This window comes from Kangiella marina (assembly GCF_039541235.1).
Lineage (GTDB): Bacteria > Pseudomonadota > Gammaproteobacteria > Enterobacterales > Kangiellaceae > Kangiella > Kangiella marina.
Map to the genome: position 1 here is coordinate 518898 of NZ_BAABFV010000001.1, position 115343 is coordinate 634240.

Below are 115343 nucleotides of genomic sequence, written 5' to 3' on the forward strand. Positions count from 1 at the left end.
CTTCATTTACAGGCGCAGCGTTAACGACTATGCCTACTTGAGCAGAGCCGGAGACTGACTGTGAGTCATTCACTTGCGCTGTGATATTATGAGTACCAGCGCTCAAAACTGATGTAGTAAATGAAGAACCACTACCGATAACTCCATCAAGAGATGATATCCAAGTAATGTTATTGCTCAAGTCACCATCTTCTGCGTCACTTGCATTTGCAGAGAATGTTACTGCATCACCTTCTACATAGTTACTACCACCGGTTGGCGATGTAATAGATACTGCGGGTGCTTCATTTGCAGGAGGCGTAACAATATCACCGTTGCTCATTGAGATTACCCAGCTGTTTAACACCGCATTGTTATCAAAACTAGAACTATCCATGACTTCAAGTGACCATTCGCCATAAGAGCTTTCACCAACAAACTCAACAGGCATATAAGTTTTTACCAAGTTGGTGTCACTGTAGCCTTCAAAGTTGTGTAAGATAACGCTTGTACCAGCTGGTGAAGTCAGCTTCACACGCAAGTCGCCAATCCAATCAAACTGAATGTCCACTGAGACTTCAAAATTATCGATAACTAAGCCATCTGTCGCGTTAATGATGCTAGTTTCAGTGCTATTCTCAAAGCTCAATGGTGTAGTATTGCTATAACTTACAGTAGTATTGCTAGCAACAACCGATACATCAAATGTTTGCTCTTGAGTTTGTCCAGCAGAGTCTGTAGCGCTGACCGTGATCTGGTGTGTGCCAGCGCTTAGAGAACTCGTAGTTACTGTTGGACCATGACCGATCAAGCCATCAATTGATGAGTTCCAAGAAATGCTTGAGCTTACATCACCATCTTCTGGATCAGTTGCCTGAGCATCAAAAGTCACCGGTTCATTAACTAAAAATGACGAACCGTTGTTTGGGCTGTTAACCGTAATACTCGGCAAGAAGTCAAACTCTCCGTTAAAAGAACCTGTAACATCAATTGACCAGTTATTTAAAGTACCGGTATCAGCTCCAGCATTATCTGAAACATTGAGAATCCAATCGCCTTGAGCGTTCTCAAACTCAAATTTAGACATATCAAAAGAAGCGACGATATTATCAGTGTTCCCGCCTGCTCGTTCATGCATGATTTCTGTTGTTCCAGCAGGAGAAGTTAGACTGACAATTAAGTCACCAATATAAGTGTGATCAATATTGACGTTCGTCACAACGTTAGTGATGGTAATGTCGTCTGCAACTGTAATCGTGCTTGAAACACCTGTCGCATTGTTATCAGGAATAGCAACTGCCTGATTATTGCTGTAGTTGTTAGTCAAAGTACCTGCAGGCATTACTTTCAATGTGACATCGGTACTTTTACTCAAGCTTCCATCTTCAGCAGTAACAGTAATGGTGTAGTTACCAGGCGCTGCACTTGAGTTCGTATCAACCGTCATTGCTGTCGTACCACCGGGACCAACTTGTGATGGAGAAAAGCTAATAAAGCCGTCTAAAACTGGAGAAGCAGAAGCAGTCATGGTGGCAGTACCATTATAACCAGCCACAGCATTCAAAGTTAGGTTATAGATTGCAACTTGGCCTTGATTCACTGTGTTTGAGTATGGCGTACTTCCTAGGTAATAGGTTGGACCGCCACCTCCAGCCATGTTCATCGCATTTTCAACGTTTAAACGGCGACCTGATACTGTTAAACCATCAAGTGCTGGGATTGGATCACCTGACGTCATTAAGATTTCTTTTACCTGGGCTGTTGTTAAGCTCGGGTTTGCTGCAAGAATTAGCGCAGCCGCGCCAGCAACATGTGGTGTTGCCATTGAAGTGCCGCTAAAGATACCATAACGGTTACCTGGCAAAGTAGATAAGATAGAAGAGCCCGGTGCACCCATATCAACAGTAGTAGCTCCCCACTGGGAGAAACTCGACATATCATCATTAATCGTCGTTGAGGCAATCGCCAAAACATTAGGTACGTCATAGTTTGAAGGGAAGTTATCAGTTATGTCGTTATCACGAGCACTATTACCCGCTGCTGCAACAAAAATCATATCTGCGTTATTAGCAGCTGTTATCGCGTCTTTCATCGTCTGAGAGAAGCCACCACCACCCCAAGAGTTGTTTAATACACGAACATTAGTACCACGATTTTTTAGATCGACCATGTAATTAATACATTCAACGCCATCAGCCAATGTACCGCCATTTTGTCCTAAAAAGCTACAACCAACCATATCAGTCTGCCAGTTCACACCAACAACACCTTCTCCGTTATTACCGGTAGCGCCGACAGTTCCAGCAACATGCGTGCCGTGCTCACCAGTATCCATTGGATCGCCATTATCATTAATAGCTGAGATGCCATGAACATCATCAATGTAACCATTGCCATCATCATCAAGGTTGTTACCTGGAATTTCATTGGGGTTAACCCACATATTTCCGGCTAAATCGGGATGTGTATAATCAATGCCCGTATCAATAACGCCAACAACAATACTCTTGTCACCAACGCCCATATCCCAAGCTAAATCAGCTTTAGTTTTGTGCATACCCCAAAGTTCACCATAGCGTGTGTCATTTGGCGTTGCTAATGGCTTTAAAATATAGTTAAGTTCTGCATACTCAACATCTGCATTATGCTTTAACTGTTCGACGTAGGTTTTTGGATCCGCCCCTTTTGGTAGCTTTAACTGTGCGAGACGTCCCTTAGCAATATGACGATATCGGTCATCTACCCCGTCATTGTTTTTGTCTTTAAAACTTGCTCCAAATGACTTACTTAATTGCTTACGGTTATCTTTACCAACATTCGATTTAAATTTCACAATAATCGAACTTGGATCATACTCAGGCAATTTTTTACCTTTTGCATTATCTGCTGCATTAGCATCAACACTCAATCCAGTGATAAGTGTTGTCGAAAGCAAGGCGGCAAAAACCTTGTTTGGCTTAAATTTCATTAGTTACTCCTCGCATTAGCGATTTATTACCCCATCGAGATCAATGTATATTTATTTATACATTTGTAACTAATAAAACACATTTGCATGCATTTGTAAAATATATTTAATATTTAAACATACAAAAGATGAGCTTTTTTAATTAATTAACCACTAGTGTATTTTCGGGAAAAGTAGGCATATATTAATTATTTCAATAAGATAGAGTGGTTCTTGAGGTGTACCAAAGGCTGCTATGATTTGTATTAAAAAAAATACACTTTATTTGCGGGGCCAGCTTAATATAAAGCTCGAACCGCCCAGGTGACTGTCTGAGATCGTTACTTTTGCGCCATATAGCTGAGCTAATCGCTGGACAATGGCTAGGCCTAGCCCCGTGCCTCCGGTGGTTCGAGCACGACTTGGATCAAGCCGCACAAAGGGTTCAAAAACTTTAGCCCTGTCCTTTTTCGGAATGCCAGTCCCATCATCATCAACTTGAATGCTCAAATCCTTAGGCGAGCTGCTGTAACTGATCCGTACTGTTGATTGGCTGTAATGCATCGCATTGCTAAGCAAGTTACTTAAAATCCAACTTATGTGCTTTCTAGGTAGGTCGAACTGTTGCTCCCCGTTGCTACCAACCAGTTCTACGGACTTATCCGGATGAAAAGACTGGTACGAATGGATTTGCTCTCGAATCAAATCATCAAGCAGAGTCGGTTCTAATGGCTCCAGTTCTTTCAGGCTCTCCATTTTAAGCAACTCAATAATTTCTTTGAGTAAAGAGTCGAGCTGCGAGGTTCCTTTATGGATGCTGTCAAAGAGTTTTTTATCATTGGGATTATCGCTCTCTTCTAGCATATCTACTGCAAATTGAACCTTAGCAAGCGGAGCACGGAATTCATGCGCCACAGCCTGCATAAGCCCTCTTTGGATATCGAGGTGATTTGATAAAGCCTTATTAACCTTTCGTTGACTGAAACGTCCGTAGAGCAGCAGTGCAACCACCAGCGCTAATAACAAGGTAGCGATCCACACATTTCTCTCAAACCTTTGCTGCTCTATCTTGGCTTTTTGTAGCGCTTTATCACGCTCCAGTAATTCTATTTGCTGGGCTTGCTTTTCAGCTTCATATAAACTTTGAAGTTGAGCCAGCTTATCACTATTATTCTGGCTGAAAATTTCATCATTAATCGTTTTATATTTTTTAAACGCGATTAGAGCTCTTTGAAAATCATTTCTTGCTGTGTAAATTCGTGATAGTAACTCTTGCGCCGAACTTTGCTTAGCCTTTTCTTTAAGCTCTATGGCTAACTCAAAAGCACTTCTGGCCTGCACTAGCGCTTTATCTAGCTCACCTTCAAGAAGATATATTTCAGCCTGGTCAAAATAGGCCTGTGCTCTAAGTGAGCGTAAACCCAACTGTTCAATTTTTTGGAAAGCTAGATCAAGATAATGCTGCGCTTCCACTGGGTTCTTTTGCGAAATGTTGAGTTCAGCAATTGCAATAAGAACATGGCTAGCAATTGCCTGGTCATCAGCTTGCTGAGCATAATCTAGTGCTTTTTGAAAGTTCACTCGAGCTTGCTCATACTGCTTTTGATGATGATAGGTTAACCCAGTTGCGTTAAGCGTTTGAGCGATAGCCCTTTTATCGCCGAGCGGAGAAAAAATCTTGATAGAACGTGAGTAGTACTCATGAGCTTCTTCATAATTTCCAATATGATCATAAGTAATGCCAATATTAAGCAATATTTCAGCAATCCCAGGTGGGTCTTTTAACTCTTCTCTGATTCTTAAAACTTCAAGCTGTACCTCGAGAGCATCACTATAGTTACTTTGGGCCGAGTGAATACCGGCTATGTTATTCATAGCAATTGAAAGCTTAGCCTTATTACCTTCTGCTTCGTGCAATAACCGAGCTTGATTGAAGTATTGAAATGCTTTAGGGCTATCTCCGCGCTCAATATAAATTAAGCCAATGTTGTTTAAAGTAGTCGCCTTTCCACTAACATCAACCAGGCTTTCAGTTACCTCAAGTGCGCGAAAGTAAAAGGTTAATGCCTCGTCATAACGACCTTGTCGCCAGTAAAGCAGTCCTGCAATATTTAGCGGTACGATTAATGCTTTTTCGTCACTAACTTCTTCAGCGATAGCAACGCCCTTTTCTGCCAGAGCTACCCCAGACTCGTAATCGCCTAATATCATGTGCGACCACCCCATATTCGAAAGGATTAAAATTTCTTGCTCACTGTCGGGGTGCTTTTTGAGCAGCTCTAAAGCTTGCTGCCCGTAGTTAAGGGTTTCTTGAGGCTGATGGTTTCGGTTGTTCACCGATAGCTGGAGCAAAATATCAATTCTCTCTGGCGGAGAAGCTTGCTCGAGTGCGGATAAGAGTTGTTGCTCAGTGTAATCGTCATAATTCGCTTCACTGGATTCTGAGGCAGCGTACAAAGCGCTCGAAAAAGACAGGACAAAACAGCATAGCATCAGCCACATGAAGAGGCTCCGTTGAATGCGATGTCTGCAAGCTTGTTTCATTATTGTATTGCCAGCTGATAGCCTTTACCTCGAATCGTCTTAATTAAACTGGGCACGCGCGGATCATCTCCTATCTTGCGCCTCAAGTGAGAAATTCGCAAATCAATGGTCCGAGTAGAGCTATCGTAACCCATGTCTTTAAAAGCTTCTGAAATATAATCACGAGTCACCACATCACCCGCATTCTCGACCAAAATCCACAGCAGCTCGAACTCTGACGTCGTAAGCTCCAACGCTTTATCATGAATTGATGCGCTACGAGACACTTTATCTATGGTTAAGCCATTTACCTGCAATCGGTAATCATGCCCCGACTCTTCTGTCTCATCCTGGTACTTTGATAACAAGTTATAACGACGCAGTAGCGCTCTAACTCTGGCCAATAATACTCGTGAACGAACGGGCTTCGCCAAATAATCATCAGCACCAATCTCTAAACCAGTGACTTCATCGACATCATCCTCTAAAGCCGTCAGCATTAATATCGGCCCATGATAATCGTTGCGTACCTCACGGCAGACAGACAAACCATCAAGATCGGGCAGCATGACATCAAGTACTACAAGCTTAGGTTGCTCCTCAATAATTCGTTGAACGGCATCAGCACCATTAGCCACCGACTTCACCTGAAAGCCATTTTTTTCTAAAAATGCCTCCAGTAGCTCGGTCAGCTCAGTGTCATCATCAACAATTAATATCCAATCATTCAGTTTCATATAGCCTTCTGCGTTTATCCTAAACTCTCAGAATTGTATCATAATGTATAAATTAGCGTTCAACAAAATACAATCTTCACAAAAGTAGAATCATTCTGATCAATAAAAAAGGCGACCATTGGCCGCCTTTTTGTTAAGTGAGTTGAGTCTGTGCTTGTATTACTTCAGTAAGTAAGCACGAACCATGGTTTGATCAACGGTAGCACCGTTTTGACCCGACATAATCACTCGTAAGTGGACATACTGCCCTGCTTCAGCATCGTTAGGAATAGTCACAGACCAGTCATCGCCATTTTGTTCAGCGTCAACTGACTGCCACTCAATGCGTGGCCAGTAAATGTTTTGCTGAGTACCATAACCATACTCAACATGAACCGATGATAATGGCACACTACCCAAACCATCGATTAGACCTTCGATAGACAAAGTTGTCGGTTGACCAGCAGCGACCGCGTTATCCAAGTCTAGCGGAGCATCAATGCTTGGCACGATTAAAGGCTGTGCACCCTGCATAGAGCTATCAGTCATAAACTCCCAAGTAGTAACATGCGATACACCAATACGCTGGTTTGCAAGACCACGGTCAGCCATTCGCGTAAAGCCTGAGTCGATAGTAACCAAAGCTGGTGACTCAGGAAGCACAATCATGCCGTGGGCTTTCGGTGACACTCTCTGACCATTAACTTTAATGCTGCTCAAAATACGGTCACGTAAAGTACCTGAGCCGACACTATCGTGTCCAGCAGCGTCACCAAAGTGTGGAATACTGACTTTGATATCGTTGTTAAAACGATTGACCAGAACCGAACCATTGGTCAGCTGGCTTGAGCCGAAAGGACCTTTGTACCAAGTCGTTTCTTCAGTATGGCCTTTGCTATAGACAAGTGGGCCTTCAAAAGTACCACCACCATTGGTGTGGATAGGCATCACTTTATTGGTCCAGCCGAATGTCTCTGGCGTGAAATACTCCACACGCTCAAGAGGCGCTCTCACCGTTTGAGACGTACCTGTTGAATAGAAGCCTGCAGCTCCAGGAACGTGCGCATAAACGTCTGCATAGATTGAACGCTCATCACCTTGTGAGAAGTATTGAGACGTTACTTTCGCTAAGTCGCTATCGCTCACTTTAACGGTTCCAGATTGTATTTTTCCGCTTGAGTGATGCCCTAAAGAGTAAGCGTAAGGCGAGTTCTCTGGTGCAGTGCCAGACCAGTTAATCTCGAGAGGACCTTGGGCAAGTTCTTGATGCAACATCTGACCCACATCTGACGATACGGTAAGCACCGGGAAGTCGTAATAAACAGCGTTAGGGTTGTGACGTCCCACAGAGTTCGGGAAGTTCGCAATCAAACCTGATACACCAGCATTACGAGCGTAAACCATCTGCTGACCTAAAATCACATCGACATCAATCAACGCAATCTTGCCTTCAACATCAACTTCGCTAAACGCTTGGTGGCTACCGTTACCGGCATAAACCACTTCGAGACTACCTTCGCCGTTAAACATGCGCGCAAGACTTGGTAAGAAGTAAGGAACCGAAGTACCGTTACTGGTAGTTAGCACTGGCGGCGGTGTTGTCGCTCGAGTGGTCGCATAAAAGTCAAAGTTCTCATCGTGACCGTGTGACCAACCGTACATTGATTCCACATACTGAGGCGCTAAATCAAAGATCGCAGCTTTCAGTCTATCGTTGGCACTCATGTCATAAGTAAAACCACCGCTGAAACCTTGCATATCGATTGGCTGGTCAGTTTTAAACTCGATTTCACTCGCTTTACGCGCGTCTAAAACTATTTCCGTTGAACCATCAACCTTACGATCCAAGTCTGCTAAGAATGACACTGACTCAACCAACCCTTGGTTAGTTTCCTCGTCACGCGTCATGACGCTTGAAACAATGGTGTAATCGCCTGATGGCACACTTATACGCAACTCACCACCACTAAGGCCAAAGCGATTAACACGCTGATCTTCGTGATTCAAAATGGTCACTGTCGATGGTGAATCCGCTGGATTACCGAAGCGATCGAAGGCCGTAATGGTCAATAACGAGCGAGGCTCTTCTAGCCATACCGATACTGGCACAGTAACCTGATCACCTTTATTCGACGTACCGATCAGACGACCAGTAATCGTACCGTAAGCACTGTTATTGACCGCTGCCGAGGTGTCGATAGTCACAGGCACATCCACCGAACCGCGCGCCGGAACCACCACTTTATGCGTCGCTAACTTCATCAGTTTCGCTGGAACATTGGTCTGACCGTCATCACCAATCATCTTAAGCTTGAGATGAAGCGTAACGTCTTGTTCGCCAAGGTTGCTCAGAGTGACATATTTCTCAACCACATCGTAATTATGCGGGTAGTAGAAGTCACCTAAGCTTAGATTAGCATGACCAATGATATTCTGTTGAATCGCACGCGACACGTCCATAGGACCTGCGCCCTGCTCCATGATAGGAGCATCGGTATCGCTTACCGAAGAGGTCATAACAGCTTTTAATTCATCCGGTGATAACGTTGGGTTAGCCTGCAACACTAGCGCAGCCCCACCTGAAACATGCGGTGTCGCCATCGAAGTACCTGATAATAGTCGGTACTCGTTACCACTGATCCCGCCTGCTGATGCTGAAACCACGTCAACACCTTGTGATACGATATCCGGTTTAGCCGTTTTACCATCAATCGAAGGGCCGCGGCTTGAGAATTCAGCCGTATTGCCATCACGATCAATCGCGCCGACTGTTAACGCTTTTGGAGAGCAGCCTGGCGTTGAAACCGTTTGACGAACGTAACTATTACCAGCAGCTACCACAAATAATGCTTGGTCACTTAAAGCTTCGAGCATATCGACTGCCGGGCCCACACAATCAGAGCCACCGCTAGCACCCAGCGACATGCTGACAATATCTGCGCCATTTTCAACAGCCCAAGTCATGCCCTGTAAAATTCCGCTGGTAGAGCCTGAGCCATTATCGCCAAGAACCTTACCTACCAACAATTTCGCGCCGGGTGCAACACCGGTGTAAACGCCGTCAGAAGCAACACCAGTACCGGCAATAGAGCCTGCTACGTGAGTACCGTGACCATCGAAGTCGTGACCTTCAGAACCCCATACAAACGACTGAACGCCGACAACTTGACCGGTTAAATCTGGATGCTCGAAATCATACCCCGTATCCAGTACTGCTACCGTTACGCCAGTGCCATCAAATCCGGCTTGATACGCTGATAAAGCGCCAGTTAAAGGAACGGTAGCTGAAGGCAAACCCAAGTCCATAGACTCGTACACTTTGTCCAACCACACTGATTTAATACGACTGTCACTGGTTAATTCGTTATAAGAAGCGATGATCTCTTCTTTACCCACCGTCAAACTGGCGCTATCGATAACGTCAAAACGGTGCGTCATGCGAGAACCTGAAACCTGAACAGGGGCAACGCCATCTTGATACTCAACAATAATCGACAAATCCTCAGAGCGCTCGTCGTCATAACCGCTTTGATACAATCTTGTTAGGTTAAAGAGTTCTTTATCCAACTTTCCAGCATCAACCAAAGGTTGAGCCTCAGCAGGTATCACGTAAAGGTTTGACCCAACTTGCAAAGTGCTGGTAATGACTTCTGAGCCATCAGCTTTGGTTAAACGAGCACCCAACATCTCACCACGGCTATTCACGGTAGCATGCGCTACGTCACCCGTGATCAATGTAAAAGTCAGCGCTTTAGCACCAACGGTGGCGTCGACTTTATTGACCGGCTCACCATTTGGACCGCTATGGACGACTGCTTGCGAACTTGCCGAATAACTCATCGATACAGCTAAGGTTACCGCGGTAACACTAGGCAAAAACGATTTGAATTTCATAAACTATACCTACTCTCACTTGAAATCTGATTGGATGAGCCAATATCTTTAGCGTTAAAACCAGCGGCGATTCTGTTTCTTTTATTGTATGAACCTAGTGCTTGTCGATGACTAAAGGTGTGACACTCACCTCATGACTTATGGAAAAACTCTAAAACCTTCTGCTAATTTTTTTAATGAATCAGCATTAGCTTTTCTCATCTCAAGTAAAGTAGCACGGAGCAAGAATTTAAAACTATCGGGGAAACCCTGATATTTGGTCGCCAGAAGTGCTGGATGTGAAATCGGTGTAAAAATACTGGACAAACTGGAAGGGTTTAGCCTTTTAGCACTAAGCTAGGAGCTTACTGGTAAAATGCGATGGTTTAGAAGTGAGTCTGATTCCGCCCTTTACGCTTTGCGGTATAAAGAGCTTCATCGGCAGCGCTCATTAAGCTATCAAGACTTTGGTTGGCGTACCAGGATGCCATACCAATCGAAATCGTGACATTAATGGTATGCCCTTGGACTTTAACCGTTTTTGCTTCAACCGCGGCTCTTAATCGCTCGACCATTTGCAAAGCAGTTTGCTCATTCTCAGCTTCTACTATCACTGAAAACTCCTCCCCGCCCAATCGAGAGACTAAATCAACGTTGCGTACGTTTTCCAGCAACGTATCAGACACGGCTTTTAACACGAAATCGCCAACATTGTGGCCATAAGTATCGTTAACCTTTTTAAAGTGATCAACGTCAATAATGGCCAAATATAAAGACTTATCGATATTTTGGGCCGCCAGTTCAATATGTTGATTGGCAATTTCGATAAAGGCCCTGCGGTTCGTCAGTTGAGTCAAAATATCAATTCGTGCATCCTGCTCCGCCTGTTGTTTAGCCAGCTTCAACTGTTTTGTCTTTTCATCGACCTGACGCTTTAACTCTTCTGCGGCTTTTTCAAGATGTCGACGATAGCGACGCTCGACATCGACTTTTTCTTTTTGAAGATCGCGGAAGCGTAAGTACATGATGGTAGAAAGCAAGAAAATTTCGATAAAACCACCGTAAAAAATTAACCACTTTGCCACGGAAGAGTCGACGATATAACCTCTTAATCGAGCGGATGCCAGCACCATCCCCATGATGAAGACAATCCAGCTACTGGTAAATAGTAGCGAATGCGGGACACCTTTTTTATGGGAATAGAGCCCGATTGGAATTAACGCAAAGTAACCGATTGCGGTGTAATCAATGATGATTCTTGAAAGATAAGGATAACCGGCTAAGTTCAATATCAAGCCAACTAGGCAAATGCCGACGACTGCGGTCATCATCTTGTGAACTAAGGGCATGTGTTCTTTTGTTTTCAGGAAGTACTGAACAAAGACAATAGCCGCCATCTGGCACAAGCTTATCTGTAGCACAACCATCCGTAACTCATAACTCTCTGTGGCAATTAAATACGGCCATAAACCACCGAATGCCGCGAAAAGAGATGCTGCGGAAAAGGCAAACACCGAGTAATAGAGGAATACCTTATCCTTACTGGAAAAATATATCAGCAAGGTCGCAATCCCCATGAAGATCTCCACACAGAGCAGAATGCTCATTAAGATCAGTTCTACGTGAGTCGATTTATAGAATGGCTTTTCGTGCCAGATCAGCATTTCGGTGAAAGAATGCATTGGAAAGTCGTCACCGGGAAACATTCTCAAGTAAACATCAACGGTATCTGACGCAGGAGCCTCTAAGGCAAAAGCCGGACGGTAAAACGACACCGGTCTTGTGGCGCTGGGGTTGCTGTAGGTGAAATTCTGATGGTTATATTCGAGCTCAGAGGACGACTTGTAATAGACGTCTAACGTTTTGATAGCGGGATCAATGTATTCCAAAATAAAGCGTTTGGCTTCGTCCTCAGAGTTCTTAAACTGGAGCTTCATCCAGATAACATGCTCAGTGAAGCCGCGGTTGTTGCGCTTTGATTCTGGCGCTTGCCAGCGATCGGACTGAAGCGCCTCCTCAAGAGTTACTTCACGACTACTATCGTAAAAATAGTAAAAGTCCGTTCCCGTTGACTGCCCCTGTTGAATAACTGCTAAGTCGATCGCTTGTGGAGGAGGAATATCATCTTTTGCATAGAGGCCGGGCGTGCTAAAGCCTAACACCAGCAGCCCTAATGCTAGTGTTATCAGTTTTTGACTATTTGCTATTATATTTTTTAAACCCAAGCCAAATATGCCTAAAACATCCCCAATAATTGGCTATATTAGCCTGATTTATATACTTATGCTATTCGGAATCAGCGATGGCAGCTGGCACAAGTAAGGAAACGGTCGCTGTTCATTACGCTTGTGCACTCGTATCTCAATCTCCTTAAGTGCAAACTGGAACTCAGACACCACGCGTCTAACACGAGGATCTGCAAAATACGGTTGTCTAGGATTATCGCTGTAGTACCCCAATACATCGTACTGCACCTCTGTCAGCAAATAACCAAAAGAAGCCTGATATAAGGCCACGTCTAATGGTGGCAACCAGTCCAAAAATGACTCCTCAGTCAGCTCTTGCGCCTTAGTCGGAGCTGGCTGGTAAATCGAGCCTGTAACACTCGGTATGTACGACATTAATGGATACTGAGCATAATTCACGGCGGCATGCTGCGCACTCGCGGTATAGATAATCAATGCAACGACTTCGACTAAATACGCAAAGTCGTCAATCGCATAGGGCTTATCAGGCTCACCCGTTTCCACTAATCCGTCCATGCCTTTAATGGCGGCATACTTCGGGTTAACCATTTCGTTAATCCAGTTTTGCAACTCATAATCTTCTTTGACATGAATATTGCGTTCGTCATCAGTGCTGCCCTGATAATAAAGCTCCAAATAATCACGCACATATTGCTTAATCGCCGCCCACAGCTCTAGAGTATCTTCTCTAAAGGGGAAGCTTGGTAGACGCTTGTCTGATACGCCACGCTGCTCAAACAACACCTCTGGATTTTGCTTGTCAAAGCGCCATTTTTCATGAGCCTTTACGATGAGTTCACCGCTGCTTTGGATACTCGTTGACAGTACCGAGGCTACAACACCGCCCGGCACGATTAAGCTATGGATCGCGCCATTGTTAATATCTAATGTGAATCGAAAGTGCGGCTTTAAAAGCACCATCAAAGGGTGCGTTTGCGCCAGCTGACGATTCGCCGCCACCACCATCGGCTCAATCACCAAGTGACACGCCCCCAAGTGGGCAACGGTTTCATGCTGTATCGCGCAGGTGTTTTGCACAATCAGTTTAGCAATCTGCCACTTAACACCATTCTCATCGTTAGCATTAGCGCAATCGTTCGGCGTAAAAATTGGCGTTTTATTCTCATCAAATGACTGCCCGAGCTGTATTGCGATTGGCTGCAATGCTCCACCCGTCGGAAACCCTTTTGGAGGGTTTGGATTCCAGTAAAACACCGCAATCGGTGCTGCTGGGTAACGTTTTAGATCATGCAGCTCACTTCCCTCTAGTCCTTCAAACTGCTCATAATCACAAACATAAAGTAAGCCGTCTTGAGTTGCCTGCTCGAGACTCAAGGAGCTATCTCCAGTTACTGACTGGAGTATTTTATCGCTAAGCGGCATCTTCGCCTGTAACTCAGTCAATGATACAGACTCTGTGGCTTGAGACGTATTAGTACTCACCGCCTTTAGGTTTGTGGTGTTAAACCCTCCTATTTGACAGTAACCAAAATACCAATCTTGTTGCGTAATATCATGCGTCGAGTCAATCTCAGGATCCTTGATCATCCAAGGCTTCTGCTCCAACTGTAAGTTTTCTGGAGCCCCAAGATCACTCAATAAGTTGGCATAATCTTTAATACTTTTAGCTTTTAAATAGTCCCGGCCATTACCGGAATCCAGCATGTCATAAAGCGTATTTTTTAGGAAAGCCGTAAAACCTTCTGTCTCAAACTGTTTGAAAATTTTGCCGAAGCCTTCCACCATATGCAGCAAATCTTCGGGGAGTCTTGCGACAGCTTTAATCACACTCTCAAGCTCTTTGGGTACTTTCGATAAAGCATGCAGTAGCTCTTTAATATCCTCAACTTCCGTCACAATCTTTAATGGATTTGAACTTTTCTTATCCTGCTTTAACTTCTCGTAGGCGACTTCCACCGCCTTAACCGACGACAAAGCCGCTGACGGTAAGTCATCCTGTAACTCTTTCTTTAACAGCCCGATCACCACGTCTTTAAAGTTTTCAATAAGTGGTAGAAACACCTGCAAAACCTTAGCTTCGTACGCAGGCGTGAAGGCTTCACCTTTTGGCAAGTCCGCTGAGATAGGGATCGGCTCCAAATAACTAAACATATAGTTATAGGATGTTTTCGCAAGTGACGTATCGAAGGCACGCTGTTTCTGTTGTTCAGGCGAATCGTTTTGCGGCAGAACCGGTACCGGAGCTTTAGGTGTCGAGTTGAGCATAATAAAGGCTTATAGAAATTATGGTTTTAGTATCTGATTGATTTTAATGAGGATAGTAGATTTTGCAATGCAATTTTGCATTCACAGCTATGATTTTTAGATATTATTTAGATTTAGCAAATAAGCCAAAATCTAAAACTAGAAAAGTAACGCATGAAGTAAAGAGGATTTGATAAAGCGAGGGGATACACTTAAACGAAAAAAAGCCTTGTTATCACAAGGCTTTTAGATTCTCTACAGACTATATTTAACAGACTATAACTAACAGGCTATCTATAAAGCAATAAAGAATGGTGCCCAGGGCCGGAATCGAACCGGCACGGTGTCGCCACCGAGGGATTTTAAGTCCCTTGCGTCTACCAATTTCGCCACCTGGGCAGATGACTGATATTCAGAGAAAGTTAATGGAGGCTGAGGCCGGAGTCGAACCGACGTCCACGGATTTGCAATCCGCTGTATAGCCACTCTACCACTCAGCCAAAACCGACTTCTCTGATATAAAAAACCTCGGACTAATTTAGCACCGAGGTTTTAAGAATTTGGAGCGGGAAACGAGATTCGAACTCGCGACCCCAACCTTGGCAAGGTTGTGCTCTACCAGCTGAGCTATTCCCGCGTCGTTTTGATGGCGTGCATTTTACTGTGAAATCTGATTGTGTCAACAACAAAACCCACTTTTTTTCGCACTTTTCTTACGATTGATTAAGGCTTAAACAAAACGTCGTTTTTTCGACCAAAATCAAGGTGCTATCCGTAAGAGAGCATTATTATCCGTCATTCTTCTCGCTTGTCAAGTAAGGCCAAGCCGCCTTTAAGTAAACCAACATCGACCAAAGCGTTAGTAGCGCGGCAATCCACATGAAGACGTAGCCGAATGCTTTTGGAAGCCCAAAAATTGCTGGTGAAGCGATTAATAATAAGAAAATTGCTAAGAGTTGGCACATGGTCTTTATTTTGCCAATAACAGAGACACCAACCACAGCACGACTACCCAGCTCAGCCATCCACTCTCTCAGCGCAGACACCGTGATTTCCCGACCGATGATGATCATGCCGGGTATGGCTAACCATGGAGAGCCTTCACGAGCAATCAATAGGATCAACGTAATAGCGACCATCAACTTATCAGCAACTGGGTCAAGAAAAGCACCAAAGGGAGACTCAATATCCAATTTACGGGCTAAAAAGCCATCCAACCAATCAGTCCAAGCCGCCGTACAGAAGATCGCCAATGTGATCCAACGTGCCGCCACGCCATCAATAAAGAAGAAAATCACGAACAGTGGTATTAAGAGTATTCTAAAAAAGGTGATGATGTTGGGTATGTTCCACATACAGTTCCCAGTGTCTTAGTCTTAAGGCGCTTTTTAATGGAGGTTATTGTACCCTAAGAAATTATAAAAATGTTGCTAACTATGTAAATAATCGTAGATTTTCTGAGCGATGGCTAGACTAATCCCAGGCGCTTTCGCAATATCTCTGGCACTGGCCTTTTCAATCTCCTGCCACCCACCAAAATGGCGCAATAAAGACTGTCGACGTTTCGCTCCTACCCCCGGTATTTCCTCCAGCAAGGACTTAGTCCCAGACTTTTTACGCTGATGTCGGTGCTTGGTAATGGCAAAACGGTGTGACTCATCACGGATATGCTGAATAAAATGTAGCGCTTTCGAGTCCTCATCCAGCAGCAAAGGCCGATGTTGACCGGGAAACCACACTTGCTCCATGCCGACTCGTCGATCGGAGCCTTTGGAGACACCAATTAAAGGCACGTTTGTGATGTCCAGTTGGTTAAACACATCCTCAGCTTTCGCTAACTGCCCTTTACCACCATCAACGATCACTAAGTCAGGAAGTGACTTTTCTTCGTTTTTAAGGCGCTTGTAACGACGAGTTAAGACCTGTTCCATCGCCGCATAATCATCACCGGGCTCGATACCTGAAATGTTAAAAATTCGATAGTCAGACTTTTTCGGCCCATTGTCATCAAACACCACACAGGAGCCAACCGTTTGATTTCCTTGTGTGTGGCTGATATCAAAGCATTCGACATGCTTCGGCATTGACTCTAACTGCAAGGCTTTTTGCAGTTCAAGCAAACGTTTTGTGAAGTTCGACTTACTGTTCAGTCTAGCCCGCAGTGAGTGCTGAGCATTTTTATTCGCGAAGTCCTGCCACTCTTTGGTTTGCCCGCGGCTAGCTATTTTCAGCGTCACCTTCGACTGCTTGTGCTGTGTTAATGCTTCGCTAATAGCTTTAGCATCCTCAGGCAGTTTTTCCATGAATACTTGCTTCGGCACTTCGGCGCCTGACAAATAATAGAAACTCAAGAATGAGCTGACAATTTCATCCAAGTCACTGTGCTTAGGAATTTTTGGATAATAGGTTTTGTTACCAACGATCATGCCATTACGAATAAACACCAACAAAATACAGCAAGTACCGGAAGCATAAGCAACCCCAACTACGTCCAAGTCTGATGCTGTGCCGCTAATCACCTGCTGCTGCATAACGTGGCGCATTTGTTGGATCTGATCTCGATAACGTGCCGCCAGCTCAAACTCGAGACTTTCACTCGCTTTATCCATCTTTTTTTGCAGACGACCGATCACTTGATCGCTTTTGCCTTTATAGAACAAGCGAACGTTATCAACGTCCTTGGCGTAATCTTCTTTAGAAATATAATCAACGCATGGCGCCGTACAGCGTTTAATTTGATACTGCAAACAAGGACGCGAACGGTTGGCAAAATAACTATCTTCACATTGGCGAATCTGAAACACCTTCTGAATAAGCGACAGGCTTTGTCGTACTGCTGAAGTGCTCGGAAATGGCCCAAAGTATTCGCCCTTCTCTTTTTTGGCGCCTCGATGATAGCTTAGTCGAGGAAAATCTCCCGACGAAAGAAAGACAAAAGGATAGGATTTATCATCTCGGAAAATTACGTTAAAACGCGGTTTATACTTCTTGATCAGGTTGTTTTCTAGGAGTAACGCTTCTGTCTCCGTTTCGGTGACAGTGGTATGGATATCCTCTATGTATGTTACTAATAATTCAGTTTTGGGAGAAAGGTGCTGCTTGGTAAAGTAACTTTTAACACGATTATTCAGATTTTTGGCTTTACCCACATAAATGGTTTCACCCGCTTTATCCAGCATCTGATACACGCCGGGCTTTTTGCTAAGGTGAGCAAGAATTTGCTTAATATGAGGTTTGGTAGCGCCTTTGGTGTCTTTGTCAGACATGCTGCAATTAAGTCTTACTGTGACTCAATAACTTTATAGCGCAAAGCTAAATGCGTTAAACCAACATCATTTTCAACACCTAACTTTTCAAACAGCCGATAGCGGTAACTATTGACGGTTTTTGGACTTAGGTGGAGTGTGTCGGAAATGTTTTGCACCTTTTCGCCGCGCGTGATCATAAGCATGATCTGCATTTCACGCTCTGATAGCTTGGAAAAAGGATTGTCATCGTGATTTTTGAATTGGCTGATAGCCATTTGCTGAGCAACTTCTGCCGCTAAATAGAATTTACCACTATTAACCGAATGAATGGCTTTGACCATCTCTTCGATATCAGTCCCTTTGGTCAGGTAGCCCATAGCACCAGCACTAATGAATTGACTTGGATAAGGTTCATCACCATGAACCGTTAGCGCGATAACTTTTAAATCAGGATCGAAACGCAACATCCTGCGGGTGGCTTCTAAACCTCCAATACCAGGCATATTGGCATCCATCAGCACAACGCTCGGCTGATGTTCCTTTTGTTTTGTGAGAGCTTCTTCGCCAGATTTCGCTTCACCGATAACCTCAATACCTTGTGCGTCCGACAAAAGGCGACTTAGTCCTGTACGAACCAAATCATGATCATCGACTAACAAAACCTTTATCACAAAACCTCCTAATAGAACTTCAATTTAGCGGTTCAATTATTATGAAATTAGGTTAAGATAGCAAGCAAGATCAAGATAAGTTTGGAAGATTGTATGATTATTAAACGCATTATGATACTCAGCTCACTATTAGTGATCAGCTCGAGTCTACAGGCCGCTTCAACGCCGGAGGACTGCGCCGCTATTACTAATGACAGTAAGCGCTTAGCATGCTATGACAATTTCCTGAAAAAACAAAAACAACAACGTGAAGAAGCTGCAGCAAAACCAGAAAAGCCTGCTGAAAAGCGCGAGCCTGTGCTAACAGCAGAGCAAAAGTTTGGTGCAGAAAAATTGAAAGACCCTGCAAAAAAACCTAAAAGCGTTAATCAAATTCGTTCGCAAGCAGTAGGCACTTATAAAAGGTGGAAAAAAGGCCTACCTGTCACACTCGAAAATGGTCAAGTTTGGGAAATTACTGACTATAGAAGTACTTACTATAAAGTCAAAGACCCAATTATTACTATCGAGAAAGGGATGTTTAGTAGTTACTTACTGGAGGTTGAAGGTCTAAATCAGCGTTTCAAAGCTAAACGAATTAAGTAGCCCTCATAAAGTAAAAAAGCCCGCAAATCGCGGGCTTTTTTCTGATGCTATGAAAGGTATACGCTATTCACTTGGAATCAGAATCAGTTCCTCTTGGGGCGGTATCAGGTACTCTGCACCCTCTTCGGTAATCACTACCATTTCCTCTACTGAAATAGTTTTAGTAGTTCCGTCGTCGCGCTTCCACGCATGAAAGCCATCAAAAGCAAACACCATACCTGCTTTAAGCTTTTTCTTCGCTGCTGGGCGCACGGTAGCACCACGTGAACCACCTAAGTTTGGCCCCGTATCATGCGCCACATAGCCCACAGGGTGGCCTGTACTCCACATCACATGCTCAGAGCCATTCTGCTTCATGAGTACACTTTGCGCCGCATCGACATCAATCCCACGAACGCCCGGCTTCATCGCATCAAAAGCCGCACGACCACCAGCGCGAGCGCTTTCCCAATAATGCTGAATATCCTCTGGAGGTTCTGTCTCTCCTGGCTTTAGGACGTACGCAAAACGTTGAATATCGCTGACCCAGCGACCATGAACCTTAATTCCAAAATCCGTTTGGATCACATCACCCGGCATAATTACTTTGTTCGTCGCGTGGGAATGACCGCGATCGGGACCAGAATTCACGTTCGGGTTTTGATCCGGCGCCCAAGCATCGGTCACGCCATGCTCCGCCATCTTAGCTTTAAAAAAGCGCGCCACATCAGCATCCGTCGTCTTACCCGGAACTACCTGTTTATATGCCTCGATTTGCCACTCGGCAGTCAACCGAGCCGCCTCACGCATGATGTCCACTTCCTGCGGCAACTTTATCGCTAACCACTCGTACACCAGTTCTTCTGAAGACACTAAACGTTGCGCAAACTTATCTCCCAAAGCATCTTCTAGCGCCAATCGTTGCGTATAGCTTAAACCATCCGCTTGAACATTGTTTATCGATGAATTCACCGCAATACGCTGAAAATCATGCTCTCGAATAAAGTCAGTCGCCTGCTTTAACGCAGACTCACCTCGTGGCACAGACACAACCTTGTCATGAATCTCTAACTCAGCCAGCGCCGTAGCCTCGCTCGATGGCGAAAACACCAACGAATGAAATTCGCCACCGTCTTTCTCATCGCTCAAACGATAAAACACATAAGCCGCAGGCGCCCCAGCATTCTCACACCCAACATGATCCGCCAAAGGATCATTATTGTTCTCACGACACAAAATCACCCACGCATCAACATCCGCCGCCTCCAACGCACGAGGCAATAACGTATTAATACGCTCCTTACGAATCTCCGGCCATGGATTAACAGCCCCCTCTGCCTCTCCCGCCACAGCAGAAGCCTGAGCAAAAACTAGCGTACTAAAAATGAAACTACAGAATAAAACCAATCGCTGAATCATAGCGTTCTCTTATTATTGATGTGGAAAATCACGTCGCAAGCACATTAAACCTTGCGACAATCTATTCACAACATAAAGAAAAGAGTTAACAAAGTCGAATATACTTAAGGTAAGCCTTTATACGAATAACTCTTTGGACAACCCAACTCAAAGTATTCGTACACACGTTTATAAGTGCAATACAACGAGTAAAAATTAAATACGTTTAGCTGGTCGCTTACAAAGGTGGTAATCGCTCGACTAACTCTTTGAGCTCTTCAGTAATTTCAATAAGCTCTTTTAGCAATTGATTATCTATTTCGACATACCCTTCGTATTCTGCGAGGTTCCTAACCTGATGACACTTATCCAGCACCCGCCACTTTGCCTTTTCTAGCCCAACAGTATGTTGTAAACACTGGAAAACGATATAACGCTTATCGGTCCTATAACCACAATATCGAAGAGCGGCTCTTGATAAAGCAAAAGCAGCACCATAAGCAAGAGAAAAGCGACTGTCATCGGATAAATCAACACTTTGGCTATCCTTTAATTTATTATTAGCAGCTTGAACCAGCCCGTTAAACTCACTTTGGTCAGGCGCTTCATGCTTTAATTCATTAATTTTAACTAAATTGTCTAATGCTACTTTATCCATTTATGTCCTTATCGCTTCAGTTGCCTTCCCTAGCTCTCTGAGCTAATAATCCTGTCAAACGTTTCCTGGCCTAAGAGCCAAATCTTTGGTTGTTCGAGCACTTTTACCATAAAGTTTTGCTTATTTTCTAAACGCTGCTCAAACTCCTCTAAAGTCAAAATAGTAGGGTTTATCGTTCTGCCCAACTGCTTTTCAGCATCAGCAAACAACGCCATCACTTCGCTATACCCCAAATTCTTACCAACCAAAAATACATCAATATCACTGCCAGTATGCTCTTCCCCTTTCGCCATTGAGCCATAAACAAAAGCAAAGTCTAGTTCCTTTTTTATTGGCTCGATGGCTGATGACAAAACTCCTGCGAGCCCAAAAGTTTTCAGCACAATCGACTTCAGTTCATTAAAAATTGGTGCCTGCTGATTCGCTGAATAATGATTCTGATTTCCCTGTTTTTCTATATGAACCAAGCCACAACTGACTAACTTATTAAGCTCACGTTGTATCGCCCCCTTACCCACACCGACCTTTCGAGCGATCTCATTGAGGTAAAAGCTCGATTCACTATTTCCAAAAAGAATCGCCAAAACACCTTGCTGTGTCTTAGTAAATAACGCATCTGCTATGTTTGATAGCTCAGTTTGTCGACTCATAATTTAGAAAAGTACCCAATTTAGGTACGATAATACCCAAAATGGGTACGGTAGGCAAGTTTATGAGCGGATTACAGCTATTATTCGGCTCATAAGCCAATTTCGATGTTATTGGTTCGCTATAAGGGAGTTAAGTGCACTACAGACATTACTTGCTAAAAGCTCTTCTTTCCTGCCCTGCGGGTGCTCGGCAATCACAAGAGGAATAGACTCGTCTCCACTTTTCCAGTAGCCGACAAAGTCGATGTATTTCAATAAAGGTTTATGCTCGCTTGCGACAACGTTGTTTTCTATAAACAGGTTTGCCCAGCTTTTGCTGGTTAGCATCAATATTCGGCGTGGTTCCTGACTTCGGATTTCTTCTTTGAGAATATCGTTACAAACAGCTTGTTGAGCACGGATTAACGCATTCGAGGGATTGCCGCCACTGTGAGGTGCAACTTTATAGAGATTCGTCCAATACAGATGATGATACCAATCCTTTGCATCAGTAATACCGAGCTTAGTTAATACTTTCTGATTCACGCGCCAAAAAGCCGAACGACGAGCGTTGTAGCCGCGCTCTTTATCTTGATTCTTATCATCATGACCACGCCGTAACCAAGCTTTATCGAGCCAAGCCATTTGGCTTGAGCTTTTCTTTACTTCAAAGTGCTCACTAAAACGTTCCTCTGAACACTCTGATAGCTTGATTCCTTTATGCCAACCATTAACAGCACGTCCAATAACCATCAATTCTCGATTAGAACTATAACTCTTACCCTCTAAGCCACAAAACCCCGTGATTTCAGTATGCTTTTCACGCTGAGGTAAGTTCTTGATTAAATCGTTATACAACTGCTTGATGTGGGTGTTCATGAGTCAATACTCCCAGTCCTCATGTGCTAAAGGAGATGTATTTAGTAGTTTTCGTCTGGACTGCCAGTCTGGTAGGAATCTACCCATTAAAGACTTAAATCTTTCGTTATGATTTCGTTCATGCAAATGTATTAACTCATGAACGAGAATATACTCTAAGCATTGTAGGGGCTTTTTGGCCAACTCTAAGTTCATTAAAATTCGACGTTGCTCAATATTGCAACTTCCCCACTTAGTTCTCATTTTCCGAATTCCCCAACCGCTAACAGAGCGATCCACAATTGGTTGCCACTTATCCAATAATTCAATAATTTTTTGGTTTAACTCAGCTCTGTACCAGGCACTCAGTAATTTTTCTTTGTTATGAATTGAGCATCCAGGGTTTACAAGCATTTTTAACTTGCCGGACTTAAGTCTCTTGATTTCATGCTTTCCGTACCGCTCTATTAGTTCAAGGCGATATTTTTGCCCAAAAAAGTAATGACATTCACCCGAAATAAACTGTCTTTTTGATTGGCGGGGCTGTTCCTGAAAGTATTGTTGCTGTTTTTTTATCCAACTTAACTTTGAAATGACAGCTAATCGAATATTGTCATCAGTTGTACTATTGGGCACAGCAACACGAATATGACCACTGGGTGGGTAAACAGCTAAATGTAAGTTTTTAATATCCTTTCGGACTATATGGACAGTGATACCATTTACTGTCAGTGTAGACTTAGATTCTCCCGCCTTAGTCATATTCTTTCTGATTTTTGACTATTTCCATAACACTATCAACATCTACTTTATATTCACCAATCTCTTCTTTAACAGCATTTTCTACCCTTTTCCTTCTAAAGCGATTACTCTTCCAGTCTGCTTTTTTTGTATAGCGTATCGCTGTGTCAATCCGAGTAACAAGCTCTTCGTTTTGATCTAGATTATCATATAAAGATTGCTTCGCTTTAGTGTTCATAGACTTTGGATAATTACTTTCACAGCTTCCATCGCTAGTAATACCTTCAGCAATTTTTTTAACTTGTTTTAAATACTCTTCATAACTAACAGCCTCTTCACGTCGCTGCTTGATTAAAGCATCGAGTAGTGCAGACATTTTGTCATAATACTTTGGATTAATCGGCTGTCCCTCAATAATGACTTTTCGAATATTATTTTCAATTGTCTCAGCCATTGCCTCTGGAACTTTTGTATTCTCTGGACTAGCTGGGTTTTGCTTTGATTTTTCAACAATTAACTCGATAAGTCCTAGCTTCTCAAAATCGATAACCGTTTCACTATCTTCTGCTTTAATATAAGTATCAAGCAAACGCCTCATGGCGGGCTCATACTGCTTCATATCGACTTCATCTTTTGATGCAAGTTTAATCTCTTTGCGCATATGGCTGAAATGCTCTACTTCCGCTTTAATATCTTTAGCTTCTTTGGCGTTGTAGCCCGCAGCATGCATTTCATTCGCCATATTAGAGTATGCACGCACCAAAGCGGCAACATTCTTGTACAATGTGACACGTTTAGACTCGTTAAGCTTCAAGTCTTCGCTTTTAGCCACATCCCCACAAAAATAGCGGATATAATCAATCAACTCCTTAGGTTCTAATACAGGTTCACAAAGAGCCTTAGTCGCCTCTCTAGCTTCTTCAAGCCGCTCTTTACTAGTAACGAGCCTATCCGTCAATAAACCTTGGACATCTTCTTTGTCGTAATCATCAAACGCTCCGCTGGTGTAGTCGCTAATCGATGACTCCAAACTATGAAAAAGGTCTTTATAGTCAATGACATAACCATACTCTTTATCTTCACCATCGAGACGATTAACCCGGCATATTGCCTGAAACAACCCGTGGTCTTGCATCTTTTTATCAATATACAAATAGGTGGCTGAAGGTGCATCGAAACCAGTCAGCAACTTATCCACCACAATCAAAAGCCGCATTTGCCCTGGCTCTTTTTTGAAGAGTTTCTTAGCTTTAGTTTCAAAATTCTCCGCTTTCTTAATCGCTTCTTCTTTGGGGATTTCATAAAAATCAGCGAGCATTTGCTGATAAATTTCATACTGATGGAGTTTTTCAGTTGCGCCAGCTCCAGTTTCTTCTCCTTTGATATCATTGGGTGATGGCAAATAACTGGTAACAATAGCGCACTTATCTTTTAAGTCAGTCTTCCTAAATAATTCATAAACCTTACAAGCTTGATAAATGTTGGCACAAACTAACATGGCGTTACCCCGCCCATCTGCTAGACGTGGCTTGGTTTTCATGTCTTTCCAGATATCGTTGACGATCATCCCCAAGCGCTCCTGACTTGAAAGGACTTTTTGCATCGTTCCCCAACGTTGCTTTAACTGTACCTTAGCCATATCAGTTAAGCCCTTAGTGTTGATATCAAACCACTCATCAATCCTTTCTGGTTTACGAATATATTGGTCGATATCCCTTGCCTCATATTGCAAGTCTAATACAACCCCGTCTTCGACAGCTTCATCAAACTTGTAGGTATGAATAAAGGAGCCAAAAACCTCAATACTTTTCTGCTTATCTTTTTTCAACAACGGCGTGCCAGTAAAGCCAACAAAAATAGCCTCTGGAAGAATAGCCTTCATGGCGGCATGCAGCTTCCCAGATTGAGTACGATGGCATTCGTCCACAAAGACAAACAAGTTGCCTTTAGCTTCAAAGTCTGTAGGTAAGTTATTTTTTAACTCTTCCAAATAATCGTCGGTCGCCTTGTCATCATTTTCATCATCGTTTGCGCTTTGACGACCAAACTTATGAATCAAAGAACAAATAAGCCACGGTTCAGCTTCATTCAAGATACTAACTAAGTCAGCACCACTCTTACTACGCCTAATGTCTTCATCAACGCCTTTAAAAACACCTTCAATCTGCTCATCAAGTTCAGTTCTATCAGTTATTACCAGCACTCTGGCGTTATTAACATGCTCCCTTATCCATTTTGCTAACCAAACCATGGTCAAGCTTTTACCCGATCCTTGTGTGTGCCAAATAATTCCACCGTCTTTTTTCTCCAGGCGCTCCTGTGAAGCTTTAACACCAAAGTACTGGTTTTGACGACAGGTTTTCTTGTAGCCTGCGTCAAACACAACAAAGTCATGAATAATTTCAAGGAGCCGTTCTTTATTACAAAGGTTACAGATATCGAAATCCAAAATTTCGTCTGTATAACTCACGTCATTAATAGATAAGTGCTTGCTGCTTCGCTCATCAGCGTCTGGAGTATAATCGGGGTTTTCTTCTTTCCAGGTATAGTAGTGACTTTCGGGTGTTCCTATCGTTCCATAACGTAGTCCCTCAGTATCGTTTCCGGCCATAACTAGCTGTACTGTGCTATAAAAGTCACGGATAAAAGATTTCTTTTGGTTATCAAGGTTTTGGCGAATGCCTTCTGTTACCGATACTGATGAGCGCTTTAGCTCAATAACACCTAAAGCAATACCATTCACATACAAAACAATATCCGGGCGTTTGTTGTTTTGTCCTTTGACAGTGACCTCTTCTGCGATAGCAAAATGGTTATTTGAAGGATTATTCCAATCAATTAGCCAAACAGTCTTGGTCGTTTCCCCCTGACCTTGGCGTACTTTGACACCATAACGTAATAAGCTATAAATATCTTTATTGGCATGATAAAGCTTTTTACCATCGCCCATAGTCGCAGCGAGCTTAAACTGGCGAATAGCCTTGGTGATAATGGAGTCACCAACCCCTTGCTTAATAAGCCAAGAACGCACATACTCCTCTTCGATACAAGAATTACTCTCACGGTCTTGCCAATCACCATAGTAATCATAACCGAGTTGATTTTGAAACAGTGTAACCACGCGATTTTGAGTGGCACGCTCCTTTTGCCCTACTTTACTCATATCAGTCGAGTTCTCCCCGTCAATAGTTCTTGCATCATACCTTGTTTAATACTTTTAGTTTTATTAAGACGTTGCTTCAGTGCCTGAATCTCTTTGTCCATATCCGACAGGATGTTGGCGATGGCGGTTTGTTCAGCCGCATTTTGCGGAATGGCAACATGAGTACCATTAATCAGCTCGGTATTCAGATTCATCTGTGATCCTGTCTGCCCCTGCTTACCCCACTCATCCTCAAGCTCTTTAAGGATGTAATACATGTAATCTTGATCTACTGAAAGCCCATTAAGCACTACAAACCCATCGTGGATACATAAATCTTTCTTAGTGATAATGGGTTTTCCAACCGTTGCACAGATACTCATAACTAAGTTATTCTTAGCCACAAATCGGCTATTGGCAATACCTAATTCTGAGAGGCTTTGCGTTGTCTCAGTTAAATACTTATTAGTTTTAGAAACATCAGAAATACGTAACCAACCAACTGTTGAATTTCGTTCAAACCAAATAGGATTATCTATTGGTCTTGGCGAAGCTCCTCTCTGAATCTTGGCTAGTTCCTCCATTTTAACAGCATCCCAATCCTCCGGTATTTCCCCCAACTCACTTGGCTCATAGCCTTTCTTTGAACCATCTTCGCGCAGGGAAAATTGTGGCAGTCGGGTACGGCCAGTGAGGAGCTGTTGCATGGTAGCGGTTTTGATGGCCTGTTTTTTGGAGATCAACTTTTCCAGTACACTGATCAGAGCGTCAACGTCAGATAAAGCATTGGCAATGGCGGCTTGTTCGTCATGCTTTTTAGGTATGGGAACCAGATAATTAGCTACTGCTTTCTGGGATAAAGTCGGAATTGCACCACCAACAATTGTTTCTTCAATTTGGTTTTGCACAAGTTCAAATTGCATCACATAAGAAAGCAACGGACTTGGACACTTAACCTTTTTTAATACAACTACCTGCGGGTTTAGGGTTGCTTCACGCTCTAGGGAACTAACAAGCCCTACTTTTCCATAAGTTGAACCGGTTTTAACGAGTAACACATCGCCATTAAAGATTTGAATCTCAGGGGACTCATGATATTTCGACCATGAGATATATGTGCAATGATCAAAATCTAAAGTACCTTGCAAAATATTTGAAGGGCTTATACTTAATACACCTTGATCTTGTTCTACGATGTCTGCCTTGGTATAACCCCTAAAACCTATACGTCCAAATATCGTACACAGACTCCCAATTGGAACAACTTCCCAATCCTCTGGAATAAGCCCAACTTCCGTTTGTTTGTAACCAACCGCCACAGTGCTCTCAGCCATTTCCGCTAGATAATTTGTATTTACTTCAGCTACTCCACTCATAACGCCCACTCCACCCCCATGGCTTTTAAGTGGCCCGCCACTTTATCACTCAAGTTTTCTACCGACTGGGTAATAACAGGCAAAGGCTGGCTATAGCGTTCTTCCAGTTCTTTGACTCGGTTAGCTAGTTGCTGGGTGACACGTTCGATTTCAGCCTTGATATTGGCCTCTAGAGTCACAAGCCATTTAGCTTCGACGATAAGAGACTTAATTTCTTCCTCGGTTAATGTTGGATAGTGTTTCAATACGTCAACATCCAAGGCTTCTTGGGCTTCTTTTAACGCTTTTTTCCCCAGCGTCTCATCGTCGAAAAGCTGCTTGGCCTGCTTGAGTGCAGAGAGTTCCTCTTCATCTGTTGCTTCTTTAAGTCGAGTATTTATCGTGGTTTTGGTTACTTTATCCTTATCATTCATGGCTTCAGCCAGAAGTCCATCTTCACCTGTATGCTCTTCAATATAGCTTTCCAACTCTATAGTAACTCTATCCAGTTCTGACTGAATTTGTTCAATATTCGATTGCTGCCCTTTAAAGTATCGCTGAATAATTAAAGCTGGCGGAATGTGTTCTGCTCTGTACTTTTTCTTTTTTATTACCAGATCCGGTGTTTCTTTGAGTTTTTCGCCTTTTTTAGCCACCAGTTCTCGTAGTGTGGTTCCAGACTCCCAACCATCTTGAGCTATAACGTATACGTCGTCTTGCATCATTTCCGACCAATAGTCCATCAGAATTTGATAAATATCGTACTTACTTAATAGTGGGCTCTTGGAATAGCTGTCTAACAAATCTTCACTGATATCATGAATAATAGCTTTAGGTTGTTCGCCTGGCTGAATAGATTTTAAATTGACTCTTTCAGCCCATTGGTGAAAAGGTTGCAGGCTTTCTTCAGCGAACTGTTTGAATTCGCGATGATTTAGAATGGTACTTTTTACTTCATTGGCTTTTACTAATGCTTTACTGTAGCCCTCGCGCTCAGGCTCGAATAAAGTTTCTCTCAGGCTAGGGAATACCTGCCAATAATCCTTTAACGCATCAATATCAGCGTTAGGAATCCCACCTTGTAAGTGACCGCTTAGATCATGTAGATCCTCTTCTACCGAACTATCTATATAACGGGGAATGTTGAGATTATATTGATGCTGCTCTATTTCAGAGAAGCTAACCATACGGCTATAGCGTGGTATTTCAATTTGATTATTAAAAACATCTACAATTTTATGGATATCCTGAGAGCGAAGGCGGTTTTTCGGGCCATCTTTCATAAATCCTTTACTGGCATCGATCATGAAAATCCCGCTTTCAGGATTGTTTAAACGTTTTTTTGCATCGGCTTTGTCAATCACGATGATGCAGGCAGGGATACCAGTTCCGTAAAATAGATTTGCGGGCAAACCGATAATACCTTTGATGTACCCTTGCTTTATTATGTTTCGGCGAATGGTAGCTTCAGAATTACCGCGAAATAATACACCATGTGGCAAAATAACAGCTGCTTTGCCTGTGCTCTTTAGAGATTTAAGGATATGCAGCAAAAATGCATAATCACCATTTTTTTCAGGAGGTGCGCCATACTCAAAGCGTTGATAAATATCAGCCCCATTATCATCAAGACGCATACCGCTGTTCCAGGCCTTAAAAGAGAAAGGAGGATTAGCTACAGCAAAATCAAACCGCTTTAGAGCTTCGTTACCTTCTTTAAATTCAGGTTCAGCGATAGTGCTGTGTCCACCTGGAGCAATCTCCGCATCCGCATTATTATGCAAAATCATATTCATACGACACAATGCAGTCGTCGCGACATCCTTTTCTTGGCCGTAAATACTTAAACCATTAATCGTTTCATCAGCCGCTTTCAATAATAAAGAACCTGATCCACATGTTGGGTCATACACAGTCTGATCTTGGCGTGTATCTTTAGTAATACCAACAACTTTTGCGACGACACGGGAGACCTCTGCTGGTGTATAAAACTGTCCTTTGCTTTTACCTGACTCCGTTGCAAAGTTTCGCATCAAATATTCATACGCATCACCCAGTAAATCATCCCCTTGTGCGCTATTGCTACCAAACTCAAGCCGTTCAAAAATACCAATCAACCGAGAAAGACGATCGACCATTTCCTTACCTTTGCCAAGGCGCTCCTCATCATTGAAGTCATTATCTTTATTAGCCAGCCAAGGCAACTCATTTTCCTTAGCAATCTGCTCTAACAAAATATTGAGCTTTTCACCGATTTCCTTATCTCCTTTTAGCTCAACCATATCGTCAAAGCTACATCCCTTAGGTACGACAATTAAGGCCTTAGGCTCTTTTTTGTACTTATCTGAAACATACTTAAGGAACAGAAAGGTCAGAACATAATCTTTATATTGTGAGGCATCCATACCACCTCGTAATTCATCACAACTTGCCCAAAGGGAAGAATATAGTTCTGTTTTTTTAATGGCCATTATTGTTGTTCCAATGCTTTATTTGATAGTTCGTGATCGGTGGCTATTTTACTATGTCGAAAAGACTTTGCACTCAATTGAATCATTTATTGTTTTGAGATCGTACATCCGCCTAATAAGCAGGTACTTTTTATGTTATGCGGTCTTTCTAACTACCATTGATACTAGCTGTTTCAGTAAACCAGTTCAACTTACGAAACAAAGCAAGTTAGCAGGTAGGACTTCATGAGATTACAATCGATATGGGAATGACATGGGTGTATTTGTTGTAGGCATAAAAAAACCGGCTATTAAGCCGGTTTTTGAATCTCTTTCGAGAATATGGCGGAGAGGGTGGGATTTGAACCCACGAAGGGCTACAAACCCTTGCTGGTTTTCAAGACCAGTGCATTCAGCCGCTCTGCCACCTCTCCTGATTTGCGCGAAATAATACCGTAACAAATGGTTAGATGGAAGCCCTTTTTTGAAAAAAATGGTACTTTTTAAGGCTTCTACCTAACATTTGTACAATTCGCTTAATATTTACCCACGAAGTTGATAAACCAGCCTTCGTAGTTGAAGTCTAGGTTAGCTAGGTTGTCGCTGAACTCGGTGAAGTTGTAGCCTAAACCAATCTTGAAGTTGTTGCTGATGTGGTAATCCGCTCCGGCTAACCAACCTTCGCGTTCGTCTTGGCTTTCTTCAAGTTCTAACCAACGGTACTCTAGCAATGCGTCCCATTCGCTGATTAGGTGGTAACGAGTTTGGGCTGCATATAAGTTGGCTGTACTTTTGAACCACTGACCTGAGCCGCGGTTTTCGCGGACTTGACCACGGCGGTGTGCGACTTTGGCGGCGACTTTCCAGCGTGGGTTAAAGCTGTAGATACCTTCGAATGAGTAGATATCTGACTTCTGGTCCGCACCCGTGGTGACTTGCGCTAGCGTTCTTAGGTCATATAGGTAGGTATATTTACCTAACACTGCCCAGCGGGTGTTATCAACAGGACGGTATGCGAAACCTAAGTTACCTTCGACGAATTTCGCGTTTTGTGCTGGGTCGATAAGGTCTTCAGTGTCGGCGTAGTTAATACGCGCGGCTAAACGCCAGTCTTCAGTTAAGCGATAGGTTAAGCGGTTGGTGGTTAACCATTGCTCACGCTCTTCTGCCCCGCTATCTTCACGGTATTCGATTTTCGAGCTCCAGTCAGCGTCTTTCGAGCGGTAGCCACCACTAATGGTTGCTGCCTGGCGGTCTACTGGGCCTGAAAGCGCATCAAGATTACCGTCCTGTAAGTTGAAGCCAATGGTCCAGCCTTGCGATGGGTAGTAGTCCATACCGAAGGTGTGCACGATGCCTGATTCTTGTGGCGCCTTGAAGTGTTGGCTTTCGTTATAAATCGTCACTTGGTTCGATAGGCGAAGTTTTTGCCCCAATACGATACCGTCGTTAATTTGCGAGCCGAACACGTTTTGCGTGGTGTCTGTCGAATAGGTGTAACGACCATACACTTGGTGCTCGTTGTTGATCTGGTATTCCGCAGTTAAGCTGGCGGCGTCACCACGGTGCCCTGTGGTATATTCTGCGCCAATCGACGAGCGATCACCGAACAAGTAGCGTGTACCCAATGTGAATAAATCATTGTTATCGTACTCGCCACCATCGTTTTCTAGCGTAAATTGGCCTATACCGTAAACATCCCACGTTTCACCGATACGCTGGTTATATTGAAGTGCAGCTAACGTAGCCGACGTTTCGACGCCCAGAATGGTTTCTTCCAGTTGACGTAGTTCAGTGGTGATATCAATCTTTGGCGTAATCTGATAATTCACGCCGACTTGTGCCTGGCGTAAGCTGTTATCAGCACCACGTTCATAATTGCTTGCGCGAGTGGTGATCGATACTTTATCAGTAAAGTAGCCGTTTACCTCTGCGCCTGTTTCAGTAGTCTCTTCGTTTAGCGTACGACGAGCGACCGAGAAGCCTGCGTCGGTTTCACGGTGCCATGCGCCGGCTTTCCATTCATGCTCAGACCAGCCTAACTCTTTAAAGTTAGCGCGAGCTTCGACGGAGTAAGCGCCGCCATTCTTGTCGGTCACTTCTTCTGTCGGATCAGGCACGACTTCATCAAAAGTGAAACCACCGTTATCCGAGAAGAAGGTTGCTGCCTGATTCGCTTCAGAATCAGCTGACTCAACTTTAAGGTAAGTGCCGCGACCTGCTTGTAGCGTGACGTCTACGCCCGCTAACTGGTAATCATCACCGGAGCGATTTTCATCAACGAAAGTACCGCCGACGGCCACATGTTCACCCAACCATACTTTTGCGCGACCACCTAATGTGGTGTTATCGGCTTCAAAGCCTGTTGGGCGGTATTCATAATCCACCAATAAGACGTTATCAAAACCATCTAAAGGCTGATCACGAATAATGGTGTCTAGATTACGACGCGAAATTTGTGATAAAGGCGTAGTCAGGATAATACGACCTTGTAGCTCGTCGATTTCGTAATCAGCGCCACGCTGTAAATCAACGCGCGTTTCGACGCGGCCTGTGGTGCTATCACGAACTTCTAAGGTAATTTTGTCTGAGCCAGGCAAAATGTCAGTATGCTTTAAGTAATACAAGCTACCGCCAGTTCCTAAGAACTCAACGTGGCCCAGTGCCGTTTGTGCTTCAGAGGCAAAGGCTTTCACTTGAGTTTTCGCTTCACCAAGCTCAGTGGTATCAAGAGAGCGCCAGTTAATCGCTGCACCATAAAGCGAGCGCGAATACTGGGCAAATTCGTTACCTGTAATACCCGTATTAAAGTTACCCCAAAGCGCTTGGCTCTTATCCCAATCGACGCGAACGTAGAAGCGACCTTGCGTATCGACGTCACGATACGTTGTGGAATCATCGCCATAGACAGGATAATAACGGTCAGGGTCCAACCGGCGGAAAATATCCTGCGGATCTTTATCCAAGAAGCCATCAAACATTTCGTCTAATTCACGCTCTTGCGTATCCGCCTGTGCCGTTATTAAGTATTTACCTTTGATCTTACCTTTTAAGTAAAATGCTAAACGTCCTTCCATTAAGAAGTCGTCTTCAAACTGATCGCCTTCATCTACTGCTTGAATACTGTCCGAAACAGAATTCTTAGAAGCGGTTAAGTCCGCCAACGCGACCATGAACATATGTTCACCAGTCACATCAACCGTCATTTGGTTAACGATTTGCTCGGCTTCATCATTACCAATAACCACATTAAAGTTATGTTGGCCGACAGGCAGTAGATATTCGGCAACGAAACGACGCTCTAAATCAATAGGAATAATATCGCCATTAATTGTTAGCGGCTGGTTTTCAGGAATATCTTGACCAAAAATACGCACACGGGATCCGTAAATCGGAATGTTTTGCTGACGCAAATTGTTCTGACCAAAAGTTTCACTTTCAATCAGTTGATTAGTGATTTGCTGATCTGAAATATCATCTTCGGATTCACCACGTCGAACTTGGTCCGCAAACTGCGCAATATTATTTTTCTTTTCTTCCGGGGAAACCAGTAACAAGCCCTTCGTCGTGGTTTCATCCATGCGCCCTTCTTTATCGTAGGCACGAAGGACATAAATCAGTCTATCGCCCTGCACTAAAGGACGATCGAGCGTTAACTCACCATCCCACGCGTAGCGACCATTATTGGTTACTTCCAATGACTCTGTCGCCAAGGGCGTGACTAAGTCAGTATCGTTAGCGTCGAAAATAGTAAGCTCTAAGCGATCAATAAAAGCTGCGTAGTTTGAGTAGTAACTAAAGTTAACCGGCTCGACAATACGGCCATCTTCAAAGGCTACAACAGTGGTACCACTAACGCCAAGAGCTGGCGGCGTTAAGGCTGGATCTTCCGTCGCCCACATAATACCGCCGTTAGGAAGCTGTACCAGCATTCTCCCCGTAACATCAGCACGCTTTTGATCAGGTCTAAAGCCAGCTTCGTTATAGGAGTAAATATCTCGATAACCAACATCGACACGACGATCTTGGTTCATTTCAGACTCATTAACCGCCGTCGCTGCCGATTCTCCCTGGCTTTTGACTCTGAAAATCAAACCTTCTTCAGTTTTACATTTAGTACTGTCGCAGCTGAAATCCTTCTCAGAATCGCTTTGTTCAGCGCTAAACGCTTGTGGCGCAAGACTGAATAAGATAGCACCCAAACCAAAGCTCAGTAACGGCTGTGTGATATGCCTTACCATCAACTTACTCATGGCTCGCACCTCCGTCTAGAGTTTCAAACTCTGTTGGAGCCATCTCAATTCTAACTTTCTTAATCAACTCTTTACCTAAATATTGATTCAATGCAGTATAAACTGCATCAGCGCGCTTTAAACCAAGGCGGTAGTTATATTCCGCGCTACCTCGACTATCTGCATAACCAGATACCCAAATAGCTCCCCCGCCTTTTGCTTTTAAATAATTTGCTATCGACTCAAGTACCGTCTGATGACTTTCGTCAATCGATGCTTTATCGGTATCGAAGAAGAACTGACCTATTTCAATCCTCTCTCCAATGGTAATAAATTTTCGACCTTGTACCATTTCGGCTGGGTGAGTATTAATGGTCACTTTAACGTTTTGAACAATATCCTTGTTCACTCTCCCAAGAATCGCTTCGCGTAAAACAACCGCTCTATCAAGAGCAATCGGGACAGCGCCACCATAACCATCAATGGTTAAAGTCGCTCCTTTAGCACGATTGATTTTATCAGCCATATTCTCTATGGCAGACTGGTATTGGTCTTTAATCTCAGTGCTATTGTCATCAAAAATAACCGTGCCCATTTCGATCTCGAGAATTTTAGGCTTATTAAAACTTGATTCCTTAGGCTCTGGTAGCTTAATTCCAAAGTCAAATCGAGTTGACATACCTTGAGTTAAGCGCTGAACCCTTGGGTTCTCAGTCGTGAATACACTACCCGCTGGTAACGTCGCTGGATCAACTTTCATGATGAAGTTTTTACCGCGGCCATAATTGTCAACATCAAGTGCATTTAAGTGGAATCGACCGTATGCATCGGTCTCGACAATCAAACCTTCCACCGTAGCAATACGAACACCCGGCACACCACGCTCATAAATACCGTAGTTACTGATGACAAAATCAACGCGATAACTCTCACCAACACGAGTGATACGACGTTCAACTCTGATATCTTGCCCTGACAAACCATCTGCGACATCACCTGATTGCTCGACACGTGTCTTGCCTTCAGCATCCATCAAGACTTTTGTGCCTTCGTCAGTGGTTAAAACAAAGCCGTCGGTGAAGCGTGGTTCACTCATCAGCTGAGAAATAACCATCTTATGGTTCGATGCAGGATCCATCACTGAGTTACGACCACGTAGTGTGCCTAACTCAATACCGTGATTTATCGGTGCACTAGCATCAGCTTTAGGTTGCGGACCGTTGCCGCGATCAACCGTGGTAGAGTCTGCGATATAAGTCGACTCATCAATACCACCGCTTACGCGGATACCCGATGCTGTCGCATCATCCTGCCAGCCGTCGCCGTCACGGTCATTAAACACTTTGCCCATGATCGTCGCTTGTTCAAAATCTGGATCTGCGGTCATGAAAACAGATGCTGTCGCCGTATTACTGACTTTGTCGCCGTTGAAGTAAGCAGTAACACTGTTGATATGTTCAGAGCCTACTGCCGATGGCCCAACTCGCATCATGTATTTAATCGTTGCTGTCTCGCCTTGACTTACGTCTACCCCTTCGAACTGTAGCGGCCTATACGGCGTTATGACGTTATTTTCAGCGTTAGGATCATCGATTTCACCACTGTTATCAACGTAGCCAAAACCAAGCGGCGGGGAATCCATAACTAAGACATCAGCGGCATCGGCCGTTCCGACATTCTCTACGGTAATGGTGTAATTGACAAAGTCACCCAGCTTCACCTGATCAGTATTAACGGTTTTTACGATTCGCAACTGTGGCTTTTCGGACTGCTCAATAATCAACTCGCCCGCAGTAGAATCATCAGCTGTATTGCCAGCGGCGTCACTCACGCTTGCTGTCACATCATAAGTGCCGTCTGTCAGAACATCAGAATCCGGAATGGTCAATACCCAAGTACCATCACCGTTATCCACCAGGTTGCCGTCACCTTCAGTGTAGGCAATACCGTGGACTGTGACGCTTAACTCATCACTGCTATCCGCAGTACCGGTAATGGCTGGTGTGTTGTCGTTGGTGGTTTGTACGTTCACTGTTGGTGTCGTGATTTGAGTATCGACCACCATCTCATCAGTTGTTGTATCGGATGCTGTATTGGTGCCATCAGTGACCGTCGCCACGACATCATAAGTACCGTCAGCAATCTCGTTACCCGCTGGGATGGTCAGTGTCCAAGTGCCGTCACCATTATCCACCAAATTGCCATCACCCTCGGTGTAAGTCACGCCATTAACAGTGACGCTTAAGTCATCGGCGCTGTCTGCGGTACCTGTGATGATAGGTGTGCCATCGTTGATAATTAACGAATCCACTGTAGGCGTCGTGATTTGAGTATCAACCACCAACTCGTCAGTGGTTCCATCACTCACAGTATTAACGCCATCAGTCACCGTTGCTGCAACGTCATAGGTATCATCAGGTAACTCACTGCCAACAGGTACTGTTAAGCTCCAGGTATCATCACCATTATCTACTAAGTTGCCATCGCCCTCAGTGTAAGTCACGCCATTAACAGTAACGCTTAAATCATCCGTGCTATCAGCAGTACCAGTAATCACAGGTGTACTGTCATTGGTGGTTTGTACGTCCACCGTTGGCGTCGTGATTTGGGTATCGATTACAAGCTCATCCGTTGTTGTATCGGATGCCGTATTCACACCATCGGTTACCGTTGCAGTGACCTCATAAGTCCCGTCAGCTAACTCACTGCCGGCTGGAATGGTCAATGTCCAAGTGCCGTCACCGTTATCAACCAAGTTGCCATCACCCTCGGTGTAAGTCACGCCATTAACGGTGACGCTTAAATCATCCGCGCTATCAGCTGTCCCCGAAATAACAGGGGTATCATCGTTAGTCGTTAATGCGTTTACTGTTGGCACAGCAACAGCAGTATCGACAACTAATTCACTGGCGGTGCTATCAGTTAAGGTATTAGTGCCATCAGAAGACTGAGCAACCACATCGTAGGTTCCATCAGGAATTTCATTACCCGTGGGGATTACTAATGTCCAAGTATTATCACCATTATCCACTAGGTTGCCGTCACCTTCGGTGTAGGTGACGCCATTGACGGTGACGCTTAAATCGTCAGCACTGTCAGCTGTACCGGTTATCGTTGGCGTGCTGTCATTAGTGGTTTGAGCGTTGACCGTTGGTACAGTTTCTGTCACGTTTTCAACCGTTACTGTCGCTAACTCAACGGCTGTATTGCCATCACTATCGGTGGCCGTGATTTGAACCTCATAGACATTATTAGTATCCGCATCCGCAGGACTCTCGAAGTCTTGTGCGGCGAGTGTTAATTCGCCAGTATTGGCGTCAATCGTAAACAAGCCTTGATCCGCGCCGCCAGTAATTGTGTAAGTCACGGTGCCTACAGGTGCATCGCCCGGTGATAAGTCAGCAGGTGCTGTAGTGTGCGCAGTATTTTCAGCAGCGCTTTCATTGATGGCGGCAATATCTAAGTTTGCAGTTTCCGCCACATCAGTGACTTCGACCGTCGCCAGTTCATTCGCTGTATTGCCGTCGCTGTCCGTTGCTGTGATCTGCACTTGGTAGATATTGTCTGCGTCCGCATCTGCCGGGTTCTCGAAGTCTTGTGCGCCAAGGGTCAATTCACCCGTCGATGCGTCAATCGTAAACAGTGCTTGATCAGCGCCACCAGTAATGGTGTAAGTCACCGCACCAACAGGCGTGTCTCCGGGAGATAAATCAGCTGGTGCGGTAGTGTGTGCCGTGTTTTCTGCCGTCGACTCAGTAATGGGGGCAATGTCCAATGCTGCCGCTTCATTCACGTCTGTCACAGTCACTGTGGCGTCTTCACTTGCCGTATTCCCTGCTGAGTCTGTCGCAGTTATTTGAACCTCGTACACATTGTTCGAATCCGCATCCGCAGGGCTTTCAAAGTCTTGCGCGGCCAGTGTTAACTCACCGGTATTGGCATCAATCGTAAACAAACCTTGATCCGCACCGCCAGTAATACTGTAAGTCACCGCACCAACAGGCGTATCTCCGGGAGATAAGTCAGCAGGTGCCGTGGTATGCGCGGTATTTTCTGGCGTTGACTCACTGATTGGAGCGATATCAAGATTTCGGTCATCATCAGCAATAGTTACGGTGTCACTCGCATTATTAATGTTGCCGCTTGAAACTGCGGTAATGGTTCCAACCACCGTTTCATCACCTTCGACAGTATTATCATCAATGACCTCAACTGCTACCGTGGCTGTGGTGTCACCGGCAGCTATGACAACAGAGGTTGTTCCGTCGGCGCCCGTTAAACTGTAGTCGGATGCTTCCGTTGCCGTACCTGAGTAGTTGATCGTTACGGTAGTGTCTGTAGTGCTTGTGTTACTTAAACTGATCGTAAACTCACCATCAGTTGCAGGCTCCGAAGCGGCTAGCGTTGCTGCAATAGAAACCTGTAAACTTTCATCGTCAGTAATAGTTCCTGTCGCGGTATCGCTATCCGTCACTAAGGTATTCACAGCGTTTAAGTTAACGGTAAAGGTTTCATTTCCTTCTGAAATAGCATCATCAACAATCGTGACATCAAAAGTCTGTGCTTCGCCATTGGTGCCGGCAAAAGTTACAGTGCCAGCCGTACTGTCATAATCAGTACCGCCACCTGTTGCCGTACCATCAGTGAAGCTATAGTTGACATCAGTTCCACCAGCGACTTCACCGTTTAAAGTAACCGTGAAAGTTGCTATACCAGCATTTTCATCAACCGTCACATCAGCAACAGTCACGCTAGCCGAGTCGTTATCTGAAATGGTTACCGTATCACTCGCAGTATTGATAGAGCCATTGCTAACCGCAGAGATCGTGGCTATGACGGTCTCATCACCTTCTAATACAAAGTCATCGATGACGTTAACCGTTACTGTCGCACTCGTGGCACCCGCAGGAATAACCACACTGGTTGTTCCTGCGCCTCCGCTAAGATTGTAATCATCAGTATCTGTTGCAGTGCCTGTATAACCAATCGTTACGGTAGTATCAGTAGAGCTTGTGGTATTAAGGCTAATGGTGAACAAGCCATTAGCGCCGCCCTCAACGGCAGCCGAAGTCGCAGCAACCGACACTTCCAAGGTATCATTGTCGGTGATGGTGCCAGTAGCGGTATCCGTATCGGTTATAGAAGCGTTAACTGCATCGATATTAACGGTAAAGGTTTCCGCTTCTTCGACAATAGTGTCCTCATTGATAGTGACAACAAATGTTTGAGTCTCACCGGCGTTACCAACAAAGGTCACACTGCCAGCAGTATTAACAAAATCATCGCCACCAGTAGCAGTACCATTGGTAAAGCTGTAGTTTACATCCGTTCCGCCAGCCACATCACTATCCAATGTCACCGTGAAGGTAGCCGTCCCAGCAGCCTCGCTCACAGTCACATCATCAACCGTTACCGTCGCCGTATCATTATCGGTAATGGTAGCCGCACCTTGAGCATCACTAAAGCTCACGCTGGCGTTACTCAAATTGGTTAAATCTAGAGAAAAGCCTTCGTCACTTTCGACGATTGTATCGTTCGTAATCGGCACATTGATGGTAATGGTTTCACCACTATTACCAGTAAACGAGCCACTGCCAGAAGTCGCTGTATAATCACTACCCGCTGTCGCTGTACCGTCAGTTGTGGCGTAGTCAAAACTCACGCCACCATCAACGTCACCCGTTAAGGTCACCGTGAAGACGGCATTAATTCCATCTTCTGCAACCGTCACGTTATTCACCGCAACCGAAGCGGTGTCATTATCCGTAATCGTACCTGCGCCTTGAGCATCGCTGAAGCTGACGCTAGCATTACTTAAGCCGCTTAAATCAACGGTAAAGCCTTCATTGCCTTCAACGATGGCATCATCGGTAATTGGCACCGTAATCGTTTGTGTCTCACCGTTCGTGCCGTTAAAGCTTAAACTGCCGCTCGCCGCAGTATAGTCACTGCCTGCCACCGCCGTACCATCATTGGTGGCGTAATTGAGCGTGAAGCCATCTTGAACGTCGCCCGTTAACGTCACGGTAAAGGTCGCATTCGAGCCATCTTCGCCAATACTGACGTCGTCAATCGCCACCGTCGCCGTGTCGTTATCGGTAATGGTGCCTTGGCCTTGATTGTCCGAGAAGGTAACGCTCGTATTATCCAGATTACTTAAATCAAGGGTGAAGCCTTCATTGCCTTCAACCACCGCATCGTCAGTGATCGGCACATTAATCGTAATCGTCTCACCATTGGTACCGGTAAAGGTTTCCGTACCAGAAGTCGCGGTGTAATCGCTGCCCGCTACTGCAGTACCGTCGGTCGTGGTGTAGTTGAAACTCACCCCGCCTTGAACGTCGCCCGTTAACGTCACCGTAAAGACGGCGTTAATACCATCTTCCGCCACCGTGACATCATTCACCGCCACCGTCGCGCTGTCATTATCCGTGATCGTGCCCAAGCCTTGATCATCGGCAAAAGCCACACCGGTGTTATCCAAGTTGCTTAAGTCCAGCGTGAAGGTTTCATTGCCCTCGACCACTGCATCATTGGTAATCGGCACATTAATCGTCACCGTCTCACCATCGTTTCCGACAAAACTTCTAGTTCCTGAAACAGCAGTATAATCGTCACCCGCCGTCGCTGTGCCATCGGCTGTCGTAAAGTCTAGGTTGAAGCCATTCTGGACATCACCGCTTAGCGTGATGGTAAAGGTTGCGTTGGTACCATCTTCCGCAATGGTCACATCATCAATCGATATTGAAGCGCCATCATCGTCAATAATCGTACCGGTCGCGGTATCAGTGTCAGTCACTAAAGCGTTGACCGCATCAAGATTAACCGTGAAAGTTTCGGTACCTTCAACTAGAGTGTCATCGGTAATCGCTACGGCGAAGGTTTGAGTTTCACCATCAGCACCGGTGAAAGTTACGCTGCCAGCGGTACTGTTATAATCCGTGCCGCCTGTTGCTGAACCGTCAGTAAAACTGTAGTTAACGTCAGTGCCACCCTCGACCGCGCCATTCAAAGTAATGGTAAATGTGGCCGAGTTAGCGGCTTCATCCACACTAACATCGGCAACGGTGACGCTAGCCGAGTCGTTATCTGAAATGGTTACCGTATCACTTGCAGTACCGATAGAGCCGTTGCTAACCGCAGAGATAGTAGCAACAACGGTTTCATTATTTTCCAATAAGTTATCATCAACCACGTTGACACTAACCACGGCTGTTGTTGAACCTGCAGGAATGGTTACAGAGGTAGTACCGCTGGCGCCTGTCAAACCATAGTCATCAGGATCAATTGCCGTCCCGTTATAATCAATGGTAACCGTTGTATCCGTTGCGCTGGTCGTATTTAGGCTAACCGTAAACTGCCCATTAGCGACTCCTTCGGTAGCGGCAGCTGTAGTCGCAGCAACCGACACTTCCAGATTGTCATTATCCGTAATTGTGCCTTGGCCTTGATTATCCGTGAAGGTAACGCTCGTATTATCCAGGTCACTTAAATCGAGGGTGAAGCCTTCACTGCCTTCAACCACCGCATCATCGGTGATCGGCACATTAATCGTAATCGTCTCACCATTGGTACCGGTAAAGCTTTCCGTACCAGAAGTCGCGGTGTAATCGCTGCCTGCTACTGCGGTACCGTCGGTCGTGGTGTAGTTAAAACTCACCCCGCCTTGAACGTCGCCCGTTAACGTCACCGTAAAGACGGCGTTAATACCATCTTCCGCAACCGTGACATCATTCACCGCCACCGTCGCCGAGTCGTTGTCATTAATAATACCAATGCCTTGCCCGTCAGCCAGTGTCACTGATGTATTACTAGTGTTTGATAAGTTGACGAAGTAACTTTCAGCGGTTTCTGCAACGGCATCGTCAGTGATAGTCACGATTATCGTTTGCTGCTCACCATTAGTACCAGTGAAATTTAACGTGCCTGTTGCTGTCGTGTAATCACTTCCCGCCAAAGCTGTGTTATCAGCTGTTGCATAGTCAACTGAAACCCCATCTTGGACATCACCCGTTAAAGTTACGGTAAAAGTTACCGTGCCACCAGCTTCGCTAACCACTGTGTTATCAATAGCTAAACTGGCGGTGTCATTATCCGTAATCGTACCTGCGCCTTGAGCATCGCTGAAGCTGACGCTAGCATTACTTAAGCCGCTTAAATCAACGGTAAAGCCTTCATTGCCTTCAACGATGGCATCATCGGTAATTGGCACCGTAATCGTTTGTGTCTCACCGTTCGTGCCGTTAAAGCTTAAACTGCCGCTCGCCGCAGTATAGTCACTGCCTGCCACCGCCGTACCATCATTGGTGGCGTAATTGAGCGTGAAGCCATCTTGAACGTCGCCCGTTAACGTCACGGTAAAGGTCGCATTCGAGCCATCTTCGCCAATACTGACGTCGTCAATCGCCACCGTCGCCGTGTCGTTATCGGTAATGGTGCCTTGGCCTTGATTGTCCGAGAAGGTAACGCTCGTATTATCCAGATTACTTAAATCAAGGGTGAAGCCTTCATTGCCTTCAACCACCGCATCGTCAGTGATCGGCACATTAATCGTAATCGTCTCACCATTGGTACCGGTAAAGGTTTCCGTACCAGAAGTCGCGGTGTAATCGCTGCCCGCTACTGCAGTACCGTCGGTCGTGGTGTAGTTGAAACTCACCCCGCCTTGAACGTCGCCCGTTAACGTCACCGTAAAGACGGCGTTAATACCATCTTCCGCCACCGTGACATCATTCACCGCCACCGTCGCGCTGTCATTATCCGTGATCGTGCCCAAGCCTTGATCATCGGCAAAAGCCACACCGGTGTTATCCAAGTTGCTTAAGTCCAGCGTGAAGGTTTCATTGCCCTCGACCACTGCATCATTGGTAATCGGCACATTAATCGTCACCGTCTCACCATCGTTTCCGACAAAGCCTTGACTGCCACTAGTGGCGATGTAATCACTACCCGCTACAGCAGTACCGTCCGTGGTTGTGTAATCAAAATTCACACCACCTTGAACATTGCCACTCAAGGTTACGACGAACGACGCACTACCATCAGCTTCATTAACCGTAACGTTAGTTACTGAAACAGAAGCAGCATCATCGTCGTTAATGTTAACCGTATCTGAGGCATTAGTGATGGTACCGTTCGACACCGAGTCGATGGTCGCGATGACCGTTTCGGTTGGCTCTACCACGTTATCGTCTAAAACTTCTACCGCCACGGTTGCAAAGGTGTCGCCAGCAGCAATGACTACCGAGGTAGTTCCATTAACACCATTTAAACCGTAATCAGCGGGATCAGTTGCTGTCCCTGAATAAGTCAAGGTCACTGTTGTATCGGTAGCGCTTTGGGTGTTTAGACTGATTGTAAACTCGCCATTAGTGACCGGCTCACTTGCTGTGGCCACACTCGCAATAACTGAGACCTCTAAATTGTCATTATCAACAATGGTGCCAGTCGCGGTATCGGTATCATTGACCTGCGGGTTGACCGCATTCAGGTTAACAGTAAAGGTTTCATTACCTTCAACCAAGCCATCATCCGTGATATTAATGGTGAAGGTTGCAGTTTCGCCCGCAGTACCCACAAATGCCACGGTACCACCCGTACTGTCATAATCCGTACCACCGCCCGTTGCTGTTCCATCAGTAAAGCTATAATTAACGTCAGTACCGCCATCAACAGCATTGCTCAATGTGATGGTAAAGGTCGCGGTGCCCGCTCCCTCGTTCACGTTGACATCATCCACCGTTACCGAGGAATTATCATTATCGGCAATAGTCACCGTACCGGTATCATTGCTAATAACACCATTACTGACACTGGTAATGGTCGCAATAACCGTTTCGCTTGATTCGACCAGATTATCATCAGTCACATCGACAGCGACCGTGGCTGAGGTATCGCCCGCAGGAATGGTTACCGTGGTGGTTCCTGAAGCGCCCGTCAATGCATAATCAGAACCGTCAACTGCCGTTCCGGTGTAGTCAATGGTAATGACGGTGTCGGTAGAGCTTTCAGCGCTTAGGCTAATGGTAAACTCTCCATCCGTCATAGGTTCTGAAGCATTAGAGACTGTCGCTAAAATCGAGGTTGTTAGCGGCGTGTCATCATCGCTAATAGTACCTGTTGCAATATCAGTAGCATCAACTAGCGTATTGCTTGCCGATAGATTGACGGTAAAGGTTTCATCAAACTCTACGATAGCGTCATTGGTAATAGGCACAAGGATATCGATAAACTCACCGTTTGTGCCCACGAAGCTCACAGTATTGCCAGTACTATCATAATCCGTACCGCCACCTACTGCTGAACCGTCTGTGAAGCTGTAAGTAACATTGGTGCCGCCATCGACATCACCATTTAAGGTAATTCTAAAGGTTGCATTACCTGCATCTTCCGATACTGTCACATCTTCAACGGTGACAGAAGCTGTGTCATCTGACTCGATAGTAACAGTATCCGTAGAACCACTGATCGTGCCGTTGTCCGTTGACGTAATGGTGGCTATCACCGTCTCATTAGCTTCGACAAGTGTGTCGTCAAGCACCTCGACGATCACAATCGCATCGGTTGAACCTGCCGGAATGACAATAGTTGTCGTACCATCAACACCTGTTAAATTGTAATCGGATCCGCCTGTAGCAGTCCCCGTATAATCAAGCGTGATTGTCGTGTCTGTGGCGCTAGTCGTGCTCAGGCTGACCGTAAACTGACCGTCAGTCGCAGGTTCTTGTGCTGTTGGAATAGTCGCTACAACCGAAACCGTTAAGGCATCATCATCGACAATGGTGCCGATGGCTGTGTCGGTATCAATAACGTTTGGATTAACCGCATCAAGGTTAACGGTAAAGGTTTCGTCACCTTCTACAGTCGCATCATTGGTAATCGCAACAGTGAAGGTCCGAGTTTCACCAGCAGTACCTGCAAACGTTACTGTGCCGCCCGTACTGTCGTAATCCGTTCCACCACCGGTAGCCGTTCCATCAGTAAAGCTATAATTCACATCAGTACCGCCAGCAATGGCTTCTTCTAAGGTAATGGTGAAGGTTGCCGTACCATCCGCTTCATTAACGCTAACATCATCAACCCACACGCGAGAGTCATTATCGGCAATAGTCACCGTGTCTGTCGCTGTGCCAATACTGCCGTTGCTGACTGCGGTGATGGCGGCTTCGACAGTTTCGCTGCCTTCCACAAGAGCATCATCAATGACGTCAACCGCTACTGTTGCACTAGTGCTGCCAGCAGGTATGGTCACGCTGGTGGTGCCTGAGGCGCCGATTAAATTATAATCCGAAGCCGTTGTCGCTGTTCCGGCATAATCAATAAATACGGTGGTGTCAGTGTCGCTTGGGTTACTGAGTGAGACCGTAAACTCGCCATCTGTTGCTGGCTCAGAAGCAGCTGCAACACTCGCTGCAATACTCGCCGTTAATGCGTCATTGTCTTCAATCGTACCAGTCGCCGTATCCGTATCGGTCACGCTTGGATTGTCAGCGCTTAAAGAGACCGTAAAGGTTTCATTACCTTCAGTAATATTATCGTCGGTGTAAGCGACGGTGAAGGTTTCCGTCTCGCCCGCGGTACCCGTAAAGGTAACAGTACCGCCAGTGCTGGCATAATCGGTACCTCCACCCGTTGCGGTGCCGTCAGTAAAGCTGTAGGTGACATTCGTACCACCCGCAACATCGTTATCCAAAGTGATGGTAAAGGTAACGCTGCCAACACTTTCATTAGCTGACACATCTTCAACCGTTACCGTTGCCGCATCATTATCAGCAATTTCTACCGTCGCTGAGGAGTTGGCAATGGTGCCCTCACTCACAGTGTTGATGGTTGCAATAACCGTTTCCGTTGGCTCGACGATCGTATCGTCAGCCACATTCACCGCGACAGTCACACTCGAAGTACCCGCCGGAATAACCACAGTCGTCGGATCTACAACTCCTGATAAACTATAATCCCCAGGGTTAGCAGCGGTTCCAGAGTAACTGAGATTAACCGTCGTATCTTCCGTGCTGACGTTATTCAGACTGATCGTGAACTCACCGTCAGTACCAGGCTCAGAAGCATTAGCAACACTGGCGAATACAGATACTTCCAATGTTTCATCATCAATAATTGTGCTCGCAGAATCACTGTCATTAATGACAGGATTAACAGCGTTTAAATTGACTGTAAAAGTTTCATTGCCTTCGTAGATGGCATCATTAAAAATATCAACGGTGAAGGTTTGAGTCTCGCCCGCATTACCGATAAAAGTGACGCTACCATTGGTGTTATCATAATCAACACCGCCAGTTGCCGTTCCATCGGTAAAGGAGTAATTGACCACACTGCCACCTTGAACCGCATTATCCAAAGTCACTGTATAGGTTGCAGTACCGGCATCTTCGTCAATAGTCACGTTATTAATGGTTAAACTGGCAATATCGTTATCCGTGATGGTTCCTAAGCCTTGGTTATCGCTTAATGTCACGCCCGCCTGATTGACATTAGATAAGTCAACGAAATAGGTTTCGCTAGATTCCGCAACGGCATCATCGGTAATGGATACAGTTATCGTCTGCGTTTCACCATTAGTGCCCGCGAAGTTTAGTGTGCCGGTATTTGCTGTGTAATCGCTGCCAGCATTAGCAGTATCGTCAGATGTCGCAAAATCAACAGAAACGCCACCTTGCACCTCCCCCGTTAAGGTTACGGTAAAGATCGCGCTACCATCTAATTCATTCACTGAAACATCGTCAATCGCTAGGCTTGCATTATCGTTATCATTAATAATGCCAATGCCTTGCCCGTCGGCCAATGTCACCACTGGATTACTGATACCTGATAAGTTCACAAAGTAACTTTCAGAACTTTCTACAACCGCATCATCGGTGATCGTCACGGTTATTGTTTGCTGCTCACCATTAGTACCAGCGAAATTTAACGTACCGGTTGCGGCAGTGTAATCGCTCCCCGACAATGCCGTGTTATCAGCCGTTGCATAATCGACCGACACTCCACCTTGAACATCACCGGTTAAGGTTACGGTGAAAGTTGCCGTGCCATCAGCTTCGCTGACCGCTCTATTATTAATGGCTAAACTGGCATTATCATTATCCGTGATCGTACCCACGCCTTGGGAGTCAGAAATAGTAACAAGACTGTTTGAAAGGTTTGATAGATTCGCAAAGAAAGTTTCGGTCGCCTCAGCAACACCATCATCCGTAATTAGCACCGTGAAGCTCTGCATTTCACCATTGTTGCCTGTGAAATTTAATGTCCCCGTAGTAGCCGTATAATCACTCGCTGCAACCGCAGAATTGTCGGCAGTCGCGTAATCAACGGTGAAGCTATCTTGTACATTTCCAGTTAGGGTCACGTCAAAAGTAGCCGTACCGTTTGCTTCATCAACAGTAACATCGCCTATCGCAATACTTGCCGTATCATTATCCGCGATATTAACGGTTGCACTGTTTTGGGCTCCAATAGTTGCATTACCGCTACTGACCGTATCTAAAGTGACAACCACCGTTTCAGTTGGCTCAACTAACGAATCATCAATCACCAACACATTCACGTTAACTGAAGTTGTATTAGCAGGAATTGTGACGCTACTGACAAGAGTCGCATAATCTGTTCCCGCTACGGCGGTACCACCCGCAGTAATATTAACTACCGTATCGGTATCAGACGGATTGCTTAGACTAAAAGTAAACTGCCCCGCAATACCACTTCCTTCAGCGGTATCAGCAGTTGCCGCGATTGTAACCTCAGTGGCATCATCATTATTAATGGTGCCGTTCGCGCTTGCCGTGGTAATAGCAGCATTACGAGAGGGGTTTGAAATTGTTAAAGCAACAGTTTCATCTGACTCAACCTTTAAGTCACCATTGACTGTTACTGAAATTGAAGTACTGGTACTGCCCGCTGCAATAGTGCCACTTCCGCTTGCAGCAACATAATCACTGTCCGCCGTTGTAGCCGTACCATCTGAGGTAGCAAAATCAAACGTTACTTCGGACTCACTGGTCACCGCATTTGCGAATTGCACCGTGTAGTTCAAAGTCACTGTCCCGTTATTACCTTCAACAACACTTGTCGGCAACACTTCTAATTCAGCAGTATCATTGTCATCAATGGTCACGGTAGCTTCATTGCTACCGGCATCAATAGTTCCATCAGAAGTTGTGCTTAAAGTCACAACGACTGTTTCAGCGCCTTCAACTATCGTGTCGTCAGCTACTGTAACATCAACGGTTGCGCTGGTATCACCAGCCGGGATCGTCACGGTACCTGAAAGAGCCGTATAATCGTCAGTAGCAGTAGCCGTACCAGAAACGGTATAGGTTACTGTAGTATCAACCGAACTAGGATTGCTTAAACTAATGGTAAACTGGCCATTATTAATGGGCTCTGCAGCTAAAGCATCGTTCGCTGCAACGCTAACCGTAAACTCGTCATTATCCTGAATCGTGTATGTGTTTGTTGACTGAGCATTCGCATCGCCATTGGCATCACCAACAATTAATCGTGGATTGACGCTTTCCAAAACAAAGTCTATGGTTTCATCTGCTTCAAAAAGAGTATCGTCAACTACCGATAAGTTAATTGGCACCGAAGTTCCAGCACCACCGCCATAAGTCCCCGCAGGTATAACAATTGTGACCACATTCGTATAGTCAACACCAGAGCCCGTCGCCGAACCGCCGGTAACGTTAATGTTGATGTCTGTGTCATTTGGTAATACCCCTAACAGTCTTAGCCTTGGTTGGACGGTAACGGACTCATCAGCAGAATCAGTAGCAGAGTCAAACTCGATCAACACTACTGAGTCGTTATCCTGAATGGTGACAACCCCTGCACCATCATTGATCGTCGCTAGCCCACCAGTAATATTAGAGAGTGTTAAGTTAAAGGTTTCATTATTCTCTATAGAGCTATCATCGTTGATAGTGACTGAAATTGACTGCACTTCACCATTATTACCTACAAAGCTTAACGTGCCAGAGTTAGCGATATAATCTTGAAGCATGCCTGCCTGAGCGGTGCCATTCGACGTTGCAAAGTCCACGTCAAAACCAGACGCCGTTGAACCAGTCAAAGTAACGTCGATAGTAGCCGTGCCTGCCGCTTCATTGACGGTAATATCAGCGATTGAGACACTAGCTGCATCATCATTTTCAATCACTGTATTCGCGACAGCGTCTGACGCTGTCGCATTGGAAGAAATATTGCTTAAGGTAACGCTAAAGTTTTCATTAGGTTCTACTACCGTGTCGCCATTCACTGTAACGCTGACCGTTGCACTACTAGTTCCTGCCAAAATCGTTCCAGTTACAGAACCATTTGCTACAGCGACGTAGTCTGAGCCTGCTAGCGCTGAGCCATCGGTGGTAAAATAATCGAAAGTAATGTCATCACTGGTCGTGACAGCATTGGTGATGCTCACTGTATAAGTAAAGGTTGTGGTACCAGCATCAGTTTCTAGCTCTGACACATCAGCAATGCCGATTTGAGCTTGCGGGTTGACCACTAAGTCAGCAGACGCTGCTGGGCTTGCTCCCATTCCCGTGTCCAATGCTCCGGCTGGGATCTGGTTGGTATGAGTACCTGCCGAAGAACTGGTTACCTCGGCGGTGATGGTACAAGAACTATTTGCAGGGATAGTGGCGCCAGAGCCGAGCGTGATTGATGAGCCGCCATCAGCCGCTGTTAAAACCCCAGTACCGCCACAGGAATCCGTAGCATTTGAAGGCGTTGCCAAAACAACTCCTGCAGGTAGATTATCAACAAAATCGGCTTGAAGAGTGGCTTCAAAATCATTTGAATTACTCAACGTAAGGGTAAGGGTCGAAAGGCCATCAAAGTCTATGGTCGACGGTGAAAAAGACTTGGTCGGCTGAGGAATAACGACATTCAGTGAGCTTGAATCTGTCGAGCATGCTGCAATAGTCGGATCGGCAACAGTACAACCGCCATTTGTATTGTTAGCGGTATTATCATCAGTAACATTCGTAGGTAACGTTACGGTAACGGTATTCTCAATGGTTGAAGGGTAATCAACTGCTAAAGCTATGTTAGAAAACAGTACAACCGTTATTAAAAATAAATACTTAGAACACTTAACAGAAAACTTGGTAAAAGCACCCCAGTTAACCCAACTATTACTTAAAACTACCATTTAATTTAAGCCTACCCAACTTATAAAACGAACCAAAGCACCCTTGAGTGCTTTGGTTTTTCAATTCAAACAAGCTGCTTTGAGCAGCCACCTGTCACGCCAAAAGAAAACTCCAGTGGAAGTTTTGTGTAACAGTTCCTCAATACCCGATCTAACGACAGAAATAATCACTTCTCATCAAAACTCAGTGACGGAACTCTCAATAGTAGCCAATCTCTATCGTCTGAAATATTTACACTTGCGCTTTCTAATTGTTCGTTAGCTATAAATCAAGACTATTTCTAGTGAAAGTCTAATAGATTCAATATATTACAAAGACGGCTCTTTCACATTCTAGTGCCCTACCCTACAAGTTAGGTCACTCAATAAAAGAGTATATTGCGATTGCATCAATACGTAAAACTTCGACACAAGGATTTCACAATTTTTTATAATTACCCTTAAATCAATAAGTTATGAGTCGTTTCACTTGAAGTAATTATTAGCTGATTTTGATATATAATCTAAATTTGAAGTTAACTACCAACTGTCTGAATATTATACAACAAGTTAATGCAAATATGAGAGTCATTTCTGCAGTATTTACATAAGATTTATCTTGAGACTAGCAACCCATGTACGATTTTCAAACTAACAATTTGATATATGTAGAAAAACACTTAAGGAGGAAGAGAAATTTTAATAAATTGGTCGGAGCGAGAGGATTTGAACCTCCGACCCCTTGCACCCCATGCAAGTGCGCTACCAAGCTGCGCCACGCTCCGACAATAGAAAGGGAAAATGAAAACGGCGTAATAGTACCGTTTTCACCATAAATTACAATATTAAAATTGGATTTTGTTTGAGATTTAAATTGAAAGGAATCGCTTAATTTTTTCTAACTCTTCAATGATTTCATCGATTTGAGCTTTTTCAGCCGGAGAACCGTCCTCGCCACCCTCTTCTAAACACTGACGAGCACCACCAATGGTGTAGCCGTGTTCATAAAGTAATGAGCGAATTTGACGGACAATTAACACATCTTCGCGCTGATAATAGCGACGGTTTCCACGTCTTACCGGATCTAGTTGTTCGAACTCCTGTTCCCAATAACGCAATACGTGCGGCTTTACCGCACATAAATCACTTACTTCACCAATGGTAAAATAACGCTTGCCTGGAATTGCTGGTAATTCGTTATTATTGCTCGGTTCCAACATAGTCCGCTACTTTCCCTCTAAGTTTTTGCCCTGGTTTAAACGTAACAACTCGACGCGCACTGATAGGAACTTCTTCCCCAGTTTTTGGGTTACGTCCAGGGCGCTGCGCTTTATCACGCAATTCAAAATTACCGAAGCCAGAGAGCTTGACATTATACCCCTGCTCTAAGGAATCGCGGATCTGCTCAAAAAAAGCTTCTACAATTTCTTTAGACTCACGCTTATTCAAGCCCAGCTCTTCATATAAACGTTCTGCCATATCAGCTTTTGTTAATGCCATAATCAATCTCCGCTATTTCACCTGTTAGGCTCTTGTATTCACACTTAGTTTCTTAGGACCGCGCGGTACTCTTCTTCTAAGCCTGTGACAACTTTGTCCACAACAGAATTTATTTCCGCATCTTCTAATGTCTTTTCGGGATGACGTAGGGTCATAGCCAAAGCGACACTTTTCTTTCCATGATCAAGATGCTCACCCTTGTATATATCAAAAATAAAGGCGTCTGTCAGTAAATTCCCACCAATTTTTACAATAAAATCAATTAATTCCCCACCTTTTACCGTTTCGTCTACAATCACAGCGAGATCCCGACGAATCGAAGGAAACTTCAATAAAGGTGCGAATTTAGGCAATTCTCGCTCAGATAAGGCCTCTAAATCGATTTCAAAGACAAAAGCATCAAGGTCTAAATCCACTTTTTGTTGGATTTCTGGGTGCAGTTTCCCCAAATAACCAACGACTTTTCCACCCAGTACAATATCAGCAGACTGTCCCGGATGAAGGATTTCTTTGCTCGATGGCTTGAACTCAAACCGGCGCTTCGTGGTCGATAATAAAGCCTCTAAATCACCTTTGATGTCGTAGAAATCAACTTTTCGTGCATCACCATTCCATGACTCGGTGTAACGACGACCTGCTAGCAAGCCGGCCAATGTTGGAATTTGTTGCAACTCATCGCCCGAAGTGTCAAAACGCAATCCCATCTCAAAGAAACGAATTCGGCTTTGCTGACGGTTGATATTGAACTTTGCCGCGCTCACTAACCCTGTTAATAGATTGGTGCGCATAACGCCCATTTCGCTTGAAATCGGGTTCATTAAAGCGAGTGGCTTTAACTCTGGCTCTAACACCGCTTGTAGTTTTGGTTCAACAAAGCTGTAAGTAATCGCTTCTTGGTAGCCACGATTGACCAGCAACTCACGCAGCAGATCCTTGAATATGCGGTTCTCGTTCTGCATAAACATAGCCATCTCCCCCTGCGGCTTACGAATCGGCAGGTTGTTATAGCCATAAACACGGACGAGTTCTTCAATTAAGCTTTCTTCGTTATCGATATCAAATCGGAAACTTGGAACAGAAACATCCCAACCTTCATCAGCTGGGGTTAACCCTAACCCCAAACGGGTCAAAATATCTTCAACCTGAGCATCATCAAAGCTCACGCCAACCACACGCTTAATTCGCTCACGACGCAACGTCAGGTGACGTTTTTCAGGCATAGCCGATTGATCTTTAGCCTCGATAATCGCACCCGGCTGACCGCCCACAATTTCAAGCAGTAACTCAGTCGCTCGCTCCATCGCGGTACGTTGAAGCTCATAGTCCACACCGCGCTCGTAGCGGTGTGATGCATCTGTATGCAGGCCATATTGACGCGCTTTACCGGCTATAGCGATAGCATCGAAATACGCGCTTTCTAAGAAAATATCTTTAGTTTCTGAATTAACGCCTGAATGCTCACCACCCATCACACCTGCAATAGCAAGCGGTTTCGAGCTATCTGCAATCATCAAAGTATCTTCAGTTAACTCAACTTCTTGCCCATCAAGCAGTGTTAACTTTTCATCTTTTTTAGCCATGCGCACGTCAATGGCACCATCGATTTTAGCCAAGTCGAATGCGTGCATCGGGTGTCCCATCTCTAACAACACATAGTTCGTCACATCGACTACAGGATCAATCGAGCGAACGCCAGAACGTTCGATACGCTGCACCATCCATTGCGGTGTTTGCGCTTCAGGGTTAACCCCCTTAATCACTCGGCCTAGGTAGCGTGGGCACGCTTGTGGCGCGCTTAGCTTGATATCTAACTTATCACTGACTTCGCTAGCAACGGCTTTAGGTTCAACAAAGTTAACGTCTTCTTGAGTGAGTACGCCAACTTCGCGCGCGATACCGCGGACGCCTAAACAGTCGCCACGGTTTGGCGTTAAATCAACGTCAATCACATGGTCTTCTAAGTTTAGAAGTTGTTTTAAATCTTGTCCTAATGGTGCTTCAAGCGGTAATTCAACAATACCATCGCTGCCTTCACCGATATTAAGCTCAGTTTCCGAACACAACATACCGAAAGAGTGTACGCCACGAAGCTTCGCTTTCTTAATTTTAAAATCACCCGGTAAAACAGCGCCAATCATCGCCACCGCTACTTTGATACCCTTGCGAGCATTCGGTGCACCGCAGATGATTTGTAACTCTTCATCGCTGGCATCGCCCACATTGATCGAACAAACCTGTAATTTGTCCGCATCAGGATGCTGTTCAGCTGCAACGATCTCCCCGACGACCACGCCAGTGAAGCTATCACCTAAATACTCAAAACCATCGACTTCCAAACCCGCCATGGTCAACTTATCAACTAATTCTTGAGTGGAAATTTCAGGGTTAACCCACTCACGCAACCACTGTTCACTAAATTTCATAGCATTTATCCAGTTTTAGCCAAATGTTATGGCCATAAAAATTCTTTTCATAACTACTTAGTAGCGTTACTGGCGCTGATAGTGCGAGGCAAAACGAATTCGAAGCAACGATGGTTACCCTCTTGGTAATCGAGGCAGCTGAGAAACGTTTTAACAAAGCAATATCAGGCATAAGTAGCTACTTAGTTAAACTGCTTAAGGAAGTTTAAATCATTCTCGAAAAACAGACGTAAATCATTCACGCCATAGCGCAACATCGTCAAACGTTCAACGCCCATACCAAAAGCAAAACCAGTATACTTTTCACTATCGACACCGACAGACTCTAAAACTTTAGGGTGAACCATGCCGCAGCCAAGAATTTCCAACCAGCCGGTATGACTACAAACTCGGCAGCCTTTGCCGCTACACATGACACACTCAATATCCACTTCCGCAGAAGGTTCAGTGAATGGGAAATATGATGGACGGAAGCGAACGCCTAAATCTTTCTCGAAGAAGTGCGTAACAAACTCATACAGAACGCCTTTCAAATCAACAAAAGTCGTACTTTCATCAATCAGAAGGCCCTCTACCTGATGGAACATCGGCGTATGCGTTAAATCTGAGTCACAACGATACACTCGCCCCGGAGCGATAATGCGAAATGGTGGTTCAGCATTCTCCATCACACGGACTTGCACTGGAGAAGTGTGAGTTCTTAATAAACGGCCAGCATCAAAGTAAAACGTATCGTGCATCGCACGCGCCGGATGATGCTCAGGAATATTCAATGCCGTAAAGTTATGGAAGTCGTCTTCAACCTCTGGACCTTCTGCCACTGAAAAGCCCATTTGTCCAAAGTATGACTCAATACGTCTTAAGGTACGATTTACCGGGTGCACACCACCAACCTCTGAGTTACGACCACTCAGGGTAACGTCAATCGTTTCACTGGCGAGTTTTTGATTAATTTCCGCTGTTTTAATCGCGTTTTGCTTTGCCTCAATAATGGCAAACACTTCTTTTTTTGCCTCATTGACTTTAGCGCCAAACGCAGGCTTTTCTTCCGCTGGTAACGATCCCATCTGCTTCATTTGAGCAGTAATCAATCCTTTCTTACCAACGAAACGAGCTTTGACTTGCTCTAATTCAGGTAATGATTCTACCGCGCTGATTTCTTGTTCAGCTTGTTGGATAATTTCTTGTAAATCAGCCATGATATTTACTCATCATTTGTCGTATAAAACTTTTCTTAACAAAAAGTGTGGCATAAAAAAAGGAAGAGCATTTCTGCCCTTCCTTTAAGACTTTAATCGTTTGTCATCGCAGTCGTAAAACAACCTTGGCAACAAATGCTATTCTTTAACTTAGTATCAAACTAAAGAACAGAGTGCTTAGATTAAGCGTCTAGGACAGATTTAGCTTGGTCTGCAAAAGCAGCAAAAGCCACTTTATCAAAAACTGCCAATTCTGCTAGCATTTTACGATCAACTTCAATGTTTGATTTTTTCAAACCATTGATAAAACGGCTATAAGACAAACCGTGTGTACGCGCCTCAGCGTTAATACGTGCAATCCATAAAGAACGGAATTGACGCTTACGTTGGCGACGGTCACGATATGCATATTGACCCGCTTTAATTACAGCTTGTTTAGCTACACGATAAACACGACTACGTGCACCGTAATAACCTTTAGCTTGCTTTAAAACTTTTTTGTGACGTGCGTGAGCTGTCACACCGCGTTTTACTCTTGCCATTTCTTAATCCTCACCCATTAACCGTTAGGAAGCATACGATCGATTTGCTTTGTATCCGCGGCATCAACTAGCTTGCCGTGGCGCAAATGACGCTTACGCTTGGTGGATTTCTTGGTCAAGATGTGACGCAAGTGTGATTGCTTGTGCTTATAACGACCCGAAGCTGTTTTTTTGAAACGCTTCGAAGCACCGCTGTCAGTTTTCATCTTTGGCATAATAATATACTCGCATTTGATTACTGTCATGGCCATTTCCCTCGCCGAAGCTTGGGCAATCGTTTGTTGCCATGATGAGTTACTAAAACGGATAATTCAGCTAACGCCGATTTATCCAACCTATTGAAGCAAAGTAAGCGCCTTTCGGACTTCTATCCAGCTATTGCTGAAAGCTCAATTACTTCTTCTTGTTGGGGGCAACCACCATCGTCATTTGACGACCTTCCATTGATGGACGTTGCTCAACTGAACCGTATTCTTCCAGGTCTTTTTCGACACGCTTCAATAACTCCATTCCGAGTTCTTGGTGCGCCATCTCACGACCACGGAAGCGGACAGTGATCTTCGTCTTGTCCCCATCTTCCAAGAAACGTATAAGGTTGCGTAGTTTTACCTTATAGTCCCCTATATCCGTCCCTGGGCGAAACTTAATTTCTTTGACTTGGGTAACTTTCTGCTTCTTTTTAGCAGCAGCTTTCGCTTTCTTCTGCTCAAACAAGTATTTACCAAAGTCCATAATTTTACAGACTGGAGGATTCGCATCCGGTGATACTTCTACTAAATCTAGCGACGCTTCTTGAGCTTGTGCTAGAGCATCCTTTGTATCAACCACACCAACATTTTCACCGTCGGCTTGAATTAAGCGAACTTCTTTCGCTCGAATATTTTCATTTATGCGCTGTCTATCGTCGCGCTTTTGACCTTTTTTAATGTGTCTAATCCTCTAATTGGTTAAAATTAAGTCAAATTAATCAGCCTTTCTTGCTCGCTTAGCGACTTCCGCTTCAAGCAATTCAGCAAAGGCATCAATGCTCATGCTACCCAAATCCTCGCCTTCACGAGTTCTGACAGCAACCTGACCATTTTCAACTTCACGATCCCCGACTACCAGTAAGAACGGAACACGTGCTAATGTCTGCTCGCGAATTTTAAATCCGATCTTCTCATTTCTCAAGTCCGAATTTACCCTAAATCCTTTATTTTTCAAGGAATCGACCGTTTTTTGGCAAAAATCGGCCTGTTTATCGGTAATATTCATGATGACGGCCTGAGTTGGCGCTAACCAAGCCGGGAATTTTCCAGCGTATTCTTCGATTAAAATACCGATAAAACGCTCTAATGATCCCAAAATAGCACGGTGAAGCATCACCGGAACTTCTCTTTCGCCGCTTTCGGCGACAAATTCAGCGCCTAAACGACCCGGCATTGAGAAATCTACTTGGATAGTACCACACTGCCAATGACGCTCTAAGCAATCTTTTAAAGTAAACTCAAGCTTTGGCCCATAAAACGCACCCTCGCCTGGCTGATATTCGAATTCAATATTGTTCGCTTTCAGTGCATCCGCCAGCGCAGCTTCCGCTTTATCCCAGACTTCATCCGAACCGACGCGCTGCTCTGGACGAGTCGACAGCTTTACGATGACGTCAGTGAAGCCGAAGTCACGATACACGTCATACAGCATCTCAATAAACTTCGAGACTTCTTCTTGAATCTGGTTTTCTGTACAGAAAATATGCGCATCATCCTGTACAAAGTTACGCAAGCGCATGATGCCATGTAACGCGCCTGACGGCTCATTACGGTGACATGAACCAAATTCCGCCATGCGTAACGGCAAATCACGGTAGCTCTTTAAACCCGAGTTATAAATCTGTACGTGACATGGGCAGTTCATCGGCTTAATCGCGTAGTCGCGCTGATCCGATTCAAGCGTAAACATGTCGTCGCCGAACTTATCCCAGTGACCCGATTTTTCCCACAAGCTACGATCGACGATTTGAGGCGTCTTCACTTCTTGATAATCGTGCTCTTTTAAGCGATCACGAATGTACTGCTCAAGCGTTTTATAAATTGACCAGCCTTTGTCGTGCCAGAAAATCATGCCTGGCGCTTCTTCCTGTAGATGGAACAAGTCTAATGCTTTACCAATTTTACGGTGATCACGTTTTTCGGCCTCTTCAAGACGTCTCAAATAGGCTTTAAGCTCTTTCTTATTGGTCCAGGCCGTACCGTAAATACGTTGCAACATTTCATTGTTCGAATCGCCGCGCCAGTAAGCTCCAGCAACCTTCATCAACTTAAACGCTTTCAGTTTTGAAGTGCTAGGAACATGCGGGCCACGACACAAGTCGATAAAGTCACCTTGGCGATATAACGATAACGCCTCATCGCTTGGAATCGACTCGATAATTTCTGCCTTGTACTCTTCACCCATGTTACGGAAAAAGGCAACCGCTTCGTCACGCTCCATTTCCGTACGCTCGACTTGAAGATTTTCTTTTGAAATCTTCTCCATCTCTTTCTCGATAGCGCGCAGATCGTCTTCTGTAAACGGCTTTTCCGTCGCGAAGTCATAGTAGAAACCATGATCAATCACGGGGCCAATGGTGACTTGAACGTTATCAAACAAACGTTGAACTGCTTGTGCCAACAAGTGAGCCGTTGAGTGACGGATAATCTCTAAGCCATCTTCATCACGCTCAGTGATAATCGCCAGCTGAGCGTCGGAATCCATGACATAACTGGTATCAACCAGCTTTCCGTCCACTTTTCCAGCTAAAGCAGCTTTGGCTAAACCAGGGCCAATATCGTTCGCTACATCATGTACAGAAACGGCGTTATCAAACTCGCGTTGACTTCCATCGGGTAAAGTAATTACAGGCATTGCAAATCTCTCTGTTCGAATATAAGCCCTACGAATGGCCTATTATTCAATGAATGATTAAATAATTTGTATTTTATCGCCAAAAACCACGCTACCCAACGGTATTTCTGCGGTTTTGACAAAAAATTAAGGCAAGTGGTCGATTATGGTGGAATTAGTAAAATATGCAAGGGATCACGAGAAATATTCTTGCTTTTGAAGGCCTTTACGGTAACTTTGGATATTATTGGCAAACTATAACGGATTTACTATGTCTACCATCAGTCTCAAAACCCAGTGCCTATGCAAAAAAGTCAGCATCAATGTCGCCGAAACCAAGCCTCACGTCGACTCCTGCCACTGCTCAATGTGCCGAAAGTGGTCAGGCGGCCCCTTCCTCGCCATCGATTGTGGAACGGAAGTGAATTTTGAAGGGCATGAGCACATTAAAGTCTTCAGTTCATCTGAATGGGCGGAACGAGGTTTCTGCTCAAACTGCGGTACTCACCTATTCTATCGACTCAAAGAAGCCAACCAATACATCATGCCAGCAGGTTTATTTGATAGCCTTGATGGCCTAGAGAGCGCTGAATTCACCACCCAAATATTTATTGACGAAAAACCCCGCTATTACGACTTCGTCAATAAAACCAAGATGATGACTGGTGAAGAAGTGTTTGCGGCGTTTGCTGGAGACAAATAAGCATCCTAGCCTAATTCTCTTTTAGCTCAGCTATGATCCAGTTTAAAGGTTTGTCCTGACCATTAATATAATCATCAATTGATAAAGGAATGGTCACGTCTGGGTACAACGCATCTTTGCCCTCATCTTTAAAGCGATAAAGGCGCTTTGAGTAGGTCACAACAAGGTTTGAGTTAGGTAGCGTAAACTGGCCCATATCTTGATAACCAGATGGCTTAGCGCCTGTCGGTTCGCCTACCAGCTTAGCATTCAGTATCTGCGTGTATTGGGCAGCATTACTCATCGCGGCAGAAAAGGTCTCATTATCAATTAAGACGTAAACGCCTGACTTCCAGTCTATGCTATCCGCTAATACCAGGTGTTGGGCTAACTTGAGTCCAATAAAGAAGTCACCGCCGTAGTTCTCGCGCAGATCAATGATCAGGTTTTTGGACTGATTATCATTAATAAATGCTAATAACTTTTCTGCTAAAGACTCCATTTCTGACATAGATGGGTAGCGTCTGAATTTAAAATAAACTGCCTTACCATCAAGAGCTGAACCAAACCACACGTTAGAGTTAACCTTTTCTACAATATCAATACCTGTGGCACTGATACTTCTATAGCGCAAAGTTTTAAAATCATCATGCGAAGTGCTTGAATTTAACGGCACTTTGACTACTTCATCACCAATTAAAAACTCAAACTGAACCGAAAATACGTTATCGGTTACGCCGAGCCCCTCTAGAAGCTCTGCCCTATTTAAATAATATCCAGTATTAGACATTACTGAATAGTTGTTTTCTGAGAAAGGTACAATTTGTGAAAATTTATTAGAAATAATCTCTTTTGAGGTTCCATTAATAGAATGTAACTTTGCGCCTAATAAATTGAAGTGTTCAAATGTTGCAGCGGTTACGTAAAAGTCACCCTTTATTGCTTTAAACTTTATAGGAAACTTTTTAAGCTTTTGATTCCAAAGCGGGACTGAAGTGTGCCCATCGTTAATCGTTCGGGTGATTTTCATCAACTCAACGATCACTTGGCTCCGGGACATGGATGGTAAGCGCTCTCTTAATCCACGAAGCTGTTGTCTAAAATCTTTAGCCGGTACTGAATGAAATATGTCGATGTGTAAGTGAGAAAGTTTATCCTCATAAACCTGTAGGTCATCCTTCCATTGCTTTACTTCTCTTGGCTCAAGAGAATAAGAGTCAAAAGAAAGCACACAAAGAATAGTAGCCAATAACAGTCTTATCAAGAGGTCATCCTTTTCAATTTCGTTCTTCCAAAGTGGATAGTTTAAGCCAGTGAAAATATATCAGAGCTACTAAAGCTTGTCTAAACACTTACTCTTCGTCCCTTTACCGGGCTTAATAAACAAAGCTTTCGTCGGCGTATTATTTTTTCGATGTGTTAATATTTTTCGGTACTACTCTCTAATCAACTCGTGTCTTTGGGATAAATTCCTAAGCAAGACCAGTCTTAGCTAAAAGTATAAAGCGATATTCACTAAAAGTCCGCGTTAACGGTGAGCTCAACATCCTCACCGTTAACCACAACACTAAACTCAATTGGCCGACAACACACCTGACAGTCCTCAATATACTCTTGATACGGCACTGAGTTATCAATCAACACCGTAATAACTTCACCGCAGTAAGGACAGGAAATGTCTTTTTCGATCTGCTGTAGCATATTACTACTAACCTAAAACTAAACGGATTAAAAAACCAATGGTACCGAGAACCAACACGCCACCCAACCACAGTCCAACAAACCAGAGTCCTTTTTTCCACCCTGGTTTGTCGTCAGTCTCTTGTTTATCCACCTGCTTATCGTTTTTATCATCAACCATTAATGATACGCCTCGCCTTCTTTAACTTTGCCCCTAAACACCCAGTAAGCATAGGTGGTGTAAGCTAAGATAATCGGCAACAAAAATGCTGAGCCTACGAGTAGGAATTTCAAACTAGAGTCTGGCGCTGCAGCATCCCAGATACTGACCGAAGGTGGTACTAGGTTGGGGAAAAGACTAATCGCTAGACCAATATAACTCAGCAAGAATAAGGATATTGATAACAAGAATGGGCTAACGTCGCGCTCTCTTTTAAGCGTAATAAACAAACTCACACCAACAATAAACACCAACACAGGCACCACAAACAAATAGTAAATGTTGGGCGCATCAAACCAGCGGTGTAAATATTGCTGCTCAATAAAAATCATCCACAAACTTATCAAGCCAATAAAACCAAAGGTCGCGATGCCTGCGATTTTGGCGATGCCACGAGACTGCTTTTGTAAGCTACCAGTGGTTTTCATATTAAGCCAGGTCGAACCCAGCAAAACATACCCCACCACTAGCGCAATACCCGTAGTCATACTGAAAGGCGTTAGCCAATCCCACCAGCCGCCAGCGTACGCTCGACCTTCAACCGCGATGCCTTGGACTAATGCGCCTAAAGCGATACCTTGGCACAGTGCTGCAACCAAGGAGCCAATGGCAAAACCTTTGTCCCAAAGATGTTGCGACTTCCGCGCGCGCCAGTGAAACTCGAAGGCAACGCCACGGAAGATTAGTCCCATCAACATCAAAATAATTGGCATATAAAGCGCAGGAAGAATAATGGCGTAGGCTAAGGGGAAAACAGCAAACAAACCACCGCCACCAAGCACCAACCAGGTTTCGTTACCATCCCAAATCGGCGCAATAGTATTCATCGCCGTTTCTTTGTCTTCCTTCTTCTTGATGAAGGGAAACATGATACCAATGCCCAAATCAAAGCCATCAAGAATGATGTAGGCAAGAACCGAGAACGCGATGAGCCCAGCCCAGATTAGTGCATAATCAATCATGATTACTCTCCTCTTTATTCGCCCCTTTTTTGTCTGACTCGTGAGGCAAACGGTTAGATAAGGTCACTGATGACTTCACCTTACTTTCCTCATCAGATAGTTCACCGCGGTCTCCAGGACGAACTTTCATCAAGCGCAGCGTATAAACAATACCGGCACCAAACACCAATATGTAAACCAGAACAAAAATAGCAAGTGACGTGGCAACCGCCGGTGCATCGAGTGGTGAGTGTGAATCATACGTTCTAAGCAAGCCATAGACGGTATACGGCTGACGACCTACCTCAGTGACAATCCAACCAGCAATGGTCGCGACCACGCCCGATGGCGCGAACCACACCGCTGTTTTGAGTAAGAAGCGATTGTCATAAAGTTTCTTACGCCAACGTAAAAACAGGCTAAACAAACCGATAGCAATCATACCCATACCAATAGCGACCATCAGGCGGAAACTGTAGAACACCCACTTAGTGTTGGGACGGTCTTCTTTCGCAAACTGATCAAGCCCCACCAGCTCACCATCCATGTCATGAGTTAAAATAAAGCTCGCCATTTTAGGAATCTCAATCGCGTAATCTACTCGCTCTTCTTCGTCATTCGGAATACCAAATAAAATCAGGGGCGCGCCTTTTTGCGTTTCATAGTTACCTTCCATCGCAGCGACTTTTGCGGGCTGATGCTCTAGCGTATTAAGACCATGCAAGTCACCGATAAACAACTGGATTGGCGCCACAATCGCAGCCATCCACATCGCCATGGAAAACATCAGTCGAGCAGTTTCGTTTTTGATCTTTTCTTTGCGCTCTTTTAATAGATGCCAAGCAGCGACACCACCCACTAAAAACGCTGTGCTTAAGAAAGCCGCTGTCGTCATATGCGCCAAGCGATAAGGGAACGATGGATTGAACACCACCTCAAACCAGTCTTCAGCGATAAACTGCCCTACCTCGTTATACGCATAGCCTGTAGGCGTTTGCATCCAGCTGTTTACGCTTAAAATCCAGAACGCCGACATCAAAGTTCCGATAGACACCATCAGAGTTGCGAAAAAGTGAAGCTTCTTACCCACTTTCTCCATACCAAATAACATCACGCCCAAGAAACCAGCCTCAAGGAAGAATGCGGATAACACTTCATAGCCCATCAAAGGGCCAAGAATCGGTCCGGTTTTGTCAGAAAACACGCTCCAATTAGTGCCGATCTGGTAGCTCATCACCACGCCTGAAACGACGCCCATACCGAAAATAATCGAGAAGATTTTTAGCCAGTATTTAAAGGCAGTAAGATAAATTTTCTTATTGGTTTTAAGCCAAAGGGCTTCAAGAACAGCAAGATAAGCAGCGAGACCAATGGACAGGCCAGGAAAGACAATATGAAACGCGATTGTAAACGCAAACTGTATCCTCGCGAGGAGTACAGGATCGAGGAACTCCATCGATTACCTCCTTTATTACAGGCGACTCTAAGTTATAAAGCGCTGCTCAGGAACGTCACAGCTACTGCATAACGAAGCATTAAGAGTTCATGACAAAACCATTACGAATGGTGTGTCTTTATCCTAGCGTGGTCCGGCCTTTTATCAAGGGAAATTCGCAGGATATTTAGTATGGGAAGCAGGTGTTTTGATTAGATTTTGTAATCATAACTTTAAAGTTACGACTAGGTTGATGGGTTACGCTATGCTAACCCATCCTATCGGTTAGGATTAAAGTTAATTTATACATAGGGTGCACCCAAAGGGGCAGGCCCGGTTAGGATTTATCCGTAACCCACCATTATCTATCTCTCACCAAACTCAAGCATTTTCTCAAAACCTCCCTTAGTGCCACCCCAATCGCTTGTAAACAGTCCGCGCTTAACGTCACGATGAAAACTGGAATATGGCCAATCTCTAACACGCTCCACATAACCGTGCTTTACAGGATTGATATAACAATATTCGATGTGGCGATTGTAATCATCCTCACTGGTAATCAGGTGTGTCCAGTAACGTCTCTGCCAAATGCCTCGCTCAGACTTGCTTACTCTTGATGCAGTTCGATGCTCACCTTTTGGTAACGATTTAGAAAAGTATGATTTGATCAGACGAATAACGTCAGAGTAATTCGTAGCTTGACCAAACGTAACAACGCAATGAAGATGATCAGGAAGAATGGTTACCGCATCAATATGAAAGTCATGCTTAAGTTTAACTTTAGCAAAAGCAGCTCTTAACTTTGCAATTTCACTAATCAGTAGATTACTACTACGGTCTTGCAGATTTACCGTAAAGAAATAAGTTCCATTAGGTACATATATTCGTCTGTAATCAGCCATTCCTTTGACCTTAACTTATTTTATCAACAGTTTTTTGATGGGTTACACTGCGCTAACCCATCCTATAAATTAGACTTAAAACTCATCAGTTTAAACACTTATTGTCCAAACCATTCCTTAAAGCCGTCGCTGTTCAAATAGCCCCGCAAACCAATTAAATATATCACCACAAACAAAGAGCCAAAGAACGCTAATACACCCCACAGCGACAAAAAGTCTTTGGTCAGCACCATGGTGGTTAATGCTTGTAACAGCGCGATGGTATAAATCAGCGCTCTCAACATGCCCCAGGCTTTACGCATTTTGCTCAACAATACGATTTCGCAAAAAACCAAAGTTCCGAACAGTGACCACGTGGCGAAAGCTATTAGAATCTCTGCGCCGGTTTCGGTGTACATGTTAAACAGCGCCCACGCGGCTACGGCGATGATGATGAGGTTAATCAACAACACATTTTTCACGCCTTTTGGCATGCCAGCTTTACTTACGGTTTGTTCTTCGCTCATGGTCTTCTCTTTTCAATAACTTTATTCGTCACTCCCGCGAAGGCGGGAATGACAAGTGATACTCATAATTCTTCTAGGCGTTATGACGGTCTTCTAGCAGTTCAATTTTATAGCCATCGGGATCTTCGACAAAAGCCAAAACGGTGGTGCCGTGTTTCATCGGGCCAGGCTCTCGAACAATTGTCCCACCAGCGTCACGAATCTTCTCACACGCGGCATACACATCATCCACCGCAATGGCGATATGACCAAAACCTTCGCCTTTTTCATAGCTATCCGTGTCCCAGTTGTAAGTCAGCTCCAGTACCGTGTTATCTTTCTCAGGGCCATAACCGAGGAATGCCAGCGTAAAACGACCAGACTCATAGTCATGTTTACGGATAAGTTCCATCCCCATGATATCGCTATAAAAATGGATAGACTTCTCTAAATCACCAACTCGAAGCATGGTATGTAATAATCTCACGGCGCCTCCCGACATCTTCTCTTACGAAACAGGGTTTAGTTACTGTATGGACTTGCGTATAATACCGCGCCATTAAACTAAATAAATAGTTTTAGGTAAACCCACTCTTCATTGGGTTGTCTAAATCACTACCCTCCAGAACATCGTGTTTTAGAGGTTGCACTGCTAAACGAAGAAGCAGAGACCAATTATGCAAACATTGACCATTACTCGTCCAGACGACTGGCACATTCACCTTCGCTCGGGCGCAGCCCTGCAGCACACGGTTAAAGACGCTGCCAAGCAATTTGCCCGCGCTATCGTGATGCCGAACCTGGTTCCGCCAGTCACTAACGTCGAACAGGCTGACGACTATCGCAACGCGATTATGCGCCATACCACTGAAAGTATGGACTTCGAGCCGTTGATGACTTTGTATTTAACGGACAACACCAGTCCAGAAGATATTGAAGCCGCGGTCAAAAGTGGTTTTGTTAAGGCTTGCAAACTCTATCCTGCTGGCGCGACAACCAACTCTGACTCGGGCTTAACCAACATTGAAAACGCCTACCCGGTGTTTGAAAAGATGGCTGAGTTAGGCATGCCTTTATTGGTTCATGGCGAAGTCACTGACGCCGATATCGACATCTTCGACCGTGAAAAAGTCTTTATCGACACCAAACTGCGCCCCGTCGTCGAAAAGTTCACTGATTTGAAACTGGTACTTGAGCACATCACGACCAAAGACGCTGTAGACTTTGTCAATGAACAAGGGCCTAATGTTGCAGCAACCATTACCGCGCACCACCTGCTTCTAAATCGTAATGATATGTTGGTTGGCGGTATTCGCCCACACTTGTACTGCTTACCGATTCTCAAGCGTCAAGAGCACCAAGCGGCGCTTCTAGTCGCGGCGACATCTGGCTCACCGAAATTCTTCTTAGGCACAGACAGCGCCCCACACGCCAAGAGCAAAAAAGAAGCGGCTTGCGGTTGTGCTGGTGTTTATACAGCGTATGCAGCGATCGAGCTTTACGCTGAAGCATTCGAAATGATGGATAAACTGGACCGCCTAGAAGGTTTCGCCAGTTTCCATGGTCCTGACTTTTATGGTCTACCGCGCAACGAGCAACAAATCACGCTGGTCAAAGATGAATGGAAAGTTCCTAAACATCTTTGTTTAGGTAATGATAAGCTAGTGCCTTTCTGTGCTGATGAAATGCTTCAGTGGAAGCTGAAAACTGACTAACCGACGACTGATAAAAGGCTAAGGACTTTGCATGCTCAATCTGCCGATTAAGGATCGTTTTCGCGGTTTTTATCCTGTGGTTGTAGACGTTGAGACGGGCGGTTTTAACGCCCAAACTGATGCCCTGCTTGAAATTGCAGCGGTCACCACTCGATACAATGACGATGGTCAGCTCGAAGTCCATAACAGCTATCACTTCAACGTCGAGCCGTTTGAGGGCGCCAATATTGAACAACGAGCCCTTGAGTTTACGGGTATCGACCCTGACAACCCGCTGCGGAATGCTGTGAGCGAAGCCGAAGCGTTAAAATCTATCTTCAAAGAACTGCGCAATGAACAAAAAGAAGCCGACTGTAACCGCTGTGTGTTAGTGGGCCACAACGCTTGGTTTGATCAAAGTTTTCTTAACGCCGCGGTCGAACGAGCCAACATCAAACGCAGCCCGTTCCACCCTTTTACCAGTTTTGATACCGCTTCCTTGTCGGCACTGATGCTAGGTCACACCGTACTAGCCCAAGCGTGTAAACGTGCGGAGATTACCTTTAGCCAAAAAGAGGCGCACTCAGCACTCTACGACGCGACCAAAACCGCTGAATTGTTTTGCCACTTGGTCAACCGCGCCAATCTGTCACAGGCTAACGAACCTTTTGTCGCAGAACTGGAAAGCTGCAAGGACGATGAGTAGCCAACCTTAGCGCTGATAGAGACAACGTCCGCACAGTTCTTCGCACGTGACTTCCAATATTAGCGCTTTTACCAATTTCTTGAGCTGGGCCTGGCTACTGGTCTGCAACTCCTGATAACTAATTAACCCTGAATTGAACAGTTCCTGTAAGCGGCACCCTTGCCAGCGGCGAATCACCTGCCCACTGTCTTGCTCCACTAACTCTAAATGGGGCTGGCGTTTGTCTAACCATGCATTAATCACATAATTTATCACCGAGATTCTCCTTTATTTATCATTATTAGCGGTCTTACCTATGAAACGGCCAAAACTCACAAATGAGAATAATTCTCATGCGCATCGAAATCAAGCGTAATTTACCCTAATCTTGTTGAGCATCACAGATCAGAGTTAACAACACGCCTACCATGTGATAGAACGTTAAAACTCCTCTAAGAAATTAGGTCATGAAGATTACAATGAAACTATTACAAGCACTGACCCTAACAACACTCGCCGCAATGAGCCTCAGTAGCCTAGCTATGCAAAAGCCTGAGCGCCCTTATGGCTTAGTCATTCACGGCGGTGCCGGCACTATTCTTAAAAAGAACATGACGCCAGAAGCCGAAAAAGCTTACCGAGAAAAACTCGATGAAGCCTTAAACGCTGGTTATGCGGTTTTAGAGCAAGGCGGTAGCAGCATTGATGCCGTTAAAGCCTCGATTGTGATTATGGAAGACTCTCCCCTCTTTAACGCGGGAAAAGGCGCCGTCTTTACCCATGAAGGGGTTAACGAATTGGATGCCTCAATCATGTACAGCGCAGATTTATCGGCAGGTGCTATCGCTGGCGTGAGTCATATCAAGAATCCCATCTTATTAGCCGATAAAGTTCGCACCGACTCGGTTCATGTCATGATGGCGCGCGAAGGTGCCGAAGAGTTTGCCAAAGAACAAGGCTTTGAACTGGTCGACACAAAATACTTCTTCACCCAGAGACGCTGGGACCAGCTAGAAAAAGTCCTAAAACACACGCCAGAAAAGCCTAAGCTTTCTGAGGACGAAGCCAAGAACTCAAAGTTTGGCACAGTCGGCGCGGTAGCCCTCGACAAAAACGGCAACATCGCCGCAGCAACGTCGACAGGCGGCATGACCAACAAACGCTACGGTCGCATCGGTGACTCGCCAATAATCGGCGCAGGCACATATGCCGACAAAAACTGCGGCGTTTCCGCTACAGGCCACGGCGAATACTTTATCCGTGCTGCCGTAACTTACGACATTTGCGCACGCGTGAAATACAAGCGCCAAGGCATTCAAGAATCCGCCGACGAAGTCATTCATGACAAGCTGGTCGAGATGGGTGGTGACGGCGGCGTTATCGGTTTAGACGCAGGCGCCAACATCATGGCAAGTTTCAACACCGAAGGCATGTACCATGGCTGGAAAACCAGCAACGGGCAAGCAGCGATTAAAATTTACAAAGGCGAATAATAAACAAGGTCATCATAGCTATGATTCATACCAACATAAAAACCCTTTTAGCGATCACACTAGCTTCCAGTCTTCTGATCAGCTGTTCAGAAGACAACAAACCCCAGCAGCAAACTGAAAAACCTGTCGAGCAGGAAACATCTACTGAATCCAACGAACAAGAAAGCTCAATGGAAAGCCAAGAATCAGAAACTGCTGAAAAAGAAGAAATTATCGACACCACAACCGAATCCATGGAATCGAAAAAAGGCCTCTACGTTTACTTTGAAGACAAAGCAACCTTCACCGATTGCAGCAATGGCAAAACTTACCCCGTCGCCAAAGAAGGTAACTTTTACGAATTAGAAGCCACCTACTTAGCGCTGAAAGACGAGCCCCAACAAAAACTTATGTTTGACGTTAAAGGCGAATACGACATGCGCGCACCCGATGAAGGTGACGATGTTGATATGTTGATACCTTCTGAGCTAATCGGTGTGGTTCATAAAGAAACTTGTCGGTAAATACTACACCGACGCCCTAAGGTCAGAGTAATTGGTGAGTCGCCACGCAGGGGCTGCCCCATGGGGTACCCTACGTTTACTTATTAAGCTCACAAAAAATGTACTCTGACCCCATTTATTCAAACAATACCGTGATAACAAATTTACCTTATTTAACAAAAAATGTGATCCTAGCTGTAGATACCAATCGCCAAATCACGCAACCTTAGATGCATTCGTAACATCTTATCGTTAATCGATACATAGGGAGCAATCTATCAATGTACCTGCTATTTCGTTCAGGGCTGCTATTCATTTCATTGTGCCTGCTAACCGTATTGACCGCCAAGGCCAAGCAGCCAAAAACGTATCAGTTGCAATACCACGCCACCATTAATCCTGACACTGAGCAGGCAGAGGTCCAAATTACCCTGCCCGATGCCAAGCTTATCAATAGTATTAATTTCCGTCTCGACGAGGAATTTCATAGTAAGGTTCAGGGCAATGGCGAGCTAGAGCTAAAAGATGGCCGAGCTATTTGGCAACCACCGGAAAAGAACGCTCGCCTGAGTTACACAGTGAATCTTAATCATGAACGCTCCCCCGGCGAGTATGACTCTATCTATCAACAAGATTTTGCCATATTCCGTGGCGACGACCTTATTCCGCCCGCCACGGTACGTACCAAGCCAGGCGCCCATAGTAAGGCGAGTCTCACCTTTGAACTGCCTCAAGATTGGAACAGCATCAACAGCGGCTGGCCTAAAAAAGACGATCGACACTTTATTATTGACAACCCCGAACGCCGCTTTGATCGCCCCATCGGCTGGTTTATCGCGGGTAAAATTGGCACCCGCCGAGAGAAATTAAATGGCACTCACGTCGCAGTCAGCGCGCCTCAAAACATGGGCGTCAAACGTATGGATTTAGTCAGTTTTATACTGATGAATTGGCCACAGCTTCGCGAATTGGTGGATGAGTTCCCCCCTAGAATACTGATTGTGACCGCACTCGATCCGATGTGGCGCGGAGGATTATCTGGCCCCAACTCACTATTTTTCCATGCCGACCGCCCCATGGTTAGTGAAAACGGTACTAGCACCTTACTACACGAACTGTTCCACACCCTAACCGGTATTACCGATAAAGGTAACGACGACTGGGCAGTGGAAGGCCTAGCTGAATACTACGCCATTGAAATCCTTTACCGTAGCGGTGGCTTGAGCGAAAACAGACGCCAACGCGTTTTCGACTGGTTAGCTGACTGGAGTAAAGATATCACAAAACTACGAGGCCGCTCCTCAACGGGGCAACAAACTGCCCGCGCAGTCATTTTGCTGGAAGCACTGGCGCAAGAAATAAGCGAAAAGACCGAGGGCGAGAAATCTCTGGATGACCTTACCCGAGCACTCATTAAAGAAAAGCACATTGACCTCGCCATGATAAAGCACATTGTGGAAGACCTTATCGGCACACCCGCCGACACCCTCGATTCACCACTATTGAAATAACACTGGTATATCTTTTACAGCTAAGGCCGTATTGTGGGGTTTTGAAGAATTGGGACAGAGTATCATTTATTAATACGAATAAAATACTCTCTGGTATTAGTCATAAATTCAGGAGAGACCCAGTAAGTATCTTTGTTTATAAAGTTAGCGGTACTCTTTCGCTTACCCATTTGCGGGTGATTTGACTCAATAGTCACAGAGTTTTCATCGCACTTTATCGTTTTATAAGAATACTCATTATATTGGTATTCAAAGTCATGAACCTTTCCATTCAACTCTACTTGAATAGTAGGAAGTTCATGCTCAATTATTTTATTATTTGTGATACTTATCTCCATATTGCCAAGTATCTGATTTAGAAGTTCTTCTTGTGCAGGCTCTAAATCTGCATGTCTTTTGTTATATGCCATACTCAGCACTTTAGAGGACTTCCAAGTACCATTTACATTAGGACAAGATACCGCAGCTGAGCTAGCCAAAAGAAATATAACTGTGATAAATAGTGGTTTCATTAGAAATTCCATAGTGCGTTTACATGTTTATAATTAATCGACTCTGCCCCCATTTATTCCCCCTGACCCTATTTAATTCGAGTTATAACCTTTTACTAGCCCCAGAATGTCGTTATACCCCCTAAGGCTAGAAATGTACTCCATATAATCTAGCAACTCCTTATCTTTATAAAAGTTGTCACTTTTTAGTAGTAGTTCGACCATTGCAAACTTATTTCTGTTGGAATGCATTATTATTGATGACACAAGGTTTTTTGAATCCCGCCTATTTAACTTCGTATTCTTCAAGAGTAATTCAAATAACCCTAAATCTTTTTGTATAGCTATATCGATAGGCATTAAATTAAAATCAGACTTAACATTAGCATTACCGCCTAACTCTATAATTCTTTCCACCAGCTTCATAGATCCTTTTTCAGTCGCAAAGTGAATTATGTATTCTTCCGTAGGAAGTTTTAGGTTGATATTATTAATAGACTCGATTACCTCTAGAACATAAGAGTCATCATCTGAATAGGCAACCAAATAAAAAATAGGTATGAACTCTTCATCGTTAGAAGTTTGACTCCTAAAGCAGCTAATCGTAGTAGAGTATCTTTTTAGATCCTTGGAACTATAACTATCCATTAACTTTTGAAAAAGTTCATCTTTAGAGTATTTGTCACAATTGCTCTCTACCTCACCTACCAATTCATTATTTCCTAAATTTTTATTTCCCTTCGAACAAACAGGTAAAGTAGCTAAACTTATAGCTGCCAGAATGACGATGTACATGATTTCTTTCATAAAGTGTTACTCAATGCCGCTTGGTTGATTACAAAACATCTGGTGCGTCACGACACACCCTACGTTTACTGATCATGTCCAACTTCAATGTGAGGCAAAATTTTCTTCATACCATTTATTTCGACCCCATTTATTTCAGTTACTTGCTCCACTCTCGTGTACCACTGATGTTTGACATTACATCGTCGAAGTCGAAGCTAGGGTCCGTATTGGCGTTGAACTTCCCTGTCTTTGTGCCGTAACTGAAGTTTGGGCAATCACAGTTATCCGCATATTCACCGCAATCCATACATTCAGGGTTGCAATAATCGATCATCCTATCGATAGCATCGTGAGCTTCGTAGTCATAGTCAAAATTACCATACCCTGTGCTCCCACAGATGCGACCATTTATGAAATCATCGATATCATTCGTATTTTTTAAGCCGCAATTAAATATAGTAGCAATAGGCCTTAGAACAACCCTTGAATAGTCAAACCTGTAAGAAGGCATATCAAAGAATATCTTTCCTTGATCAGGCTTAAGACAATGAAGTGAAAAATCACCATAATGATCAATCAGTTGTTTATATCTATTCCTATCTAATTCAACGTGCTTGAAAGAATTATTGACGGCATCCAAAAGGACAAACTTATTGTTAATGTGATTGCAACCATCGACTGCATATCGCTCATCGAAGCCCTTGATGAAGCTTGTTCTAGAGACGTTTGTCCTTTTCTTTGCAATGAACACCATATAGTCAACTGCATGAGCAAGAATAGAATTAAACGAGAAAACATGATGCAACCGCAGCTCGTTGTGGCTTAGCAGGTTGAAAAATTCTTCGGATGCCGGAATTAAGACATCATCTAAATAGGAAAGAAGGTACTTGGCGTCCTTCTCATCGGACTTTTCGTTGTATCGTTCCATATACCTTATCTAAAAAATGTCCCTATGACAGCTTTGTTATACCTAGATTTGTTTAAGGTCATTACGCATTTGCTCACGGAGTTCTTTAGCTTTACTTTTAGCTAGCCCACCTACTCTCGTAAGTTCAGTTTGATTCGCAGCCGCCAACTCTTGGTCGTTTTCAATAGTGATTTTGACCAAATCAGACATCATTTTTCCTGAGATAGTAAATAGCTGATCATATAACTCCTTTATTTCATCAAGAAGAACGGCAACTTCATCACTGGCTGTTAAACGCAAGCTATTTGTCTCAGATTCTATAACACCAAGCTCTTGGAACCCATCGCGAGTTATTTTTGATACCTGCTCAGAAAACCGAATGGTGGCCTGAGTAGCTTCAACCTCATCATTGCGGTCACATGCTTGCAAGTAGGAGGACATAAATTCATTCATCATTGGGGTAAATACATCTTGGTAATCAGTTTGATGCTTATTATGTATAGCGTCAATGTGTCTAAAATATGACTCATATTGAGTAGCTTTCATTTCAAAAACTTTTTTACGCCTTTCCAGATCAAGATCAAAGGACTGCTTAACCCTGATCAGTTCGCGCTCATGTCTCTTCTTATTAAAGTATAAGAAAGCTAACCACAGCGCATTTATAAGGCCAAATGCCCAAGCGGCGTATTCTGGCTTTTCTGAAATTACTTTGAATATTGCTTCCATACTCTATATTCGATTTTAGGTATAACACTATATTACCAGACAACGCCGGCAACCTTTTGACTTTTATATTATTTATTTTTAATGTCCGCTTTTATGGCTAAGACCCAGTAAACTGGACATCATTGTCGCGTTTGTTTTAATGAATAGTAGCAAAATCAATTTGTTAAGGGAAGTTGGTTGTAATTGAGCTCTTTATGAGATCCTGGCTTTCGTTAGGCAGAATTTGTTCCTAACAAATTCTCTGCATTCCCTACATCCCTGTAGGTCAGATAACAGGTTTAAAAGACACTAGATTCCAGCCTTCGCGGGTGACCGTAGGGAATGCCCGTGGTGAATGACGGGTATTATTTATTGCGTAAAAAAAGCCCTAAGGCTTTCACCTCAGGGCTTTAATCTTTAACGCTGATAGATTGATTGTTTCGAGTTCGCGGCAGACGTTGTTTTAGGAGCGGAGATGACCAATTAGGTCATCGAGCACCTCGGAACAACTTCTAACAAAGAAATCGGACAATCTAGCTCGTTAAATTATAGTTTGTCAGCTGACTCAGAAAGATACTTCGCTACGCCTTCCGGAGAAGCATCCATACCTTTATCACCTTGGTTCCAGCCTGCTGGGCATACTTCGCCGTGCTCTTCGTGGAACTGAAGCGCGTCTACCATGCGGATCATTTCGTCAACGTTACGGCCTAGTGGTAGGTCGTTTACGACTTGGTGACGTACTGTGCCTTCTTTGTCGATTAGGAATGAACCACGGAATGCGACGCCTGCTTCTGGGTGCTCAACGTCGAACGCTTGGCAGATTTCGTGCTTTACGTCTGCAACTAGCGTGTAGCCTACTTGGCCGATACCGCCGTCGTTGATGGCTGTGTTACGCCATGCGTTATGTGTGAAGTGTGAGTCGATTGATACGCCGACTACTTCTACGCCACGCTTTTTGAATTCAGCTAGACGACGATCGAAAGCGATAAGCTCTGATGGGCATACGAATGTGAAGTCTAGTGGGTAGAAGAATACAACTGTTGGCTTCCCTTTTGTTGCTTCACCGAAGTTATAGTCTTCAACGATGTCGCCATTACCTAATACAGCTGCTGCAGTAAAATCTGGTGCCTTACGGCCTACTAATACTCCCATTATTTCCTCCAAGAGTTTTTGAATGTTTAAAATTTGTGGACGTATTATACGCTTTTGTCCGTCGATGTCTTAAGCCTTTTCACAAAAGATTAACTTTAGCTATAACGCTATAGCTAATCCCTAATAAATAATCTCTAAATTGATTATTTATTAAGCGGTTATTGCTTCTTTTGTGCGCCTTACGCTATCACGCATGAGGCGTCTAAACCATCGATGAAGCGCCGTTTGATGTTGGCGCTCATGCCAATACAGATATATGTCTAATAACGGCATTTTCAAGGGTAGTTCCTTAATCACTAGACCATAACGTTCGGCGTCTTTTTCAGCGACCAGCCGTGGCATGGCGAAGATAAGGTCGGTGCGACTACAGATATCGAGCGCTAAGTGGAAGGTTGGTACAAACAAGGCGACGTTTCGCGTTAAGCCTTCTTTATGCAATAACGTGTCGATAAAGCCCTGCCCTTTACCGGTTACCGTTACTAGGCCATGGCGTTGTTTGGCGTAGGTTGTGAGGTCAACTTTTTTGTTGCTTAACGGGTGGCTATCGGCCATGACCATGACAAAGTCGTGACGGACGAGGTGATAGTTATGATATTTGGTGCTTTCCAGAGATTTGTTTTCATCGCCAATTAAGAAGTCAATCTCACCTTCTTCTAATAAAGTCACGGAGTCCGGACGATAACCAATCGAGCGCATGGTGACGTTGGGCGCTGCTTGCTGAAGATCTTGCCATAGGTTCGGCAAGAATAAGCTGACTTCGGAGTCCATCGACATGATAGTCAATTCGCCTTTGGCTAATTCAGGCACAAACTCTTCCGGTTGCATCAGGCACATAAAATCCGCCAGCCAGCTTTTTAAACGCGGCTGGATCTGCAACGCTCGCTCAGTCAGTTGGTAACCACTACCCACACGCACCAATAAAGGGTCATCCAGCATATCTCTCAGTCGTTGTAACGATCGACTGACCGCTGGCTGGCTCATGTTAAGACGCAGCGCAGCATTAGAAATATGTTTCTCTTCCAGTATGACGTCAAGCAACAACAATAGGTTGAGATCCATATTTCTGAAATTCTCTATCTGCATAATGACTATCCGTTAAATTCATTTCATGCATAACTATAAACCCTATACATTAGGCTCATCAAGTAAATTTATTGGAGACAATCATGAGCAACACTATCGCAGTCGTTTACCACAGTGGTTATGGCCACACTAAAGTTATCGCCGAAGCCGTGGCGCAAGGCGTGGAAGAAGCGAACGCACAGGTTCAGCTGATCTCGGTCGACGAGGTCGATAACCATTGGGACGACTTAGCCCAAGCGAAAGGCATTATTTTCGGTAGCCCCACATACATGGGCAGCGTTAGCGCCGGCTTTAAAGGCTTTATGGATAAGTCCTCCAAGGTCTGGGCCGAGCAAGGCTGGAAAGATAAGTTGGCGGCGGGTTTCACCAACTCCGGTTCGCAAAGTGGCGATAAGCTGAACACGCTTATTCAAATGTCGGTCTTTGCCGCACAACAAAGCATGATTTGGGTCAGTTTAGGCCTGATGCCTGGCAACAATAGCAGCAAAGGATCGCCTGAAGATTTAAACCGTATCGGTAGCTATTTAGGCGCAATGGCACAAAGTAATACCGATCAGGGGGCTGATGAAACGCCGCCCAACACGGATAAGGAAACCGCGAAACTGCTTGGTAAGCGAATGGCTGAAACCGCTGCACGCTTCCACTAACGGATTCGTTCACCGCACCGACTTACTCCTAGTCGGCTTCCCCTTGGCCACGACAGTGGCCTTTTTTATACCTGCCCAAGTTTAAACGTCATTCCCGCCTTCGCGGGAATGACTTACTGTTAGCTCCTAAATCACTCATCAGATAACAGATTGCCTAGAGCGAGAGTTACTGTTTTGTCTTTACTCTGTAGAAAACCTACCAAAGACAATAATTCCCAAATAACAATACTAAAATGATTGACAATCATTCTCATTTGTAAGAAAATTTCATTTAGAAAGTTTAGTCATCGTTATTTTGGTACGAACCTATGTATGTTTGCCTTTGTAAAGCAGTCACCGACAAACAAATTAAACAAGCAGCCTGTGAAGGCGCCTGCTCCATGCGTTGTTTAAACAAAATGGGCGTGGCAACTCAATGCGGTAAATGTGCTCGTGATGCGAAACAAATCCTACGCAGTACGCGTGCGGAAATCGATATGCGTCTTAACGCTGACTCGGGCAGAATCGCGATTCAAGCTGCCTAACCCCTCCCTCTATTTACCACTTAAAAGTAAAGTTCATACAAGTTTTCATAGTTTTCAGGGCTTCGACGGGCTTTTTTCGAGTCTGAACGCGCTAAAGCCAAAGCTTCACCTGGTGTCGTTGTGCCTTCAGGATGTGCGAAACCCAACTCATGCACCAATTCATGGATAAGGATCGCTGCTCTTCTTGACTCTCCGCGCGTAAACCATGGTGGACAAAGATGAACCTTGAGTGGGCGGCGAGGAATCACGGCATAAGCATTTCGCCCTGCTACGCTGCATCCACGATCACCACCATCATGAGCCAATACCACAATTCGTCCTCGGTCCAGCCACTTTCTTAGCTTGATGATCCGTCGCCGCACCCTTCTCAGTAGGATATGCCTTCGACTGGTACCAAACCAACGGGTAAAGTTTGCGTGAGCACTCCAAGCATTTCGGCGGCGTGAACGTCGTTGTCGAACACGGCCAGGCTGATTCCACACCGAATTGATTTCATTCTCGACGCGGCGAGCCATTCTTAGGGCATCTAGGAAGGCATTATTGATTGCAGTGCGATCGGCACTGGTGAGGTTTCGTCCCTTTTCACGTATTACGATTCTTGCTGGCATATCAATCCTCCTTAATTGATAAGAGAACTCAATATAGCAAGCTGCTTGGTTAAATTATGTGCGTTAATTCATAAAAGCCTCCGAATCAGAGTGATAAACATCCTCAAACAAGAATCCTTGTTAATTGATAACGTTTCTAATTTCCATTGTATTTCAATAGGTTATAAAACATAAACCTTGATAATCCGTGCCCAGCTTCCTACAATGAAGGGATAGTAATTCACCAATTGGAGAAAGCCATGAAAGGCGACGCGAAAGTTATTGAAACATTGAATAAGGTATTGGGTAATGAGCTTGTAGCCATTAATCAGTACTTCCTTCACGCCCGTATGTACAAAGACTGGGGCTTAAAGGAGCTAGCCGATCACGAATATGAAGAGTCGATTGATGAGATGAAGCATGCTGATTGGTTGATTGAACGAATTCTTTTCTTAGAAGGCTTACCAAACTTACAAGATCTCGGTCGTTTACGCATCGGCGAAAACACCAAAGAAATGCTGGAGTGCGATTTGGCGCTCGAGTTGGATGCACTTCCTGACTTAAAAGACGGTATTGTCTACTGTGAAAAAGTACGCGATTTCGTTAGCCGCGATTTACTCCAAGAAATCTTAGAAAGTGAAGAAGAACACGTTGATTGGTTAGAAACGCAACTTGATCTAATCGAGCGAATTGGTCTTCAGAATTATCAAGCTGAAAAGATGAAAGAACACGGTAATTAACAGTTTGAGTCCGCTGCCTTGCCATACTTAGGGCAGCAGTTTTTAGGCGCTTTTTAGCGCCTTTTTTGTGTCTGCTTTTTTCGATCTAAGCTGACTGATTCAAAAACTCAATGACCCGATCTGGATAATCGGTAAAAACACCATCAACGTCCATCGCTTGTGACTGTTGAATCTTTTCTAAATCATTGACGGTATGGACGTAAACTTTCATTCCAGCGTCATGGGCATCTTGCACCAAGTCCTTATCTAGAATCGAGTAACTTGGGTGAAAGCTATAAGCATCTACTTCGTCCGCAAAGTCCAACGCGATGACGGGATGTTCATCGGCGATGACCCCAATCTTAATCTCGGGATCGAGCTCATGGATAAGGTATAACTCTGAAAATAAATACGATGAAATGATAAATTGCTCTTTTTTAAAGCGCTTCTTATCCAGCAAGTGAACTAGCTTGACCACCAAGCTCGCAGTATCAAAACCTTTAAGCTCAATATTAATAAAGGCTCGATCGCCAATTAACTCGACCACTTCCGCCAGGGTCGGAATCGGCTCCCCCTGCCCTGCGTCAAGCGACCGTAAGTACTCCACAGAATGGTCTAAGAGGCTGCCTTTACCATCGGTGGTTCGATCCAGCGTTTCGTCATGAAAGATCAGCAGTTCACCATGGATATTTTGCACATCAAATTCCACACCATCCACACCAAACTCTAAAGCTTTGCGAAATGATCGAAGTGTATTTTCTGGCTCCAAACCCATCGCCCCACGGTGGCCAATGACATCAAACCGTCGCATGTTTGCTCACTTAATTCATCAAGTTCACTTTATATTAGCGAATATCGCACGCACAAAAAAGCCGCTTAAAGAAGCGGCTTTTTCAAATCTGACGGATAGCTACTCAGGCTTCTTACCATAAGATTCGTCAAGTACTTGCTGTAATTCGCCTTGTTGGAACATTTCTAAAATAATGTCACAACCGCCAACTAACTCGCCATCAACCCATAATTGTGGGAACGTTGGCCAGTTCGCGTACTTTGGTAATTCCGCACGAATATCAGGGTTTTGTAAAATGTCCACGTAAGCAAACTCGTGACCACACTCCATTAGCGCCTGAACTGCCTGGGCAGAAAAGCCGCACATAGGAAGTTTTGGCGAACCCTTCATATACATCACAACTTTGTTGTCGGCGATTTGCTGCTTAATCTGCTCAATCGTTTCGCTCATGAGATCCTCAATACAATTTATCAGTAGGTCTAAATTGCGGGCGATTATAACGCTTTTCAAGGCGTATTAGCACCCCCAATCTAAAATTGTCGCTCACAACTGACTTACTCTGCCTATAAACTTTGAGGTAATCTGAAGTATCCGCTAAGCCTAGTCCTCTCGTGAGTATGCTCATAATGCCCTTTTCCACCGGCCGTGCCTAATGGATGAGATTAACGCGTTCTTGTCTGGTAAATACACCTCATTATCATATATATCTTGAATAAGTATTTGTTTACCTACGCAAAGGTACGCTATAGTCAAGAATAAGTATTTCTAATCAAGGGCTTGTATGCAATCGACACAATCGTGCAAAACCAACAAGTACTTTTTGTCGACATTTAGCGTCCTGCTAAATTCTCTCAAAAATATCAGCTCAAGCCCTCTGCATTACTTAGTACTTTTATTCGCTCTTACGGTATTTAGTGAAAAACTTTACTCTAAAACTAAACATACTTACCTTTTTGACCAACTATCGGTAGAGGATGGTCTATCGCAACTAACGATCACCTCTATCGCCCAAGATGATTTTGGGTTTATGTGGTTTGGCACTCAAAATGGTCTTAACCGATATGATGGTTACAACTTTAAAATTTATAAGTCTGATATTGATAACCCTAACACTTCTCTGACCTCAAATTTTGTTCGAGCTTTGGCTGTCGATAAGCCCACAGGAAAGCTTTGGATAGGCACAAACAATGGAGGAATTAGTCTATTTAATCCTGAAACAGAAACTTTCGAAAATTATCGACATGATCCCAAGGATCATCTTAGCCTTCCCCATGATATGGTTAGGAGTATTTTCATCGATCATAGCGACACGGTATGGGTCGGTACGGGTAACGGTTTAGCTCGGTATGATAGAAAAGACAAGCGATTCCAGCAGGTGAGTATACCGGTAACATTAACCCCTTCATCACCATTAGTCATTAGAAGTATAGTTGAAGATAAAAACAAGACCCTTTGGATCGGCACAACCTACGGGGTATTTAAGCGTACAATAAACTCAGAAACGTTCGAGAAACATTCTTTATTATCAAGCACCAGCAGCCAAGATATCTCCACGCTTTTTGTCGACAATGAATCCCAGCACTTATGGATAGGAACCATTAGTGATGGCATTATCCGACTGAACCTTTCGGAGAATACAACCACTCGTTTTGCCCATGACGAAAGTGACCCATTTAGCTTATCCCACAATGCAGTATTAGATATCATCCAAATAGATAACAACGAAATATGGGTAGGAACTTCAAGGGGCTTGAACATTTATTCTCCCGAGGACAATAACACATTCATTAGATATTTACCGGATCCAGCAGACAACAAAAGCCTGTCGTCTAGTAATATTGAAACACTGCTCCAGGACGAGGCCGGTGTGGTTTGGGTAGGCAGCTGGACTGATGGACTTAATAAGACAGATCCTTACTCTACCCTATTCAAAACCATTAACCCTGATAATAAGCGGGGCAACCCAGGGTTAGCAGAAGATTTAAACGGCAACGTGTGGTTCGCCACTCATAATGGATTATACTGGCTTAGTAGCGACAACAAAGTGTCTGAAGGACTGTATCACCACCCAGATACGGTTCAAGCCAAAGTGCGTAACGAAATTATAGGCGTTTCCGCATCTAAAATAGAGCCAGTTATATGGCTAGGGACTAGACGAGGCTTGAGTCGTTATCGTGTCGGAGAACAATGGATAGAACCTGTCGCGTTAGATGGCTACTTGGTGTATAGCGTCTTTGAAGCCAATGATGGTACAGTTTGGGCAGGAACCTATAACAATGGGTTGTTTCAACTTGATAGAAATACTTTTAAAGAAATCAGACGTATCCCATCGTCTCTAGTTCCAGATATTTATCAGGACGATAATGGTGTCATATGGGCCGGTTCAACGAATGGGTTGTACCGAATTGAAGGCGATAGCCCCATACAAATATTCAGACATCAAGAAACGACTCAAAATTCACTAAGCCATAATACCGTTACCTGGATATCAAAAGACAGTAAGTCTAACTATTGGATTGGTACGCAGGGTGGCGGCATCAATAAAATGACGTTCCCGGATGATGACTATACATCACCGGACTTTACACACTACTCGATAAAGGATGGCTTTGACTCTGAAGCCATTGGCAGCATTATAGAAGATAAAAGCGGTACCTTTTGGGTTAGTACGACTAGTGGCATTTCGCGCTTTAATCCTGAATCTATGGATGTTGATAACTTTAGTGACAGCGAGGGGGCAAATAAGGGCGGCTATTATGTGGGCTCAGGTATATTATCCTCGAACGGTAATATTTATTTTGGTGGGCCACACGGGCTGACCGAGTTTGACCCAAATCAAGTACAGCTTAATCAGTACAAACCTTCAACGCGTATCGTCTCGTTCCGTCTTTTTAACCAACCCATGACCATTAGCGCCAATGATGACAGTTCGCCGCTAACAAAACCAATTTATTTGACGGAAACACTCAATCTATCATCGAAAGATAGCGTGATTTCATTTGAATTTAGTTCGTCACATTATTCAGCACCTAAAAATAACCGATATGCTTATATGCTAGACGGGTTTGATCATCAGTGGAACCATGTTTCATCTAACCGACGCTTTGCGACTTATACTAATTTGTCTCCTGGGCAGTACACTCTCAAGGTAAAAGGTACCAATAAAGATGGTATATGGGGCGAACCAACCGAATTAACATTGGTTATTAATCCTCAGTGGTGGCAAACCAAAACGTTCATACTCATGGTTGTGGTGAGTTGCATTTTAATCATGCTAACTATTTATCGGTGGCGGGTACAATGGCTTCGTCAGCAGTCTATAAACCTGAGGAAAATGGTAAAAGAGCAAACCGAAGAGTTGAGGATTGTTAACCGTCGATTAGAGAAAACATCTAAACGAGACTTTCTGACTAAGCTAAGTAACCGTCGTGACTTTATTGATTTAGCCTCAAAAGAATTCTTTAGATATAAGCGGCACGGAAATCCATTTTGCATCATTCTTTTTGACATTGATTACTTTAAAAAAGTTAATGATGAATATGGTCATGATGCTGGTGACCAAGCCCTTATTGAGATTTCAAAAATCACAAAAACCATCTTTAGGAGTGAAGATATTATTGCTCGCTGGGGAGGAGAAGAGTTTATCATTTTGCTGCCTGAGACGCCTTACCAGGGGGGGCTTGTAGCAGCTGAAAAGATAAGAGCTAAGGTAGAATCACTCGACTTTTATTATCAAGAGACGAAAATTCCTTTGAACATAACAGTAGGTGTTTCAGTAGTCAGTGAATGTGAATCATTAAAAGCCTGCATAGTAAAAGCTGATGAAGCCCTTTATGAGGGAAAAAGTAAAGGTAGAAACTGTGTCGTTTAAGTATTGCCGCAAATACTCACTAGCGATCACTGCGACTTATCTTAGCTTAAGCGTTACAGACAAGGTTTTGGCAAATAATCCCCTACACGCCTGATTATTTAATGTTTCGACCGCTAGCTGGTTCTAACTCCATATGAAAGTGGCTAATCACTCTTTTATAGCAATAAATCAGAACAATAGCTGGGCATCTGAGCTGATGATGGTTACAATGCCAAGCTTAATGAGAATGAATACCACTTCAATTAGCGCATGAGTGAGCAGTACCCACTACTCAAACTGAATCAAGTTGAATGTCGATATGGCGATCAGGTGATCGTTAAAGACATTAATTTCTCATTGAAGCAAGGGGATAGCGCCTGTTTATTGGGTGCCAGTGGTTGCGGTAAAACAACTCTGCTCAGAGCCATTGCTGGCTTAGAGCCAATTTATGATGGCTCCATTAGCATTCATGGCAAGATTTGCTCTACGGCAAATCACATGCTTCCCCCTGAAAAGCGCGACCTCGGTCTAGTCTTTCAAGATCACGCCCTCTTCCCCCATTTAAGCATTTTCGATAACGTCGCTTTTGGCCTGCGTAAAATGAAGCGCAAAGACAAAATTGCACGCGTCAATCAATGCCTTGAATTGGTTGGGTTAGGCGGTATGGGGCAGCGCTTTCCGCACCAGCTTTCAGGCGGCCAGCAACAGCGCGTGGCATTGGCCCGAACGATTGCGCCTAAACCGAAACTGGTCTTGATGGACGAACCCTTCTCTAGCCTTGATACGCATTTGCGACGTTCGCTGGCTCGTGAATTAAAAGCGGTCTTAGCGGATCAAAATATTGCTCACTTACTGGTCACTCACGATCAGCAAGAAGCGTTCGCCATGGCGGATTATATTGGCGTGATGCACGAAGGAAACTTACTGCAATGGGACAGCCCGTATAATCTGTACCACAAGCCGCAAGATGCCCAGATAGCGACCTTTATTGGCGAAGGTTACTTCATCGCAGGCAAGGTATGCGATCAGAATGATATCGTTTCTACCGTGCTCGGTGACTTCACTATCGCCAATGGCACACATTTTAAGCCAAACCAAGACGTCTTAGTCTTGATGCGCCCCGATGATTTAAAGCCAAACTCGAACTCAAAACACCGCGCTAAGGTCAGCCACAAGGTCTTTAAAGGTGCGATTATTGAGTATGAACTGGAGTTACCCAATAAAGAACGTCTAAAAGCGATTTTCCCGAGTCACCATGACTATGCGCTATCACAAGATATAGGGTTCGATTTAGACATCCAACACCTTATCGTCTATCCGAACTTAATTTCTGTCTAAAACTTCAAAAAATTAAAAATTCATAAAAGTGCTTGATCACGCGCAAAAGCCGGTGGAATAAGGGCTGCAAAGTTACTCCCCTGTTTCTCACAAGTTATCCACAGTAAATTACACAAGATATGCTCTTGCTTCTCATCTAAAAACGCACTATCTTGTATCTATTGGCTTTTAGCATACTATATATGGTAAGTGAACAAGTTGTTCTAACTTGTTGATTTATTGCAAAAGCGCATTAGATTTGTACAAAAAACAATCAAAATAACGGTAATTATCAACTAACGATTCAATCTCTCGGACGAAAGAATCGTTACAAAGCATCAAGAGGTCTGGCAAGATGGAAACCGAAGTCGGCAAAGCACAACAAGCAGCTGCACCAACCCCAACTCAACGTTCTGACGCAAGCCCAGAAATTAAAGCAAATAAACCCGGTGAAGTCCGCGTCATTCGACGTAATGGCAAGGTCACGCCGTATGATGACAGCAAAATTGAAGTGGCAATGACAAAAGCTTTTCTTGCTGTTGAAGGTGGTAATGCGGCAGCGTCTTCTCGCGTTCATGAGACGGTTCGTCAGCTAACTAAGCAAATCACCGAAGCATTCAAGCGTCGTATGCCAGGTGGCGGCACCATTCACATTGAAGACATTCAGGATCAGGTTGAACTGGCTCTAATGCGCAATAGTGAACAGAAAGTGGCTCGCGCTTATGTTCTGTATCGTAACGAACGCGCACAAGAGCGTGCGGCTCGTGACAATGACAAGCTTGACGCTATCGTTGGCGACAACGCGGTAACAGTAACTGGCGCTGATGGTCAGAAAAAACCTCTCGATGTTCAACGCCTACATACTGTGGTGGTTGAAGCTTGTAAAAACTTAGAAGACGTCGATGGCGACCAAATCATCAAAGAAACGATGCGTAACCTGTACGATGGCGTGGCTTTGAGCGACGTCTATCAAGCACTAGTGATGACTGCTCGTACTATGATTGAGGTCGAACCAAACTACTCATACGTAACAGCCCGCTTATTGCTCGACAATGTTCGTACAGAAGCATTGCGTGAGCTGGGCGTTGGTAAACGTGCGACGCAAAGCGAAATGGCAGCGATTTATCCGCAAGCCTTCAAAGCTTATTTAGAGCTTGGCGTAGAGCACGAATTATTAAGCCCTGAATTACTATCATTCGATCTTGAAAAGCTGGGCAACGCGATTCAAGCAGATCGCGACTTACTGTTTACCTACCTTGGTATTCAGACGCTTTACGATCGCTATTTCATTCATAAAGACGAAATTCGTATCGAATTACCGCAGGTATTCTGGATGCGCGTCTCGATGGGCTTAGCGGTGAACGAAGAGAACCGTGAAGAGCGCGCGATTGAGTTCTATAACATTCTTTCGACGTTCCACTACATGAGCTCAACACCAACGCTATTTAACTCAGGCACGTTACGCCCACAGCTTTCTAGCTGCTACTTGACGAACGTTCCCGATGACCTAGACGGCATTTATGGTGCGATTAAAGATAACGCCCTACTGTCTAAGTTCGCCGGCGGTTTAGGTAACGACTGGACGCCAGTACGTGGTCTTGGCGCTTACATCAAAGGCACCAACGGTAAATCACAAGGTGTTGTACCATTCTTGAAAGTAGCCAACGATACTGCGGTTGCGGTTAACCAGGGTGGTAAACGTAAAGGTGCGGTTTGTGCTTACTTAGAAACATGGCACATCGACATCGAAGAGTTCCTAGAGCTGCGTAAGAATACGGGTGATGACCGTCGTCGTACGCATGATATGAACTCTGCGAACTGGGTGCCAGACTTATTCTTAAAGCGTGTTAGCACCGATGGCGAGTGGACTCTATTCAGCCCGAACGAAGTACCCGATCTGCATGACTTGTACGGTAAAGCGTTTGAAGAGCGCTATGAGTACTACGAAGAGATGGCTAAGTACGGCAAGATGAAAACCGCCAAAACCATGCAAGCGAAAGATTTGTGGCGCAAAATGTTATCGATGTTATTCGAAACAGGCCACCCATGGATTACGTTTAAAGATCCATGTAACTTGCGTTCGCCACAGCAACACGCAGGCGTTGTGCACAGCTCAAACCTTTGTACTGAAATTACGCTGAACACTAAAGCTGGCGAAGAAATTGCGGTATGTAACTTAGGCTCGGTTAACCTTCCTAAGCACATGGTTGACGGCAAGTTGGATACAGAGCAACTTGAGAAAACCGTTACAACAGCTATCCGCATGCTGGATAACGTGATTGACATTAACTTCTACCCAGTAGAAACAGCGCGTCAGTCAAACATGCGTCACCGCCCTGTTGGCCTTGGCATGATGGGCTTCCAAGATGCCTTGTACGTACAGAATATTCCTTATACATCAGAAGAAGCAGTAACCTTCGCTGATAACGCGATGGAAGCGATTTCCTACTACGCGATTAAAGCGTCGACTGACCTTGCTGAAGAGCGTGGCTCTTACGGAAGCTTCGCAGGCTCATTATGGTCACAAGGTATTTTACCAATCGATTCCATTCAAAAGTTAATCGAAGAACGTGGCGAAGAATTTGTTGAAGTTGATACCAGCAGCACTATGGACTGGGATACGTTACGTGACCGCGTGAAAAACGTCGGCATGCGTAACTCTAACGTGATGGCGATTGCGCCGACGGCTACGATTTCGAACATCACGGGTGTGTCGCAATCTATCGAACCGACGTATCAGAACCTTTACGTGAAATCGAACCTTTCTGGCGAGTTCACCGTGGTTAACCCTTACATGGTTCGCGAGTTGAAGAAACGCAACTTGTGGGACAACGTGATGGTTAATGACCTTAAGTACTACGAAGGCAGCTTGAAACCGATCGAACGTATACCACAAGAGTTGAAAGACTTGTTCGCCAACGCTTTTGAAGTTGAGCCTAAGTGGTTAGTCGAAGCAGCGAGCCGTCGCCAAAAATGGATCGACCAAGCGCAGTCACTGAACCTTTACATGAGCGAACCGTCTGGTAAGAAACTCGATATGGTTTACCGCATGGCTTGGTTCCGTGGTCTTAAAACGACTTATTACTTGCGCTCAATGGGCGCGACAAGCACTGAGAAGTCAACCATCAGTGATGGCAAGTTAAACGCCGTATCGTCAGCGCCAGTAGGCTCTGCGGCGCCACAAGCTTGCTCCATTGACGACCCTGACTGCGAAGCTTGTCAGTAACACTATTCGGGGAGCTTTTTAGCTCCCCTTTTAGACATTAAGAACGAATTAGCAACACAGCAAAAATTAATGAGGTAGAGATATGTTCAACTGGGACGACTACGAAAAAGAAGAAAAAGCGGAACAAAAACAACCGCCGCAACAGCCTAAAGCTGAACCAGCGGTAAAACCAGAACCAGCTCCACAAACCGCAGAAGCGGCAAAACCAGCGGCTCCGACAACCGAAGAATATGTTGAACCTGAAGCTTTAGACAATGTCGCCAAGGCTCAAGCATCGTTAGAAAGCCTCGACGTCGCTCCAGGCCTAGAAGAGCTCGAAATGGGTGCTGAGCGTATTGAAGTAGACGACAAGAAAATGATCAACTGTCGTGCAGACTTAAATCAGTTAGTTCCTTTTAAATACGACTGGGCTTGGCAAAAATACCTCGATGGTTGCTCAAACCACTGGATGCCTCAAGAAGTTAACATGACTAAAGACGTGGCGACGTGGAAAGATCCAAACGGCTTAAGCGATGACGAACGTCGTATCGTGATGCGTTCACTGGGTTACTTCTCTACCGCTGACTCTTTAGTGGCTAACAACCTCGTTTTAGCCATCTATCGCTTGATTACTAACCCTGAATGTCGCCAGTATATTTTGCGCCAAGCGTTTGAAGAAGCGATCCACACTCACGCGTATCAGTACTGCATTGAGTCACTGGGTATGGACGAAGCGGAAGTCTTTAACATGTACCGCGAAGTGCCGAGCATCGCTAAGAAAGCCGCTTGGAGTATTAAACATACTCAGGGCATTTCAAACCCAGCATTCACCACAGGCACGCCAGAGTCCGACCAAGAATTACTGCGTAACTTGATTGGCTTCTACTGCGTCACCGAAGGTGTTTTCTTCTACTGTGGCTTCACTCAGATCCTATCGATGGGTCGCCGTAACAAAATGACCGGTGTTGCTGAGCAGTTCCAATACATTTTGCGTGATGAATCAATGCACCTAAACTTCGGTGTTGACGTCATTAACCAGATCAAATTGGAAAACCCACACCTGTGGACCGAAGAGTTCCAACAAGAAGTGATTCAAATGATTCTTGAAGGTACACAGCTCGAAATCGAATATGCACGTGACACTATGCCACGTGGCGTATTAGGCATGAACGCCAACATGATGGAAGAGTACTTACAGTTTATCTGTAACCGCCGTCTGGCTCAGCTAGGCCTTCCTGCACAGTTCAAAAACGTCTCAAACCCATTCCCATGGATGAGCGAAATTATGGACTTGAAGAAAGAGAAAAACTTCTTCGAAACTCGTGTTATTGAATACCAAACAGGTGGCGCCCTTTCTTGGGACTAACCTGAAGTTTCCAAAGTACCATTTGGGGGAACGGAGAAGCTCTAGTAGCTTCTCATCCAGAAGCCTGACAAGAAATTGTCAGGCTTTTTTTCGCTTAAAATTAAAGACGTTCTACTTCTTATTTTTTCGACGTCTCCACGTAATAAAGCCGCTGGCAACCAACCAAATTATAATGAAGGCGGTAATGTCGTGAGTTATTTTCCCACTCAAGCCAATAATACTTCCGCTATGTAAGTCTTGTACAAATTGTAAATGTGTAATCTGGCGCTGGCGATATTTATCGCCGAGTTCGCTCTGTGTTTTTTTATCTGCAGGAGTAGCGCTTTGGTTATTTATCGTTAACGCCTCTGTCGGCTTCCAAGCGTAGGTCATCATGTCAAAGCGGTAATGGGCATCTTGGCTAGTCTTGATAAGTAACTGGTTGTCTAGCACACCTATAGACTCGACAATACCGTCAACCTGTCCAGAAAAAGAAGCCACCTCGATTAACTTAAAGTCATCTGTTAACCAGTAAACATTTGCTGAAGTAGCAAGTAGTACATCCTCTTTCCACCAACCAAAAAAAAGAATGCTTCCTTGTATATCTTCCCAGTAAGCATCATCAAGATATACCTGCTTACCAACTTGGCACGCACTCTTAGATTTGGACTCCAAGCAACGTACATTTTTTGGTAAGCTTACACCATACCAGTCGAGTAGCCAGCCTGTCGTGATATAAGACTGGTGAAGCTTTAATCCTTCGTAATGATTGAGTAAAACACCTGTAATCGCTAAATTTAGTAGAAAGATTGAAGCGATCATACCAAAGCGACGATGCCACTTTCGGAAGTGAAGTTTATGGTTACTGGAAGAAGACTTGCGATTTTGTTTCATTGCACAATTTCATTTAACATCAAAGCTACGCGAGCGATCTTTTTCATCGCGCTAACTGACATAGTTGCACCTGTTATTCCATCGATATGCCTATCTAATTCATTATCTTCAGTCAGCTTGATTTGTTCAAACTGCTCTGTAAAAGCCTGCATATGGATTTCATCTCCGCGACTTTCTCGGAACTCAAGTACTCTTATAGCGCTGATTTGTTGACCCTTTACGCTAACACCAAAACTGATAGGTTTTTCTTTACCAATTTCATCCAAAAACCACACAGACTGATCACTATGCTGCCAATAACGCAATCGTAACTTAGGGTAAGAGTGGTCAAGAATTTCAGTGATTTTTTCTTGCACTTCATCATCCAGCCAGAGCGTTTTCATTTTAGGTCTTACGCCTTCTTCTAAAGGAGCAAATGCTTGATGGATAAACTGCTGCTTAGTCATATACTGCTGAGCTTGGCTAGTGGTCATAGTTGCCAACAACACAATTGAAAAGCTTATTTTCAAGAAATTAGTTATCACAATAATCAACTCTCAAAACGAGTAAAGGCAGGCTCTCAGGCCTGCCTTTATTACCAACTTAAAAAGCAGTCTTTATTAGAACTGGTAACCTACACCTAGGTTGAAACCGTTGCCATCTTGAGCACCAGAACGATTTTCTAGGTCAAATTTAAACACAACGTTTTCATGTGGCCAGTAGTTGAAGCCGACATTAGATTGCTTCATTTCTGTATTAATACTGCTGTTACCAGCGGCATTGTCCCACACACTATAACGTGCAAAGATACCGAACTCGTCGTTGAAGCGATAGCTTGGTTCAACGAAGAAGCCGTCTTGCTTGTCTTGACCGTTCATTTCAGCTTCTGCGCTATCGATATCCCAACCTGCATACAAGGCACGGATACCAAAACCATCTACGTTATAGATAGCGTGAGCGGTGTATAGGTTTGCATCAGCATTCAAAACGCCTTGTGTTAAATCTGTTTGGTGCTGAACCGATGCTGCTAACTCTAAACCTGGAATAGCAGTGTACTTGATGCGTGCTGTGTAAGCAAAGCTGTCTGCATTTGCTTTCGCAACCTTCTGGCGACCGCTACGAATGCTGAAATCATAAACACCCGCGTCGTTTGGTACTTCGAGACCAGAGTGTATAGCAAAGTCTGCTGTTAAACCTTCAGCCAACTTACTTGTCACACCTGCACCAGCTTCCCACCAAGTGGTAGGTATAATGTTTTTTTCAATTGGGTTTCTTTCTACACCGTAAAATGTTGGTGGCTCATGAGTTTCGTTCAAAATACCGACCGGCACTAAGAATAAACCTGACTTGATAGAAGTAGCATCAGTAACATCAATTTCGACATAAGCCTGCTCAAGCTCAACCTCGCCAGGTTTTCCGTCGCCAGATAGTGAGTGCTCAAGTTCAAGTTCAGAGAAAAAACGAATACTATCAGTGAACTGATAGCCCATGAAAGTTACGAAGCGGTGGAAATCGATAGACTCTTTGTCTTCGATATTGTTGTAATGTAACTCACCATAACCACCAAAAGATAACTTTGAGCTCGCCGAATTGTTCATGCTTTTTTCTGCAGCTTCAACCGAAGCTTCCGCTTTTTTATCAGCTTTCTTTACCGACTCTTTAAGCTCATTGATTTCTTTTTGTTGAGCATCGATAAGTTGACGTAATTCTTCATTTGTTGGTTCTGCCGCATTTGCCGTAATGCATGACATTAGTGCTGCAGACACTAGCGCAAGTTTAAATTTCACAATATTCCCCTAAACGAAAGTAGTTAAAAACGTGCGCACTATATACAAACCTTCACCGTAATGCAAATCATTCTTATTACTACTTGGATATAGTTTAGCGACCCGCTATTAACATAATTAACGATTCACTAGGCTTTTTTATAATACTCAGCTATATCATCGCTTTAATTTTACGGTAGGTTTTAATGTTTCAGAAGTTATTCACTTGCTCAAACTCTTATGGCTGGGATAAACCCACTATTATTTGAGGTGTATATACATACTTAGTAAAAAGCGGCAAATGGATTAAAGGCAGCACATCAAGCAAAAAAGCTGCTTAGTCAGTATGGTTACTTCTAGGAGGATTCTTTAAATACAAGTAAACGAAGGTTAAAGCTCTGTATGGCGTACGGCCTTTAGCAATGTGTAGATCGAGAATCTCCGTCACTTTAGGATTCTGTTGCGGTAGATAATTAAGGATTTCTTCTCGCGATAGGTTCGCTGGAGAGCGGATAATTTCATAAGATTTTTGTTTAAAGTTATACAGTCTTGTAGCTTCAGGGGCTTGTGGAATTTTTATGGTGACCTTTACAGTGGCGCTAGCACCGTATGTGGAGGCTGAAAAGAGGTAAAAAACGAGGCAGAGCATTAATGTCTTAAGCATTGCAACTCCAAGTGTCGTTTTAGCATGCTAAGCTTAAACCGCACCAAGCCTGATGTTTCACTGACTTTATCTGGGGGCTTTAAGACAGATGTTACTAAGGCGCATGAATTAAAGGTTGAGTTCGAGCAACTCACATCGGAAGCCGTGAGTTCGACGGGGTAATTCCTTGTTTTTACATAAATTCCGCTTTTTATATTCATAGTTGTATCTTGCATACAACTTTAGATTATCTAATCCGATACCTTAATTCAAGTAATCCGACACGGGTCACATAGTGGAAATTGTAAAAAAATGTGACACACAATCTTAAGATGCTGATATTTATAACAATATTATTAATGTTAACGTTTTATGACACTGTTGTTTATCCTGTTTTCACACTTTAGACGGGGTTTGGCGCGCTCCTTGTCATAAGTTTTTTCAATCAGTCGTTTGTTTGCAATGCGCTACCAGCTACTTCTTTGTCGCTATTAGCTGGTTTCTTAATGACTATTAAGTAAACAGTGCCGTGTTTTATGTCAGTGAAGGCTACACGCTATAAGTCCACAGTGGAAAGGCTTTTAAGGTTAGATCTAGGTCGGACCAAGCTGCTTCGCCGAGGCCCTTTCATGGCAAGATCACTTTATCATCACCATTAATAATAGACAGTTTAAGAAAAAGCCCAGCGAATGCTGGGCTTTTTCTGAGCTTAACTTGTTAAGTTAACTAAGTTAGCGTTAGCTGTAACATTTACGCGAAGTTTTTCGCTGCAAAGTCCCAGTTAACAAGCTCCCAGAAGTTTTTCAAGTATTCTGGACGAGCGTTGCGGTAATCCACATAGTAAGCATGCTCCCAAACGTCAACCGTTAGCAATGGTGTCACACCCGCGTCAGTGATTGGCGTATCAGCGTTGCTTGTATTAACGATTTCAAGTGAACCTGCAGAGTTTTTAACTAACCATGTCCAACCTGAACCGAAGTTACCCGCTGCGCTTGCTGTGAACTTCTCTTTAAAGTCTGCGAATGAACCGAACGCTGAGTTAATTGCGTCAGCTAGAGAACCTGAAGGCTCTCCACCGCCGTTAGGGCTTAGGCTGTTCCAGTAGAAAGTGTGGTTCCAAACTTGTGCAGCATTGTTGAACACACCACCTTCAGAAGTACGGATGATGTCTTCTAGCGACTTACCTGCGAAATCAGTACCTTCAATCATCTTGTTCAAGTTAGTCACGTAAGCATTGTGGTGCTTGCCGTAGTGGTAATTGATGGTTTCTTCCGAGATATGTGGTGCTAGTGCATCACGACCATAAGGTAATTCTGGTAGTTCAATTGCCATGTTAATCTCCTGATTAATTCACGCTATAAATATAAAGTCCCCATTCTAACACGATCATTTTACCGACCCAATAGAATATAAATATAAGGATATTAATGGTTTATATAGTCGTAACACGTCGCTCACCAAGGGCATTCTTTTCAATTCCCTCGAAGGCGGGAATCTATAATACTGTCCAATCAAGAAATTCTCGCCTTCGCCGGAATGAAATGCTTTATTTCACACCTGTTTTGACATTTATCCTCATTCGCTTATTATCAGGTGAACCAATAAATTCTATAAGCTAATCTATGAATACTCTTGTTTTGCTCTGCGCCTTTATTATGGGCTTTTCCATCATGACCGTAGAGTTGCTCGGCGGTAAAATTCTTTCGCCTTACTTCGGCGGTAGCGTCTATGTCTGGGGAAGCATTATTACGGTTTTCATGCTCGCGCTCTCTATTGGCTACCTTGTAGGCGGCAAACTGTCTTTAAAAGAACCCAATACGCGAAAGTACGGCGTTATCTTTATAGTTGCCGCGCTAACCAACCTGCCGCTAGTCTTGTGGCACGCAGAGCTTTCGGACTGGGTGTTTATGCAGATTGAAGACCCCCGCTACGGTTCTTTAGTCAGCTCAATTATCTTATTCCTGATACCGACGACGATCATGGGAATGGTCGCCCCCTACTCTGTGCGATTACTCGTCGCCAATGCTGAAAGTAGCGGTCAAACCGCCGGGTTTCTATACTTTGTGTCGACCCTTGGCAGCGCTTTAGGAACCATTATGACGTCCTTCTACCTGGTGCTTTGGTTTGAGATTGATTCAATTCTGTATGGCGTGACCATCGTCTTAGCAATTGTCGGTATCGTTGCTATGCTATTCCCGAAACCTCTACCAAAAGCCGAGAAAGCGGAGCTTATTAATGAATAAATACTTATGGGGCCTGTTGTCAGCAGCTTTCTTCCTATTACTTCTGACGCCCACTTCAAGCAGCGCTAAAATTGTTGAAGAAGAGCGCTCACTGTACCAGAACGTTTATATCGTGAAAGAAGTTGGCATGACCTGCATGCGCTTCCGTAAAAAAAGCCATAACGACCTCAGTCAGTCATGTATTTTCGACAAACACCCGAAAGAGCTGGTGTTTGATTATTACAAGCTCGCCATGGGCGCGACTTTCTTCTTAGACAATCCCGAAGACATGCTGATTATTGGCCTAGGCGGCGGTGTCCTCGTGAATCACTACAAAGAAATCTACCCACAAGCGAACATTACTTCCGTTGAAATTGACGGTGTTGTTGCTGAGATGGCCAAAAAGTACTTTGGCTATACTGATGATGGCGAGCAGTACGATACCCACGTTCGTGATGGGCGCGTTTTTGTTAAGCGTGCATTGCGCAAAGACAGGCGCTATGACTTTATCCTTTTGGATGCTTTTAATAGCGACTATATTCCTGAGCATATGATGACTCAAGAGTACCTAGAAGAAGTTAAAGCTCTACTCAAGCCCGGCGGCATCATCATGGCCAATACTTTCAGCTCTAGCGCGCTGTTCCACCACGAGTCAGCGACTTACCACAAAGTTTTTGGCGACTTATACCAGATCCACTTTGAAGACGAAAAGACCAATCGCGTCATCGTGGTCAGCAACCAATCTCTACCGGAGAAAGAAACATTGCTGCAAAAAGCGAATGATTACAAACCACTACTGTCTCAATACGGCGTTGATACTTTGCGGGTGTTCGATGCGATAAGCGACGAGATCAACTGGGACACTGAAGCAAAAATTCTAACGGATCAATACTCTCCAGCGAACCTTCTCAAGTAATACAATGATTTATAGCGCTTGTCACCCCACTGGCGGGCGCTTGTCGTCACCGTCAATAGCCGGTTTATGGATAATTATCTCCTGAAACAACGACTAGAGAGAAACTCATGATTGTAAAAAAACTACGCGAAAAGAAACAATGGTCACAAGAACAACTTTCAATACTCAGCGGTATTAGTATTCGTACTATTCAACGTATCGAAAGTGGTAACCGCGCCAGTTTAGAATCATTAAAGTCTCTAGCTGCTGTTTTCGAAACTGATATCGAAACATTACAAAAGGAGATTATCGTGATAGATAAAAATACAGAAGAGTGGAAGGCTAAACCTTGGTGGTTAAGATTTAACCTGGTGGGGATCCGAAAGCGTAGCGAGTTAGTTTTTATCGAAAACTTTTGTATTGTATCAGCTCTTTTTAACTGGTTAATTGGGACATTTTCAGAACCAAAATTTTTGCACTTTGCACCAGTACTGTTCATATGTGCTTATTTGTGCACTTGGTTGATACGTAAGGCTGATAAATACAAAGTTTGGTAAATCACTACTCGCAATCAAAAAAGGCGCCTAACCAGCGCCTTTCTTGTCTTGTTTTGCCGAACCATTCCTTATTGAAATAAGTTTTTTTATTTCTAGGCGAGGCGCAGCAAAGGGATGAAAAGACTATTTCTTTAGAGCTTGGTCGAGATCTTCAAGAATATCATCAATATCCTCAACTCCTACTGACAAGCGCACTAAATTATCCAGAATACCAATCTCTTGGCGAATCTCGTGCGGTACAGCGGCGTGAGTCATGATCGCTGGGTGATTCGATAGGCTTTCGATACCACCTAAGCTTTCTGCTAGCGTGAAGACTTTTAGTTTCTTCATGAACTCATGCGAGTTTTTCGCTGCCTCTTCTTCAGTATCACCTTTAACCAGCACTGACACCATGCCACTGAAGCCTTTCATCTGGCTTTTCGCGAGTTCGTGCTGTGGGTGTGACTCTAGGCCTGGGTAGTAGACTTTGTCGATCTGTGGATGGTTGCTTAGGAACTCAGCCACTTTTTGACCGTTTTCGTTATGCTGACGCATACGCAGCGCCAATGTCTTCAAGCCACGAAGCGCTAAATAGCTGTCAAATGGACCTTGAATCGCGCCTGCTGAATTGTGTAAGAACGCCATTTGCTCACGTAATTCATCATTATCACCAACAACCGCAACACCACCAACGATGTCTGAGTGACCGTTTAGGTATTTTGTCGCTGAGTGCATGACGATATCGAAACCAAAATCTAATGGCGTTTGGTTAAATGGTGTGGCGAATGTGTTATCCGCGATAGCGATCAGGTTGTGCTTCTTAGCGAAGTCAGCAATCGCTTTCATATCAACCACTTTCAGCATGGGGTTGGTCGGACTTTCGACCCAAATCATTTTAGTGTTTGGCTTTAGTGCTTTCTCAAGATTGCTTAAGTCAGACAAGTTCTCAAAGCTGAACTCTAGATTTGCCGTACGCTTACGAACCTTGTCGAATAAACGGAAAGTCCCGCCATACAGGTCATCCATGGCGATAACGTGTGAACCCGCATCAAGAAGCTCAAGGATGGTGCTAGTCGCCGCCATACCAGAAGCAAACGCATAACCCTGCTTACCGTTTTCGAGATCAGCGATACAGCGCTCATACGCCATACGCGTTGGGTTCTGACTGCGCGAGTACTCATAGCCTGTATGCTCGCCTGGAGCGGGCTGTGCGTAGGTTGAGGTGGTAAAAATCGGTGGCATCACCGCGCCCGTGATTGGTTCAGGCTTTTGCCCAGCATGAATCACACGGCTGGCAAACTTAAATTTCTTGTCTGACATAAAATACCTATTGGTTATATCGTTTAGCTCTGATTAGCTCGATAATGACTAGATGCATATAACATCTAGTCATTACAGCAAATTTCAAGGGTATGGAGCTTTTATTTCAACGAATAGTGCCCTTTAGAAATCAGGACGATTCTTTTTGGCGAGCTCTTTCTGATATTGCTTAACCTTTCTGAACAAGCTAAATACCTGTTTGTGGAAAGGAATCATCAGTAACACACCGAACCCCATGATAATCCATGGATAATGCGGCCAACTAAAATGTTCAGCCAGCAAGCCAGCGTTCTTCTCATTAATTAAATAGATTTCATAGCCGGCAAACACCACCAGCGCCATGCCTAAAATATCTAATAATAACAACCAGATAGAGATATTAGCAGTGGGTGGTGTTAACGGCTTATCTTGACTCATGATAGAAAACCCTGCTCTTTCATCCACTCATCGTTATACATTTTCGACAAGTAGCGGTTACCCGTATCACAGACAAAAGTCACAACATTCTTCGGTTCCGTTTGATCCTGACAATACTTAAGCGCTGCAGCGACTAGCGTGCCGGTCGAAGAACCGCCCATAATCGACTCTTTCAACATCAACTCACGCGCGGTATTTAGAGATTCTTTATCCGTGACCGTATAAGCTTTTGTAAACAAGCTCATGTCGCAGATATCTGGAATGAAGTCTTCACCAATACCTTCGATCACCCAACTACCCGCTTCCGACATCTCGCCAGTCTCGTGATAATGGGTCAAGATGGAACCGTCAGGATCAGCCAAAACGATGTCCACATTAGGGTTTTGTTCTTTTAAATAGCGGCCGATACCGGTAACGGTACCGCCGGAACCCACGCCAAGAACGATCGCATCAACCTTACCGTCTAATTGATCCCAAATTTCAGGGCCGGTAGTCATGTAATGAGCAGCGATATTTGAAGGATTCGAAAATTGATTAATAAAATACCAGCCATTTTCCTCAGACAATCTTTTGGCGACGTCTTGATAATATTCTGGGTGGCCTTTACCAACATCAGAGCGAGTGCGCATCACTTCCGCGCCAAACGCACGAAGGTTATACTCTTTTTCCATGCTCATTTTATCAGGCATGACAATTTTCAGTTTATAACCTTTCTGCGCTGCAACCATTGCTAAGCCTAGGCCAGTATTACCCGCCGTTGCTTCGATCAAGGTATCGCCAGGCTTAATCCAACCTTCTTTTTCCGCAGTCTCAACCATGGTGATAGCGATGCGGTCTTTAATCGATGCGCCTGGATTTTGTGACTCCAGCTTGCCAAATAATTGGCACTTGCCAGTGTTCATCTTCTGGAATTTGACCATTGGCGTATTGCCAACCATTTCTAGAACATTGTTGTAAACTTTCATACCCTTTCGATATAACCTAACCTGATATTATGTTGGCGCTACTTTAACACATTCGCCGTTTCAATGAACCTATACAAAACGGATCGGTGGCTCCTATTCACTATCTGATCCAACCAGTTGTGCTGAAAGTGACATCCTTATAGCCATAAAGCATACTAATCCCCAACTTAAAATCACATAAAATTATTACAATGCTCGACCGTGCCAGTGTCATCGATCAAAACTTCCTAATCGCACTAAAAACCGCCAAATTTCCGAGTAAACTCAGTAATATACAACCCAGCGTGACGCAGCTGTCACCGCAGGAATTTGTACAACTCTTTGAGTCACAGCTGATCAGTCGTCACCTCGATCTTCGAGCGCGCATTTTAAAAGATCAGGGCATTGGTTTTTATACTATTGGCAGTAGCGGGCACGAAGGTAACGCGGTTCTAGGCAAAGCATTTCGTCATAACGACATGGCTTTCTTGCACTATCGTTCTGGTGCTTTAATGGCAGAACGCTCACGGCAAATACCGAATATTGATCCGATTAGGGACCAAATTCTATCTTTAGTCGCGGCTAAGGATGACCCCATTTCTCAAGGTCGTCATAAAGTTTTCGGCTCGGCCAAACTGTTCGTGCCACCACAAACCAGTACCATCGCCTCTCACTTACCAAAAGCCATGGGCGCGGCTTGGTCGCTAGGTCGAGCACACCGTACTGGTTTTAACGCCACCATCCCAAGTGATGGTGTGATTTTGTGTAACTTTGGTGATGCCAGCTTTAACCACGCTACTTCGCAATCTGCATTTAATGCCGCGCAATACTTAGCGTATAAAGGCGAGCCATTGCCGCTGGTTTACATCTGTGAAGATAATGGCATCGGTATTTCGGTCTCGACTCCGGATAACTGGATTGAAAATAACGTCAAAAATCGACAAAGCATTGAATACATTCAATGTAATGGCTTACATCTTCCGGATGCCTATTTAGCAGCTCAAGAAGCTGAAGAGATTGCGCGTTATGAACGTCGCCCTGTGTTCTTACACATGAAAACGGTTCGCCTCATGGGCCACGCGGGTAACGATACCGAAAGCATGTATCACACCGTTGAGCATATTGAGGCGACTGAAGCCCAAGATCCTTTATTGCATACGGCTCGACTGTGCATAGAAGCGGGTTACCTTTCGACCGATGATATTCTGACGATGTATGAAAGCACGCGCCAAAAAGTCGAAAAAACCGCTGAAGAAGCGATTAAACTGCCTAAGCTCTCCAACGCCGAAGAAGTCTGTGCTTCAGTGGCTCCAGAGCTTCCTCGCGCCGACAAGCCAGCCCTTCCGACACTGAGCAAACGGCATGAACTGTTTGATATAGGTCGTCAGTTCAAGTTTTTAGATAAGCCACGCAGTATGGCGCAACTGATTAACTACGCCCTGACCGACTTGATGGAGCAATACCCGAATATCATCATGTTTGGCGAAGATGTCGGCAAGAAAGGGGGCGTTTATAGCGTCTCGACCAATTTACAAAAGCGTTTTAGCGACAATCGTGTCTTCGACACCATGCTCGATGAAACCAGCATTTTAGGCAATGCTATCGGCGCCGCGCATCTCGGCTATTTGCCGATACCAGAAATTCAGTTTCTAGCTTATACGCACAATGCGGTTGACCAAATTCGTGGTGAAGCTTCGACCTTATCGTTCTTCTCCAACAACCAGTTCACCAACCCAATGGTCATTCGTATCGCTGGCTTAGCGTATCAAAAAGGATTCGGTGGTCACTTTCACAACGACAACTCGATTGCTTTCTTGCGCGAGATTCCCGGCGTTATCTTAGCCTGCCCCTCTCACGGTCAAGATGCTGCGAAAATGCTGCGTGAAGCAGTTCGCTTAGCCGATGAACAGAAACGCGTGGTGATCTTCCTTGAGCCGATTGCGCTCTATCACGCCAAGGACTTGCACGAGACTGGTGATAATGGCTGGCTAGGCATTTACCCCGAGCCCGATCAGGTTATTGATTTTGGCGAACCGGCGCTCTATCCAGCAGAGGGTAAAAAGTCGAGCAAAACCTTAATCATCAGTTACGGCAATGGTCATTACCTGTCACAGCAAGCGCAGAAGATTTTAAAAGACAAATACAAAACTGCGGTAGATGTTATGGATATCCGCTGGTTAGCGCCACTCAATCACCCAGCGATCGCTGACGTTGCAAAGAACTACCAAAACGTTCTAGTGGTCGATGAATGCCGTAAAACCGGCTCCCTAAGCGAAGAACTGATTACTGGCTTAGTCGAGAACATTGATAAAATGCCGAATATTAAACGCATCACTGGACACGATACCTTTATTCCAATTGGCACCTCATGGGAGTTTGTACTTCCTGGGAAAGATGACATCGTCAAGGCTGTAAGAGATTTATAGTATCGACACTGACATAAAAAAGGAGCCGAACGGCTCCTTTTTTATTTTTGAATCATCAGGATTCTAGTGGCTGCTAACCAAAGGTGTAGCTTGATTGAACACCTAAAGGAATACCCAATCCCCAGTACGCCAATAAGAACAAGCTCCAACCAATAAGGAAGGCAATCGAGAACGGTAGCATCATCGCAACCAAAGTTCCGATCCCTGTGTCTTTAACGTATTTCTGGCAATAGACCACAACCAGCGGGAAGTACGGCATAAGTGGTGTAATAATGTTTGAGCTTGAATCACCCACACGGTACGCGGCCTGCGTTAAGTCTGGCGAGATACCCAGTTGCATCAACATTGGGACAAAGATAGGAGCTAACAGCGCCCACTTCGCTGATGACGACCCCACAAACAGGTTGACGAATGCGGTTAGGAAGATAATACCCACAATGGTCACGCCGCTTGGTAATGCCAAAGCTTTCAACACTTGAGCGCCTTCAATCGCCAGTAGCGCGCCAAGGTTTGACTGAGCAAACGCCGCAATAAACAAGGCACAGAAGAATGCCATAACAACGTAATAAGCCATACCTTCCATTGCTTTGGTCATGGCGTCGATCATATCTTTAGACTTCTTAAAAGTGCCTGAAGTAAAACCATAGATGGCGCCAGGAATCCAGAATAGCAAGAAAATCAGTGGCACGATGGATTGCATCAATGGTGCACTAAAATTGGTCAAAGAACCTTCATGACTTAATGGTGAATCTTCAATCAACGATGCCCATGCCAATAAACCTAAACCAGCAATCATGACAGTGGTTGCGATGATGAATGAACGCTTCTCTTCTTTAGTCACAATATCAAACTGAGGCAGATCTTCGGTTTCACCATCAACTTTTGTCTTTTGTAGACGTGGCTCAATGATTTTATCAGTGATATACCAACCGACTAAGATAATGAAAATACTCGATACCGAAGTGAAGAAGTAGTTGTTTAGCGGGTTAACCTGCATCCCTTCTTCGATGATTTGTGCGGAGCTTTGCGTAAAGCTTTGCAACAATGGGTCAATGCCTGAAGGGATAAAGTTTGCACTGAAGCCACCACTTACGCCCGCAAACGCCGCTGCGATACCGGCTAATGGATGACGCCCCATGGCGTAGAAAATCACACCCGCTAACGGAATCACTAACACGTAACCGGCATCAGTAGCCGTGTGGCTGACAATACCCACAAGGATAATCATTGGTGTGAGCAGTGCTTTGGGGGTTCTTTTGAGCATCAACTTGATGCCAGTATTGATATACCCTGAATGCTCTGCAACGCCGACACCGAGCATAGCGACCAAAACCACTCCTAACGGCGCGAAACCTGTAAAGGTCTTAACCATGCTCGATAAGAAGTTGGCTAAAGAGTCGCCTGTTAGTAGGTTTTTCACAACAATCGGATCGCCAGTTCGCGGATCGATGGCTGAAAAGTCTACCCCAGAAAATAGCCACGATAAGATCCATATCGTTATCATAGCCACTAAGAAAATAATGGCTGGGTCAGGAAGCTTGTTCCCAACGCGCTCAATGCCATTCAAAAAACGGGCAATAGCGCCCGTCGGTTGCGCATTATCGTTATTCATTGATTATCCCCAAAATACGTAAACCTGATTTATACCTTAATTAGCTCACCCTCTTCAAGTTTTAAACCCAGATAGTCGCTTCGGTCTAACGTGTCGCTCAAACCAAAGAAAAGCATTGTGTCTTGAAAATCATTGGCTTAAGCCCAATACTTCTTGTAATACCAATTACTTGAGCTCTTCATGTTGCCCTTATACCTATTCCTTCTGGCCTGTGCGGGATTGATTGCATGGATAGCCACATCAACCCTACGTCGACGCAAAAAAAGACAGCAAATCGTCAGTCAGCCCTTCCCCAAAGAATGGCGGCAAATACTGAGGAATAACCTGAGCTTCTTTTATAAAATGCCTACTGACCTGCAGTTACAGCTCAAAGATAAGATGAAAGTCTTTCTATCAGAAAAGGAATTTACAGGACATCAAGGACAAACGATTACCGATGAAGTACGCGTGACCATTGCAGCTCAGGCTTGCTTACTGCTACTCAATCGACACACAGATTATTATCCGTTTCTTCAAACGATCTCCGTTTACCCTGCCGCTTTTATCACAAACCGTGCGACTCAGGATGGCTCAGGCATCCAACAGCGTGACTCAAGAGTATTACTCGGTGAATCATGGAATCGTGGCAAAGTGATACTGTCTTGGAAAGATTCAGCCAGCGGAGGGGCAGACTTTGAGGATGGCCATAACTTAGTGATCCATGAATTCGCCCACCAACTCGACGGTGAGTCAGGAACGACGAATGGCGCGCCACCACTCAGTAAAAAGCAAAGCTATGATCAATGGTCTCAGGTACTGTCCACAGAATTTGAGAAGTTGCGTCAGCAAGCTCAAGGAATTGAGCCGACTCTTATTGATAAATATGGTGCGACCAACCCTGCTGAGTTTTTTGCGGTTTCCAGTGAGGTTTTCTTCGAGCGTCCTCAAGATCTAAAGCAACAGCATCCCGAGCTCTATCGCGAGTTATCGCAATACTACCAAGTCGATCCGAGCAGTTGGTAACACTTACTTCTGCACCTTTATTGGTAGGTGACGTCTGAATGCATCGGCGCTAACTTAGAGAGTAATTCATTTTGAGCCACATAAGGAATCTGCTCTTTCGTCATCGCCTCTCGTAAATGGGTCACCAGCCGATTAAACTCGGCATCGCTGATATCGAGCCCGCGATGCACTTCCTTCATGCTTCCGCCAGTGTATTCACAAGGACCATTCGATACTTTACACAACTGTTCAATCAGGTGAGTGCGGAACAAAAATAGGTCGACATCAACAAAGCGCGGTCTCAACATTGGATCGCTCGCAATCAGTAAGGCCAAATTATCAACCACATTAGCGATACCTTCCTTTTCACCAAGCTGCTGATAAAGGCTCGGTTTTTGGTGATAAGCACAAGACATAACAGCAGAGGATAATACGCCCAAAGCCACCACTAAGAGCCCTGCTCGTAGTTGTCTTAAGATACTAACACTCATTAGAAATACCCTTGGAAGTTAATGTAATAACCCGTTTGGTCAGGCAGACCGGCAATGGTGCCGAGATCCACATAAGCGGCACTGATACTTAAGTTTTTATTCACAAACCAAGCAACAAAGAAATCTTTCCAGCTATCTTCTTCAACAGACGCGAGAACGTTGGGCTGTTGACGGTACTCCATGCCAATGGCCAAGTCTTCTCGGGGTAAAACGGCAAAACTCGCCTCTGCCAGCCACTTCTTTTCACTATTATTGACGTCTCCGAAACCAAGCAGACCATTTTGATTAGCATTGGAGTAACGAGCTGAGGCATTAAATAGCCAGTTATAACCACCGACACCATGTAGGACAAGCTTACTCGCTGCGAGATAGTAATCAGTGCCACTGTCGTCCCTTGCTCCTAGTAGCTGCGGAACGGCGAAGTCTTGATTGTCTTTATGAATAATACCTGCAGAAATCTGAGGCCAACTACCATAAATAATATCGCCATAAAGGCGCGCTTTAACCGAAAAAATCTGCTGCTCAATACTCGTATTTAAAGGAATAACATCTAATGACTGCTTAGTCACAGACACCTCGATTCGGTTGTTATAGCTGACCGAAGCCCCCAATACATCCAAGTCAAAGTCATCGAGTCGTACGGCCGAATAATGACCAGTCGCGCTCCACTCGTCACTACTACTATAACCACTAATCACAGCCCAAGGAGTGATACCACCGCCAGCAGCACCTTCTACGGTGTTGATGCCGCTAGTCGCCAAGATTCGACTGCCTGCCGCCAGATCTGTGCTGTGGAGTCCTACTAAGAAAAAACCAATAAGAAAATAAAGTTTTGTTTTCAACGCATCAGATTCCTATTTTGTGGGAACATCTCGGCCAACAAGTAATGACCTATTAATGCTTAGCTCATCGAAACCGTTTCTTTACTGTTAAACTTCTGAGACCAAGCTTCGAAGTCATCTGCTAATAAGGCTGGTGTATAAAAGTAACCTTGCCCTATATCGCAACCCAGTTTAACCAATTGTTCTTGACAAGCTTCAGTCTCAACCCCTTCCGCGACAACTTTCATTCCAAAACTATGGGCTAAGCCAATAGAGGTTTCGACAATTAGCCTGTCTTCTTCATTACTATCAAAATCAATCACAAAAGATTTGTCAATTTTAAGCTCGTTTGCCGGTACTTTCTTCAGATAACTTAATGAAGAGTAACCCGTACCAAAATCATCAATTGCAATATTAATACCAAGATCCTTGAAAAAATCCATCGACTCCACGGCAAGCTCTGGATCTGACATGATCACGCTTTCGGTAATCTCAAAGGTTAAGTAACGAGGATTAACACGGTATTGCTCCAGTAACGTCCTAACGGTATTTCGGAAGTAGACATCCAATAAGTCGTCCACAGAAATATTCACTGAAACTCTCAGCGCCAGCCCCTTATCTTGCCACACAATAATTTGCTTTATTACTTCCTCTACAACCCAGTCGGTGACGGCCCGGATGTTGCCTGACAACTCTGCTAACTGGATAAATTCTTCTGGAGAAATAAAACCCAGCTCTTTATCTTGCCAGCGAAGTAAAGCTTCAGCTTCTGTGCATTTACCAGTGGCCAAATTCACTTTTGGTTGATACTGAAGGTACATACTACCGTCAGCCATCGACTCTTCAAAAATACCAATAATATGAAGCTGACGCTGGTAGTTTTCGTCCTGACCTTGCTGATACAAAACATAAGATTCTGCGCTACGCTTCGCTTTACTCAACGCAATATCCGCACAGCGCATCATATCGTTAATTGTCTGTGAGCGACTATTCAGATAATAAATCCCTGCCTTTATCTGCACATTGACCGAACTATCGTCGATCGCAATCCCTTGTTGCAACTTTGGTAAAATCTGTCCCGATACTAATTTAGTAATATCGTAATCTGCTGCGACCAAAAACTCGTCGCTGGCTAAACGCGCTTTAAATACATCGTCAGGAAGCGACTTCTCAAGTCGCGCCGCGATTTCTTTTAAAATCAAATCACCGTTTGCATAACCAATCGAGTCATTAATTAATCGGAATTTCTTAATGTTTAAAATAATGAGCGTTCCGTGCCCTTTATCTAGCAACGTTTTTAAATAGTGTTCGGCGGCATTTCGATTTGATAAGCCCGTCAGAATATCGTGAGTATTGTTAAAGACAATTTCCTTCTGACGATCCTTAATATCAACATCCATCTGCTGTAAGGTTGTTGCTAACAAGCTGAGCTCTTTAGTCTTGACGGTTGGCGGCTCAACAGATTCACCTTTACCAATTCCTCTAGCAAAGCGTACTAATTTTTCTACCGGCCGACTGACTTCTTTGGCAAGCCAAATAGAGATACCAATGGCGACAGCCAAAACACCAAGGAAGACCACTAACTGATAGTTTCTCAATTCAAGATATCGTTTTAACCAGCTATCACTAGAGATATACATGTAGCTATATAGTTGAGCTTGTTCAGCTGGGCTCGATAGTGCTGAGACAAACATCAAATCATCGCTTTCTAGACTTGAAAGCCCCGTAATATTGTCTTGAGGTTTATCGCTTGGAGCCTGCGACAACGACATGAAGTGCTGTTGGATATTACCGACTTCCGTTGTGTTATAAGCATTGATAATGTCGCCATTCATCGCCACAAAGCCAACATCCAAATTGGTGATTTGTTTAATTTCCTCAGCAACCGTCTCATCTAATAAAAAGCCCATGCCGACCCAGCCGATGATGGTTGGCGCTTTTACTGGCGCAAACACCACCATATAAGGGTGCTGATTGATAACCATGTTACGACTAAATACTTCGCCATCATTGAGCATGGGTTTTGAGCCACTTAACACACTGTCCATCTCAGAGTCACTGATGGTGGGCGCGGACAACTGTTGTTGGAGCTGGTTATCGGTCAAAAACACCAAGTCAGCTTGGATCCGGCGGGTATGGTTATCCAGAGCCGTTGCTAACGTCGCTCTATCTTGAGTAGCTACCGCTGATTTAAAGCCAAAGTCAGAAACAATAACTTGCATCGCAGAACGATACTGCGATTCTTTTTGCTGCAGAACTTCCTGCAAAATCTTTGCGCCGACTTCTACAGACTGAATTGCCTGTTCTTGTGACAGCGAGCGAGTTACTTGAAGGGTTGCGATGGAAGAACCGACCTGGATTAAAGACAGGGCCAGAACAATCAGTAAGATGAGCTTTCCACGATAGCTCTTAATCATGGAGTGTCCTTAAACAAATCTTGCCACTTATTTTCCGGTGGCGAAGGCTTCTCCTTTTCCTCAATATTAAACGTCAGTTTAATACTCTTACTATTTTCACTGAGTACGATTTCTTTCTGCTCAAAGGCTTCTAATTGCCATGGGTGCCATAACTTAAGTTGATAGGTACCCTTCGGTAATTGTTGGACTTGGACACGGCCGTCATCTTTAGTGACCCCCATCCATGGACTACCACCGACATAGATATAAGCCTGCATGTAATCATGAATGTTACAGCCTATCGCGACCACACCGGCTTTATTGAATTGAATGGTGGTATCGGGACTTCCGACATACAACTTTAACTCGAACGTTTTTGCCTTAGAAAAAGAATAAACATGGTGGCGGGTTTTATCATAATTGGGAAATGCGACACTGCTTCCAACAGTAACGGCACTCACGAAAGGAACGAAAGTCCGGTTACGTTGACCTATTTCGTGTGACTCATCGTTTTTTTGTGAAGCCTCTGAGCTTGGTTCTTCAGCCAGTTTCTGCGGTAGTAACTCGATGACTACATCGTCCACTGGTTGTTGTTTATCATTCACCACAGTGATAGACAAACTACTAGCCTCGACCGATAAAGCTAGCCCCCCTAAGAAACCAATACACAAGCTTTTCATCGCTAGTTTAATTTTCATACATTCACTATGCCTAATTATGAAGATTTTGGCAATATTTTCTAATCATAATTCTTGACCACAGGCGTAACCAGAAGCCCACGCCCACTGAAAGTTAAAGCCGCCTAAGTGACCTGTCACATCGAGAACTTCACCAATAAAATACAACCCAGAGACTTTTTTTGCTTCAAATGTTTTTGAAGATACTTCATTGGTACTAACACCTCCTAGGGTCACCTCAGCGGTTCGATAGCCTTCCGTGCCCGTAGGTTTAAGCTGCCATGATTGGCATTGTTTCGCTATTGCTTGCAGCACGTCGTTTGACAGTTCAGCTAAGGGTTTTTCCTTGTGGTCAGCAAACCATAGTTCGGTCAGTCGATCTGCAAGTTTTTTAGTCAAGGTTTCAGCCAACACCGTATTGATATGAGCTTTAGGGCGATCTTTTTGCTGATGTTTTAAATGTTCATAAAGATCGACGTTAGGAAGCAAATTAATCTCAACACTATCACCCGGACGCCAATACGAAGATATTTGTAGAATCGATGGCCCACTTAAGCCTCGATGAGTAAAGAGGATGTTTTCACTAAACTGCATACCGTTACAGCTGACTATCGCCTCTGCGGATGTTCCCGATAATCCTTCAAACTGCTCTAGTAAATTGGGGCTTAAAGTAAACGGGACTAACCCAGCAGTGGTCGGCAAGGTTTCAAGACCGTACTGCTTGGCAATGTCGTAACCAAAGCCCGTTGCCCCCATCGTCGGAATAGATAAGCCTCCTGTGGCAATAACTAATTTAGAGCAGGCCCACTTGCCTTGAGTAGTAGTGAGTAAAAAGCCTTCATCTTGACGTTGTATCTTTTCAATTGAACAGTGTGTACGAACTTCAGAACCTACCGCGGCACATTCATCCAATAACATGTTGACGATGTCTTTTGCCTTGTTATCACAAAACAGTTGGCCCAACTTTTTTTCATGATAGGGAATGCCATGCTTCTCAACCATTCCAATAAAATCCCACTGAGTAAAGCGACTCAACGCCGACTTACAGAAGTGCTCATTCTCGGACAGAAAATTGGTTGGCTCGGTGTAATAGTTAGTAAAGTTACAACGGCCACCACCAGACATCAGAATCTTTTTGCCGACCTTGTTAGCATGGTCAAGAACAGTTACCGATTTCCCTCGACCTCCAGCACTGATCGCACACATGAGCCCTGCGGCTCCTGCGCCAATAATAATAACATCGCGTTTTTGCATGGCTGGTAACTCGAAATCGACTGGAAAAATATGAGCAGAATTCTATCATCTATGGCATCATCTGCACATTAAAAGCAGTTGGTTCAATTTATGAAGTTTTTGATGTCCACAGGCGTACTCTATACCTTATGCGTTCTAATTTGGGGGAGTACTTGGTTTGCTATTGAGTATCAGCTAGACGGTGTGGCACATGAATACTCGACGTTCTATCGTTTTGCTCTAGCCGCTTTTTTGCTTTGGGTTTATTGCTTAATCAAGAAATTACCACTTCGGTTTAATCGGCTTCAACATTTATGGTTGATTTTACTGGGCATCTGTATGTTCAGTCTTAACTATGTACTGCTCTACAATGCCCAAGAATACCTGAGTTCAGCGATGGCCTCAGTGATATTTTCATCAGTGCTGATTGTTAACATCATCAACTCCAGAATTTTCTTTAAAACCCCCATTACACCAAGACTGGCGATAGGCTCAGCCTTAGGCTTAATCGGTATGGTCTTTATTTTTTGGGATGAGTTAACAGACTTTAGCCTAGAAAATACAGCGGTTCTCGGCCTCACCTTAGCCATTTTAGGCGTACTGGCGGCGTCTATTGGAAACCTAGTCTCTGTGCAGACCCAAAAATACGATCTACCCGTGATCCAAATGAATACCTACGGCATGGCTTATGGCGCCTTATTCAGTCTGGCAGTTGGCTTAGTACAAGGTAAAGACATGACCTATAACTGGTCGGCGTCTTATAACATCAGTTTGGTTTATCTCGCCTTATTCGGCTCAGTCTTTGCCTTCGGTTGTTATCTCACGCTGCTTAGGCGTATTGGCGTTCATAAAGCGTCTTACGCGGTGGTGTTATTTCCTGCGGTCGCTTTGATTATTTCAACCTTGTTTGAGGGATTTCAGTGGACTTGGACTGTTGCTGTAGGGATTCTTCTCATTGCGATTGGTAATGTGTTTGTTATCAACCGTCGGGATCTTAAAAAAGCTTAAGACCCCAATGGAAATAACCGAGTTTAGTGATAGCGTCGCTTCCAACCTATTAAGCCGAATAGGCTCAATAACGTAACTAATGACCAGGAGAAACTGCCGCCTCCACCACCGCTAGACTGCGGCTCTGTAAGCGTTAACCCTTGATTAGAAACTGATAAGTTGTAAGAAGAATCAATACCACCAGAGTCACCGGCTTGGCCATCTGAGTTTTCATAACGTATCCATGCTCCAGAATTCCAGTCAACCACGGTTGAAGGATCAGCATCCAGCGATAATCCCGCCAGATCCTGTGCCGAAATATTGATGGCAATGGACGTTGAGCCCGCGTTTGAACTGACAGGGATATCAGTAGGCAGGGTAAAGTCCACTTTAAATGCATCATCATGGTATTGATCAAAGGAGAAACCATCAACGTCAGCATTTAGCCAGTTGCTGTTCGAGACGCTGATATTACGTGTAAAGTTGCCGCTACCACCGTTTCCTGAAATCGAGACTGACGGCCTTAAAGTAGCAGACTGTCCAGTGTACTGGGTAATACTCCCTGAGCTATTACGAACGCGCATCGGCTTACTAAAGCTAACGTACAGCGAGTAAGTTTCTCCTCCATTAAGCGTGTTATTGGTCGCCACATTTAAGTTACGTCCTGTATTACCACTGCTCCAACTCGCCGCATAAACATCATTGCCATCACTATCAACTAATCGCACATTGGTCACATGGGCTGGCCCGGCTTGATGATAAAACATCAATATTTGTGCTGGCGCTAACTGGTCACGAGTTCGTCCGATTTCGCTGTCTGGCATAATAAAGCCGGAGTGACTGGCCCCTGTTCCACCGTAAAAAGCACCGCCGTTGGGCTCATTCGCAAAACCTTGTGGTGGCTCAATCTCAAGGGTCCAAGTCGGAATTAAATCGGTGTATGCGAAATAATCGGCTGTCGTTGGAATACCGCTACCGACTTGATCGATCACTGGAAAATAGTTTGCGCCTTGCGCTTGGGTCGTACTTTGAAACTTCGAGGCCAAACTATTGGTAATAGCGTTGCGTCGGGTATTACTTGGTTGAGGGACAAATAAAACTCGAGAAAAAGAGTGTGTATCTTGATAAAAACGCAGTCGATTTCTTGGCCCCAGTTGTGCAGCAGCCAATAGCGCCTGAGTCTCGGACTCGGACTGCGCCGAAGGCCCACCGTAAATCAAGCTCGATGGAGTACTGTTATCAGGTTGAACGCCGAAAAACACGGTACCATTCCGGTTTAAATCCACACCATTGAGACGATCACCTTCAGTTGATAACACCTCATCAACATTCGGCATATTTTTTCGACGCATCCGCCCATCTCGTGGTTGGGCAAACTTTTGAGCTGGCGACGAGCTGGCATTAGTACCCGGCGTTTGAGTCACTTGTGTTGGGAAGCGCTGAGTTTGTAAAAAACCATCGACATTCATCACTGGTAAAATGACAATGTTGGTATTGTCTAACAAATACTGAACAACACTCTGATCGTTTTTCTTTTCAGCTAACTGCTCCATTAACTCAGTAACAACTTCTGGACTTTGCCACTCACGAGCGTGAATCGTGCCATTAATAAAAAATGCAGCTTCAGTCTGACCGTTATTCGTTTGATTATCAGCATCACTGAATAAGTAAGCATAAATATCACGACTATTCTCAGTTTGACCTACAATCGTGCTGCTAATTTCTGCGTGAGTGACGGCCAACGATTGATGTTGACTGTGCAGGCTATCGTAAGTTCGAAAACCATCTACCGCGGTAAGCGAGTCCACAGGTATTGGTACTGGATAACCAATAGCTAACTCATTACTTGAATTGGTGTTTTCAGTATAATTTAAAACTTCTGCTCGGCTTGTGTTAGCAGTGATTAATGCCATAGAAACCAAGGCTGCGGCAGCCTTGAACTTTGTTGTTATTGTAACCATGACGCAACCTCCGCTCTCATATCACTGTACTGAATATACCCTTTGTCCAAAATATCCTTTAGTACCGCTCTTGACTCTGAATTATCAGTCAGCTTTAGTACCAACAAGTTGTTTGCAGTAAATGTTCTCGAACTTTTATTGTGCTTGAGGTTATTCACTATGACCGAATAATCAGGGTGCGTTTTATTCACTCTCGATATCGCTAATGCACTGCTCGCACCCAACGCTGCATCCGATAGGTTTGAATATAAGACATGATTATTTCTTACGCTTGATGCTAATTGCCCATACTGAATAATCGCTTGTGATGCCAAGTCTGTTTTGCCGTTGATTTGCTCACTCAATAACGCTTCTTGTTCAGCGTCACTAAAAAAACGATGCAACTGGGTCAATAGTTGATGTTTATGTGGTGAGCGAATTGATGCGTTAAGTACTGCTTGAGCAGCCTCAAAGTCACTCGCCTCTTCAGCTATCGTTTTTAATAACAGTAAACTTTGCTGAGCTCCGTCACCGACTTCAATGGCTTCACGATACCCTTTCACCAGCAAGTGGGTTGTCGTTGGCGTTAATTGAGAATGTGTTATTAATAGCTGTCTAGCCGCTTCCGTATCTACTGCAGAGCCCATGCTTTGACGGACAAAAAGTTCAGGAGATGTCGATAACTGTGAGGACAACTGTTGCTTTTGTGTATTAACATCATGCAAGAAAAGCTTATGACTAGCCAATGAAGCCACATCAAAAACAGGGGTCGCTATCGGGCCTTCTGGATGTTTTTGATAGGCCAGAGGTTTATGCTTGGATGCTTCGCGTAAGAAATCCAAGTCACTTTGGGCAACTGATTCTAGGCTGGTTTGCTGAACTTTCTGATAGAGTAAATAATCTTTTTCTAAAAAACTTTTACCCGTTAAGTTTAGCTCGTGACCTTTTTGCCACTGTTCGTCACCGCTTTTTACCTGCGCTACCTGGCGATCAGTATAAAGCTGACTAGAAGGAACTTCCGAGAGCAGCAAAGGCCCTTTTTCAACGCTATGGGCCTGACTCGCCAAGAGCAAGCTCAACGGTATAGCCAGCGCCTTCATTGTTCGATTTATCATACAGTTACCTCAAAGTACTATTTACATAACTCCACTAGTTTAGACCACTTCCAACCCTGTAAGTTTTGCATTTACGTGAGTTTTTTAGGGTCCAAAATACGCGCTAATTCTTTCTTCGACAAGTTCGTTAACTCGACAGCTACATCCAGAATGCTTCGCTCTTCCTTACGTGCTCTATAAACCACTTCAGACGCCTTTTCGTAACCTATTTCAGGCGCTAGTGCCGTCGCTAAAATCGCATTCTTGCTTAACTGCTGTTCCAAGAAATCTGTGTTCGGCTCAAAATCATTAATGGTCACAGCAATTTGTGAAGCCGCATTGGCGGATAACTCTAGCGACTGATGCAAGTTATAAGCAATCATTGGCAACATGACATTTAACTGAAAATTTCCGGCCTGAGCACCAACAGTTATGCTGGTGTGATTCCCCATGATCTGAGCAGCCGCCATGGTTACCGCTTCAGGCACAACAGGGTTCACTTTACCCGGCATGATGCTGCTACCCGGTTGAATCGCTTTTAAGCGAACTTCACCTAACCCGCTGACGGGGCCACTATTCATCCAACGCAAATCATTACTGATTTTCATTAACGCGGTGGCAAGCGTGTTTAAAATCCCTGAAACGGCAACACTGTTATCTTGTCCCGCGATACTGGCAAAAGCATTGCCAGACTTCTTGTAAGGAAGTCCCGTTTTCGACTTTAAATTTTTAGCAAATTGCGCTCTGAACTTTTTAGAGCTGTTAATCCCTGTCCCAATGGCTGTCCCGCCTTGTGCCAATTCACTGATTTGAGGAATGATGTTCTTAAGATTCTTTAAGGACAGTTCTATCTGGTAAGCCCAAGCAGAGAGTTCTTGCTGCATAGTTAAGGGCATCGCATCCATCAAGTGAGTGCGGCCTGTTTTGACCACTGATTTCAGTGATTGCCCTTTTGCATTAATGACATTAATCAGTTTCTCAAGCGCTGGTGTTAGCTTTTCAACGAGGTGTTCCGTCGCCATCATTGAAATAGCCGTCGGGATCACATCGTTACTGCTTTGGCCCATATTAACGTCATCATTAGGGTGAATGCTGGTACGTTTGTTTGACGCTAAATGGGCCACGACCTCATTCACATTCATGTTAGTACTGGTACCGGAACCCGTCTGAAAGACGTCAATGGGAAAGTTTTGCTGGTTGATTAAATCATTGCGCAATAACTGTTTAGTTGCTTTAACAATGGCCTCGGATTTGGTTTTTGATAACTCACCAAGCTCACGGTTTGTTTCAGCGGCCGTTTGCTTGATGAGAATAATTTGTCGAATAAAGTCAGGTGGGAGGGTTAGAGAGCTGATCGTGAAATTATTGACAGCTCTTTGGGTTTGCGCGGCATATAAAGCATCTTTTGGAACCTTAACGTGTCCCATGCTATCTTTTTCTGTTCGAAAGTTTTTAACGCCAGTTTTGTTAGCCAAGGTAGCCTCCTTCTATTGAATGAAGTCAAAGTGATGCCCACCGTTCAGCTGCTGATTAAAAATGCGGGGGCACCTCATCACTTGGATTAAAGGGTTTATTCGGAAGATGAGCCTCAATATCTTGTATCTTATCGCCAATCATCGAAAACCTAGCTTGCATTAATCGTATAA

Annotated in this window: 83 protein-coding genes and 5 tRNA genes (2 of these 88 cut by a window edge); 20 read left to right on the forward strand and 68 right to left on the reverse strand. The window is 44.4% G+C overall.

Annotated features, from left to right (window positions below; genetic code table 11):
- The 12 genes from ABD943_RS02265 to uvrY all read right to left on the reverse strand — a co-directional run.
- Positions 1-2947 carry the 5' portion of a S8 family serine peptidase gene (locus ABD943_RS02265; RefSeq protein WP_345291573.1) on the reverse strand. 524 nt of this gene lie to the left of the window's left edge, so 2947 of the gene's 3471 nt are visible here — the first part of the coding sequence; it begins with the start codon at positions 2945-2947; its stop codon lies off the left edge, out of view.
- Between the two features lie 261 nt (positions 2948-3208).
- On the reverse strand, positions 3209-5428 hold the full coding sequence (locus ABD943_RS02270; RefSeq protein ID WP_345291574.1) for a tetratricopeptide repeat protein: 2220 nt from the start codon (positions 5426-5428) through the stop codon (positions 3209-3211).
- Positions 5429-5469: 41 nt separating this feature from the next.
- Positions 5470-6186 carry a response regulator transcription factor gene (locus ABD943_RS02275; RefSeq protein ID WP_345291575.1) on the reverse strand — a complete coding sequence of 239 codons (717 nt, stop codon included), beginning with the start codon at positions 6184-6186 and terminating at the stop codon, positions 5470-5472.
- 159 nt (positions 6187-6345) lie between these two features.
- Complete coding sequence (locus ABD943_RS02280; RefSeq protein WP_345291576.1) at positions 6346-10059, reverse strand: S8 family serine peptidase; 3714 nt, start codon at positions 10057-10059, stop codon at positions 6346-6348.
- Positions 10060-10424: 365 nt separating this feature from the next.
- The gene (locus tag ABD943_RS02285; protein ID WP_345291577.1) at positions 10425-12200 is read right to left on the reverse strand and encodes a sensor domain-containing diguanylate cyclase; all 1776 of its coding nucleotides are present in this window, start codon (positions 12198-12200) and stop codon (positions 10425-10427) included.
- A gap of 111 nt (positions 12201-12311) precedes the next feature.
- Positions 12312-14510: a lipoxygenase family protein gene (locus ABD943_RS02290; RefSeq protein WP_345291578.1), complete on the reverse strand. Its 2199-nt coding sequence runs from the start codon at positions 14508-14510 to the stop codon at positions 12312-12314.
- Positions 14511-14801: 291 nt separating this feature from the next.
- A tRNA-Leu gene (locus ABD943_RS02295) sits at positions 14802-14888 on the reverse strand.
- A gap of 27 nt (positions 14889-14915) precedes the next feature.
- A tRNA-Cys gene (locus tag ABD943_RS02300) sits at positions 14916-14989 on the reverse strand.
- 61 nt (positions 14990-15050) lie between these two features.
- Positions 15051-15126 (reverse strand) — tRNA-Gly (locus ABD943_RS02305).
- Positions 15127-15277: 151 nt separating this feature from the next.
- Positions 15278-15844, reverse strand: coding sequence for a CDP-diacylglycerol--glycerol-3-phosphate 3-phosphatidyltransferase (pgsA, locus tag ABD943_RS02310; protein ID WP_345291579.1), 567 nt, complete (start codon positions 15842-15844; stop codon positions 15278-15280).
- Between the two features lie 75 nt (positions 15845-15919).
- A complete protein-coding gene (gene uvrC / locus ABD943_RS02315; protein ID WP_345291580.1) occupies positions 15920-17755 on the reverse strand; it encodes an excinuclease ABC subunit UvrC in 1836 nt (611 codons plus the stop codon).
- 14 nt (positions 17756-17769) lie between these two features.
- Positions 17770-18408, reverse strand: a complete 639-nt coding sequence (uvrY, locus tag ABD943_RS02320) for a UvrY/SirA/GacA family response regulator transcription factor (protein WP_345291581.1) — start codon at positions 18406-18408, stop codon at positions 17770-17772.
- A gap of 93 nt (positions 18409-18501) precedes the next feature.
- Here uvrY and ABD943_RS02325 point away from each other — a divergent pair, with 93 nt between their 5' ends.
- On the forward strand, positions 18502-18993 hold the full coding sequence (locus tag ABD943_RS02325) for a hypothetical protein (protein ID WP_345291582.1): 492 nt from the start codon (positions 18502-18504) through the stop codon (positions 18991-18993).
- A 63-nt stretch (positions 18994-19056) separates the two neighbouring features.
- Here the strand turns inward: ABD943_RS02325 and ABD943_RS02330 are convergent, their stop codons facing one another.
- From ABD943_RS02330 to thrS, 20 genes are all read right to left on the reverse strand, one after another.
- Complete coding sequence (locus ABD943_RS02330; RefSeq protein WP_345291583.1) at positions 19057-20391, reverse strand: M24 family metallopeptidase; 1335 nt, start codon at positions 20389-20391, stop codon at positions 19057-19059.
- A 217-nt stretch (positions 20392-20608) separates the two neighbouring features.
- The gene (locus ABD943_RS02335) at positions 20609-21028 is read right to left on the reverse strand and encodes a hypothetical protein (RefSeq protein ID WP_345291584.1); all 420 of its coding nucleotides are present in this window, start codon (positions 21026-21028) and stop codon (positions 20609-20611) included.
- Between the two features lie 29 nt (positions 21029-21057).
- On the reverse strand, positions 21058-21678 hold the full coding sequence (locus ABD943_RS02340) for a nucleotidyltransferase domain-containing protein (RefSeq protein WP_345291585.1): 621 nt from the start codon (positions 21676-21678) through the stop codon (positions 21058-21060).
- 108 nt (positions 21679-21786) lie between these two features.
- Positions 21787-22536, reverse strand: coding sequence for a uracil-DNA glycosylase family protein (locus ABD943_RS02345; RefSeq protein WP_345291586.1), 750 nt, complete (start codon positions 22534-22536; stop codon positions 21787-21789).
- A gap of 3 nt (positions 22537-22539) precedes the next feature.
- The gene (locus tag ABD943_RS02350) at positions 22540-23277 is read right to left on the reverse strand and encodes a M48 family metallopeptidase (RefSeq protein WP_345291587.1); all 738 of its coding nucleotides are present in this window, start codon (positions 23275-23277) and stop codon (positions 22540-22542) included.
- Positions 23270-26419 (reverse strand): type I restriction endonuclease subunit R, encoded by a 3150-nt coding sequence (locus ABD943_RS02355; RefSeq protein WP_345291588.1) that lies wholly within the window; start codon positions 26417-26419, stop codon positions 23270-23272. The genes ABD943_RS02350 and ABD943_RS02355 overlap by 8 nt, the downstream gene beginning before the upstream one ends.
- Entirely contained in the window at positions 26416-27774 is a 1359-nt protein-coding gene (locus tag ABD943_RS02360; protein WP_345291589.1) for a restriction endonuclease subunit S, read from the reverse strand. Before ABD943_RS02360 ends, ABD943_RS02355 begins: the two co-directional genes overlap by 4 nt.
- Complete coding sequence (locus ABD943_RS02365) at positions 27771-30224, reverse strand: N-6 DNA methylase (RefSeq protein ID WP_345291590.1); 2454 nt, start codon at positions 30222-30224, stop codon at positions 27771-27773. The genes ABD943_RS02360 and ABD943_RS02365 overlap by 4 nt, the downstream gene beginning before the upstream one ends.
- Positions 30225-30546: 322 nt before the next feature.
- A tRNA-Ser gene (locus tag ABD943_RS02370) sits at positions 30547-30637 on the reverse strand.
- A 102-nt stretch (positions 30638-30739) separates the two neighbouring features.
- Complete coding sequence (locus ABD943_RS02375; RefSeq protein WP_345291591.1) at positions 30740-34456, reverse strand: TonB-dependent receptor; 3717 nt, start codon at positions 34454-34456, stop codon at positions 30740-30742.
- The gene (locus ABD943_RS02380) at positions 34449-50597 is read right to left on the reverse strand and encodes a Calx-beta domain-containing protein (protein ID WP_345291592.1); all 16149 of its coding nucleotides are present in this window, start codon (positions 50595-50597) and stop codon (positions 34449-34451) included. The genes ABD943_RS02375 and ABD943_RS02380 overlap by 8 nt, the downstream gene beginning before the upstream one ends.
- Before the next feature lie 687 nt (positions 50598-51284).
- Positions 51285-51361, reverse strand: a tRNA-Pro gene (locus tag ABD943_RS02385).
- 84 nt (positions 51362-51445) lie between these two features.
- Positions 51446-51796 carry a MerR family transcriptional regulator gene (locus ABD943_RS02390; RefSeq protein ID WP_345291593.1) on the reverse strand — a complete coding sequence of 117 codons (351 nt, stop codon included), beginning with the start codon at positions 51794-51796 and terminating at the stop codon, positions 51446-51448.
- Positions 51777-52076, reverse strand: coding sequence for an integration host factor subunit alpha (locus ABD943_RS02395; RefSeq protein WP_046560878.1), 300 nt, complete (start codon positions 52074-52076; stop codon positions 51777-51779). Before ABD943_RS02395 ends, ABD943_RS02390 begins: the two co-directional genes overlap by 20 nt.
- Positions 52077-52120: 44 nt before the next feature.
- A complete protein-coding gene (gene pheT / locus ABD943_RS02400) occupies positions 52121-54499 on the reverse strand; it encodes a phenylalanine--tRNA ligase subunit beta (protein WP_345291594.1) in 2379 nt (792 codons plus the stop codon).
- A 182-nt stretch (positions 54500-54681) separates the two neighbouring features.
- Positions 54682-55701 (reverse strand): phenylalanine--tRNA ligase subunit alpha, encoded by a 1020-nt coding sequence (gene pheS, locus ABD943_RS02405; RefSeq protein WP_425559461.1) that lies wholly within the window; start codon positions 55699-55701, stop codon positions 54682-54684.
- A 179-nt stretch (positions 55702-55880) separates the two neighbouring features.
- Complete coding sequence (rplT, locus tag ABD943_RS02410) at positions 55881-56240, reverse strand: 50S ribosomal protein L20 (protein ID WP_345291596.1); 360 nt, start codon at positions 56238-56240, stop codon at positions 55881-55883.
- A gap of 17 nt (positions 56241-56257) precedes the next feature.
- Positions 56258-56455 carry a 50S ribosomal protein L35 gene (gene rpmI / locus ABD943_RS02415; RefSeq protein WP_251357788.1) on the reverse strand — a complete coding sequence of 66 codons (198 nt, stop codon included), beginning with the start codon at positions 56453-56455 and terminating at the stop codon, positions 56258-56260.
- A 178-nt stretch (positions 56456-56633) separates the two neighbouring features.
- Positions 56634-57167, reverse strand: coding sequence for a translation initiation factor IF-3 (gene infC, locus ABD943_RS02420; RefSeq protein WP_345292673.1), 534 nt, complete (start codon positions 57165-57167; stop codon positions 56634-56636).
- Positions 57168-57203: 36 nt separating this feature from the next.
- Positions 57204-59123, reverse strand: a complete 1920-nt coding sequence (thrS, locus tag ABD943_RS02425) for a threonine--tRNA ligase (protein ID WP_345291597.1) — start codon at positions 59121-59123, stop codon at positions 57204-57206.
- A 250-nt stretch (positions 59124-59373) separates the two neighbouring features.
- Here thrS and ABD943_RS02430 point away from each other — a divergent pair, with 250 nt between their 5' ends.
- Positions 59374-59805 carry a GFA family protein gene (locus ABD943_RS02430; protein WP_345291598.1) on the forward strand — a complete coding sequence of 144 codons (432 nt, stop codon included), beginning with the start codon at positions 59374-59376 and terminating at the stop codon, positions 59803-59805.
- A 10-nt stretch (positions 59806-59815) separates the two neighbouring features.
- On the opposite strand, the gene ABD943_RS02435 is transcribed toward ABD943_RS02430, so the two are convergent.
- The 8 genes from ABD943_RS02435 to gloA form a co-directional block, all read right to left on the reverse strand.
- Positions 59816-61048: a S41 family peptidase gene (locus ABD943_RS02435; protein WP_345291599.1), complete on the reverse strand. Its 1233-nt coding sequence runs from the start codon at positions 61046-61048 to the stop codon at positions 59816-59818.
- Positions 61049-61299: 251 nt separating this feature from the next.
- Positions 61300-61485, reverse strand: a complete 186-nt coding sequence (locus tag ABD943_RS02440; protein WP_345291600.1) for a CPXCG motif-containing cysteine-rich protein — start codon at positions 61483-61485, stop codon at positions 61300-61302.
- A 7-nt stretch (positions 61486-61492) separates the two neighbouring features.
- On the reverse strand, positions 61493-61645 hold the full coding sequence (locus ABD943_RS02445; protein ID WP_345291601.1) for a DUF2474 domain-containing protein: 153 nt from the start codon (positions 61643-61645) through the stop codon (positions 61493-61495).
- The gene (gene cydB, locus ABD943_RS02450) at positions 61645-62649 is read right to left on the reverse strand and encodes a cytochrome d ubiquinol oxidase subunit II (protein ID WP_345292674.1); all 1005 of its coding nucleotides are present in this window, start codon (positions 62647-62649) and stop codon (positions 61645-61647) included. The genes ABD943_RS02445 and cydB overlap by 1 nt, the downstream gene beginning before the upstream one ends.
- Positions 62639-64081 carry a cytochrome ubiquinol oxidase subunit I gene (locus tag ABD943_RS02455; RefSeq protein ID WP_345291602.1) on the reverse strand — a complete coding sequence of 481 codons (1443 nt, stop codon included), beginning with the start codon at positions 64079-64081 and terminating at the stop codon, positions 62639-62641. Before ABD943_RS02455 ends, cydB begins: the two co-directional genes overlap by 11 nt.
- A 344-nt stretch (positions 64082-64425) precedes the next feature.
- Positions 64426-64962 (reverse strand): REP-associated tyrosine transposase, encoded by a 537-nt coding sequence (locus ABD943_RS02460; protein ID WP_345291603.1) that lies wholly within the window; start codon positions 64960-64962, stop codon positions 64426-64428.
- 98 nt (positions 64963-65060) lie between these two features.
- The gene (locus tag ABD943_RS02465) at positions 65061-65468 is read right to left on the reverse strand and encodes a hypothetical protein (RefSeq protein WP_345291604.1); all 408 of its coding nucleotides are present in this window, start codon (positions 65466-65468) and stop codon (positions 65061-65063) included.
- 73 nt (positions 65469-65541) lie between these two features.
- On the reverse strand, positions 65542-65934 hold the full coding sequence (gene gloA, locus ABD943_RS02470; RefSeq protein WP_345291605.1) for a lactoylglutathione lyase: 393 nt from the start codon (positions 65932-65934) through the stop codon (positions 65542-65544).
- Between the two features lie 190 nt (positions 65935-66124).
- Here gloA and pyrC point away from each other — a divergent pair, with 190 nt between their 5' ends.
- Entirely contained in the window at positions 66125-67162 is a 1038-nt protein-coding gene (pyrC, locus tag ABD943_RS02475; RefSeq protein WP_345291606.1) for a dihydroorotase, read from the forward strand.
- Between the two features lie 31 nt (positions 67163-67193).
- Positions 67194-67847: a ribonuclease T gene (rnt, locus tag ABD943_RS02480; protein ID WP_345291607.1), complete on the forward strand. Its 654-nt coding sequence runs from the start codon at positions 67194-67196 to the stop codon at positions 67845-67847.
- Positions 67848-67853: 6 nt separating this feature from the next.
- On the opposite strand, the gene ABD943_RS02485 is transcribed toward rnt, so the two are convergent.
- Positions 67854-68102, reverse strand: coding sequence for a hypothetical protein (locus ABD943_RS02485; protein ID WP_345291608.1), 249 nt, complete (start codon positions 68100-68102; stop codon positions 67854-67856).
- 203 nt (positions 68103-68305) lie between these two features.
- Between ABD943_RS02485 and ABD943_RS02490 the strand changes: the two genes are divergently transcribed.
- The 3 genes from ABD943_RS02490 to ABD943_RS02500 all read left to right on the forward strand — a co-directional run bounded on the left by ABD943_RS02490 (position 68306) and on the right by ABD943_RS02500 (position 71312).
- Entirely contained in the window at positions 68306-69319 is a 1014-nt protein-coding gene (locus tag ABD943_RS02490; protein WP_345291609.1) for an isoaspartyl peptidase/L-asparaginase family protein, read from the forward strand.
- Positions 69320-69339: 20 nt separating this feature from the next.
- Complete coding sequence (locus ABD943_RS02495; protein WP_345291610.1) at positions 69340-69822, forward strand: hypothetical protein; 483 nt, start codon at positions 69340-69342, stop codon at positions 69820-69822.
- A 260-nt stretch (positions 69823-70082) separates the two neighbouring features.
- Positions 70083-71312 (forward strand): hypothetical protein, encoded by a 1230-nt coding sequence (locus ABD943_RS02500; RefSeq protein ID WP_345291611.1) that lies wholly within the window; start codon positions 70083-70085, stop codon positions 71310-71312.
- A gap of 62 nt (positions 71313-71374) precedes the next feature.
- Here the strand turns inward: ABD943_RS02500 and ABD943_RS02505 are convergent, their stop codons facing one another.
- The 6 genes from ABD943_RS02505 to ABD943_RS02530 all read right to left on the reverse strand — a co-directional run bounded on the left by ABD943_RS02505 (position 71375) and on the right by ABD943_RS02530 (position 76439).
- Positions 71375-71824, reverse strand: coding sequence for a hypothetical protein (locus ABD943_RS02505; RefSeq protein WP_345291612.1), 450 nt, complete (start codon positions 71822-71824; stop codon positions 71375-71377).
- Between the two features lie 72 nt (positions 71825-71896).
- Positions 71897-72610: an ankyrin repeat domain-containing protein gene (locus ABD943_RS02510; protein ID WP_345291613.1), complete on the reverse strand. Its 714-nt coding sequence runs from the start codon at positions 72608-72610 to the stop codon at positions 71897-71899.
- Between the two features lie 139 nt (positions 72611-72749).
- Positions 72750-73520, reverse strand: a complete 771-nt coding sequence (locus ABD943_RS02515; RefSeq protein WP_345291614.1) for a hypothetical protein — start codon at positions 73518-73520, stop codon at positions 72750-72752.
- A 42-nt stretch (positions 73521-73562) separates the two neighbouring features.
- Positions 73563-74225 (reverse strand): hypothetical protein, encoded by a 663-nt coding sequence (locus ABD943_RS02520; protein WP_345291615.1) that lies wholly within the window; start codon positions 74223-74225, stop codon positions 73563-73565.
- A gap of 525 nt (positions 74226-74750) precedes the next feature.
- Entirely contained in the window at positions 74751-75356 is a 606-nt protein-coding gene (locus ABD943_RS02525; RefSeq protein WP_345291616.1) for a peroxiredoxin, read from the reverse strand.
- A 150-nt stretch (positions 75357-75506) separates the two neighbouring features.
- Positions 75507-76439 (reverse strand): LysR family transcriptional regulator, encoded by a 933-nt coding sequence (locus ABD943_RS02530; RefSeq protein WP_345291617.1) that lies wholly within the window; start codon positions 76437-76439, stop codon positions 75507-75509.
- 83 nt (positions 76440-76522) lie between these two features.
- On the opposite strand from ABD943_RS02530, the gene ABD943_RS02535 reads away from it, so the two are divergent.
- Both ABD943_RS02535 and ABD943_RS02540 read left to right on the forward strand, forming a co-directional pair.
- Positions 76523-77086 (forward strand): flavodoxin family protein, encoded by a 564-nt coding sequence (locus ABD943_RS02535; RefSeq protein WP_345291618.1) that lies wholly within the window; start codon positions 76523-76525, stop codon positions 77084-77086.
- A gap of 308 nt (positions 77087-77394) precedes the next feature.
- Positions 77395-77610, forward strand: a complete 216-nt coding sequence (locus ABD943_RS02540; protein WP_046560849.1) for a (2Fe-2S)-binding protein — start codon at positions 77395-77397, stop codon at positions 77608-77610.
- 20 nt (positions 77611-77630) lie between these two features.
- On the opposite strand, the gene ABD943_RS02545 is transcribed toward ABD943_RS02540, so the two are convergent.
- Positions 77631-78218 carry a M35 family metallo-endopeptidase gene (locus ABD943_RS02545; protein ID WP_345291619.1) on the reverse strand — a complete coding sequence of 196 codons (588 nt, stop codon included), beginning with the start codon at positions 78216-78218 and terminating at the stop codon, positions 77631-77633.
- Positions 78219-78457: 239 nt separating this feature from the next.
- Between ABD943_RS02545 and bfr the strand changes: the two genes are divergently transcribed.
- On the forward strand, positions 78458-78937 hold the full coding sequence (gene bfr / locus ABD943_RS02550) for a bacterioferritin (protein ID WP_345291620.1): 480 nt from the start codon (positions 78458-78460) through the stop codon (positions 78935-78937).
- 85 nt (positions 78938-79022) lie between these two features.
- On the opposite strand, the gene ABD943_RS02555 is transcribed toward bfr, so the two are convergent.
- Together ABD943_RS02555 and grxD are read right to left on the reverse strand one after the other, a co-directional pair.
- Positions 79023-79727 (reverse strand): glycerophosphodiester phosphodiesterase, encoded by a 705-nt coding sequence (locus tag ABD943_RS02555; protein ID WP_345291621.1) that lies wholly within the window; start codon positions 79725-79727, stop codon positions 79023-79025.
- A 99-nt stretch (positions 79728-79826) separates the two neighbouring features.
- Positions 79827-80156, reverse strand: coding sequence for a Grx4 family monothiol glutaredoxin (gene grxD / locus ABD943_RS02560; protein WP_345291622.1), 330 nt, complete (start codon positions 80154-80156; stop codon positions 79827-79829).
- Positions 80157-80487: 331 nt separating this feature from the next.
- Between grxD and ABD943_RS02565 the strand changes: the two genes are divergently transcribed.
- From ABD943_RS02565 to ABD943_RS02580, 4 genes are all read left to right on the forward strand, one after another.
- Positions 80488-83577 (forward strand): ligand-binding sensor domain-containing protein, encoded by a 3090-nt coding sequence (locus ABD943_RS02565; protein WP_345291623.1) that lies wholly within the window; start codon positions 80488-80490, stop codon positions 83575-83577.
- A gap of 249 nt (positions 83578-83826) precedes the next feature.
- On the forward strand, positions 83827-84894 hold the full coding sequence (locus ABD943_RS02570; RefSeq protein ID WP_345291624.1) for an ABC transporter ATP-binding protein: 1068 nt from the start codon (positions 83827-83829) through the stop codon (positions 84892-84894).
- Between the two features lie 334 nt (positions 84895-85228).
- On the forward strand, positions 85229-88099 hold the full coding sequence (locus ABD943_RS02575; RefSeq protein ID WP_345291625.1) for a ribonucleoside-diphosphate reductase subunit alpha: 2871 nt from the start codon (positions 85229-85231) through the stop codon (positions 88097-88099).
- A gap of 82 nt (positions 88100-88181) precedes the next feature.
- On the forward strand, positions 88182-89444 hold the full coding sequence (locus ABD943_RS02580) for a ribonucleotide-diphosphate reductase subunit beta (RefSeq protein WP_345291626.1): 1263 nt from the start codon (positions 88182-88184) through the stop codon (positions 89442-89444).
- A 111-nt stretch (positions 89445-89555) separates the two neighbouring features.
- Here ABD943_RS02580 and ABD943_RS02585 read toward each other — a convergent pair whose 3' ends face one another.
- The 5 genes from ABD943_RS02585 to sodB form a co-directional block, all read right to left on the reverse strand.
- A complete protein-coding gene (locus ABD943_RS02585) occupies positions 89556-90317 on the reverse strand; it encodes a PepSY domain-containing protein (protein WP_345291627.1) in 762 nt (253 codons plus the stop codon).
- Complete coding sequence (locus ABD943_RS02590) at positions 90314-90841, reverse strand: FMN-binding protein (RefSeq protein WP_345291628.1); 528 nt, start codon at positions 90839-90841, stop codon at positions 90314-90316. The genes ABD943_RS02585 and ABD943_RS02590 overlap by 4 nt, the downstream gene beginning before the upstream one ends.
- Before the next feature lie 75 nt (positions 90842-90916).
- Positions 90917-92047 carry a porin gene (locus ABD943_RS02595; RefSeq protein ID WP_345292675.1) on the reverse strand — a complete coding sequence of 377 codons (1131 nt, stop codon included), beginning with the start codon at positions 92045-92047 and terminating at the stop codon, positions 90917-90919.
- 352 nt (positions 92048-92399) lie between these two features.
- Positions 92400-92726, reverse strand: coding sequence for a hypothetical protein (locus ABD943_RS02600; protein WP_345291629.1), 327 nt, complete (start codon positions 92724-92726; stop codon positions 92400-92402).
- 729 nt (positions 92727-93455) lie between these two features.
- The gene (gene sodB / locus ABD943_RS02605; protein WP_345291630.1) at positions 93456-94037 is read right to left on the reverse strand and encodes a superoxide dismutase [Fe]; all 582 of its coding nucleotides are present in this window, start codon (positions 94035-94037) and stop codon (positions 93456-93458) included.
- Between the two features lie 290 nt (positions 94038-94327).
- On the opposite strand from sodB, the gene ABD943_RS02610 reads away from it, so the two are divergent.
- The 3 genes from ABD943_RS02610 to ABD943_RS02620 all read left to right on the forward strand — a co-directional run bounded on the left by ABD943_RS02610 (position 94328) and on the right by ABD943_RS02620 (position 96379).
- Positions 94328-94948, forward strand: coding sequence for a fused MFS/spermidine synthase (locus tag ABD943_RS02610; RefSeq protein ID WP_345291631.1), 621 nt, complete (start codon positions 94328-94330; stop codon positions 94946-94948).
- Complete coding sequence (locus ABD943_RS02615) at positions 94941-95843, forward strand: spermidine synthase (RefSeq protein ID WP_345291632.1); 903 nt, start codon at positions 94941-94943, stop codon at positions 95841-95843. Before ABD943_RS02610 ends, ABD943_RS02615 begins: the two co-directional genes overlap by 8 nt.
- Positions 95844-95950: 107 nt before the next feature.
- The gene (locus ABD943_RS02620) at positions 95951-96379 is read left to right on the forward strand and encodes a helix-turn-helix domain-containing protein (RefSeq protein ID WP_425559451.1); all 429 of its coding nucleotides are present in this window, start codon (positions 95951-95953) and stop codon (positions 96377-96379) included.
- A gap of 123 nt (positions 96380-96502) precedes the next feature.
- Here ABD943_RS02620 and ABD943_RS02625 read toward each other — a convergent pair whose 3' ends face one another.
- The 3 genes from ABD943_RS02625 to ABD943_RS02635 all read right to left on the reverse strand — a co-directional run bounded on the left by ABD943_RS02625 (position 96503) and on the right by ABD943_RS02635 (position 99060).
- Positions 96503-97678, reverse strand: a complete 1176-nt coding sequence (locus ABD943_RS02625; RefSeq protein WP_345291633.1) for a trans-sulfuration enzyme family protein — start codon at positions 97676-97678, stop codon at positions 96503-96505.
- Between the two features lie 123 nt (positions 97679-97801).
- Complete coding sequence (locus ABD943_RS02630) at positions 97802-98095, reverse strand: hypothetical protein (protein WP_345291634.1); 294 nt, start codon at positions 98093-98095, stop codon at positions 97802-97804.
- A complete protein-coding gene (locus ABD943_RS02635; RefSeq protein ID WP_345291635.1) occupies positions 98092-99060 on the reverse strand; it encodes a PLP-dependent cysteine synthase family protein in 969 nt (322 codons plus the stop codon). The genes ABD943_RS02630 and ABD943_RS02635 overlap by 4 nt, the downstream gene beginning before the upstream one ends.
- Positions 99061-99251: 191 nt before the next feature.
- On the opposite strand from ABD943_RS02635, the gene ABD943_RS02640 reads away from it, so the two are divergent.
- Positions 99252-101465, forward strand: a complete 2214-nt coding sequence (locus ABD943_RS02640; protein ID WP_345291636.1) for a thiamine pyrophosphate-dependent enzyme — start codon at positions 99252-99254, stop codon at positions 101463-101465.
- 73 nt (positions 101466-101538) lie between these two features.
- On the opposite strand, the gene ABD943_RS02645 is transcribed toward ABD943_RS02640, so the two are convergent.
- Positions 101539-103077, reverse strand: a complete 1539-nt coding sequence (locus tag ABD943_RS02645) for an AbgT family transporter (RefSeq protein ID WP_345291637.1) — start codon at positions 103075-103077, stop codon at positions 101539-101541.
- A gap of 180 nt (positions 103078-103257) precedes the next feature.
- Between ABD943_RS02645 and ABD943_RS02650 the strand changes: the two genes are divergently transcribed.
- Positions 103258-104079 (forward strand): M90 family metallopeptidase, encoded by an 822-nt coding sequence (locus tag ABD943_RS02650; RefSeq protein ID WP_345291638.1) that lies wholly within the window; start codon positions 103258-103260, stop codon positions 104077-104079.
- A 17-nt stretch (positions 104080-104096) separates the two neighbouring features.
- Here the strand turns inward: ABD943_RS02650 and ABD943_RS02655 are convergent, their stop codons facing one another.
- The 5 genes from ABD943_RS02655 to ABD943_RS02675 are packed head-to-tail and all read right to left on the reverse strand — an operon-like array spanning position 104097 to position 109697.
- A complete protein-coding gene (locus tag ABD943_RS02655; protein WP_345291639.1) occupies positions 104097-104549 on the reverse strand; it encodes a group I truncated hemoglobin in 453 nt (150 codons plus the stop codon).
- On the reverse strand, positions 104549-105391 hold the full coding sequence (locus ABD943_RS02660) for a DUF3034 family protein (protein WP_345291640.1): 843 nt from the start codon (positions 105389-105391) through the stop codon (positions 104549-104551). The genes ABD943_RS02655 and ABD943_RS02660 overlap by 1 nt, the downstream gene beginning before the upstream one ends.
- Before the next feature lie 59 nt (positions 105392-105450).
- Positions 105451-107787 carry a bifunctional diguanylate cyclase/phosphodiesterase gene (locus tag ABD943_RS02665; protein ID WP_345291641.1) on the reverse strand — a complete coding sequence of 779 codons (2337 nt, stop codon included), beginning with the start codon at positions 107785-107787 and terminating at the stop codon, positions 105451-105453.
- Positions 107784-108464, reverse strand: coding sequence for a methylamine utilization protein (locus ABD943_RS02670; protein ID WP_345291642.1), 681 nt, complete (start codon positions 108462-108464; stop codon positions 107784-107786). Before ABD943_RS02670 ends, ABD943_RS02665 begins: the two co-directional genes overlap by 4 nt.
- A 45-nt stretch (positions 108465-108509) precedes the next feature.
- On the reverse strand, positions 108510-109697 hold the full coding sequence (locus ABD943_RS02675) for a BaiN/RdsA family NAD(P)/FAD-dependent oxidoreductase (protein WP_345291643.1): 1188 nt from the start codon (positions 109695-109697) through the stop codon (positions 108510-108512).
- A gap of 90 nt (positions 109698-109787) precedes the next feature.
- Between ABD943_RS02675 and ABD943_RS02680 the strand changes: the two genes are divergently transcribed.
- On the forward strand, positions 109788-110684 hold the full coding sequence (locus ABD943_RS02680; RefSeq protein WP_345291644.1) for a DMT family transporter: 897 nt from the start codon (positions 109788-109790) through the stop codon (positions 110682-110684).
- Between the two features lie 23 nt (positions 110685-110707).
- Here the strand turns inward: ABD943_RS02680 and ABD943_RS02685 are convergent, their stop codons facing one another.
- From ABD943_RS02685 to ABD943_RS02700, 4 genes are all read right to left on the reverse strand, one after another.
- Positions 110708-112624 carry a M14 family metallopeptidase gene (locus ABD943_RS02685; protein WP_345291645.1) on the reverse strand — a complete coding sequence of 639 codons (1917 nt, stop codon included), beginning with the start codon at positions 112622-112624 and terminating at the stop codon, positions 110708-110710.
- On the reverse strand, positions 112612-113718 hold the full coding sequence (locus tag ABD943_RS02690; RefSeq protein WP_345291646.1) for a hypothetical protein: 1107 nt from the start codon (positions 113716-113718) through the stop codon (positions 112612-112614). Before ABD943_RS02690 ends, ABD943_RS02685 begins: the two co-directional genes overlap by 13 nt.
- Positions 113719-113789: 71 nt before the next feature.
- Positions 113790-115124, reverse strand: coding sequence for a class II fumarate hydratase (locus ABD943_RS02695; RefSeq protein ID WP_345292677.1), 1335 nt, complete (start codon positions 115122-115124; stop codon positions 113790-113792).
- A gap of 103 nt (positions 115125-115227) precedes the next feature.
- Positions 115228-115343, reverse strand: partial view of a SlyX family protein gene (locus ABD943_RS02700; RefSeq protein ID WP_345291647.1) — the 3' portion only. It continues 112 nt past the right edge of the window; 116 of the gene's 228 nt are visible here — the last part of the coding sequence; its start codon lies beyond the right edge, outside the window — the gene reads right to left on this strand; its stop codon occupies positions 115228-115230.

Coding starts and splice junctions, on each gene's coding strand:
- ABD943_RS02270 (WP_345291574.1), bottom strand. CDS start 5,428: ATGTGGCTGATGCTATGCTGTTTTGTCCTGTCTTTTTCGAGCGCTTTG.
- ABD943_RS02275 (WP_345291575.1), bottom strand. CDS start 6,186: ATGAAACTGAATGATTGGATATTAATTGTTGATGATGACACTGAGCTG.
- ABD943_RS02280 (WP_345291576.1), bottom strand. CDS start 10,059: ATGAAATTCAAATCGTTTTTGCCTAGTGTTACCGCGGTAACCTTAGCT.
- ABD943_RS02290 (WP_345291578.1), bottom strand. CDS start 14,510: ATGCTCAACTCGACACCTAAAGCTCCGGTACCGGTTCTGCCGCAAAAC.
- pgsA (WP_345291579.1), bottom strand. CDS start 15,844: ATGTGGAACATACCCAACATCATCACCTTTTTTAGAATACTCTTAATA.
- uvrC (WP_345291580.1), bottom strand. CDS start 17,755: ATGTCTGACAAAGACACCAAAGGCGCTACCAAACCTCATATTAAGCAA.
- ABD943_RS02325 (WP_345291582.1), top strand. CDS start 18,502: ATGATTATTAAACGCATTATGATACTCAGCTCACTATTAGTGATCAGC.
- ABD943_RS02330 (WP_345291583.1), bottom strand. CDS start 20,391: ATGATTCAGCGATTGGTTTTATTCTGTAGTTTCATTTTTAGTACGCTA.
- ABD943_RS02335 (WP_345291584.1), bottom strand. CDS start 21,028: ATGGATAAAGTAGCATTAGACAATTTAGTTAAAATTAATGAATTAAAG.
- ABD943_RS02340 (WP_345291585.1), bottom strand. CDS start 21,678: ATGAGTCGACAAACTGAGCTATCAAACATAGCAGATGCGTTATTTACT.
- ABD943_RS02345 (WP_345291586.1), bottom strand. CDS start 22,536: ATGAACACCCACATCAAGCAGTTGTATAACGATTTAATCAAGAACTTA.
- ABD943_RS02350 (WP_345291587.1), bottom strand. CDS start 23,277: ATGACTAAGGCGGGAGAATCTAAGTCTACACTGACAGTAAATGGTATC.
- ABD943_RS02355 (WP_345291588.1), bottom strand. CDS start 26,419: ATGAGTAAAGTAGGGCAAAAGGAGCGTGCCACTCAAAATCGCGTGGTT.
- ABD943_RS02360 (WP_345291589.1), bottom strand. CDS start 27,774: ATGAGTGGAGTAGCTGAAGTAAATACAAATTATCTAGCGGAAATGGCT.
- ABD943_RS02365 (WP_345291590.1), bottom strand. CDS start 30,224: ATGGCCATTAAAAAAACAGAACTATATTCTTCCCTTTGGGCAAGTTGT.
- ABD943_RS02375 (WP_345291591.1), bottom strand. CDS start 34,456: ATGAGTAAGTTGATGGTAAGGCATATCACACAGCCGTTACTGAGCTTT.
- ABD943_RS02380 (WP_345291592.1), bottom strand. CDS start 50,597: ATGGTAGTTTTAAGTAATAGTTGGGTTAACTGGGGTGCTTTTACCAAG.
- ABD943_RS02390 (WP_345291593.1), bottom strand. CDS start 51,796: ATGTTGGAACCGAGCAATAATAACGAATTACCAGCAATTCCAGGCAAG.
- ABD943_RS02395 (WP_046560878.1), bottom strand. CDS start 52,076: ATGGCATTAACAAAAGCTGATATGGCAGAACGTTTATATGAAGAGCTG.
- pheT (WP_345291594.1), bottom strand. CDS start 54,499: ATGAAATTTAGTGAACAGTGGTTGCGTGAGTGGGTTAACCCTGAAATT.
- rplT (WP_345291596.1), bottom strand. CDS start 56,240: ATGGCAAGAGTAAAACGCGGTGTGACAGCTCACGCACGTCACAAAAAA.
- rpmI (WP_251357788.1), bottom strand. CDS start 56,455: ATGCCAAAGATGAAAACTGACAGCGGTGCTTCGAAGCGTTTCAAAAAA.
- thrS (WP_345291597.1), bottom strand. CDS start 59,123: ATGCCTGTAATTACTTTACCCGATGGAAGTCAACGCGAGTTTGATAAC.
- ABD943_RS02430 (WP_345291598.1), top strand. CDS start 59,374: ATGTCTACCATCAGTCTCAAAACCCAGTGCCTATGCAAAAAAGTCAGC.
- ABD943_RS02440 (WP_345291600.1), bottom strand. CDS start 61,485: ATGCTACAGCAGATCGAAAAAGACATTTCCTGTCCTTACTGCGGTGAA.
- ABD943_RS02445 (WP_345291601.1), bottom strand. CDS start 61,645: ATGGTTGATGATAAAAACGATAAGCAGGTGGATAAACAAGAGACTGAC.
- ABD943_RS02455 (WP_345291602.1), bottom strand. CDS start 64,081: ATGGAGTTCCTCGATCCTGTACTCCTCGCGAGGATACAGTTTGCGTTT.
- ABD943_RS02460 (WP_345291603.1), bottom strand. CDS start 64,962: ATGGCTGATTACAGACGAATATATGTACCTAATGGAACTTATTTCTTT.
- ABD943_RS02465 (WP_345291604.1), bottom strand. CDS start 65,468: ATGAGCGAAGAACAAACCGTAAGTAAAGCTGGCATGCCAAAAGGCGTG.
- pyrC (WP_345291606.1), top strand. CDS start 66,125: ATGCAAACATTGACCATTACTCGTCCAGACGACTGGCACATTCACCTT.
- rnt (WP_345291607.1), top strand. CDS start 67,194: ATGCTCAATCTGCCGATTAAGGATCGTTTTCGCGGTTTTTATCCTGTG.
- ABD943_RS02490 (WP_345291609.1), top strand. CDS start 68,306: ATGAAACTATTACAAGCACTGACCCTAACAACACTCGCCGCAATGAGC.
- ABD943_RS02495 (WP_345291610.1), top strand. CDS start 69,340: ATGATTCATACCAACATAAAAACCCTTTTAGCGATCACACTAGCTTCC.
- ABD943_RS02500 (WP_345291611.1), top strand. CDS start 70,083: ATGTACCTGCTATTTCGTTCAGGGCTGCTATTCATTTCATTGTGCCTG.
- ABD943_RS02505 (WP_345291612.1), bottom strand. CDS start 71,824: ATGAAACCACTATTTATCACAGTTATATTTCTTTTGGCTAGCTCAGCT.
- ABD943_RS02510 (WP_345291613.1), bottom strand. CDS start 72,610: ATGAAAGAAATCATGTACATCGTCATTCTGGCAGCTATAAGTTTAGCT.
- ABD943_RS02515 (WP_345291614.1), bottom strand. CDS start 73,520: ATGGAACGATACAACGAAAAGTCCGATGAGAAGGACGCCAAGTACCTT.
- ABD943_RS02520 (WP_345291615.1), bottom strand. CDS start 74,225: ATGGAAGCAATATTCAAAGTAATTTCAGAAAAGCCAGAATACGCCGCT.
- ABD943_RS02525 (WP_345291616.1), bottom strand. CDS start 75,356: ATGGGAGTATTAGTAGGCCGTAAGGCACCAGATTTTACTGCAGCAGCT.
- ABD943_RS02530 (WP_345291617.1), bottom strand. CDS start 76,439: ATGCAGATAGAGAATTTCAGAAATATGGATCTCAACCTATTGTTGTTG.
- ABD943_RS02535 (WP_345291618.1), top strand. CDS start 76,523: ATGAGCAACACTATCGCAGTCGTTTACCACAGTGGTTATGGCCACACT.
- ABD943_RS02540 (WP_046560849.1), top strand. CDS start 77,395: ATGTATGTTTGCCTTTGTAAAGCAGTCACCGACAAACAAATTAAACAA.
- ABD943_RS02545 (WP_345291619.1), bottom strand. CDS start 78,218: ATGCCAGCAAGAATCGTAATACGTGAAAAGGGACGAAACCTCACCAGT.
- bfr (WP_345291620.1), top strand. CDS start 78,458: ATGAAAGGCGACGCGAAAGTTATTGAAACATTGAATAAGGTATTGGGT.
- ABD943_RS02555 (WP_345291621.1), bottom strand. CDS start 79,727: ATGCGACGGTTTGATGTCATTGGCCACCGTGGGGCGATGGGTTTGGAG.
- grxD (WP_345291622.1), bottom strand. CDS start 80,156: ATGAGCGAAACGATTGAGCAGATTAAGCAGCAAATCGCCGACAACAAA.
- ABD943_RS02565 (WP_345291623.1), top strand. CDS start 80,488: ATGCAATCGACACAATCGTGCAAAACCAACAAGTACTTTTTGTCGACA.
- ABD943_RS02570 (WP_345291624.1), top strand. CDS start 83,827: ATGAGTGAGCAGTACCCACTACTCAAACTGAATCAAGTTGAATGTCGA.
- ABD943_RS02575 (WP_345291625.1), top strand. CDS start 85,229: ATGGAAACCGAAGTCGGCAAAGCACAACAAGCAGCTGCACCAACCCCA.
- ABD943_RS02580 (WP_345291626.1), top strand. CDS start 88,182: ATGTTCAACTGGGACGACTACGAAAAAGAAGAAAAAGCGGAACAAAAA.
- ABD943_RS02585 (WP_345291627.1), bottom strand. CDS start 90,317: ATGAAACAAAATCGCAAGTCTTCTTCCAGTAACCATAAACTTCACTTC.
- ABD943_RS02595 (WP_345292675.1), bottom strand. CDS start 92,047: ATGTCATGCATTACGGCAAATGCGGCAGAACCAACAAATGAAGAATTA.
- ABD943_RS02600 (WP_345291629.1), bottom strand. CDS start 92,726: ATGCTTAAGACATTAATGCTCTGCCTCGTTTTTTACCTCTTTTCAGCC.
- sodB (WP_345291630.1), bottom strand. CDS start 94,037: ATGGCAATTGAACTACCAGAATTACCTTATGGTCGTGATGCACTAGCA.
- ABD943_RS02610 (WP_345291631.1), top strand. CDS start 94,328: ATGAATACTCTTGTTTTGCTCTGCGCCTTTATTATGGGCTTTTCCATC.
- ABD943_RS02615 (WP_345291632.1), top strand. CDS start 94,941: ATGAATAAATACTTATGGGGCCTGTTGTCAGCAGCTTTCTTCCTATTA.
- ABD943_RS02620 (WP_425559451.1), top strand. CDS start 95,951: ATGATTGTAAAAAAACTACGCGAAAAGAAACAATGGTCACAAGAACAA.
- ABD943_RS02625 (WP_345291633.1), bottom strand. CDS start 97,678: ATGTCAGACAAGAAATTTAAGTTTGCCAGCCGTGTGATTCATGCTGGG.
- ABD943_RS02630 (WP_345291634.1), bottom strand. CDS start 98,095: ATGAGTCAAGATAAGCCGTTAACACCACCCACTGCTAATATCTCTATC.
- ABD943_RS02635 (WP_345291635.1), bottom strand. CDS start 99,060: ATGAAAGTTTACAACAATGTTCTAGAAATGGTTGGCAATACGCCAATG.
- ABD943_RS02640 (WP_345291636.1), top strand. CDS start 99,252: ATGCTCGACCGTGCCAGTGTCATCGATCAAAACTTCCTAATCGCACTA.
- ABD943_RS02645 (WP_345291637.1), bottom strand. CDS start 103,077: ATGAATAACGATAATGCGCAACCGACGGGCGCTATTGCCCGTTTTTTG.
- ABD943_RS02650 (WP_345291638.1), top strand. CDS start 103,258: ATGTTGCCCTTATACCTATTCCTTCTGGCCTGTGCGGGATTGATTGCA.
- ABD943_RS02655 (WP_345291639.1), bottom strand. CDS start 104,549: ATGAGTGTTAGTATCTTAAGACAACTACGAGCAGGGCTCTTAGTGGTG.
- ABD943_RS02665 (WP_345291641.1), bottom strand. CDS start 107,787: ATGATTAAGAGCTATCGTGGAAAGCTCATCTTACTGATTGTTCTGGCC.
- ABD943_RS02670 (WP_345291642.1), bottom strand. CDS start 108,464: ATGAAAATTAAACTAGCGATGAAAAGCTTGTGTATTGGTTTCTTAGGG.
- ABD943_RS02675 (WP_345291643.1), bottom strand. CDS start 109,697: ATGCAAAAACGCGATGTTATTATTATTGGCGCAGGAGCCGCAGGGCTC.
- ABD943_RS02680 (WP_345291644.1), top strand. CDS start 109,788: ATGAAGTTTTTGATGTCCACAGGCGTACTCTATACCTTATGCGTTCTA.
- ABD943_RS02685 (WP_345291645.1), bottom strand. CDS start 112,624: ATGGTTACAATAACAACAAAGTTCAAGGCTGCCGCAGCCTTGGTTTCT.
- ABD943_RS02690 (WP_345291646.1), bottom strand. CDS start 113,718: ATGATAAATCGAACAATGAAGGCGCTGGCTATACCGTTGAGCTTGCTC.
- ABD943_RS02695 (WP_345292677.1), bottom strand. CDS start 115,124: ATGGGACACGTTAAGGTTCCAAAAGATGCTTTATATGCCGCGCAAACC.